Origin of the sequence: Micromonospora chokoriensis (genome assembly GCF_900091505.1) — a bacterium.
Classification (GTDB): Bacteria; Actinomycetota; Actinomycetes; order Mycobacteriales; family Micromonosporaceae; genus Micromonospora; species Micromonospora chokoriensis.
In genome coordinates, this window is the sequence record NZ_LT607409.1 from 1,143,061 (window position 1) to 1,256,448 (window position 113,388).

Annotated in this window: 107 protein-coding genes, 2 tRNA genes and 1 riboswitch (2 of these 110 cut by a window edge); of the genes, 46 read left to right on the plus strand and 63 right to left on the minus strand. The window is 71.4% G+C overall.

Features of this window, described 5'->3' with window-relative positions; genetic code table 11:
- Positions 1-778: the 5' portion of an adenylosuccinate synthase gene (locus tag GA0070612_RS05360; RefSeq protein WP_088986913.1), read on the minus strand. Its footprint begins 512 nt before the window's first position; the window shows 778 of its 1,290 coding nt (coding positions 1-778); the start codon lies at positions 776-778; the stop codon falls past the left edge of the window.
- Between the two features lie 124 nt (positions 779-902).
- On the opposite strand from GA0070612_RS05360, the gene GA0070612_RS05365 reads away from it, so the two are divergent.
- The gene (locus GA0070612_RS05365; RefSeq protein ID WP_088986914.1) at positions 903-1,925 is read left to right on the plus strand and encodes a diacylglycerol kinase family protein; all 1,023 of its coding nucleotides are present in this window, start codon (positions 903-905) and stop codon (positions 1,923-1,925) included.
- Between the two features lie 70 nt (positions 1,926-1,995).
- Positions 1,996-4,299, plus strand: coding sequence for a MinD/ParA family ATP-binding protein (locus GA0070612_RS05370; RefSeq protein ID WP_088986915.1), 2,304 nt, complete (start codon positions 1,996-1,998; stop codon positions 4,297-4,299).
- A 46-nt stretch (positions 4,300-4,345) separates the two neighbouring features.
- Here GA0070612_RS05370 and GA0070612_RS05375 read toward each other — a convergent pair whose 3' ends face one another.
- Positions 4,346-4,774: a DUF3151 domain-containing protein gene (locus GA0070612_RS05375; RefSeq protein WP_088986916.1), complete on the minus strand. Its 429-nt coding sequence runs from the start codon at positions 4,772-4,774 to the stop codon at positions 4,346-4,348.
- A gap of 249 nt (positions 4,775-5,023) precedes the next feature.
- On the opposite strand from GA0070612_RS05375, the gene GA0070612_RS05380 reads away from it, so the two are divergent.
- Entirely contained in the window at positions 5,024-6,217 is a 1,194-nt protein-coding gene (locus GA0070612_RS05380) for an LOG family protein (protein ID WP_088986917.1), read from the plus strand.
- 51 nt (positions 6,218-6,268) lie between these two features.
- Here GA0070612_RS05380 and fbaA read toward each other — a convergent pair whose 3' ends face one another.
- Positions 6,269-7,294: a class II fructose-bisphosphate aldolase gene (gene fbaA, locus GA0070612_RS05385; protein ID WP_088986918.1), complete on the minus strand. Its 1,026-nt coding sequence runs from the start codon at positions 7,292-7,294 to the stop codon at positions 6,269-6,271.
- Between the two features lie 137 nt (positions 7,295-7,431).
- Complete coding sequence (locus tag GA0070612_RS05390) at positions 7,432-7,815, minus strand: phage holin family protein (protein ID WP_088986919.1); 384 nt, start codon at positions 7,813-7,815, stop codon at positions 7,432-7,434.
- Positions 7,816-7,937: 122 nt separating this feature from the next.
- On the opposite strand from GA0070612_RS05390, the gene GA0070612_RS05395 reads away from it, so the two are divergent.
- Entirely contained in the window at positions 7,938-8,150 is a 213-nt protein-coding gene (locus GA0070612_RS05395) for a hypothetical protein (RefSeq protein ID WP_088986920.1), read from the plus strand.
- Positions 8,151-8,297: 147 nt separating this feature from the next.
- Positions 8,298-9,878 carry an LPXTG cell wall anchor domain-containing protein gene (locus GA0070612_RS05400; RefSeq protein WP_088986921.1) on the plus strand — a complete coding sequence of 527 codons (1,581 nt, stop codon included), beginning with the start codon at positions 8,298-8,300 and terminating at the stop codon, positions 9,876-9,878.
- A 97-nt stretch (positions 9,879-9,975) separates the two neighbouring features.
- On the opposite strand, the gene GA0070612_RS05405 is transcribed toward GA0070612_RS05400, so the two are convergent.
- Together GA0070612_RS05405 and GA0070612_RS05410 are read right to left on the minus strand one after the other, a co-directional pair.
- Positions 9,976-11,037 carry an LCP family protein gene (locus tag GA0070612_RS05405; protein ID WP_088986922.1) on the minus strand — a complete coding sequence of 354 codons (1,062 nt, stop codon included), beginning with the start codon at positions 11,035-11,037 and terminating at the stop codon, positions 9,976-9,978.
- A gap of 2 nt (positions 11,038-11,039) precedes the next feature.
- Positions 11,040-11,519 (minus strand): SigE family RNA polymerase sigma factor, encoded by a 480-nt coding sequence (locus GA0070612_RS05410; RefSeq protein ID WP_088986923.1) that lies wholly within the window; start codon positions 11,517-11,519, stop codon positions 11,040-11,042.
- Positions 11,520-11,701: 182 nt separating this feature from the next.
- Between GA0070612_RS05410 and GA0070612_RS05415 the strand changes: the two genes are divergently transcribed.
- A complete protein-coding gene (locus GA0070612_RS05415) occupies positions 11,702-13,258 on the plus strand; it encodes an LPXTG cell wall anchor domain-containing protein (RefSeq protein ID WP_088986924.1) in 1,557 nt (518 codons plus the stop codon).
- A 204-nt stretch (positions 13,259-13,462) separates the two neighbouring features.
- Positions 13,463-14,176: a DedA family protein gene (locus tag GA0070612_RS05420; RefSeq protein WP_088986925.1), complete on the plus strand. Its 714-nt coding sequence runs from the start codon at positions 13,463-13,465 to the stop codon at positions 14,174-14,176.
- A gap of 226 nt (positions 14,177-14,402) precedes the next feature.
- Here GA0070612_RS05420 and GA0070612_RS05425 read toward each other — a convergent pair whose 3' ends face one another.
- From GA0070612_RS05425 to GA0070612_RS05470, 10 genes are all read right to left on the minus strand, one after another.
- Positions 14,403-14,780, minus strand: coding sequence for an ArsR/SmtB family transcription factor (locus tag GA0070612_RS05425; protein WP_030332125.1), 378 nt, complete (start codon positions 14,778-14,780; stop codon positions 14,403-14,405).
- A 57-nt stretch (positions 14,781-14,837) separates the two neighbouring features.
- Positions 14,838-15,374, minus strand: a complete 537-nt coding sequence (pyrE, locus tag GA0070612_RS05430) for an orotate phosphoribosyltransferase (protein WP_088986926.1) — start codon at positions 15,372-15,374, stop codon at positions 14,838-14,840.
- A 169-nt stretch (positions 15,375-15,543) separates the two neighbouring features.
- On the minus strand, positions 15,544-16,353 hold the full coding sequence (locus GA0070612_RS05435) for an SDR family NAD(P)-dependent oxidoreductase (RefSeq protein WP_088986927.1): 810 nt from the start codon (positions 16,351-16,353) through the stop codon (positions 15,544-15,546).
- A gap of 10 nt (positions 16,354-16,363) precedes the next feature.
- Positions 16,364-17,029, minus strand: coding sequence for a hypothetical protein (locus GA0070612_RS05440; RefSeq protein ID WP_088986928.1), 666 nt, complete (start codon positions 17,027-17,029; stop codon positions 16,364-16,366).
- A gap of 71 nt (positions 17,030-17,100) precedes the next feature.
- A complete protein-coding gene (locus GA0070612_RS05445; RefSeq protein WP_088986929.1) occupies positions 17,101-17,868 on the minus strand; it encodes a hypothetical protein in 768 nt (255 codons plus the stop codon).
- Between the two features lie 90 nt (positions 17,869-17,958).
- The gene (locus GA0070612_RS05450; protein ID WP_088986930.1) at positions 17,959-18,543 is read right to left on the minus strand and encodes a DUF4178 domain-containing protein; all 585 of its coding nucleotides are present in this window, start codon (positions 18,541-18,543) and stop codon (positions 17,959-17,961) included.
- Positions 18,544-18,703: 160 nt separating this feature from the next.
- Positions 18,704-19,543: a hypothetical protein gene (locus GA0070612_RS05455; protein ID WP_088986931.1), complete on the minus strand. Its 840-nt coding sequence runs from the start codon at positions 19,541-19,543 to the stop codon at positions 18,704-18,706.
- A gap of 69 nt (positions 19,544-19,612) precedes the next feature.
- Entirely contained in the window at positions 19,613-19,993 is a 381-nt protein-coding gene (locus GA0070612_RS05460; protein ID WP_088986932.1) for a hypothetical protein, read from the minus strand.
- 129 nt (positions 19,994-20,122) lie between these two features.
- Positions 20,123-22,714, minus strand: a complete 2,592-nt coding sequence (gene clpB, locus GA0070612_RS05465) for an ATP-dependent chaperone ClpB (protein ID WP_088991284.1) — start codon at positions 22,712-22,714, stop codon at positions 20,123-20,125.
- Between the two features lie 86 nt (positions 22,715-22,800).
- On the minus strand, positions 22,801-23,445 hold the full coding sequence (locus tag GA0070612_RS05470) for a TetR/AcrR family transcriptional regulator (protein WP_088986933.1): 645 nt from the start codon (positions 23,443-23,445) through the stop codon (positions 22,801-22,803).
- A gap of 85 nt (positions 23,446-23,530) precedes the next feature.
- Here GA0070612_RS05470 and GA0070612_RS05475 point away from each other — a divergent pair, with 85 nt between their 5' ends.
- From GA0070612_RS05475 to GA0070612_RS05490, 4 genes are all read left to right on the plus strand, one after another.
- Positions 23,531-24,667, plus strand: coding sequence for an epoxide hydrolase family protein (locus GA0070612_RS05475; RefSeq protein WP_088986934.1), 1,137 nt, complete (start codon positions 23,531-23,533; stop codon positions 24,665-24,667).
- A gap of 190 nt (positions 24,668-24,857) precedes the next feature.
- A complete protein-coding gene (locus GA0070612_RS05480) occupies positions 24,858-25,358 on the plus strand; it encodes a cation:proton antiporter regulatory subunit (RefSeq protein ID WP_088986935.1) in 501 nt (166 codons plus the stop codon).
- Between the two features lie 5 nt (positions 25,359-25,363).
- Positions 25,364-26,569 (plus strand): cation:proton antiporter, encoded by a 1,206-nt coding sequence (locus GA0070612_RS05485; RefSeq protein WP_088986936.1) that lies wholly within the window; start codon positions 25,364-25,366, stop codon positions 26,567-26,569.
- 371 nt (positions 26,570-26,940) lie between these two features.
- Entirely contained in the window at positions 26,941-27,372 is a 432-nt protein-coding gene (locus GA0070612_RS05490; protein ID WP_088986937.1) for a hypothetical protein, read from the plus strand.
- 608 nt (positions 27,373-27,980) lie between these two features.
- On the opposite strand, the gene GA0070612_RS05495 is transcribed toward GA0070612_RS05490, so the two are convergent.
- From GA0070612_RS05495 to dnaK, 5 genes are all read right to left on the minus strand, one after another.
- Positions 27,981-28,163, minus strand: coding sequence for a hypothetical protein (locus tag GA0070612_RS05495; RefSeq protein ID WP_088986938.1), 183 nt, complete (start codon positions 28,161-28,163; stop codon positions 27,981-27,983).
- A gap of 137 nt (positions 28,164-28,300) precedes the next feature.
- The gene (locus GA0070612_RS05500; RefSeq protein WP_088991285.1) at positions 28,301-28,741 is read right to left on the minus strand and encodes a heat shock protein transcriptional repressor HspR; all 441 of its coding nucleotides are present in this window, start codon (positions 28,739-28,741) and stop codon (positions 28,301-28,303) included.
- 30 nt (positions 28,742-28,771) lie between these two features.
- Positions 28,772-29,953, minus strand: a complete 1,182-nt coding sequence (dnaJ, locus tag GA0070612_RS05505; protein WP_088986939.1) for a molecular chaperone DnaJ — start codon at positions 29,951-29,953, stop codon at positions 28,772-28,774.
- Positions 29,954-30,035: 82 nt separating this feature from the next.
- Entirely contained in the window at positions 30,036-30,794 is a 759-nt protein-coding gene (grpE, locus tag GA0070612_RS05510) for a nucleotide exchange factor GrpE (protein WP_088986940.1), read from the minus strand.
- 42 nt (positions 30,795-30,836) lie between these two features.
- Positions 30,837-32,705, minus strand: a complete 1,869-nt coding sequence (gene dnaK, locus GA0070612_RS05515) for a molecular chaperone DnaK (protein ID WP_088986941.1) — start codon at positions 32,703-32,705, stop codon at positions 30,837-30,839.
- 221 nt (positions 32,706-32,926) lie between these two features.
- Here dnaK and GA0070612_RS05520 point away from each other — a divergent pair, with 221 nt between their 5' ends.
- Genes GA0070612_RS05520 through GA0070612_RS05530 form a run of 3 tightly spaced genes read left to right on the plus strand, consistent with a single transcriptional unit; the run spans position 32,927 to position 37,732 of the window.
- Positions 32,927-34,768, plus strand: coding sequence for a GTPase family protein (locus GA0070612_RS05520; RefSeq protein WP_088986942.1), 1,842 nt, complete (start codon positions 32,927-32,929; stop codon positions 34,766-34,768).
- Positions 34,765-36,450 (plus strand): GTPase, encoded by a 1,686-nt coding sequence (locus tag GA0070612_RS05525; protein ID WP_088986943.1) that lies wholly within the window; start codon positions 34,765-34,767, stop codon positions 36,448-36,450. Before GA0070612_RS05520 ends, GA0070612_RS05525 begins: the two co-directional genes overlap by 4 nt.
- 58 nt (positions 36,451-36,508) lie before the next feature.
- A complete protein-coding gene (locus tag GA0070612_RS05530; protein ID WP_088986944.1) occupies positions 36,509-37,732 on the plus strand; it encodes a hypothetical protein in 1,224 nt (407 codons plus the stop codon).
- 147 nt (positions 37,733-37,879) lie between these two features.
- Here GA0070612_RS05530 and GA0070612_RS05535 read toward each other — a convergent pair whose 3' ends face one another.
- Complete coding sequence (locus tag GA0070612_RS05535) at positions 37,880-38,503, minus strand: phosphatase PAP2 family protein (protein ID WP_088986945.1); 624 nt, start codon at positions 38,501-38,503, stop codon at positions 37,880-37,882.
- A 126-nt stretch (positions 38,504-38,629) separates the two neighbouring features.
- Between GA0070612_RS05535 and GA0070612_RS05540 the strand changes: the two genes are divergently transcribed.
- From GA0070612_RS05540 to GA0070612_RS05565, 7 genes are all read left to right on the plus strand, one after another.
- Positions 38,630-39,526 (plus strand): hypothetical protein, encoded by an 897-nt coding sequence (locus tag GA0070612_RS05540; protein ID WP_157742428.1) that lies wholly within the window; start codon positions 38,630-38,632, stop codon positions 39,524-39,526.
- A 638-nt stretch (positions 39,527-40,164) separates the two neighbouring features.
- A complete protein-coding gene (gene pdhA, locus GA0070612_RS05545) occupies positions 40,165-41,340 on the plus strand; it encodes a pyruvate dehydrogenase (acetyl-transferring) E1 component subunit alpha (RefSeq protein ID WP_088986947.1) in 1,176 nt (391 codons plus the stop codon).
- Positions 41,340-42,329 (plus strand): alpha-ketoacid dehydrogenase subunit beta, encoded by a 990-nt coding sequence (locus tag GA0070612_RS05550; protein ID WP_088986948.1) that lies wholly within the window; start codon positions 41,340-41,342, stop codon positions 42,327-42,329. The genes pdhA and GA0070612_RS05550 overlap by 1 nt, the downstream gene beginning before the upstream one ends.
- A gap of 5 nt (positions 42,330-42,334) precedes the next feature.
- Positions 42,335-43,822, plus strand: a complete 1,488-nt coding sequence (locus tag GA0070612_RS05555) for a dihydrolipoamide acetyltransferase family protein (RefSeq protein ID WP_088991286.1) — start codon at positions 42,335-42,337, stop codon at positions 43,820-43,822.
- Between the two features lie 218 nt (positions 43,823-44,040).
- Complete coding sequence (locus GA0070612_RS31780) at positions 44,041-44,178, plus strand: hypothetical protein (RefSeq protein ID WP_167393602.1); 138 nt, start codon at positions 44,041-44,043, stop codon at positions 44,176-44,178.
- A 343-nt stretch (positions 44,179-44,521) separates the two neighbouring features.
- Complete coding sequence (locus GA0070612_RS05560; RefSeq protein ID WP_088986949.1) at positions 44,522-47,272, plus strand: hypothetical protein; 2,751 nt, start codon at positions 44,522-44,524, stop codon at positions 47,270-47,272.
- 138 nt (positions 47,273-47,410) lie between these two features.
- The gene (locus tag GA0070612_RS05565; RefSeq protein WP_088986950.1) at positions 47,411-49,249 is read left to right on the plus strand and encodes an NHL domain-containing thioredoxin family protein; all 1,839 of its coding nucleotides are present in this window, start codon (positions 47,411-47,413) and stop codon (positions 49,247-49,249) included.
- 35 nt (positions 49,250-49,284) lie between these two features.
- On the opposite strand, the gene GA0070612_RS05570 is transcribed toward GA0070612_RS05565, so the two are convergent.
- The 3 genes from GA0070612_RS05570 to GA0070612_RS05580 are packed head-to-tail and all read right to left on the minus strand — an operon-like array spanning position 49,285 to position 51,816.
- A complete protein-coding gene (locus tag GA0070612_RS05570; protein ID WP_088986951.1) occupies positions 49,285-50,034 on the minus strand; it encodes a LamB/YcsF family protein in 750 nt (249 codons plus the stop codon).
- Positions 50,018-50,881, minus strand: a complete 864-nt coding sequence (locus GA0070612_RS05575; RefSeq protein WP_088986952.1) for a 5-oxoprolinase subunit C family protein — start codon at positions 50,879-50,881, stop codon at positions 50,018-50,020. The genes GA0070612_RS05570 and GA0070612_RS05575 overlap by 17 nt, the downstream gene beginning before the upstream one ends.
- Positions 50,878-51,816 (minus strand): 5-oxoprolinase subunit B family protein, encoded by a 939-nt coding sequence (locus GA0070612_RS05580; RefSeq protein ID WP_088986953.1) that lies wholly within the window; start codon positions 51,814-51,816, stop codon positions 50,878-50,880. Before GA0070612_RS05580 ends, GA0070612_RS05575 begins: the two co-directional genes overlap by 4 nt.
- A 107-nt stretch (positions 51,817-51,923) precedes the next feature.
- On the opposite strand from GA0070612_RS05580, the gene trhA reads away from it, so the two are divergent.
- Positions 51,924-52,601: a PAQR family membrane homeostasis protein TrhA gene (gene trhA / locus GA0070612_RS05585; protein ID WP_088986954.1), complete on the plus strand. Its 678-nt coding sequence runs from the start codon at positions 51,924-51,926 to the stop codon at positions 52,599-52,601.
- A 416-nt stretch (positions 52,602-53,017) separates the two neighbouring features.
- Here the strand turns inward: trhA and GA0070612_RS05590 are convergent, their stop codons facing one another.
- Positions 53,018-53,305 (minus strand): DUF6458 family protein, encoded by a 288-nt coding sequence (locus tag GA0070612_RS05590; protein WP_088986955.1) that lies wholly within the window; start codon positions 53,303-53,305, stop codon positions 53,018-53,020.
- A gap of 112 nt (positions 53,306-53,417) precedes the next feature.
- On the opposite strand from GA0070612_RS05590, the gene GA0070612_RS05595 reads away from it, so the two are divergent.
- Positions 53,418-53,957: a SixA phosphatase family protein gene (locus GA0070612_RS05595; RefSeq protein ID WP_088986956.1), complete on the plus strand. Its 540-nt coding sequence runs from the start codon at positions 53,418-53,420 to the stop codon at positions 53,955-53,957.
- A 52-nt stretch (positions 53,958-54,009) separates the two neighbouring features.
- Here GA0070612_RS05595 and GA0070612_RS05600 read toward each other — a convergent pair whose 3' ends face one another.
- From GA0070612_RS05600 to GA0070612_RS05615, 4 genes are all read right to left on the minus strand, one after another.
- Positions 54,010-54,279 carry a DUF6458 family protein gene (locus GA0070612_RS05600; protein ID WP_030332052.1) on the minus strand — a complete coding sequence of 90 codons (270 nt, stop codon included), beginning with the start codon at positions 54,277-54,279 and terminating at the stop codon, positions 54,010-54,012.
- A 275-nt stretch (positions 54,280-54,554) separates the two neighbouring features.
- The gene (locus GA0070612_RS05605) at positions 54,555-56,411 is read right to left on the minus strand and encodes an acyl-CoA dehydrogenase (protein ID WP_088986957.1); all 1,857 of its coding nucleotides are present in this window, start codon (positions 56,409-56,411) and stop codon (positions 54,555-54,557) included.
- Between the two features lie 129 nt (positions 56,412-56,540).
- Positions 56,541-57,665, minus strand: a complete 1,125-nt coding sequence (locus GA0070612_RS05610; RefSeq protein ID WP_088991287.1) for a PP2C family protein-serine/threonine phosphatase — start codon at positions 57,663-57,665, stop codon at positions 56,541-56,543.
- Positions 57,666-57,769: 104 nt separating this feature from the next.
- Complete coding sequence (locus GA0070612_RS05615; RefSeq protein WP_197699309.1) at positions 57,770-58,402, minus strand: septal ring lytic transglycosylase RlpA family protein; 633 nt, start codon at positions 58,400-58,402, stop codon at positions 57,770-57,772.
- Between the two features lie 187 nt (positions 58,403-58,589).
- Here GA0070612_RS05615 and GA0070612_RS05620 point away from each other — a divergent pair, with 187 nt between their 5' ends.
- From GA0070612_RS05620 to GA0070612_RS05630, 3 genes are read left to right on the plus strand one after another with little or no spacing between them, the layout of a single operon-like run.
- On the plus strand, positions 58,590-59,141 hold the full coding sequence (locus GA0070612_RS05620) for a phosphoribosyltransferase family protein (protein ID WP_088991288.1): 552 nt from the start codon (positions 58,590-58,592) through the stop codon (positions 59,139-59,141).
- Between the two features lie 33 nt (positions 59,142-59,174).
- Positions 59,175-60,221 (plus strand): questin oxidase family protein, encoded by a 1,047-nt coding sequence (locus GA0070612_RS05625; protein WP_088986959.1) that lies wholly within the window; start codon positions 59,175-59,177, stop codon positions 60,219-60,221.
- A 58-nt stretch (positions 60,222-60,279) separates the two neighbouring features.
- A complete protein-coding gene (locus tag GA0070612_RS05630) occupies positions 60,280-60,711 on the plus strand; it encodes an ASCH domain-containing protein (RefSeq protein WP_088986960.1) in 432 nt (143 codons plus the stop codon).
- An 8-nt stretch (positions 60,712-60,719) separates the two neighbouring features.
- Here the strand turns inward: GA0070612_RS05630 and GA0070612_RS05635 are convergent, their stop codons facing one another.
- A complete protein-coding gene (locus GA0070612_RS05635; RefSeq protein WP_088986961.1) occupies positions 60,720-61,601 on the minus strand; it encodes an LLM class flavin-dependent oxidoreductase in 882 nt (293 codons plus the stop codon).
- Positions 61,602-61,657: 56 nt separating this feature from the next.
- On the opposite strand from GA0070612_RS05635, the gene GA0070612_RS05640 reads away from it, so the two are divergent.
- The 3 genes from GA0070612_RS05640 to GA0070612_RS05650 all read left to right on the plus strand — a co-directional run bounded on the left by GA0070612_RS05640 (position 61,658) and on the right by GA0070612_RS05650 (position 63,380).
- Complete coding sequence (locus GA0070612_RS05640; RefSeq protein WP_088986962.1) at positions 61,658-61,852, plus strand: hypothetical protein; 195 nt, start codon at positions 61,658-61,660, stop codon at positions 61,850-61,852.
- Positions 61,853-62,007: 155 nt separating this feature from the next.
- Positions 62,008-62,709, plus strand: a complete 702-nt coding sequence (locus GA0070612_RS05645; RefSeq protein WP_088986963.1) for a dihydrofolate reductase family protein — start codon at positions 62,008-62,010, stop codon at positions 62,707-62,709.
- On the plus strand, positions 62,706-63,380 hold the full coding sequence (locus tag GA0070612_RS05650; protein ID WP_231924475.1) for a dihydrofolate reductase family protein: 675 nt from the start codon (positions 62,706-62,708) through the stop codon (positions 63,378-63,380). Before GA0070612_RS05645 ends, GA0070612_RS05650 begins: the two co-directional genes overlap by 4 nt.
- 40 nt (positions 63,381-63,420) lie before the next feature.
- On the opposite strand, the gene GA0070612_RS05655 is transcribed toward GA0070612_RS05650, so the two are convergent.
- On the minus strand, positions 63,421-63,789 hold the full coding sequence (locus GA0070612_RS05655) for a VOC family protein (protein WP_088986964.1): 369 nt from the start codon (positions 63,787-63,789) through the stop codon (positions 63,421-63,423).
- Between the two features lie 166 nt (positions 63,790-63,955).
- Between GA0070612_RS05655 and GA0070612_RS05660 the strand changes: the two genes are divergently transcribed.
- The 3 genes from GA0070612_RS05660 (at position 63,956) to GA0070612_RS05670 (ending at position 65,871) form a co-directional block, all read left to right on the plus strand.
- On the plus strand, positions 63,956-64,711 hold the full coding sequence (locus GA0070612_RS05660; protein WP_088986965.1) for a hypothetical protein: 756 nt from the start codon (positions 63,956-63,958) through the stop codon (positions 64,709-64,711).
- A complete protein-coding gene (locus tag GA0070612_RS05665; protein ID WP_088986966.1) occupies positions 64,708-65,061 on the plus strand; it encodes a transcriptional regulator in 354 nt (117 codons plus the stop codon). The genes GA0070612_RS05660 and GA0070612_RS05665 overlap by 4 nt, the downstream gene beginning before the upstream one ends.
- Before the next feature lie 87 nt (positions 65,062-65,148).
- Positions 65,149-65,871, plus strand: coding sequence for a hypothetical protein (locus tag GA0070612_RS05670; protein ID WP_088986967.1), 723 nt, complete (start codon positions 65,149-65,151; stop codon positions 65,869-65,871).
- Between the two features lie 76 nt (positions 65,872-65,947).
- Here GA0070612_RS05670 and GA0070612_RS05675 read toward each other — a convergent pair.
- Together GA0070612_RS05675 and GA0070612_RS05680 are read right to left on the minus strand one after the other, a co-directional pair.
- A tRNA-Gly gene (locus GA0070612_RS05675) sits at positions 65,948-66,021 on the minus strand.
- 190 nt (positions 66,022-66,211) lie between these two features.
- Positions 66,212-66,769 (minus strand): pyridoxamine 5'-phosphate oxidase family protein, encoded by a 558-nt coding sequence (locus tag GA0070612_RS05680; RefSeq protein ID WP_088986968.1) that lies wholly within the window; start codon positions 66,767-66,769, stop codon positions 66,212-66,214.
- A 99-nt stretch (positions 66,770-66,868) separates the two neighbouring features.
- On the opposite strand from GA0070612_RS05680, the gene dcd reads away from it, so the two are divergent.
- Positions 66,869-67,447: a dCTP deaminase gene (gene dcd, locus GA0070612_RS05685; RefSeq protein ID WP_030332009.1), complete on the plus strand. Its 579-nt coding sequence runs from the start codon at positions 66,869-66,871 to the stop codon at positions 67,445-67,447.
- Positions 67,448-67,506: 59 nt separating this feature from the next.
- On the opposite strand, the gene GA0070612_RS05690 is transcribed toward dcd, so the two are convergent.
- The 6 genes from GA0070612_RS05690 to GA0070612_RS05715 all read right to left on the minus strand — a co-directional run bounded on the left by GA0070612_RS05690 (position 67,507) and on the right by GA0070612_RS05715 (position 75,171).
- A complete protein-coding gene (locus GA0070612_RS05690) occupies positions 67,507-68,547 on the minus strand; it encodes a C40 family peptidase (RefSeq protein WP_088986969.1) in 1,041 nt (346 codons plus the stop codon).
- A 13-nt stretch (positions 68,548-68,560) separates the two neighbouring features.
- Positions 68,561-68,696, minus strand: a riboswitch (cyclic di-AMP (ydaO/yuaA leader).
- Between the two features lie 194 nt (positions 68,697-68,890).
- Positions 68,891-69,904: a C40 family peptidase gene (locus GA0070612_RS05695; RefSeq protein ID WP_197699310.1), complete on the minus strand. Its 1,014-nt coding sequence runs from the start codon at positions 69,902-69,904 to the stop codon at positions 68,891-68,893.
- Positions 69,905-70,071: 167 nt separating this feature from the next.
- Positions 70,072-71,073, minus strand: coding sequence for a hemolysin family protein (locus GA0070612_RS05700; protein ID WP_088986970.1), 1,002 nt, complete (start codon positions 71,071-71,073; stop codon positions 70,072-70,074).
- Positions 71,066-72,385 (minus strand): hemolysin family protein, encoded by a 1,320-nt coding sequence (locus tag GA0070612_RS05705; protein WP_197699311.1) that lies wholly within the window; start codon positions 72,383-72,385, stop codon positions 71,066-71,068. Before GA0070612_RS05705 ends, GA0070612_RS05700 begins: the two co-directional genes overlap by 8 nt.
- Positions 72,386-72,496: 111 nt before the next feature.
- Positions 72,497-74,695 carry a (Fe-S)-binding protein gene (locus tag GA0070612_RS05710; protein ID WP_088991292.1) on the minus strand — a complete coding sequence of 733 codons (2,199 nt, stop codon included), beginning with the start codon at positions 74,693-74,695 and terminating at the stop codon, positions 72,497-72,499.
- Between the two features lie 212 nt (positions 74,696-74,907).
- Positions 74,908-75,171: a cell division protein CrgA gene (locus GA0070612_RS05715; RefSeq protein WP_088986971.1), complete on the minus strand. Its 264-nt coding sequence runs from the start codon at positions 75,169-75,171 to the stop codon at positions 74,908-74,910.
- Positions 75,172-75,394: 223 nt separating this feature from the next.
- On the opposite strand from GA0070612_RS05715, the gene GA0070612_RS05720 reads away from it, so the two are divergent.
- The 4 genes from GA0070612_RS05720 (at position 75,395) to GA0070612_RS05735 (ending at position 79,211) form a co-directional block, all read left to right on the plus strand.
- A complete protein-coding gene (locus GA0070612_RS05720) occupies positions 75,395-76,195 on the plus strand; it encodes a DUF881 domain-containing protein (protein WP_088986972.1) in 801 nt (266 codons plus the stop codon).
- Between the two features lie 1,238 nt (positions 76,196-77,433).
- Positions 77,434-78,273, plus strand: a complete 840-nt coding sequence (locus tag GA0070612_RS05725) for a class E sortase (protein ID WP_408630533.1) — start codon at positions 77,434-77,436, stop codon at positions 78,271-78,273.
- 3 nt (positions 78,274-78,276) lie between these two features.
- Positions 78,277-78,558, plus strand: a complete 282-nt coding sequence (locus GA0070612_RS05730) for a hypothetical protein (RefSeq protein WP_088986974.1) — start codon at positions 78,277-78,279, stop codon at positions 78,556-78,558.
- A gap of 2 nt (positions 78,559-78,560) precedes the next feature.
- A complete protein-coding gene (locus GA0070612_RS05735) occupies positions 78,561-79,211 on the plus strand; it encodes an aminodeoxychorismate/anthranilate synthase component II (protein ID WP_088991293.1) in 651 nt (216 codons plus the stop codon).
- Between the two features lie 406 nt (positions 79,212-79,617).
- Here GA0070612_RS05735 and GA0070612_RS05740 read toward each other — a convergent pair whose 3' ends face one another.
- Genes GA0070612_RS05740 through GA0070612_RS05775 form a run of 8 tightly spaced genes read right to left on the minus strand, consistent with a single transcriptional unit; the run spans position 79,618 to position 89,328 of the window.
- Positions 79,618-80,310 (minus strand): SanA/YdcF family protein, encoded by a 693-nt coding sequence (locus GA0070612_RS05740; RefSeq protein WP_088986975.1) that lies wholly within the window; start codon positions 80,308-80,310, stop codon positions 79,618-79,620.
- A 22-nt stretch (positions 80,311-80,332) separates the two neighbouring features.
- Positions 80,333-82,150: a Stk1 family PASTA domain-containing Ser/Thr kinase gene (pknB, locus tag GA0070612_RS05745; protein ID WP_088986976.1), complete on the minus strand. Its 1,818-nt coding sequence runs from the start codon at positions 82,148-82,150 to the stop codon at positions 80,333-80,335.
- Entirely contained in the window at positions 82,147-83,556 is a 1,410-nt protein-coding gene (locus GA0070612_RS05750) for a serine/threonine-protein kinase (RefSeq protein WP_088986977.1), read from the minus strand. Before GA0070612_RS05750 ends, pknB begins: the two co-directional genes overlap by 4 nt.
- Positions 83,556-85,061: a peptidoglycan D,D-transpeptidase FtsI family protein gene (locus GA0070612_RS05755; RefSeq protein ID WP_088986978.1), complete on the minus strand. Its 1,506-nt coding sequence runs from the start codon at positions 85,059-85,061 to the stop codon at positions 83,556-83,558. Before GA0070612_RS05755 ends, GA0070612_RS05750 begins: the two co-directional genes overlap by 1 nt.
- On the minus strand, positions 85,058-86,548 hold the full coding sequence (locus GA0070612_RS05760) for an FtsW/RodA/SpoVE family cell cycle protein (RefSeq protein ID WP_088986979.1): 1,491 nt from the start codon (positions 86,546-86,548) through the stop codon (positions 85,058-85,060). Before GA0070612_RS05760 ends, GA0070612_RS05755 begins: the two co-directional genes overlap by 4 nt.
- 30 nt (positions 86,549-86,578) lie before the next feature.
- Positions 86,579-88,051: a PP2C family protein-serine/threonine phosphatase gene (locus GA0070612_RS05765; RefSeq protein WP_088986980.1), complete on the minus strand. Its 1,473-nt coding sequence runs from the start codon at positions 88,049-88,051 to the stop codon at positions 86,579-86,581.
- Positions 88,048-88,533, minus strand: coding sequence for an FHA domain-containing protein FhaB/FipA (locus GA0070612_RS05770; RefSeq protein WP_088986981.1), 486 nt, complete (start codon positions 88,531-88,533; stop codon positions 88,048-88,050). Before GA0070612_RS05770 ends, GA0070612_RS05765 begins: the two co-directional genes overlap by 4 nt.
- A gap of 6 nt (positions 88,534-88,539) precedes the next feature.
- Positions 88,540-89,328 carry an FhaA domain-containing protein gene (locus tag GA0070612_RS05775; RefSeq protein WP_007454122.1) on the minus strand — a complete coding sequence of 263 codons (789 nt, stop codon included), beginning with the start codon at positions 89,326-89,328 and terminating at the stop codon, positions 88,540-88,542.
- A gap of 207 nt (positions 89,329-89,535) precedes the next feature.
- Here GA0070612_RS05775 and GA0070612_RS05780 point away from each other — a divergent pair.
- The 3 genes from GA0070612_RS05780 to GA0070612_RS05790 all read left to right on the plus strand — a co-directional run bounded on the left by GA0070612_RS05780 (position 89,536) and on the right by GA0070612_RS05790 (position 91,607).
- Positions 89,536-89,621 (plus strand) — tRNA-Leu (locus GA0070612_RS05780).
- A 64-nt stretch (positions 89,622-89,685) separates the two neighbouring features.
- Entirely contained in the window at positions 89,686-90,801 is a 1,116-nt protein-coding gene (locus GA0070612_RS05785) for an NAD-dependent epimerase/dehydratase family protein (RefSeq protein ID WP_197699312.1), read from the plus strand.
- Entirely contained in the window at positions 90,798-91,607 is an 810-nt protein-coding gene (locus GA0070612_RS05790; protein ID WP_088986982.1) for a WecB/TagA/CpsF family glycosyltransferase, read from the plus strand. The genes GA0070612_RS05785 and GA0070612_RS05790 overlap by 4 nt, the downstream gene beginning before the upstream one ends.
- Before the next feature lie 61 nt (positions 91,608-91,668).
- On the opposite strand, the gene GA0070612_RS05795 is transcribed toward GA0070612_RS05790, so the two are convergent.
- Entirely contained in the window at positions 91,669-93,228 is a 1,560-nt protein-coding gene (locus tag GA0070612_RS05795; protein WP_088986983.1) for a S8 family peptidase, read from the minus strand.
- Between the two features lie 214 nt (positions 93,229-93,442).
- On the opposite strand from GA0070612_RS05795, the gene GA0070612_RS05800 reads away from it, so the two are divergent.
- Positions 93,443-94,042, plus strand: a complete 600-nt coding sequence (locus GA0070612_RS05800) for a hypothetical protein (RefSeq protein ID WP_088986984.1) — start codon at positions 93,443-93,445, stop codon at positions 94,040-94,042.
- Here GA0070612_RS05800 and GA0070612_RS05805 read toward each other — a convergent pair.
- The 3 genes from GA0070612_RS05805 to GA0070612_RS05815 form a co-directional block, all read right to left on the minus strand.
- Complete coding sequence (locus GA0070612_RS05805) at positions 94,010-94,408, minus strand: hypothetical protein (RefSeq protein WP_088986985.1); 399 nt, start codon at positions 94,406-94,408, stop codon at positions 94,010-94,012. The genes GA0070612_RS05800 and GA0070612_RS05805 overlap by 33 nt on opposite strands.
- Positions 94,409-94,606: 198 nt before the next feature.
- Positions 94,607-94,828 carry a DUF397 domain-containing protein gene (locus GA0070612_RS05810; RefSeq protein WP_088986986.1) on the minus strand — a complete coding sequence of 74 codons (222 nt, stop codon included), beginning with the start codon at positions 94,826-94,828 and terminating at the stop codon, positions 94,607-94,609.
- The gene (locus GA0070612_RS05815; RefSeq protein ID WP_088986987.1) at positions 94,798-95,679 is read right to left on the minus strand and encodes a helix-turn-helix domain-containing protein; all 882 of its coding nucleotides are present in this window, start codon (positions 95,677-95,679) and stop codon (positions 94,798-94,800) included. Before GA0070612_RS05815 ends, GA0070612_RS05810 begins: the two co-directional genes overlap by 31 nt.
- 626 nt (positions 95,680-96,305) lie before the next feature.
- Between GA0070612_RS05815 and GA0070612_RS05820 the strand changes: the two genes are divergently transcribed.
- The gene (locus GA0070612_RS05820; protein ID WP_088986988.1) at positions 96,306-96,590 is read left to right on the plus strand and encodes a hypothetical protein; all 285 of its coding nucleotides are present in this window, start codon (positions 96,306-96,308) and stop codon (positions 96,588-96,590) included.
- A gap of 97 nt (positions 96,591-96,687) precedes the next feature.
- Positions 96,688-97,140, plus strand: a complete 453-nt coding sequence (locus GA0070612_RS05825; RefSeq protein WP_088986989.1) for a hypothetical protein — start codon at positions 96,688-96,690, stop codon at positions 97,138-97,140.
- A gap of 7 nt (positions 97,141-97,147) precedes the next feature.
- On the opposite strand, the gene GA0070612_RS05830 is transcribed toward GA0070612_RS05825, so the two are convergent.
- Complete coding sequence (locus GA0070612_RS05830) at positions 97,148-97,996, minus strand: PASTA domain-containing protein (RefSeq protein ID WP_088986990.1); 849 nt, start codon at positions 97,994-97,996, stop codon at positions 97,148-97,150.
- A gap of 133 nt (positions 97,997-98,129) precedes the next feature.
- The gene (locus tag GA0070612_RS05835; protein ID WP_088991295.1) at positions 98,130-98,828 is read right to left on the minus strand and encodes a PASTA domain-containing protein; all 699 of its coding nucleotides are present in this window, start codon (positions 98,826-98,828) and stop codon (positions 98,130-98,132) included.
- Between the two features lie 122 nt (positions 98,829-98,950).
- Between GA0070612_RS05835 and GA0070612_RS05840 the strand changes: the two genes are divergently transcribed.
- Complete coding sequence (locus GA0070612_RS05840) at positions 98,951-100,279, plus strand: hypothetical protein (protein ID WP_088986991.1); 1,329 nt, start codon at positions 98,951-98,953, stop codon at positions 100,277-100,279.
- A gap of 55 nt (positions 100,280-100,334) precedes the next feature.
- Here the strand turns inward: GA0070612_RS05840 and GA0070612_RS05845 are convergent, their stop codons facing one another.
- Complete coding sequence (locus tag GA0070612_RS05845) at positions 100,335-101,813, minus strand: glutamate--cysteine ligase (RefSeq protein ID WP_088986992.1); 1,479 nt, start codon at positions 101,811-101,813, stop codon at positions 100,335-100,337.
- Positions 101,814-102,105: 292 nt separating this feature from the next.
- On the minus strand, positions 102,106-102,687 hold the full coding sequence (locus tag GA0070612_RS05850; RefSeq protein WP_088986993.1) for a YceI family protein: 582 nt from the start codon (positions 102,685-102,687) through the stop codon (positions 102,106-102,108).
- A gap of 99 nt (positions 102,688-102,786) precedes the next feature.
- Here GA0070612_RS05850 and GA0070612_RS05855 point away from each other — a divergent pair, with 99 nt between their 5' ends.
- The gene (locus GA0070612_RS05855) at positions 102,787-103,293 is read left to right on the plus strand and encodes a MarR family winged helix-turn-helix transcriptional regulator (protein WP_088986994.1); all 507 of its coding nucleotides are present in this window, start codon (positions 102,787-102,789) and stop codon (positions 103,291-103,293) included.
- Positions 103,294-103,542: 249 nt separating this feature from the next.
- Here GA0070612_RS05855 and GA0070612_RS05860 read toward each other — a convergent pair whose 3' ends face one another.
- From GA0070612_RS05860 to GA0070612_RS05870, 3 genes are all read right to left on the minus strand, one after another.
- Complete coding sequence (locus GA0070612_RS05860) at positions 103,543-106,191, minus strand: ATP-binding protein (RefSeq protein ID WP_088986995.1); 2,649 nt, start codon at positions 106,189-106,191, stop codon at positions 103,543-103,545.
- 124 nt (positions 106,192-106,315) lie between these two features.
- Complete coding sequence (locus GA0070612_RS05865; protein ID WP_088986996.1) at positions 106,316-107,464, minus strand: acyl-CoA dehydrogenase family protein; 1,149 nt, start codon at positions 107,462-107,464, stop codon at positions 106,316-106,318.
- 72 nt (positions 107,465-107,536) lie between these two features.
- Positions 107,537-109,069, minus strand: a complete 1,533-nt coding sequence (locus tag GA0070612_RS05870) for an acyl-CoA carboxylase subunit beta (protein WP_088986997.1) — start codon at positions 109,067-109,069, stop codon at positions 107,537-107,539.
- Between the two features lie 168 nt (positions 109,070-109,237).
- Between GA0070612_RS05870 and GA0070612_RS05875 the strand changes: the two genes are divergently transcribed.
- A complete protein-coding gene (locus GA0070612_RS05875) occupies positions 109,238-109,798 on the plus strand; it encodes a snapalysin family zinc-dependent metalloprotease (RefSeq protein ID WP_088986998.1) in 561 nt (186 codons plus the stop codon).
- Positions 109,799-109,860: 62 nt separating this feature from the next.
- On the opposite strand, the gene GA0070612_RS05880 is transcribed toward GA0070612_RS05875, so the two are convergent.
- The 4 genes from GA0070612_RS05880 to GA0070612_RS05895 all read right to left on the minus strand — a co-directional run.
- Positions 109,861-110,772 carry a hydroxymethylglutaryl-CoA lyase gene (locus tag GA0070612_RS05880; protein ID WP_197699409.1) on the minus strand — a complete coding sequence of 304 codons (912 nt, stop codon included), beginning with the start codon at positions 110,770-110,772 and terminating at the stop codon, positions 109,861-109,863.
- A 189-nt stretch (positions 110,773-110,961) separates the two neighbouring features.
- On the minus strand, positions 110,962-112,299 hold the full coding sequence (locus GA0070612_RS05885; protein WP_088987000.1) for an acetyl-CoA carboxylase biotin carboxylase subunit: 1,338 nt from the start codon (positions 112,297-112,299) through the stop codon (positions 110,962-110,964).
- A 73-nt stretch (positions 112,300-112,372) separates the two neighbouring features.
- Complete coding sequence (locus tag GA0070612_RS05890) at positions 112,373-112,972, minus strand: TetR/AcrR family transcriptional regulator (RefSeq protein WP_088987001.1); 600 nt, start codon at positions 112,970-112,972, stop codon at positions 112,373-112,375.
- Positions 112,973-113,055: 83 nt separating this feature from the next.
- Positions 113,056-113,388: the final stretch of a hypothetical protein gene (locus GA0070612_RS05895; RefSeq protein ID WP_088987002.1), read on the minus strand. Its footprint extends 2,556 nt past the window's final position; the window shows 333 of its 2,889 coding nt (coding positions 2,557-2,889); the start codon falls outside the window, past its right edge — the gene reads right to left on this strand; the stop codon is at positions 113,056-113,058.

Consider the following 113,388-nt stretch of genomic DNA (forward strand, 5'->3'; position numbering starts at 1 on the left):
TGATCGCGGTGGGCGGGATGCCGGCGCCCACGCAGGCGCCACCGGCGGTCGGGTTGGACGAGGTCACGAAGGGGTACGTGCCGTGGTCCATGTCGAGCATGGTGGCCTGCGCGCCCTCCAGCAGCACCGTCTCGCCCTGGTCCAGGGCGTTCCAGAGCATCGCCCGGGTCTCCGCGATGTACGGCTTGAGCCGCTCCGCGTACTCCAGGTACTCCTCGACGGTCGCCTCAAGGTCGATCGCCTTGCGGTTGTAGACCTTGAACAGGATCTGGTTCTTCTCGCGCAGGGCGAGTTCCAGCTTCTTGCGCAGGATGCCCGGGTCGAGCAGGTCCTGCAGTCGGATGCCGATCCGGGCGACCTTGTCGCCGTACGCGGGGCCGATGCCCCGGCCGGTGGTGCCGATCCGGGACGAGCCGAGGTAACGCTCGATCACCCGGTCCAGCGCCCGGTGGTGCGGCATGATCAGGTGCGCGTCGCCGGAGATGCGCAGCCGGGACACGTCGACGCCACGCTCGGCGAGACCGTCGATCTCGGCGAGCAGCACCTTCGGGTCGACGACCACGCCGTTGCCGATGACGATCATCGCGTTCGGTGAGAGCGCCCCGGAGGGCATCAGGTGGAGCGCGTACTTCTGGCCGTCCGGGGTGATCACCGTGTGACCGGCGTTGTTGCCACCGGAGTAGCGCACGACGTAGTCGACCCGCTCACCCAGCAGGTCGGTAACCTTGCCCTTGCCCTCGTCGCCCCACTGGGCGCCGAGGAGCACGATCGCTGGCATCTCTTCCGCCTCCAGAAGGCTCGGGTGCCAGGTGGCGACCGGTTGGCGAGCCCGGGGTGTCAGGTTAACAAGTAGTGACGGCGCGACCGGCAGGGGTCGCGTCGAGAGGCAGGAGGCTCCTTCCGTGTACGACGTGGTGCTGCTCACCCTCGGTTCGGAGCGGGATGCTCCCGGGGGTTGTGGCAGCGGAGGGGCCTGCTGCGGCGGTGCGGCCGGGGCCGACACCGGCGAGACCAGCGGGACCGACACCGGCGAGACCGAGCACTGCGCCACCGAGCGCCCACGGGTGCCGGTGCTGGCCTGCGCCGACGCGCTGACCATGCGTGGCGCCCGGGTGGAGACGGTCACCGCCCGCTCCGACGCGGAGATCGACGCGGTGTTGGCCCGGCTCGACGGCCCGGCCCGCCCCGACGGGCTGACCTGGCCGGATCCGGACGGCAAGACCCGCCTGGTCGTCGCGACGGCCAGCGACGGGCAGTTGCGCGCCGTGTTGCGCCGGCTGGTGCGGCGGTACGCCCCGGCGCCGAGCCGGCGTCCGGCGGATCTGCCCGGCGACCGGACCCTCCCCGACCTGCCGCCGGTGGCCGTACTCCCGCTCGACCCGGCCCGTGGTGGCACGCAGCGGGACCTGGCCGCGCAGCTCGGGCTGCCCCGTGACCCGGCGGCGGTGGCCGCCGCGGTGCTGGACGGCACACCTCGCCGACTGGATCTGCTGCGCAACGACGCCGGTTCGGTGACCCTGGACGGCGCGTTGCTCGGCGCCGCCGACGACGCCGGCCGGCCGTTGCAGTGGCGTGCCCGGGTGGAGGTGGACGACGCCATCCTCACCGACGGTGACGAACCGCTGCTGGCCTGTGCGGTCGGCAACGCCGGGGGGTACGCGACGCTCGACGACGTGACGCTGCTGACCGCGCCGGACCCGGCCGACGGCCAGGTCGAGGTCGCCGTCGCCGTGCCGGTCGTCGTCCGCTCGGCGTTGGGGCGCAAGCGGGTACGCCTCGAGGTCCGGCGGGCCCGCGGCCGGGCGGTTTCGGTGCTGCCCCGGGAGGGGAAGGTGCCGTACCTCGACGATGGCGTCGAGGGCGAGCTGACCCGGAAGCGTTCCTGGTGGGTCGAGCCGGGGGCCTGGGCCGTCTGGTCGAGCTGACCTCGGCTGCGCCGACCGGCCTCCATGGGCGGTTGCGCCTATCCTCGCAGGAGGACTGGGGAGGGCCGTCATGGACGAGAACGCCGACCGGGCACAGGTGCACGGCCAGCAGCCGGCGCCGGAGCGGGACATCGAACCACTCTGGCCACCGGATCCGACCGACCGGGGCGCGGGGGCTGTCGTTCCGCCGTGGGCGGCGGTCGCCGAGCAGCGGAGTGCGCCGCCTCCGGTCGCGTCCGGGCCGGTGACGCCGCCGGTGGCCGCGCCGCCGATCAGCCGACCGCCGGTTCCCGGCCAGCCGGGGGCAGCGCCCCTGCCACCGCCGTCTCCGGCCGACTATCCGTCGCTCAGCGGTGCCGTTCCACCGCCCGGCGCGTGGGGCTCAGGTGCCGGGTCGGGGTGGGCGCCCGCGCAGGCGAGCTGGCCACCACCGGCTGATCCGCCCGTCGCGTCGACGCCGCCCGGCCCGTCGACCACCGGCACGCCGCAGGCGGACAGCCCTCCCCCGCACAACGGTGTTCCGGGCGGCGGCGGGGTTCCCGGCCCCGCGGCGGGCACGACCGCACCGCCGACGACCACACCGCCCACGGCCTTCGCACCCGCCAGCCGGGCCGACTCGACGGGCACCGCGGCCGGTACGGCTCAGGTGCCGAGCGGTGATCGCGGCACCGCCGCCGTCCCCGCCCCGCCGGGCACGAGCACTCCGGGCGGCGTCGACCTGGACCTGCCCTTCACCCTGGACCGCCCCACCGCCGCCGGCACCTCCCCCGCCCCTGGCATCTCTGCCGCAGTTGGCAACCCTGCGACGGCCGGCGCCCCGGCCGACCGCCCCACCGCCACCGGGACGCCCACCGCCGCCACGGCCGGCACCCCCGCCACGGCCGGCGCCCCGGCCGGCCGGAGCGCCGCCGCGGACGCTGCGCCGCCGACGGACTCCGCGCCGACGCCGCCGGCTGAGGGCGGCAGCGGGGAGGGCGCGCCGGCACGACCGGCCAACGAGTCGCCGTGGGCATACCCTCCGCAACGCCCAGCGGGGGCACCGGCCCACGACGAGAGCACCGGGACGCCCCCGATTCCCGCCCCGCCGGTGGCGCAGCCCGGCGTGGCGCAGCCCGGCGTGGCGCAGCCCGGCGTGGCGCAGCCCGGTCCCGGTCCGGCCGGGCAGTCGGTCGCCCCGGCGATCCCGGGTCAGGTCAGTCCGGCGTCGATTCCACCCCCGCCCGACCTGACCCAGTTCAGCAGCCCGCCGCAGCAGACCGCTCAGCCGGCCGCGCCGCCCGGCCCGTACCCGCCGTCGCCCGGCTGGTATCCGCCGCCGTGGCAGCAGGGCCCCGGCGTCCCGCCTGGTCAGCCGTACCAGGAGGTCGAGGGGGCGGCCCGGGTGCCGGCCACCGGCTACCCGGACGCCACCGGATACCCGGACGCGAGCTGGACTCCGGAAGCCACGCCGGTGCCGACCGCCGAGGACTTCAGCCGACGCCGGCAGGTCCGGCCCGCCGACCCGGTCGCCACCATGGGTGTACGCGCGGTGGTCAACAAGATGGGTCTGCTCCGGCTCTCTCCGGGCCGGCATGAGCAGGAGCTCAAGCGGGACATCGAGATGGTGCGCCGCAACTTCGGTGGGCTGCGGCAGGTGACCGTGGTCAACCCGAAGGGCGGCGCCGGTAAGACGGTGGCCATCCTGCTGCTCGCGATGACGTTCGGTCAGAAGCGCGGTGGCTACGTGCTGGCGTGGGACAACAACGAGACCCAGGGCACCCTGGGGATGCGCGCCCAGCAGGACTTCCACTCCCGGACGGTCCGGGACATGCTGCGTGACCTCGGGCAGTTCCAGGGCGCACACGGGCGGGTCGGTGACCTGTCGCAGTACGTGCGCTCGCAGGGCGAGGGCATGTTCGACGTCCTTGCCTCGGACGAGTCGGCCACCGGTGGCGAGATGTTGACGGCTGCCGCGTTCGCCGAGATCCGCGAGGTGGTCAGCCGGTTCTACAAGTTGATCTTCGTGGACACCGGGAACAACGTCCGGGCGCAGAACTGGCAGGCCTCGATGGACGCCACCGACCAGTTGGTCGTCACCATGTCGGCCCGTAACGACTCGGCGGAGACCGCCGCCCGGATGCTCGACCACCTGGAGCAGAGTGGCCGGCAGCGGCTGGTCCGCCAGGCCGTGACGGTGGTGTCGATGCCGCCGTCCCGCAAGGAGATCGACCTACCGGCCATCCAGGAGCACTTCGCCGCCCGCACCCGGGCGGTGCTGTTGGCCCCCTACGAACGGCTCATCGACACCGGCGAGCCGATCCGTTACGGCGGGCTCTCCTCGGCCACCCGGGACGCCTGGCTGAAGATCGCCGCCGCGGTCGCCGAAGGGCTGTGAGCCACCGACGGCCGGCCCGGGACCGGGCCGGCCGTCGGAGCGGGGGTCAGTTGCTCGCGAGCGCGTCCGCTGCCTCCGGGTCGCAGTCGCGCAGGAACTGGGCGCAGCGGGCCGCCTCGTCGGCCTCGCCGATCTCGTCCGCCGCCCGGGACAGCACGTAGAGGCAGCGGAGGAAGCCCCGGTTGGGCTCGTGTGACCACGGCACCGGGCCATGCCCCTTCCAACCGCTGCGCCGCAGCTGGTCGAGGCCGCGGTGGTAGCCGGTGCGCGCGTAGGCGTACGCGGTCACCACCTGGTCCTGCGCGAACGCCCGGGCCGCGAGCTCCGCCCAGGCCGCGCTGAAGGTCGGGAAGCCGGCCGCCACGCTGGCGAACGCCTCGTCGGTGCCGGCCTCGTCGGCGGCAGCCAGGGCGGCGTCGGCCGCGTCGTTCGCGGGCAGGCGGGTAGCCGGTGGCTCTGGCAAAAGGTTCTGCATCGCCCCATTCAACCCGCTGGACAGGGCGACACGCGAGCGGGTCGGCCGACACGTCCCGCTGAACGGCTGAGGAGTTGGTCACGCCTGCGGCCTATGCCGCCGCCAGGTGTTTTCCACTACAACTAATGGTCCGGAGCCTCCCCAGGAACCGGTAACGCAGGAGCCCGGTGACCACGGTCACCGGGCTCCTGTCGTCTCCCGCCGGTCCCGACGTTTGGCCGGCCCCGGCCAAAGGGGCAGGATGGCCCGGTGCCGACCCCACCTCCCGCCGACGTCATCGAGCCGCACCTGCACGCCGGCGAGATCCAGACCCCGGACGAACTGCGTCAGCAACTCGCCACCGGTCGCCTGACCGGGTTGACGGTGCAGGGCCTGCGTCTCGACCTCGCTCCGGTGCCCGACCTGACCGGCATCGACGTCGCGGGCACCCTCTTCGTGGGCTGCCGCTTCGCGTCCCGGGAGGTCGGCGCCGACCTGGTCCGGCGCGGCGCGAACGTGGTGCCGCCGTTCTCGGGTCTGCCGTACCCGACCCAGCCGACGCACCTCTACACCCCCGATGACCTGGCCGCCGGGTTCGCCGAGGGCGGGTTCGCCGGGATGTACGACACCCGGGTGTACGACCACTACCGGGCGCACGGCGGCGCGCTGCCGGACGTCAAGGAGGCGCTGGGCCAGCGGCTGCACGATCACGGTGTGGACAACGCGCTGGCCGACGCGACCCGAGCCTGGCTGGCCGGTCACGGTCCGCAGTCGGTGGTGGGCATCATGGGTGGCCATGCGGTACGACGTGGCAGCCCCGCGTACCGGATGGCGGCGGTGCTGGGTTGGGAGCTGGCCCGGGCCGACCGCCTGGTGGTGACCGGTGGCGGGCCCGGCGTGATGGAGGCGGCGAACCTCGGCGCGTACCTGGCGGACCGGCCGGCGACCGACGTGACGGCGGCGATCGACCTGTTGGCCACCGCGCCCGACTTCGCCGACCACCACCGCTACACGGCGACGGCGCTGACGGTCCGGCAGCGGTACGCGGGCGTACCCCGGCAGCGGGGCGACGAGCTGGGTTGGGCGCGGTCGGGTGGGCTGGCCATCCCGACCTGGCTGTACGGGCACGAACCGGCGAACCTGTTCGCCGGGCGGATCGCGAAGTACTTCTCGAACGCGATCCGGGAGGACACCATCCTGCGGCTCGCCCGGGGTGGCATCGTCTTCGCGCCGGGGCGGGCGGGCACCGTGCAGGAGGTGTTCCAGGCGGCCACCAAGACCTACTACGGCACCGACGGCGCCAGCGGCGCGTACATCTTCCTGGACCGCGCCTACTGGACCCAGGAGCTGCCGGTGGAGTCGTTGCTGCGCCCGCTGCTGGCCGCGTCCCCGTTCGGCGACCTGTCGGCGTCGATCCACCTCACCGACGACGTGCACGAGGCCGTCCGCCTGTTGACCGCCTGACGACGAAACGGCCGGCCCCCGCGCGGGGAGCCGGCCGTCGGTGGTACGTCGTTACTTGGTCATCGTGGTGCCGGTGGAGCGCAGGTGCTCGCACGCCTCGACGACCCGGGCGGCCAGGCCGGCCTCGGCGGCCTTGCCCCAGGCGCGCGGGTCGTACTGCTTCTTGTTGCCGACCTCGCCGTCGATCTTCAGCACGCCGTCGTAGTTGCGGAGCATGTGGTCCGCGACGGGCCGGGTGAAGGCGTACTGGGTGTCGGTGTCGATGTTCATCTTCACCACGCCGTAGTCCAGCGCCTCGCGGATCTCGCTGAGCAGGGAGCCCGAACCGCCGTGGAAGACCAGGCTGAGCGGCTTGTCCTTGCCGTACTTCGCGCCCACCGCCTCCTGGATCTGGTTGAGGATCTCGGGGCGGAGCTTCACGTTGCCCGGCTTGTAGACGCCGTGCACGTTGCCGAAGGTCAGGGCCGCCATGTAGCGGCCCTTCTCGCCGAGGCCGAGCGCCTCGACCATGGCCAGGCCGTCCTCGGTGGTGGTGTAGAGCTTGTCGTTGATGGCGTTCTCGACGCCGTCCTCCTCGCCACCGACGACGCCGACCTCGATCTCCAGGACGATCTTGGCCTTGGCGGCCTCGTCGAGGAGCTGGGCGGCGATCTCGAGGTTCTCCGCGACCGGCACGGCCGAACCGTCCCACATGTGCGACTGGTACAGCGGCTCCTCGCCGCGCTTCACCCGCTCCTGCGAGATGCCCATCAGCGGGCGGACGAACTTGTCCAGCTTGTCCTTCGGGCAGTGGTCGGTGTGCAGGGCGATGTTGACCGAGTACTTCTTGGCCACCTCGTGCGCGTACGCGGCGAACGCCACCGCGCCGGTGACCATGTCCTTGATCGACGGGCCGGACAGGTATTCGGCGCCACCGGTGGAGACCTGGATGATGCCGTCGCTCTCCGCGTCGGCGAAGCCCTTGAGCGCCGCGTTCAGCGTCTGCGAGGAGGTCACGTTGATCGCGGGGTACGCGAACCGGCCGGCCTTGGCGCGGTCCAGCATCTCCGCGTAGGCCTCGGGGGAAGCGATGGGCATGTGATGTGCTCCTTACTTACCACTCTCGGCCGTGCTGGCCGCTGTTGTTCACGTGTGCGCCGGACCGCGCTGTCCTCCGCCCGGCAGTATCCCGCAGGTGGCGTGCGCCGGAACAACCGACCCTGGGTGTCAGCCCGTCACCGACGGTCCAGGTTGTCCGGCACGATGACGCTGATCAGCCAGGTGACGACTGTCATCACGATGGCTCCCCAGAACGCCGCCCAGAAACCGTCCACCTGGAACGGCAGGTCGAGCCCGCGCGCGATCCGGTCGGTGAGCAGGAACAGCAGGGCGTTGACCACCAGCGCGAACAGGCCCAGGGTCAGCAGGTAGAACACGCATCCGACGACCTTGATCACCGGCTTGAGCACCGCGTTGACGACGCCGAAGATCAGCGCCACCACGATCAGGGTGAGGACGGTGTTGCCACCCGAGCGGCCGTGCACGTCCACCCCGGGCACGATCAGAGTGGTTATCCACAGCGCGACCGCAGTGATCGCCAGTCGGATGAGGAAGCCCACGTCACCATCCTGGCACCGGCTCGCGCCGTCGAGGGCTGATTCCGCCTACTCGCTTCCCGGCGCGGGCCCGTCCCACCCCGTACGGTGGGTGGAGACCGTGCCCCGAGACCCCAGGAGGGACGATGGGTCAGCCCGACGAGGACTTCACGCCCGGCGACCACCTCGCCCCGGACGAGCGTGACCCGGAGGCCGAGCCGGCCGACGCGGTCGAGCAGGCCACCGTCGTCGGCCCCGAGGACGTCGACGGCGAACCACACCGTGGCCTGGAGGTCGGCGACTGGGACGCGATGGAGCAGGCCCGGGTGGTCACCGGCGACGAGGACGACTACCGCTGACCCGGTCGCAGGGTCGGCTGCCCGTTGCGACAGAGGTGCTCAGCCGTTCAGTCAGTTAGACGACTGTCGATCCCGGAGGGGATACCGGAGGAGCCGAGGTCTCCCTAGGTTGGACGAGCGCCACCTGCATCCGCACGGGAGGACCTCATGTTCAGGCAATCCATCCGCTGGCTGACCGGGCTCGGCGCCGCGGGCGCGTTGGTCGCCGCCTCCGCCACCCCCGCTGTCGCCGCGGCCGCGGTCGAGCCCTACTTCCAGGACAGCACCCTGGCCGTCGGCTCGGCGTCGCCCACCCGCACCCTGTTCCTGTACGCCGACGAGCCGACGGTCCTCACCGACGTCTCCGTGCGGTACGACTACCGCTCCCTGGCCGGCAAGCTCAGCGTGGCTCCCGCCGACGGCCAGGAGTGCACAGCCCCAGAGCCGGATGTCCTCGTCTGCGAGGAGCCCTTCGACCTCGTCCTCGACGAGCTGCCGCCGCTCGGCAGCGGGATCTACCGCACCGTCGCCAAGCGGGTGCGCATCGGTCTCACCGGAGACGCGCAGCTCGGCGACTCCGGCGACGTCGCGGTCAGCTTCCAGGCGGCCGGTGGGCGGCAGGGCAGCTACACCTCGCGCGTCCGCGTCGGCGAGGGGGTCGACCTGGCCGGCGGGCCGCACACCACCGTGTCGTCCAAGCCGGGCGGGACGTTCGGCGTGCCGCTGGCCGTGACGAACGTCGGCGAGCGGACCGTCACCGGATTCGTCGCGGTCTTCGACCTCCCCTACTCGGTCCGGACCACCGACCGGTTCAGCAACTGCCTCTACTCCGGCGACCACCTGCTCTCCTGCCGGTTCGACGAGGAGATCCCGGCGGGCTCGGGGCGCGCCGGCACACTCGACCTCGCGCTCGCCCGGGACACCTACGCACCCACCAACCAGGCCGGCTCTGCCCAGTTCATGACCACTGCCGACTTCGAGGACCTGACCCGGGTACGCGAGGCCGTCGGCGCCCGGGCGGCCACCCCCGGCAGCGGCCCGGAACTGACTCTGGCCGAGGCGCCCAGCAGGGCGCGGCAGGCCGACCAGACCGACGTCGACCCGGGTAACGGCGGCACCGGGTGGACCATCACGGTCACCGGCACGAACGGCACCGACCTCGCGGCGATCGGTGCCGCGCTCAAGGGCCGGGCGGGCGCCGTCGCCACGGCGACCGTCGGCTTCCGCAACAACGGCCCGGCGACGCTCGACACGGTGAACGCCGACCACGAGGCCGCCACGCACACGGACGTCGAGCTGCCGCCGGGCACCACCGCCGTCGAGGTCCCCGAGAACTGCCAGTTGCGGCAGGGCACCCGGACGTACCTGTGCGCCTCGGAGATGCTCCTGGTGGCCGGTGCCACCTACACCATGGAGTTCCGGCTCCGCATCGACAGGGTCATCCCCAACGCCCGGGGCGCGGTGCGGGTCAACGCGCCGTGCGAATGCCCCGGCGGGGGCAGCTTCGCGGACGACATCAAGCCGGCCAACGACACCGCCCGGCTCGTGGTCAACGCGGTCCAGGGCGGCGGTGACCAGGGCGGAAACGGCGGCGGTGGTGGCGGCGGTGACGGGGACGACGGCGGCGGTGCGCTGCCCATCACCGGTGCCCCCACCGGCCTGATCGCCGGCCTCGGCGGCCTGCTGCTCGTCGTCGGCGCGATCGCCTACCTGTTCGCCCGACGCCGCGGCACCCACTTCGTCGCCTGACCCACCCCCGTCCGACCGGAGCCCCGCGTGCCGCACCTGCCACGCGGGGCCCCCGGCGCGGTCCGCGTGACCACGCACCGCCGCGAACTCTCCTCCGTCAACGGGTCCGGTTGACCTGCTCCGGGTGCTGCTCCACCCACTGCGCCAACCGGTCCTCCCGCAACGCGGCGAGGAACGCCGCGCCCTGCTTCGGGTCCAGTTGCAGCCGGGAGGCGTTGCCCTTCGAAGGGCCGGCCGGAAGGCTGAGCCCCACCGGGTCGACGCTTCGCAGCTCGGGCAGCACCGCCACCAGTCTGGTCACCGGCAGACCATCGTCGTCGACGGTCAGATTCTTGCCGGCGACCGACAGCAGCGCGGTCAGCCGCACCGGGTTGCTCAGCACGTCCTGGGCGACCGCACGCCGGATCAGCCCGGCGACGTAGCGCTGCGCGTTACGGTCCCGGTCGATCGCGCCGTCGGGCAGGTGCCGCCGTTGCCGCAGCAGGTCGACCGAGGCAGCTCCGTCGAGCTGCTGACAACCCGCCGGGAAGACCCGGCGGGTGTGCCAGGACCGGACCTCGTCCGGCAGGCACACCTGCACCCCGTCGACGGCGTCGGTGATCCGGCGCAGCCCCGAGAAGGTCAGCACCGCGCCGGCGTCGACGCGTACCCCGGTCAGGTCGGTGACCACCCGGCGGGTCAGGTCGTAGCCGGCGTCCAGGTCGGGCCGGGAATCGGAGGCACCGCTGTAGAAGACGCTGTTGAGCTTGTCGACTCCCCGGCCGGGGACCGTCACCTCCAGGTCGCGCGGCAACGAGATGAGGTACGGCCGGCTCCGGTCGGCGGGAACGTGCAGGAGCAGGACGGAGTCCGCCAACCGGTACGACGGGTTCTCGCCGAAGCCGTCCACACCGAGCAGCAGGACGTTCAGCGCCTGGGACGGCGGGCCAACCGGCTGACCGGACAGCAACGGGTCCTCCGCCGGCGGATCGGGGCGCAGTTGTGGCACCCCGACTCCGAGCGCGCCGAGCAGGGCGAGCGCGACACCGGCGGCCTGGAACCGCTGCCGCCGGCGACGGCGGGTCGCGGCGAGCCGGTCGATCGCGGCCCGCAGTGGGCCGGTCGACGGGGTCAACTGCTCGTGCCGGGCGAAGGCGGCACGCAGGTCGTCCTCGATCATGTTCACGCCTCCACGTACTCGGTCCGGAGCGTGGCCAGGGCTCGGGAAATGGACGAACGTACGGTCCCGACGGCACAGCCGAGAACGTCGGCGATCTCGGCGTCGGGCAGATCCTCGTAGTAGCGCAGCACCAGAGCGGCGCGTTGGCGACGCGGCAGCCGGGACAGCCAGGACCAGATCTGGTCGCGGTCGACGGCGGACTGGGCATGGTCGGCGGCCACGGGCACCGCCACGTCGGGCTCCTCGCGCAGCAGCACCCGGCGCACCCAGGAGCCGCGCCGCCAGTCGACGTACTGGTTGGTGAGCATCCGGCGTACGTACCGCTCGGGCGAGTCCGCCCGGGCGACCCGTCGCCAGTTGAGCTGGACCCGGACCATGGTTTCCTGGACGAGATCCTGGGCCTGGTGCGGATCGCCGGTGAGCATCACCGCGTACCGCAGCAGCGGGGCCAGCCGCATGTCCACGAACTCCTCGTACGTCACTGCACCTCCTGGGGGTCCTGCCTCAGATGACGGGAGCGGACGTGCCGAACATTGCGGTGACGCCGATCAACCTTTCGGCTTGTCTTCCTGCCGCGGCACCGTTCCGGGCGGCGGTGGGCCGTGACGGCTTCTTAAGATCCGCAGGCTTCACTTGAATCCCCCGCACTGGAGGAACCTCACTCATGCTCAATCACTCCACCCGGCGTTGGCTCGCCGGGCTGGGCGTTGCAGGCGCGTTCGTCGCCGCCTCCGCCGGCCCGGCCTCCGCCGAGGAGCCCTCGAAAGAGATCTTCCTGTACGCCAACAACGTGCTCCTCGCCCCCGGCGGCGAGGCCAAGGCCGTCACGCTGCAGGCCTTCACCGAGGCCCTGCCCAGGGACTTCACCATCTCGGTCGACAGCACCGCCGTCACCGATTTCGCGACGGTCAGCCTGACCGACGACGTGACCGGCTGCGCGACGCGCGGTCCGATCATCACCTGCAGTCTCAAGGGCGCCGAGACCATCGACTACGTCCTCGACCTGACCGTCGAGGCCAAGGACTCTGCGGCGGTCGGGAAGAAGGGTGACGTCACCCTGATCCTGGCCGCGGAGGGGATGAGCCCGGTCACCACCACGTCCACTGTCGAGATCGGCGAGGGTGTCGACCTGAAGGCGGACGAGGTGCTTCAGGTGTCCGGGGCGCCGGGCGCGTCGATGAAGGCGCCCCTGCGGGTCGCGAACGTGGGGAACAAGACCACCGACGGTGCCGTCCTGCTCCTCTCCTCCACTCCCGGGCTCACCACCTCGCGGCACTCGAACTGCTCGTACCTCTTCGCGTTCGGCACGAACTTCGCTCAGTGCGCCATCGACCGCAAGATCGAGCCCGGCGAGGCCCTGCAGTTGGATTCCTCCTCCACCGTGAAGATCGCTTCGGACGCCTGGGCGCCGGGCGAGCAGTACGGCACGGGTTGGTGGTTCGCCGACGGGGACTGGGCGGAGTTCCTCGCGGAGTTCCCGGTCCCCGCCGACGAGTGGGAGAAGGGGACCGGCGCCGCGCTGACCCTGGTTCCGGCTCCGGGTGCGCAGGCCCGCCGGCTTCAGCAGACCGACGAGGATTCCAGCAACAACGCGACGGAGATCCGGGCAACCGTGACCGGCAGCCAGGGCGCCGACGCGGCCGCCACCGGGGCCGAAGTGAGCGGTGCCGCGGGCAAGACGGTCAACGCCAAGGTCGGTTTCGTCAACAACGGGCCAGCGATGATCAACTCGTACGCGCCGAACGAGCTCGTCACCGCCGCCGAGATCACCATCCCGGCGGGTGCCACGGTCGTGGCAGCGCCGGCGCAGTGCACGCCGTCCAGCAACGGCGAGGAGGTCGGCGGGTACGGCCAGCCGGGCGCTCGCAGCTACTTCTGCGAGTGGTACGACCTGCTGCGCAAGGGCGACGCGGCCGTGTTCGAGTTCGAACTGCGGATCGACAAGGTGGCCGGCGCGCCGGGCACCGTGCGCCTGTGGCACTACAACCTGGACGGGCAGGGCTCGACGGTCGCCGACCTCGACCCGAAGAACGACCGGGCGGCCTTCGTCATCAAGGGCGCGTCCGGCGGCAACGGCGGCGGCCAGGGCGGTGACGACGGCGGTCTGCCGGTCACCGGCCAGTCCACCGGTCTGATCGCCGGGATCGGCGCCCTGCTGCTCGCGGCCGGCGTCGGCGGCTACCTGGTGGCCAAGCGCCGCCGGACCCGCTTCGTGGCCTGATCCACCCCGCACCACCGGTGCCCCGTCGACCTCGTTGGCGGGGCACCGTCCTGTCGGACCTTGACTGCCAATGGCGGCTCCGAGCCCGCCCGTACCGTGACGTCAAGCACCGGGCGGATCGGCAGGGCACCTAGACTACGGTCGTGCTGTCGCCAAGGGCGACCAACCACACCTGATCCGGTAGAAGACTTCGGAGGCCGCCTCGTGTCGACGCCCATCACCACCCTGGCCCTGGGCCCGGACTGGCTCGATCCGGAGGTGTTGATCTCGTCGTTCGGGCTACTCGGCATTCTGGTCATCGTCTTCGCCGAGTCCGGTCTGCTGATCGGCTTCTTCCTGCCGGGCGACTCGCTGCTCTTCACCGCCGGTCTGCTGACCGCCGACGGGAAGTACATCACCTATCCCCTCTGGCTGGTCTGCCTGCTGATCACTCTCGCGGCGATCGCCGGGGACCAGGTGGGATACGCGTTCGGCCGGAAGGTCGGCCCGGCCCTTTTCCGCCGTCCGAACTCCCGGCTGTTCAAGCAGGAGAACGTGATCAAGGCGCACGAGTTCTTCGAGAAGTACGGGGCTCGCTCCATCGTGCTGGCCCGCTTCGTACCGATCGTGCGGACGTTCACGCCGATCGTGGCCGGTGTCAGCCGGATGAACTACCGCACCTTCGTGACCTACAACATCATCGGCGGGGTGCTCTGGGGCACCGGCGTGACGGTTCTCGGCTATTTCCTCGGCCAGCTCCCGTTCGTCAAGGCGAACATCGAGCTGATTCTGATCGCGATCGTGGCGATCTCGGTGGTGCCGATCGCGGTCGAGTTGCTCCGGGCCCGCATGGCGGCCAAGCGCGGCACAACCGCGGCGGAGCGCGCCGCAGCCGAGGAAGCCATTCGGGAGACCCGCCAGAACTACGGTAAGCACTGACCTGTCGTGACCGGCCCGGCCGTCCGGTGCCGGGCTCGGTGGGGAATGGCACCGGACGATCGGTACGACGACGGCCGGCCCCCTGGCGAGGGGGTCGGCCGTCGGCATGTCGTACCCGGCCTCCGGTGGTGCGACCGGGGACGAGCAGGTGTCACCTACCGGTGACGCCACCCCTGGCTCGTCACCGGACGCCGTCCCCGACGCGGGACGGCGTGTTGTTCCTCCGTCAGCGGGCCTTCTTGGTGGCCCGCTTACGCGGCGGGGTCAGCAGGTCGGCGATCGTCGCGATCGCACTCGGGACCAGGCTGTAGTACGCCCAGACACCGCGCTTCTCCCGCTGCAGCAAACCGGCCTCGGTGAGGATACGCAGGTGATGACTGACCGTCGGCTGAGAGAGGCCGAGCGGCGCGGTCAGGTCACAGACGCACGCCTCGCCCTCGGGGGCCGACTGGATCAGGCTGAGCAGCCGCAACCGAGCAGGGTCGGCAAGGGCCTTGAGGACCCCGGCGAGACGCTCGGCATCGGCACGTTCGATCGGCTCGCCGTTAAGCGGCGAGATCTGAGGCATAGTCATTTCGGCCAACGCAGTTCCCACGTATTCCATCCTTCCACCAGCAGCATCGATCCGCCTGCATATCAGCAGATCCGAATCGGCAAACTTTTACGCCACAAGGCCGAGGTCAGCCAACGTAAAGGCCGCCCGGTACGGCAATCCGGCGGCTCGCACCGCGTCGCCGGCGCCTCGATCAACAATAACCGCCACGCCCACGACTTCCGCCCCGGCCTCGCGAAGTGCCTCGACAGCGGTCAACACACTTCCGCCTGTCGTAGACGTATCCTCCACCGCCAGCACCCGGCGGCCGGCCACCTCCGGTCCTTCGATCCGCCGTTGCAGACCGTGCGCCTTGCCCGCCTTGCGCACCACGAAGGCGTCCAGGGCTCGCTCGGTCGGAGCGGCGTGCAGCATCGAGAGCGCGACAGGGTCCGCGCCCAGAGTGAGGCCGCCAACGGCGTCGTACTCCCAGTCGGCGGTGAGGTCCAACAGCACCCGGCCGACCAGAGGAGCGGCCCGGTGATGGAGCGTGACGCGCCGCAGATCCACGTACCAGTCGGCCTCACGCCCCGAGGAGAGCACGACCCGTCCGTGGACCACAGCCAGGTCGGTAATGAATTTACGCAGGTCGTCGTGGTCCCCCATGGCGATAGAGGTTACTGCTCAAGTCTGAACGCCGTGTGTGGGGTCCACCCCGACCAACCCGGTGGGGGACCGATGGTTGGCGATGTTCGACTACGCTCAGCTACTGGCCTGACAGCGGCGCGCCAGCAGCGCCTCGGTGACCCACGGGGTCGGACGGGCCGGTCGAGGGTCAGCGTTCGTCGCGACCGATGCGACCGCGAGTGTCCTTCGCGACAGCCTGGAGCAACCGGCGCGGTGCGTGCCGCATGCCCGCCACGACGAGCTTGTATTTCCACGCCGGGACGCTGACCATCTTGCCTTTGCGCAGGTCACGCAGGGATTCGTCGACCACATCGTCGGCCCGCAGCCACAGCCATTCCGGCGTCTTGGACATGTTGATGCCGGCCCGCTGGTGGAATTCGGTGCGGGTGTAGCCGGGGCAGAGAGCCATCACGCGGACACCGAACGGTCGCGCGGAAAGGCCCACCGACTCGCTGAAGTTGGTGACCCAGGCCTTGCTGGCCGAGTACGTCGAGCCGGGCATCGCCGTGCCGAAACCGGCCACGGAAGAGACATTTATCACTGCCCCGTCCCGCCTTTCGGTCATCGGTCGCAGTGCTGCCAGCGTCAGCCGCATGACCGCGTGCACGTTGAGCCGCAACAGGCGGGCCTCGTCCTCCGCCGTGGAACGCAGGAACGGCTTGTTCAGGCTGATGCCGGCGTTGTTGACGAGCAGGTGCACCGGGCTGCCGTCGGCGATCCGCCGCTCCACCACGGCGCAGCCGTCGTCCGTGGACAGATCCGCCGGGATCGTCTCCACGACACGGTCGTGGGTCGAACCCAGCTCGGTGGCCATCTCGGTCAGCCGGGCCGCGTCCCGGGCGACCAGCACCAGATGCCAGCCGTCGGCGGCCAGCCGCCGGGCGAACGCCGCGCCGATGCCCGCGGTGGCGCCGGTGATCAGGGCCCGGCGCTCAACGGTCGTGGGATCGAGCGGCACGGCGGATTCCTCACCTGGGCGGGTACGGGGGCGCGGGGGGCGCCGACGGTGGTTGGTACGGGGCAGGCGTGAACGCCTGTGGTGCGGACGGCATGGTCGGCGCGGCCGAGCGGTGGCGACCGAACCAGGCGTTGGCCGCCGGCAGCGCCAGCAGCGTAGCTACTACAAGGTAACCGAGCCCCTGCGCGACGGAAAGCCCGGCGTTCAACGGGATCCACCATGACGGGTACGCGTCGCCGACCAGCCCCAGCAACTCGGCGACAGCCTGCTCACCGGAGCCCAGTTGCAGGGGTGCGGCCCGTTCACCGACCAGCACCGCCACACTGCAACAGCCGGCGAGCAGGCCGAGCCCGCCGACCACCCAGGTGGCCACCCGTGCGCCGTTGCGACCCGCCAACAACCCGAGAGCCAGGCCGGCGAGCACCGGCGCGGAGAGCGCGGCCACCACCGCCGACAGCACGACGGACGCGCGGAGCACCGTCACCACGTCGGCGATCTGCTCGGGACTGGCCGAGGTGTCCCGGGCCGCGGAGCGGAACGCGTCGACGGTCCCGCCCAGCACCGCCAGGTCGACCACGGCGTACGCGAGCGCGGCGACCGCCATCACCAGCAGCGCGCACGCGGCCAGCAGGACGACGGCGGGCCGGCGGGCCGGTGCCGATTCCGGGTACGACACGACGAATCCCTCCGGTAGGCGTGGGTTGCAACCTACTCGGAGGGATCGTCTGAGTCGTGCTTATCCCTCGGTCAACTCGTCGACGGCGGCGTCGACCCGGGACGGTCCGCGGGCGGCGTGTCGTCGTCCGGCCGGTTCGTGGCCGGCGGCGGGTAGCTCGGCTCACCGCTCGGCGGGTAGCCGGGCTCACCGCTCGACTGCGGGTAGCCGGGCTGCCCCGAGCCCTGCGGGTGCCCCGGGTAGCTGGCGCCCGGGGTGGGCGGCTCCCAGGCCGCGGTGGGCTTGCGGAAGAACTCGTTGGCCTTCGGAAGCGCCAGCAGGATCAGCGCCACGATCAGCGCGATCAGGCTGACCGCGTTGAGCAGGAGGCTGACCGGGGTGACCCAGGAGGGCAGCGCCTCTTCCAGGCGGCGCTGGATCTCGTCGGGGCTCGGCCCGCCACCGCTGGCCTGTCCACCGGTGAAACCGCCGGCCGCGTTGGTGACCAGGCCACCACCGACGCAGCAGACCATGATGCCGCCGACGATCCAGGTGGTGATCCGGGCACCGTTGCGGCCCTGGTTGTTGAACAGAGCCAGGACGCCCAACACGATGGCGAGCAGCAACAGCACGACGCCGCTGGCGACGCCGACGGCGACGAAGACGTCGACCACCTGGTCGGCATTCTCGACGGTGCTGCCCGCGTACGCCTCGCGGAGAGCGTCACGCGTCTTGCCGATGGTGGTGAGCGTAATGATCAGAGTGATCACCTGGCACGCCAGGAACAGGAACAGCAGATAACTGGAAATCGACACGATGGACGGCCGCTGACGGGCCGGCGTGTTCTGGGAGTCGACCACGATTCTCCTTCCCTATGATCGGGCCCACACCGTATCGACAACCGGCCACTTCGGCATGCCGTCGTGTTCCGCGAGTCCTGTCCGTTCGGCTCAGCGGCCCTCGGTCGTGGGGCGGATCGTCAGGTCGGCGGGGTCGAGCAGCTCGCCGCGGGCCACCCTCCAGTTCTCCTCGCCGTACGCCTCGAAGGAGAGCCGCGCCCCACCGCCCCCCTGGTAGTCGTGGTAGCGCACCGTTCCGGCCGACGGCAGCCCGGTCTCACCGGTGGCGGTGTAGCGCGCCTGCCCGGTCTCGGTCCAGGTGTAGCGCCGCCCGCGCAGTTCGATGCTCGGGGCACCCGGGGCGACTGACGCGCCCGACTCGGCCGTCCAGAGCACCAACTCCACCTCGGGGCCGTCCTCCACGGAGAGCCGGTGCGGAGTGCCGGAGTCGTCGTCGAGCAGGTGCTGCACCCAGCTCCAGTCGCCCTCGACGAGCCGGATGGTGCCGCTCACCGCGTACTCCCGGTCGCGAATGCGGATGCGGTCGTGCAGCGCCAGGCGGAGCGGGCCACGGCGCGGCGGCGCTGTCGCCTGGCCGTCGGTGCGGCTCGTCGCCCGCCGGCGGGCCCGCACGAGGATCGCGACCACCGCGAGTACGACAACCGCTGCCACCAGGCACGTCGTCAGCGCGTCCACCCGACCACCTCCCCAGGTACGTCGGCGCAGACGGTAACAACCTTCGGCACCTGGACGGCCCGCGCTGTGGCCCACAGCTCAGCCGACGCCGCGCCGGAGCCTTCGGGCGGGCCGCGTCCGGGCAAGCCGCCGTGAGCCGACCAGTGGCGCTGACACCTACCTACCGGGGACCGTCGGACGCGTCCTGCGGTGGCATCGTCGGCAGTGACGTCGTGTCGGACGGATCCGGCGGCAGGTGCGCGGCCGGATCGGGGCAGATCAGGTAACCGGGTGGGAGCTGCTGGCCCGGCGGCGGGAAACCCGGCACGAGCGGAACTGGCGCGTACCCGTAGCCGGTCATGGCGTAGCCGGGACCGGGCATCGACCAGACCGGGCCGGGCGGCGTCTCCGCTGCGCTGCCGGGCACGAACCAACGGTGCGCCGGTGGCAGCGCCAGCAACAGCACCACGCTCGCGGAGAGGGCCAGGACGGTGAGCACGCCCAGCCCTGTCACAGGGACGAGCAGCTGGTCCCAGGGATCGGTGCCGCCGTAGAGCGTGTCGAAGAACGTCGAGGTCTCCCACTCCTCCCACTCCGGTGGCGGCTCCTCCTCGAACTCGGGCGCGGTCAGCAGGGGCACGAGAAACCCGGCGGAGCAGCACTGCGCGAAGCAGACCAGCAGCTGCGCCCCGCCGGCGACGAAGACCAGGATCCGCGCGACGTTGCCGCCCCGCCGGACCGGGACCGCGGTGACCGCCAGCCACACCGCGAGCAGCACCGCCGGTACGCCGAGGATCAGCGCCGTCGCGACGTTGCCCCGCCGTTCGCCGGCCACCTCGTCCGGGTCCGCGTCCGGCACCAGTCGCACCGCGCGGTCGATCTGCCCGTCGAAGTGCACCGCCTGGGCGACCGCCAGCGCGGCAAGGACGAGCAGCACCAGCACCGTGGCGAGTTGCAACCAGAAGGCGACGGTCACGATGACCGGGCGGGGCGGGCGCGGCACGGTGGCGGGCGGGCTCATGGCTCGCAACGTACGGCGCGGTGTCGACAACCGGCAGGACCGATCGGGCAGCACCGATCGGCGAATGGATCATGCTGCGGCGAGCCGCTGGGTGGCGTAGTTGCCGATGGTCTCGCGGTCCATCACACAGCCGACGAAGGTGGTGAACTCGCTCGGGTCGTCCCGCAGCGAGGTCCACGCCGCTCGGGCCGCCGCCGGGTCGATCCGCTCCAGCAGCGTCGCCGCGTACGCCCGACCGGCGGGTGTGCCGTCGGCGAGCACCCGGTCGAGCTGTCGGCGTACCTCCTCGGGGTGGTCGTCGAGGGTGGCCGCAACCCGGTGGTACGCCTCGGTCACCGGCAACAACGTGCCGGCGATACCGACCCCACCGAAGGCGAGCATGTCAGCCGTGACCAACGTGTCGGCGGCCGACTCCAGCTCGCGCTCCCACTTCTTGCCGATACCAAACATGCCCCCACCCTTTCCCCGCCCACCCGCTCCCCACCCTGTTGATCAAGAGGTTTGCGTCAAGAAGTTGTCTTCTCCTGGCGCAAACCTCTTGATCACCGCGGTCAGCGGGTCAGGGGGTCCGGGGGGTGGTTAGGGGGTGGTTACGTTCAGGGTGTTGGTTTCGGGGGTGTGGTCCACCTTGACCGTGTCGCCGTCGCGGATCTGGCCGGCCAGGAGGGACTTCGCCAACTGGTCGCCGATCGCGGTCTGGACCAGGCGACGCAGCGGGCGGGCACCGTAGATCGGGTCGTAGCCGTGCTCGGCGAGCCACTGACGGGCGGACTCGGTGACGTCCAGTGCCAATCGGCGGTCCGCAAGACGGTTTCGCATCCGATCCAGCTGGATATCGACGATGGAGCGCAGGTCGTCACCCCGCAGCGAGGCGAAGACCACGATGTCGTCCAGCCGGTTGAGGAACTCCGGCTTGAAGTGCGACCGGACCACGGCGAGGACACCCTCCCGGCGCTGCTCCTCGGCAAGCGTCAGGTCACTGATCACCGACGACCCGAGGTTGGACGTGAGGATCAGGATCGCGTTGCGGAAGTCCACAGTGCGGCCCTGGCCGTCGGTGAGCCGACCGTCGTCGAGCACCTGGAGCAGCACGTCGAAGACGTCCGGGTGGGCCTTCTCCACCTCGTCCAGCAGCACCACCGAGTACGGCCGACGGCGCACCGCCTCGGTGAGCTGGCCGCCCTCGTCGTAGCCGACGTAACCGGGCGGGGCACCCACCAGGCGGGCGACGGAGTGCTTCTCGCCGTACTCGCTCATGTCGATGCGGACCATCGCCCGCTCGTCGTCGAAGAGGAACTCGGCCAGGGCCTTGGCCAGCTCCGTCTTGCCGACGCCGGTGGGGCCGAGGAAGAGGAAGCTGCCGGTCGGGCGATCCGGGTCGGCGATGCCGGCACGGGCACGGCGTACCGCGTCGGAGACCGCGCCCACCGCCTCGGCCTGGCCGACCACCCGGCCTCCCAGCGACTCCTCCATCCGGAGCAGCTTGGCCGTCTCGCCTTCGAGCAGACGGCCGGCGGGGATGCCGGTCCAGGAGGCGACGACGGCGGCGATGTCGTCCGCGCCGACCTCCTCCTTGAGCATCGCGCCGTCGGCCTGGAGCTGGGCCAGCTCCTCCTCGGCCTGCGTCAGCTCGACCTTCAGGGCGGGGATCCGGCCGTAGCGCAGCTCGGCGGCACGTTCCAGCTCGCCGTCGCGCTCGGCCCGCTCGGCCTCGCCGCCGAGGCGCTCCAACTCCTCCTTGGCGGTGGAGAGCTTGGTGATGTGGCTCTTCTCGGTCTGCCACCGCTCGGAGAGCACGGTGAGCTGCTCCCTCTTGTCAGCCAGCTCCTTGCGCAGCCGTTCCAGCCGCTCGGCCGACGCGGCGTCCGGCTCCTTGGCCAGTGCCATCTCCTCGATCTCCAGCCGGCGGACCGCGCGCTCGATCTCGTCCACCTCGACCGGCCGGGAGTCGATCTCCATTCGCAGCCGGGACGCGGACTCGTCGACCAGGTCGATCGCCTTGTCCGGCAGGAACCGGTCGGTGATGTAGCGGTCGGAGAGCGCGGCGGCGGCGACCAGCGCGGCGTCGGTGATCCGTACGCCGTGGTGCACCTCGTAGCGCTCCTTGAGCCCGCGCAGGATGCCGATGGTGTCCTCGATCGTCGGCTCGCCGACCAGCACCGGCTGGAATCGGCGCTCCAGAGCCGGGTCCTTCTCGATGTGCTCGCGGTACTCGTCCAGCGTGGTGGCGCCGACCATCCGCAGCTCACCACGGGCCAGCATCGGCTTGAGCATGTTGCCGGCGTCCATCGAGCCCTCGCCCTTGCCGGCGCCGACGACTGTGTGCAGCTCGTCGAGGAAGGTGATGACCTGCCCGTTGGAGTTCTTGATCTCCTCCAGGACGGACTTCAACCGCTCCTCGAACTGGCCCCGGTACTGCGCTCCGGCGACCATCGCGCCGAGGTCCAGCGAGATCAGCTTCTTGTCGCGCAGGGACTCGGGCACGTCACCGGTGACGATCCGCTGGGCCAGGCCCTCGACGATCGCGGTCTTGCCCACGCCGGGCTCGCCGATGAGCACCGGGTTGTTCTTGGTACGTCGGGAGAGCACCTGGATGACACGGCGGATCTCGGAGTCCCGGCCGATGACCGGGTCGATCTTGCCGTCCCGGGCGCTGGCGGTGAGGTCGACGCCGTACTTGGTCAGGGCCTGATAGGTCTGCTCCGGGTCGGCGGTGGTGACCCGGCGGTCCCCACCCCGGACGGTCGGGAAGGCCGCGACCAGCGCCTCCTCGGTGGCACCGGCCGCCTTCAGCGCGCCGGACACCGCGCCGCCCACCCGGGACAGACCGGCGAGCAGGTGCTCGGTGGACGTGTACTCGTCGCCCAACGGGCGGGCGATCTGCTCGGCGGCGCCGATGGCGTTGACGAACTCCCGGGCCAGTGTCGGCTCGGCGATGCTGGAGCCCCGGGCGGCCGGGAGGGCGTCGACAGCGCGCTGGGCGGCCCGGCGCAGCTCGGTCGGGTCGGCCCCGACGGCGCGCAGCAGGCCGGTGGCGGTCGAGCCGTCGGTGTCCAGCAGGGACAGCAGCAGGTGCCACGGCTCCACGGTGGCGTGACCACGCTGATTGGCCAGCGCGACGGCGCCCGTGATGGTCTCGCGGCTCTTGGTGGTGAGTTTTTCGGTGTTCATGGGCTCCCCCGGATCGGCGATGTCCATTGGGTTGGACACAACCAGAGTTGAGCGTATTCCGCTCAACCTTAGCGCTGTGACGGCTGTCACTCCAGGCGACGCCACCGCCAGTCGAACTCGCCCGCGGCGGGCGCGGGACCAGGCAACGGGTCCGCGGTCGGCACTGCCGACAGGCCCCCCACCAGCACCGCGAGCTGCCGGCGGCGCAGCTCAGCGGTCCGCTTCGAATCGGGTACGCGCACCGCGGCGCACGCCTCCAGCAGCAACCCCAGATCCTGTACGACCACGTCCGGGCGCAGCCGACCACTGGCGCGGGCCCGCTCGAACAGGGCGGCGGCCAACTCGCCGGCGCGCATCGCGTCCCGCCCCATCTCCTCGGTGGGAGTGAAGGTGCCGGCCAGGTGGACGGTGAGCGAGTGCACGTCGGCATCGACCACGCCGGCCAGGAAGGTGCGGAACGCCGTCCAGTCGTCCGGCTCGGCGAGGGCCGCGTCGGCCTCGGCGATGTACCGGCGCAACCCGTCATGGCAGAGCCGCCGCAACAGGTCCTCCTTGCTCGCGTACCGCCGGTAGAGGGCACTGATGCCGACCCCCGCGCGTTCGGCGACGGCGGCGATCGGCGCCTTCGGGTCGTCCAGGAAGACCGCGCGGGCGGCTTCGAGGATGACCTCGTCGTTGCGGGCGGCCTGGGCGCGGCGGCCGCCCAGCGTCTTCTCGGGTGATGTCGGCATGACCTCAGACTATCAGTGGAACGGATCGTTCCGGTCTGCTACTGTCATTGCAGAACGAAACATTCCGTTCCGAAGGAGTTCCGAGATGACCGGCACCGCGATCCGCCCGTTCCGCGTCGAGATCCCGCAGACCGCACTCGACGACCTGGCCGCCCGCCTGGACCGCACGATCTGGCCCGCCGACCTGCCCGGAGCCGGCGACACCTACGGAATGAGCACCGACCGCGTCCGCACCCTCGCCGAGCGGTGGCGCGACGGCTTCGACTGGCGTGCCGTCGAGGCCCGCCTGAACGCCCACCCGCAGTTCGTCACCGAGATCGACGGCGAGCAGATCCACTTCCTGCACGTCCGGTCGTCCCGCCCGGACGCCACCGCGCTGGTGCTCACCCACGGCTGGCCCGGCTCGGTGCTGGAGTACCTCGACGTGATCACGCCGCTCACCGAGCCCACCGATCCCAGCTCACCGGCCTTCCACCTGGTCATCCCGTCGCTGCCCGGCTTCGGCTTCTCCGGCCCGACCCGCAGCGCCGGGTGGAACCAGGAACGCACCGCCCGCGCCTGGGCCGAGCTGATGAACCGACTGGGGTACGACAGCTACGGCGCGGTCGGCAACGACGCCGGTTCGATGATCGCGCCGAAGCTGGGCCGGATCGACCGGGAGCACGTGCTCGGCGTCCACGTCACCCAGCTGTTCGCGTTCCCCTCCGGCGACCCGGCCGAGTTCGCCGGGCTGTCCGAGGCGGACCAGGCGGCGCTCGCGCACCTCCAGTGGTTCTACGAGAACAAGTTCTCCTTCAACCAGGTGCACAGCCAGCAGCCGCAGACCCTGGCGTTCGGCCTCGCGGACTCGCCGGTCGGCCTGCTCGCCTGGAACGCCCAACTCTTCGACGAGAGCCTGGACGCCGACTTTGTCCTGGCCAACGTGGCCGTCTACTGGTTCACCGGCACGGCCGCGTCGTCGATCCGGTTCTACTGGGAGGACGCCCACGCCGACCAGAAGCCGACCGAGCCGACCACCGCGCCGACCGCGGTGGCCATGTTCCCCGGCGACTTCCAGTCCATCCGTCGCTTCGCCGACCGGGACCACGCGAACATCGTCCGGTGGACGGCGTACGAGAGCGACGTCGACGGCCGCGGCGACGTCGGTGGCCACTACGCCGCCCACCAGGCCCCCGATGTCCTGGTCGCCGACATCCGCGAGTTCTTCGCCAGCCTCACCTGACCGACGCGAGCGCTCGCTCGACGAGACCACCAACTGCACTTGATCGACTCGACTTCCTGAAAGTTGCGGTATCCCGGCGCTGGGACACCCCGACTCCGGCGAAGTCGAGTCGATCAACGCGGGACCGGGTCAGGTTGAGCGCTGTCACTCCAAGATCTGCGCTTTGTTCACCAAGCGGTAGCCTTGGCGGGTGCGAGTACGTGTCGAGCAGACCGCCTTACCCGGGATCGGGGTACGCCACGATCTGGTGACGGAGTCCGGACGCCGCCTGGGCGTCGTCTCCCACCGCAACGGCCGCCGTGATCTGGTTCTCTACGATCCCGACGATCCTGACTCCTGCCAGGCGGACATTCCGCTGACCGACGACGAGGCCGAGGCTCTGGCCGACATCCTCGGCGCGTCGCTGATGCTCGGCCAGCTCTCCGGCCTCCGCGAGCAGGCGGCCGGGCTGCTCACCGAGCAGATCGCCATCCCGGCCGGTTCGCGGTACGTCAACCGCCAGTTGGCGGACACCAAGGCGCGTACCCGCACCAGCGCCTCCATCGTGGCGGTGCTGCGCGAAGGCGAAGTGATCGTCTCGCCACTCCCCACCTTCCGCTTCGCAGCCGGCGACGTGGTGGTCGTCGTCGGGACCCGACGGGGTCTCGACGGCGTGTCCGCCATCCTCGCCGACAGTGACCCGGACGGCTGAGGCGGATGCACGATTTCACCACGCTGCTCATCGAAGTCGGTGCGCTGCTGTTGCTGCTTGGCCTCCTCGGCCGGGTCAGCCGGCGCTTCGGCCTCTCGCCCATTCCCCTCTACCTGCTCGCCGGGCTGGCGTTCGGGCACGGCGGGCTGCTGCCACTCGCCGCCAGCGAGGAGTTCTTCGCGGTAGGCGCCGAAATCGGCGTCATCCTGCTGCTGGTGATGCTGGGCCTGGAGTATTCGGCCAATGAGTTGGTCGGCAACCTCCGCTCGGCGGCACCCGCAGGGCTGATCGACGGTGTCCTCAACGCGCTGCCCGGAGCGGGATTCGCCCTACTGCTCGGCTGGGACTGGGTCGCCGCCCTGGTGCTCGGCGGCATCACCTGGGTCTCCTCGTCGGGAGTGATCGCCAAGGTCCTCGCCGACCTGGGACGACTCGGTAACCGCGAGACCCCGGTGATCCTCTCGGTGCTGGTCATCGAGGACCTGGCGATGGCCCTGTACCTGCCGCTCGTCACCGCTGTGCTGGCCGGCACGGGTCTGCTCGGCGGCGGGATCGCGCTCACCGTCGCGGTGGGCACGGTGCTGATCGTGCTGGTGGTCGCCATCCGGTACGGCCACCTGATCTCGTCCGCCCTGTCGGCCAAGGACCCGGAGGCGCTGCTGCTCGGCGTACTCGGCCTGACGTTGCTGATCGCGGGCATCGCCGCGTCGCTCCAGGTGTCGGCGGCGGTCGGCGCGTTCCTCGTCGGCATCGCGCTCTCCGGCCCGGTGGCGCACCACGCCACCGAACTGCTCTCCCCACTGCGGGACCTGTTCGCCGCCGTGTTCTTCGTCTTCTTCGGCCTGACCACCGACCCGCAGGACATCCCGCCGGTGCTGCTGCCGGCGCTCGCGCTGGCCATCGTCACCATGGGAACGAAGACGCTCACCGGCTACCTCGCGGCTCGCCGGGTCGGCATCGCCGAACCCGGTCGATGGCGGACCGGCCTGGCGCTCGTACCCCGAGGTGAGTTCTCGATCGTCATCGCCGGTCTCGCGGTGGCCGCCGGGAGCGTCGAGCCGCGGTTGGCGGCGTTGGCCGCGACGTACGTCCTGATCACGGTGGTGACCGGACCGATCCTGGCCCGGCTGCCGGACTTCCCGTGGTTCAAGCGGTGGCTGCGCAACCGCGCGGCTGCCCAGCGACAGGTGCCGATGCCGATCCACGACTGACCGCGAACCACCTGGTCCTCGTACGATCGCGCCCGAAGAGAGCGACGCCTTCGTGGTCGAGCAATTGCGCGGTCCGCTCGACGGCGCGGTCGTTGTCCCAATCCACGGGACGGCCACCGGGAGGGGCGAAAAGCCATTCCAGCCCCGTGACGAACTGAGCCTCGGCACCTCACTGGAACTGTCGAACGTGGATTGCCATAGGAGCATCATCGATCGCTCTGTCGATGCGGGGGACCCGCCCATGCCAACGGTTGCGGAATTGCTCCCCACGGGGACTACCGCAGCACCCGGCGGCGGGTTACCGTTTCGCCCCAGCAGCCAGGTTCCGCAGGCAGCGTTGCCACCCGCGGGCCAGAGCGGAAGGTTGGCCGGTGAGCGTGCAGGAGTCGACGTTCCACGGCTTCGCGAACCCCGTCGATCCGAGCCCGGCGGAGTTGCGAGCTTGGGCGTACAAGCCCGATTCGGTGCCGTTGGCCTCGATGCCACCCGACTGGGACCTACTGGTATCCGGTGACCGACTGGTCCTGACGCTCTTCGAGTTAGCCATGGATCCGACCTGCCCGGCGCGTCGTTTCGCGTTGCACTGTCTCTACATCTACGCGGCCGACGGCATCCGGACGAACTTCCGCGCCCACCCCAAGCGCCGCTTCCGCAAACTCGTGGAACAGGCCGAGCGGGACGGCGACGAACTGATGAGGGTCTGGGCGCACAACGGCCGCGTGCTGTTGGCCCGGCCGGACCTCTTCGTCTATCGCGACTGGTGCGAAGGCGGCCTGGTCCGCGAGAACCGCCGCCTCGGCTGAGGCTCGGCTGCTCGTCAGCGGCGATGGTGCTGTCTGCGCCACTGTCGAGCTGATGTCGCAAACGATTCACGGGCTGCGGGGCCCTGAGCAACCGGGCTTCGCAACACCGTGGTGATGCCGTAAACGATTCAGCTCGAAAGGCTCGCTGCGGGATCTCCGCCTGCCATCGCGAGCGTCCCGGCCCGCGCCCCGCACGGGAACGGGCCGGGACCCCGCGCCGAGACCACCGGCGTCCCGGCCCGCACGTGAACGGGCCGGGACCCCCCGCCGAGACCACCGGCGTCCCGGCCCGCACGTGAACGGGCCGGGACCCCCCGCCGAGACCACCGGCGTCCCGGCCCGCACGTGAACGGGCCGGGACCCCCCGCCGAGACCACCGGCGTCCCGGCCCGCACGTGAACGGGCCGGGACCCCCCGCCGAGACCACCGGCGTCCCGGCCCGCACGTGAACGGGCCGGGACCCCCCGCCGAGACCACCGGCGTCCCGGCCCGCACGTGAACGTGAACGGGCCGGGACCCCCCGCCGAGACCACCGGCGTCCCGGCCCGCACGTGAACGTGAACGGGCCGGGACCCCCCGTGGGTCCCGGCCCGTACGTTGGTTGCCGATCAGTCCTGCTTCTGTTCCTTCTCAGGTCGACTCCGGTCGCCCGGTTCGGCGAACCTGCCGCCGACGACCCGGTCCCGGTAGGTCCCCTTGGTCACCCTGTCGAACTTCTCGCGGACGGTCTCGGCCAGCTCCTCCAACCGGTCTTCCGTCTGCTGGGCCACGTTCTTCGCCGGCTCCGCCATCGCTCCCCCTCGCCATGCCGGTAGGTCCGGATTAATCCGATTGGACCCGCATTGACAGGTTAACCGAAGCGACCCGGGCCGCGCCGGGAAATCCGGTACGGCCCGGGCCGAGGAGGCAGATCCGGGTGAGCGGCGGGTCAGCGACCGGGCGTGCGGCGGGGCCGCCACACCACCAGCGCGGTGGACGTGCGGTTGGTCGGCACGAGGTCACTGCCGGGGAAGCGGGCCAGGGACTCCAGTTCGGCAATCCGGCGGTACGCGGCGTCGAGCTCCGCCTCCAGCCGAGCCACCCGCTGCTGAGCCTGCTCCAGCAGTCGCTCCAGCCCGATGATGCGCTTCACGCCGGCCAGGTTGATCCCGTCATCCTGGCTGAGTCGCTGCACCTCGCGCAGCAGCACCACGTCACGGACGCTGTACCGGCGGCCCCCGCCGGCGGCCCGGCCCGGCTGCACCAGCCCGAGTCGGTCGTACTGGCGCAGGGTCTGCGGATGCATCCCCGCCATGCGAGCCGCAACAGAGATCATCAACACCTTGGCCTCGTAGGCAGGGTCACCCGAACCGAGGAACTCGCCCGACATCCCGCTCACCTCCGCGTCCATCCCCACGCACTAACTGACCCGACGCACCCGAGCGTCGAGATGTTCCCGGGCCGCCGGCGGGCTCTGCTCGGCGAACGCCTCCAGAGCGGCGCGCGCCTCGTCCGACAACCGGGCCGGAACGACCACGTCCAACGTGACCAGCAGGTCACCGGCCTGGCCGTCACGACGAACCACACCCTTGCCGCGGGCGCGCAACACGCGCCCGCTCGGCGTACCCGGTGGCACCCGCAGGGTCACCGCGCCGTCGAGCGTCGGCACCCGCAGGTCCGTGCCCAGCACGGCCTCCGCGAAGGTGACCGGCACGGACAACGTCAGGTCGTCGCCGGTACGCCCGAACAGCTCGTCCGGTCGAACCTTGACGTGCACGAAGAGGTCGCCGGCCGGGCCGCCGCGCTCGCCCGGCTCACCGCGCCCGGCCAACCGGATGCGCTGACCGTCGGCCACCCCGGCCGGGAACCGCACGTTCATGGTGCGGGTCTTGGTGACGCCCCCGGTGCCGTGGCACTCCGGGCACTTCTCCTCGACGACAGTGCCGACGCCCTGACAGTTGCGGCACGGCTCGGAGAAGCTGAACGCCCCCTGGTCCCGGGTGGTGACCCCGGCACCGTGGCAGACCGGGCAGGTACGCGGCTGGGTGCCCGGCTTCGCCCCGTTGCCGTGGCAGGTGTCGCAGACTCCCGGCGCGCGCAGTGTCAGGGGCAGCGTCACCCCGCGCACCGCGTCACCGAAGTCGAGCGCCACCTCGGTCTCCACGTCCCGGCCACGGGCCGGACCGCGCGGCGCGGCCTGACCACCGGCCTGACCACCGCTGAAGATCGAGCTGAACAGGTCCTGGAAGCCGGCGCCGCCGAACCGACGGTCGCCGCCGCCGGCACCGCCGAACATGTCGGAGACGTCGAACGGCATGCCGCCCGGCTGGCCCCCGCCCCGTGCGTTGCGGCGGAAGGCTCCCGAGCCGAACAGCGAGCGCATCTCGTCGTACTCACGTCGGCGACCCGTGTCCGACAGCACGTGGTGTGCCTCGGAGGCAGCCTTGAACCGCTCCTCGGCCTTCGGGTCGCCCGGGTTGTGGTCCGGATGCGACTCCCGGGCGATCTTGCGGTACGCCTTCTTGATGTCATCGGCGGAGGCGGCCTTGTCCACGCCGAGCACGGCGTAGAAGTCCTTCTCGATCCAGTCCTTGGAACTCACCGGTCCGCCTCCTCTCGACCTTCATGGCCCGGCCGTCCCGCCCACCCGAGGGTGGGCGGGACGGCCCGGTCACTGTCTCGCACTATTCCGGATCCGCGACCGCGACCAGCGCGGGGCGCAGCAGCCGCTCACCGAGCTGGTAGCCGCGCCGCATGACCTGCACGCAGGTCGGCTCGCTGACGTCGGCCGAGGTCTGGTGCGCGACCGCCTCGTGCCGGGTCGGATCGAACGGGTCACCCTGCTCGCCGAAGGCGTTCAGGCCGAACTTGCCCAGCGCGGTGGTGAGTTGCTCCGCCACCGTGCCGAACGGCCCGACCAGGTCGCCGTGTTCCCGAGCGCGGTCCAGGTCGTCGAGGATCGGCAGCAGCGCGGCCAACACCGAACCCGTCGCCTGCTCCTGCACCAGGCTGCGGTCCCGGTCGACCCGCTTGCGGTAGTTGGCGTACTCCGCCGACACCCGCTGGAGGTCCCTGGTGCGCTCGTCCAGGTCGGCCCGGAGCGCCTCCAGTTCGGCACCGAGCGAGGTGCCCGGGCCGCCACCGTCCACCGGCTGCGCCGGGGCGTCCACCACCGCCGGACCGGACGGCTCCGGCCCGTCGGTGGCGTTGACCTCGACCTCGATCTCGTCGACCACGACCTCGGCGTCCTCGACGAGGCCCTCGGCCGGCACGCCGGTCTCCGCGTCGGCCGCGGTGCCCTCGGGCTCCGACGTGTCGATGAGCTTGCGGTTGTTGCGGATGACGACCCCCTCCCCGTCGCCGGTGGTCGGCTCCGTGGTCGCGGAGCCACCCGGCGTCGACCCGGTGTCGTCCGGGTCGACGGCTCGTGGCTTCTGCGTCATGCGGCTACCTCATCCCCTTCGAAACGTGTCGGAGGCCGACGGTCACTTCTTGCCGTCCTCGTCCACGATCTCCGCGTCGACCACGTCATCGGCACCGCCGGCCTGCGCGCCGGTCGCGCCGGCCGCACCGGTGGCACCCGGGCCGGGCTCGCCGCCCGGCTGCTGACCCTGCTCGGCCTGCTGCGAGTAGAGCAGCGAGCCGGCCTGCTGGGAGACCTGCGCCAGCTTCTCGTGCGCGGACTTGATCTTCTCGATGTCCTGACCGCCGAGGGCGCCCCGAAGCTCGCCGAGCGCCTCGTTGAGCTGCTCCCGGTTCTCGGTGGGCAGCTTGTCGCCGCTCTCCGCGAGGAACTTCTCGGTCTGCCACTGGAGTGCCTCGGCCACGTTGCGGGTCTCGGCGTCGTCGCGGCGGCGCTTGTCCTCCTCCGCGTGCTCCTCGGCGTCCCGGCGCATCCGCTCGATGTCGTCCTTCGGCAGCGAGGAGCCGCCGGTGATCGTCATCTTCTGTTCCTTGCCGGTGCCCAGGTCCTTGGCGTGCACGTTGACGATGCCGTTGGCGTCGATGTCGAAGGCGACCTCGATCTGCGGCACGCCGCGCGGCGCCGGCGGGAGGCCGGTCAGCTCGAAGGTGCCGAGCTTCTTGTTGTACGCAGCGATCTCCCGCTCACCCTGGAAGACCTGGATCAGCACCGACGGCTGGTTGTCGTCGGCCGTGGTGAAGACCTCGGAACGCTTGGTCGGGATGGTGGTGTTGCGCTCGATCAGCTTGGTGAAGATGCCGCCCTTGGTTTCGATGCCCAGGCTCAGCGGGGTCACGTCGAGCAGCAGGACGTCCTTGACCTCCCCCTTGAGCACACCGGCCTGGAGGGCCGCGCCGACGGCGACGACCTCGTCCGGGTTGACGCCCTTGTTGGGGTCGCGGCCGGTGAGCTGCTTGACCAGGTCGGTCACGGCGGGCATCCGGGTCGAACCGCCGACCAGGATGACGTGCTCGACGTCGGAGATCTTGATCCCGGCGTCCTTCACGGCCTGCTCGAACGGGCCCTTGCAACGGTCCAGCAGGTCCTGCGTCATCCGCTGGAACTCGGCGCGGCTCAGGGTCACGTCGAGGTGCAGCGGCCCGGCCGCGCCGGCGGTGATGTACGGCAGGTTGATGTTGGTGGTGGTGGCGGCGGACAGCTCGATCTTGGCCTTCTCGGCCGCCTCGCGGAGCCGCTGGAGGGCCATCTTGTCCTGGGACAGGTCGATGCCGTGCTCACCACGGAACGTCTTGACCAGGTGGTCGATGATCCGCTGGTCCCAGTCGTCGCCACCGAGCTGGTTGTCACCGCTGGTCGACTTGACCTCGACGACGCCCTCGGCCAGCTCCAGCAGCGACACGTCGAAGGTGCCGCCACCGAGGTCGAAGACCAGGACGGTCTGCTCCTTGGAGCCCTTGTCCAGCCCGTACGCCAGGGCGGCCGCGGTCGGCTCGTTGACGATCCGCAGCACGTTGAAGCCGGCGATCTCACCGGCCTCCTTGGTGGCCTGCCGCTGGCTGTCGTTGAAGTAGGCCGGGACGGTGATCACCGCGTCGGTGATCTGCTCACCCAGGTACGCCTCGGCGTCCCGCTTGAGCTTCATCAGGGTCCGGGCCGAGATCTCCTGCGGGGTGTACTTCTTGCCGTCGATGTCGACGGACCAGTTCGTGCCGACCTCGCGCTTGACCGACCGGATCGTCCGATCCGGGTTGGTCACTGCCTGACGCTTGGCGACCTCACCGACGAGCACCTCGCCGTTGCGGGCGAACGCGACGATCGACGGGGTCGTCCGCGAGCCCTCAGCGTTGGCGATGACGGTGGGCTCACCGCCCTCGAGAACGCTGACGCAGGAGTTCGTCGTGCCGAGGTCGATACCGACCGCACGTGCCATCTTCGCTTCCTCGCTTCGTAAGGTTGTGCAGGTGACGGGCGCTGCCCGCGGCTGCCTGGCGAGCACCGCCCGCAGCGGGCCCCACCACAAGTTGAGTGAACCTGGCTCAATACTGCCACGCGTTGGCCAATCGTCAAGTCGGGTTGAGTCAACCCGACGCAACCTCACTCGCAATTTCCGTCCGGTTGTCTTCCCTTGCATCGGTCGGGCACGCTTTAGCGGTGACGACGCACGGCGATCCCGCCACCCGTTCCGGCGCGCCTGCCGTCGCCACCCGCACCGGCCCGCCGGACGCCACGGAGGAGCCGTCCGCCACCACCGGGGACGACAGCCTCCCCAGCGCGCTGTCGGGCCTCCGGGAGGCGATCGGTGCTACCCGGTACCCTTTCGCGCTGCCCTCCGCCAGCGCCTCCCGGCACACCGCCACGGCCCTGACCGACCAACTCGACGACTACCTGCTACCCCGGCTCGCCCGACTGGACGCCCCCCTGCTCGTGGTGGTCGGCGGCTCCACCGGAGCGGGCAAGTCGACACTGGTCAACAGCCTGGTCAAGGCCCGGGTCAGCGCCGCCGGCGTACTCCGGCCGACCACCCGGTCCCCGGTGCTGGTCTGCAATCCGTCCGACGCGGCCTGGTTCCGGCAGGGTGACCTGCTGCCCGGGCTGACCCGCACCACCGAACCGAGCGAGGACCCGCGCGCCCTGCACCTGGTCACCGCGCCGGCCCTGCCCGCCGGGCTGGCCTTCCTCGACGCGCCCGACATCGACTCGGTGGTCGACGCCAACCGGGCCCTCGCCACTCAACTGCTGGCCGCCGCCGATCTCTGGCTCTTCGTCACCACCGCCGCCCGGTACGCCGACGCGGTGCCCTGGGAGCTGCTGCGCAGCGCCCGGGCGCGAGGCGCGGTGATCGCCATGGTGCTGGACCGGGTGCCCGCGGAGGCCACCGACGAGATCGCCGCGCACCTGGCCGAGATGCTCGCCGAACAGGACCTCGGCCAGGCGCCGCTGTTCGTGCTGCCGGAGACCTGGGTCGACGGGCAGGGGCTGCTGCCCGAGGCGGTGACCGCGTCCCTGGTCGACTGGTTCGCCCGGTTGGCCGCCGACGCCGACGCGCGGGCGGCGGTGGTCCGTCAGACGCTCGACGGGGCGCTGGCCGCGCTGCACCCCGCCGTCGCGGAGTTGGCCGACGCCGCCGACGAGCAGATCGCCGCCGCCGACGCGCTGGACGAACGGGTCCGGGCCGCGTACCGGGGCGCCGAGCGCACCGCCGAGCAGGGGCTCCAGGACGGTCGGCTGCTCCGGGGGGAGGTGCTCGCCCGCTGGCAGGAGTTCGTCGGCACCGGCGAGCTGTTCCGCACCCTCGAAGCACGGATCGGCCGCCTACGGGACCGGGTCGTCGCCGCTGTCACCGGGCGGCCGGCACCCGCCACCGAACTTCGCAACGCCATCGAGTCGCAGCTGGTGACACTGCTGCGCGGGGTGGCCTCGGAGGCAGCCGAGTCCGCGTACACCGGGTGGAAGGCGCACCCGGCCGGTGTCGGGCTGCTCGATCCCGCGCTGGCCCACCCGAGCGACGACCTTCCGCAACGCGCCGAACGGATGGTCCGGGACTGGCAGCGCGGGGTGTTGGAGCTGGTCCGGGTCGAGGGCGGCGACAAGCGGTTCGTGGCCCGCACCGCCGCGTACGCGGTCAACGCCACCGGGCTGGCCGTGATGATCGCCGTCTTCGCCTCCACCGCTTTCATCCCCACCGGGTTGGAGGTGGCCACCGGGGCCGGCACCACCGTCGCCGCGCAGGCCGTACTCCAGGCGATCTTCGGCGACCAGGCCGTGCGTACCCTCGCCGCCAAGGCCCGCACCGACCTGCTGAGCCGGGTACGGACGCTGCTCGACGCGGAGGCCGACCGTTTCCTGAGCCGCACCGCGGACGCCCGCCCCGCCGCGGACGTCGGCGACGGCCTACGCCGGGCCGCCGGGCGGGTCGAACTGGCCCGACACCGCAGCGGCCTGTCCGCCGCTGGTGACAGCCGGCCGGCCGTCGACGAGGAGGGTTCCCGGTGACGAACATCGCCGGCCGGCTCCGCGAGGCCTTCCGTGGAGACCACCGGGTCGACGCCGACGAGCTGATCGCCCGGCTGGACGCGGTACGCCGGTTCCTGGCCGCGGTGGACGGCCTGTTGCCGGACGCCGAACTGGTTCCCGCGCACACGCTGGTCGAACGGGCCGGAACCCGGCTCGCGCTGTCCCGGGACCACACGGTGGTCGCTCTGGCCGGCGCGACCGGCAGCGGCAAGTCCAGCCTGTTCAACGCGTTGGCCCGGTTGGAACTGTCGCCGGTCGGGGTCCGCCGGCCGACCACCGGTGTCACCCACGCCTGCGTGTGGGGGCCGTTGGAGGGCGCCAACCGGCTGCTCGACTGGACCGGCGTGCTGCCCCGACACCGCTTCGTCCGGGAGAGCGCCCTGGACGCGGACGACGAGTCGGCCCTGCACGGGCTGATCCTGCTCGACCTGCCCGACTTCGACTCGGTGCAGCGGTCCCACCGGCTGGAGGTGGACCGGCTGCTCGGGCTGGTCGACCAGGTGGTCTGGGTGGTCGACCCGCAGAAGTACGCCGACCGGGTCGTCCACGACAACTACCTGCGCGAGTTCCACCGGCACCGCGACGTCACGCTGGTCGTGCTCAACCAGGCCGATCGGCTGCCCCCGGCCGAGCTGCCCCGGGTCATGGACGACCTGCGCCGGCTGCTCGACACGGACGGGCTGACCGGGGTGCCCCTGCTGGCCACCACCGCCATCGACCCGGCCGGGATGGTCGGGCTGCGCGACGCGTTGGAGCGGACCGTCGCCGAGCGGCAGGCCTCGCTACGGCGGCTCGCCGGTGACGTCGACACCGTCGTCGTCGGTCTGGACGCACTGGTCGGCTCGGCCCGGCCCGCCGGCGGTCCGGACGACGGGGCTGTCGCCGGGTTGAACCGGGCGTTGGCCGACGCTGCCGGCGTGCCGGCGGTGAGTGAGGCGGTGGAACGGGCGTACCGGCATCGGGCCGGCGCGACCACCGGCTGGCCGGTGGTCCGGGGTTGGCGGCGGCTGCGGCCCGACCCGCTGCGTCGGCTGCACCTACCCGGCCCGGCCGGCGCGGACGCCGACCCGGCGGAGAGCCTGGTGGCGGCGACCTCGGTGCCCGATCCGACGGTCGCGCAGCGCTCTGCCCTGGGCCTCGCGATCCGCGCGGTGGCCGACCGGGCCGCCGGCGACCTGCCCGCCGCCTGGCCGACGGCCGTGACCTCCGCGGCCCGGTCCCGCCTCGACGACATGCCGGACGCGTTGGACCGGGCGATCGCCGGCACCGACCTCGGCCTGGACCGTCAGCCGGTGTGGTGGCGGGTCGTGGGCGCCGTGCAGTGGTTGGTCACCCTGGCCGCCGCGGTCGGTCTGGGGTGGCTGGTGCTCGGCTACGCGCTACGGATACTCGGTCTGCCCGCGTTGGACAACCCGATGGTCGGGCAGGTGCCACTGCCGACGCTGCTGCTGCTCGGCGGGCTGCTGGCCGGGCTGCTGGTGGCCACGCTGACCCGACCGGTGGTCCGCTGGGCCGCCCGGCGCGCGCGGGCCCGTGCCCGGCAACGGCTGACGGTCCGGGTCGCCGAGGTGGGCGAGGAGTACGTGCTCGCGCCGGTGCGAATCGTGCTCGCCTCCTACGCGCAGGCACGCGACGCGCTGCGGGACGCCGCGCGCCGCTGACGTCCGACGCGACTCGCTACCCGCTCTGCGTACGCCCCGGGCGGCGTAGGGTCGAAGCATGGCCACGCCTCAGACCCCCTACGACGCGGTGCTGCACGCCGCACGCGACGTGACCAAGCTGGAGTCCGCCCTCGACGCCGAGATGCTCGGCAGCGCGCTGCTGGGCAGTGTCTACGCCATCGCGGAGACCGACCGCGACACCGCCGTACGGGAGTTCGTCACCGGATTTCTCGCGGCCACCGCCCGCCGCCGGATCGCGTCGGCGACCACCATCCGGCAGATCTTCGCCCGGCTCGTTCCGGAGGCCGAGGGCACCGAGCGGGTACGCCCGGGCAGCCAGGCGCCCAGCTGGGCCGGTCAGGTCGGCCGGGTGCACCTCACCGGCTCCTGGGCGTACGGCGACGTCTACGGCGACCAGACCTCCTACCTCGCCACCTTCGCCTACGACGACGCGGCCGGCGGCTCGGAGCACGCGCTGGTGGCCCTCGTGGACCACAACATCGGGATCACCAAGGACATCTTCGTCGGCGGGCCGGCCGAGCAGATCCTGGACCAGGTCCGGCAGATGTGCGCGGACGACGAGCTGACCTGGTTCCGTACCGAGAACCCGGGCCGGCTCCGGGGCGAGGTGGCCCGCCACCTCGCGGTGACCGACGAGCTGAGCGAGTTGCCCGGCGAGGGTTCGCTCGCCACCGACCGGGCGCTCGTCGGCGCCCGACTGGCGATACTGCCCACCGCGATCGAGCCGACCGGTCCGGCGGAGGTCGAGCCGCTCTCCGCCGCCGAACGCACCGACCTGGTCCGGCGGTTCCTCGCCGCGCCGGAGGCCACCCGTTTCGGCCTGGACTCGGTCGACGGTCCGGAGTTGGCCTCGCTGCACTTCTGCCTGAGCCTGCTGCTGGACCACTCGGCCACCTTCCCGGACGCCGACCCGATGCGCTGGAGCCCGGCGGTGTCCGGGCTCTTCCTGCTGGACTGGGTGCACCGTCGGGCCGTGCTCGACATGGACGACGCGGCGATGCTGCCCCGGGTGCTACGGGCGTGGACGCGGTACGCGTCCCGCCAGCGCGGCCTGCCCGAGGCGGCGACGACCCGCACCGACGAGGCGATCGAGGAGATGGTGCCGGAGTTCGCGCGCCTCTACTCGACGGGTGAGCGGCGCAGCGCCGCCACCGCCGCCGTCGCCCAACTGATGGCCGACGGGGTGGACCCGGACGACCCGGCCGCGCTGGACGCGTGGATCGAGGCGAACCGACACCGCCTCGCCGACGACGGCGCCTGACGACATCCGAGGCGGGCGGTGCGACGCCGCCCGCCTCGACCAGGCTCGACGTTCCGTGCCCGGCCTGGCGTTCCGGCCGGACCCGCCCGCATTCGGCCTGAGCCGGTCCACGCGGCCGGTCCACGCGGGCGGTCCGCGCGGGTCCGTTCAGCGCAGCGGGCCGAAGACCGCCGCGGCGATCAGTGCGCCGAGTACGCCGCCGGCGAGCACCTGCGGCACCGTGTGGTCGCCCAACCGCACCCGGGACCAGCCGACCAACGCCAGCAGCGGGGCGGCGACGACCACGCGCGTCCCGAAGGTCAGCGTCAGGATGACCAGGGCGCCGGCGGCCACCGCAGAGTGGATCGACATCTTCCACCAGTGGCTGACCGACACGGCGACGACCAGGCCGACCAGCCCGGCCAGGGCCAGCGCCAGCACCGGGCGGGGTGCGTCGAGCACGGCGAGCAGGGCGAGCCCTCCCGCGACCGAGCCGAGGCCCACCAGCAACGGTGCCCGGCGCTGCTCCCGCCGACCGATGTGATGGTCCGTGAGCCGACCGCGGCGTACCCCGCCGACGATGTAGGCGAACGGGATGCCGGTGACGAAGAACGTGGCGAGCAGCCCCCAGACGAGACCCTGACCGGGGCGGCTCGCGCTGCGCCAGCTCACCGTGAGGATGAGCAACGACACGAGCACTGCCGGTGCGGTCACCTCGGTGACCAGCCGGGCGAGTCGTTGCCCCGGGCCGGGTCGGGTGGTGACCGGGCGGAGTTCCGGACCGCCGCCCACGCCGCCCCCTCCGGTACGCGCCCACCGTCGTACGCCCCCGACACCGAATGGGCCGCGGCTGTTCGTCACCGTACCGCCGGGGGCACCGCGCAGTGCGCCGGTCGGGCCAGCGGCACCGGGCAGATCGTGGGGGCAGCGGAAGCGGTCGGCTACGACCGAACTGCCGAACCGGGCCGGCTGGCCGGTGCGGCGGCGGCCGCGGGTGTGGTGGACGGCCGCGCGGTCGCGGTCGGCGCGGACGGGAGCACCGTCGCCGGCGGCGCGGGCGTGGTGGACGGCGGCGCGGGCGTGGTGGACGGCGGCGCGGGCGTGGTGGACGGCGGCGCGGGCGTCGTGGGTGGCACGGAGTGGGTGCTGGTCGGCGCCGCGGTGGCGGTCGAGGGGTCGCTCGGCGTGGAGGTCGGGCCCGCCGTGGGGTTCGGGTCGAGCGTTGGTGTCGGCTCGAACGTCGGTGTCGGCTCGAACGTGGGCGTCGGCTCGAACGTGGGCGTCGGGTCCGCCGTCAGGGTCGGCGTCGGATCGGGCCCGGTGGAACCGGTCGGGTCCGGGTCCGGCGAATCCGTCGGGTCCGGGTCCGACGAACCGGAGGGATCCGGGTCGGTCGGGTCCGGATCTGGTGAACCGGTCGGGCCCGGGTCCGTCGGCGAAGCGGTCGGTGGCGGCGGGACGACGGGCGGCGGTACGGCCGGCGAGGTGCCCCGGGTGGGTTTCGGTGCCGGCGGCCGGGTCGTCCCCCGCAGGGCGGGGCCCCGGTCGGCAGTGGCCGGCTCCTCCGGGGAACGGCGGGGAGCGGCGGGCAGCCAGCCGCTGGGCGGAACGATGCTGGGTGTGCCGGGCGGTGGCAGCCCTGGCTGGCTGGTCGTCGGCAGCGGGATCAGCACCGGCCCGACCGACGGGGTCGGGATGAAGGGGGTGCTGCTGTCCGGCAGCGCGGTGCTGCCCGGGGTGGCCGAGCCGGCGCTGATCGCGGCGAGGATCGGCATCGACGCGGTCCCGGCCAGCAGGGCGACGGTGAGCAGGTAACCCCGGGTGGGGCCGCCGCTGCCGGGGGCACGGTGCGCGCCGACCACCCGGCGGTAACCGCCTGCGGACCGGTGCCGGCCGAGCGCCGGTGTGCCGGGACCGTCACCTGGCTCGTGCACCGCAAACCCCTTGTCGTAGCCGTCGGCCGAGATGGAGAGACGCCCCCGCCAAAGCTGGCAAATAACCCGATAGGCGCGATCCTGCGGGAATCAGCCTTACGCAGTCACCCTACGTAGACCAACCTCCACCGCGTGTCGACACGCGGCGCTGACCGAACGGTGACGAATCATCACCGGATCCCCCTGGAAGCCCAGGCCGGCATGATGGCGACAAACAATGGCAAAGCATGGCCGGTCGGGATGCGGGGCAGGCGTACTGTGGGCGCGCTCACCTGCTCTGAGAATATGGAGCACGACGGCAACGCAGCCGTGACCTCCGCGCACCCTCGCGGCAGGCGCGGTTGAGCGCCGGCGCTCCCCGATCCGGGTTCGGCCAGAACCCGGCTCACGCCGTGCGGCAACCCCCACCGGGGCTAGGCGCGGCCGCCAGGAACCGGTCCGGCAGCAGCCGGACAGGCGCACGAGTTGCGTGGCCGGGTGACCCCCCGGTGCCGACGCAGACACGACAGGGAGAGACCGATGGCAAAGGGCGACCCCGGGGGCACCACCCGCAGCAGGCGGGCTGCACCCCGCTCCAAGAAGGGCGCGGCCGGCGACCCCGAGCTGGTGCAGCTGCTCACCCCCGAAGGCGAACGGATCGACAGCGTCACCGGGCCGGACGGCACCGAGTACCGCGTCGACTTCACCGACGAGGAATACCGCGGGCTCTACCGCGATCTGGTGCTGGTCCGGAAGCTGGACGCCGAGGCGACCGCTCTCCAGCGTCAGGGCGAGCTCGGCATCTGGGCCAGCCTGCTCGGCCAGGAGGCCGCCCAGGTCGGCTCCGGGCGGGCGCTGCGTACCCAGGACATGGCCTTCCCGACCTACCGGGAGCACGGCGTCCTCTACTGCCGGGGCATCGACCCGATCATGCCGCTCGGCCTGTTCCGCGGTGTCGACCAGGGCGGCTGGGACCCGAACGAGTTCAAGTTCAACATGTACACGATCGTGATCGGGGCGCAGACCCTGCACGCCACCGGTTACGCCATGGGGATCACCATGGACGGCAAGACCGGCACCGACGACGGCGAGGCCGTGATCGCGTACTTCGGTGACGGGGCCACCAGCCAGGGCGACGTCAACGAGGCGTTCGTCTGGGCGGGCGTCTTCAACGCGCCGATGGTCTTCTTCTGCCAGAACAACCAGTACGCCATCTCCGAGCCGCTGGAGCGGCAGACCCGCATCCCGCTCTACCAGCGGGCCGCCGGCTTCGGCTTCCCCGGCGTGCGGGTGGACGGCAACGACGTGCTGGCCACGTACGCGGTCACCCGCACCGCGCTGGACAACGCCCGGCACGGGCAGGGCCCGAGCCTGATCGAGGCGTACACCTACCGGATGGGCGCGCACACCACCTCCGACGACCCGACCCGCTACCGCATCGCCAGCGAGGTCGAGGCGTGGCAGGCCAAGGACCCGATCAGCCGGGTGAAGGCCTTCCTGGAGAAGCAGCAGATCGCCGACGCGGACTTCTTCGCCGAGGTCGACGAGCAGGCCCGGCGCGAGTCGGTGGACCTGCGTGAGCGGGTGCTCGCCATGCCCAACCCGGAGCCGGTGACGATGTTCGACCACGTCTACCCGAACGGGTCTCCGCTGCTCGACGAGCAGCGCGCGCAGTTCAGCCGCTACATGGAGTCGTTCGAGGGGAGCGCACACTGATGGCCACGGAGACGCTCACCCTCGGTAAGGCCCTCAACAACGGTCTTCGCCGCGCCCTGGAGGCCGACCCCAAGGTCGTCGTCATGGGCGAGGACGTCGGCAAGCTCGGCGGCGTCTTCCGGATCACCGACGGGCTGCAGAAGGACTTCGGCGACCAGCGGGTGATCGACACCCCGTTGGCCGAGTCCGGCATCATCGGCACCGCTGTCGGCCTGGCCATCCGTGGCTACCGGCCGGTCTGCGAGATCCAGTTCGACGGTTTCGTCTACCCCGCGTACGACCAGATCGTGTCGCAGGTGGCGAAGATGCACTACCGCTCGCGCGGCAAGCTCAGCATCCCGATGGTGATCCGGATCCCGTTCGGCGGCGGCATCGGCGCGGTCGAGCACCACTCCGAGTCGCCGGAGGCGTACTTCGCGCACACCGCCGGCCTGAAGGTGGTGTCCTGCTCCAACCCGCAGGACGCGTACGTGATGATCCAGCAGGCCATCGCCTCGGACGACCCGATCGTCTTCCTGGAGCCCAAGCGGCGCTACTGGGAGAAGGGCCAGGTCGACCTGGACGCGCCGCTGTCCGAGGCGTACCCCCTGCACTCGGCCCGGGTCGTGCGGCCCGGCACCGACGTCACGCTGCTGGCCTACGGGCCGATGGTGCGGACCTGCCTGGAGGCGGCGACCGCCGCCGCCGAGGACGGCCGGGAGCTGGAGGTCATCGACCTGCGCTCGCTGTCGCCGCTGGACCTGAGCGCCGCCTACGAGTCGGTGAAGCGCACCGGCCGCGCGGTCGTGGTGCACGAGGCGCCGTCGAACATCGGTCTCGGCGCCGAGTTGGCCGCCCGGATCACCGAGGAGTGCTTCTACTCCCTGGAGTCGCCGGTGCTGCGGGTGACCGGCTTCGACACCCCCTACCCGGCCGCCCGGGTGGAGGAGGAGTACCTGCCCGACCTCGACCGGGTGCTCGACGCCGTCGACCGCACCTTCGGCTGGTGAGCGACATGTCCCGGATCAAGACGTTCAACCTGCCCGACCTGGGCGAAGGGCTGACCGAGGGCGAGATCCTGACCTGGCTGGTCAAGGTCGGCGACACCATCGAGCTGAACCAGCCGATCGTCGAGGTGGAGACGGCGAAGGCGGCCGTGGAGATCCCGGCGAAGTGGGCCGGGCAGGTGCAGGCGATCCACCACCCGGAGGGCACCACCGTGGAGGTGGGTGCGCCGATCATCGCGATCGACACCGACCCCGGCGCGGGGCCGTTGGACGCCACGTCGACCACGGCCGCCCCCAGCGGTGACCTGCCCACCCCGTCGGCGGCTTCGCTCGCGGCGGTGGAGGTGGCACCGGCCGAGGGCATGGTGGAGCCGGGCCTGATCGGCGGTCCCGCCCCGGGCGGCCGCACGGCGGTGCTGGTCGGCTACGGCCCCCGCACCACGACCGCGAAGCGCCGCCCCCGCAAGGGCGGCGTCCCGGCACAGGCCACCGCCGCACCGGCTCCCGCGCTGGTCGATCATGGTGTTGTGGTGGGCAACAAAACCACTCCAACCACCACAACTCCGGCACCACAAGTCCATGATCGACCCAAGGCGGCGGAGGGCGCCGGGCTGGTGCTTGCCAAGCCGCCGGTGCGCAAGCTCGCCAAGGATCTCGGGGTTGACCTGAGGATGCTCGCCGGTTCGGGTCCGCTGGGCTCGATCACCCGGGAGGACGTGCAGCAGGCGGCGAGCGGCGCCACGGTGGCGGCCGAGCCGATCACGGCGACGGCGACGAGCGCCGCGAGCTTCGGCGCGGACCGCGAGCAGCGCATCCCGGTCAAGGGGGTACGCAAGCTCACCGCCGAGAACATGTCGCGCTCGGCGTTCACCGCTCCGCACGTGACGGAGTTCCTGACCGTCGACGTGACCCGGGCGATGAAGGCTCTGGAGCGGCTGCGCAACCGACGGGAGTGGCGTGACGTACGGGTCTCGCCGTTGCTGCTGGTGGCGAAGGCGGTGCTGCTGGCCGTGAAGCGTCACCCGATGGTCAACTCGACCTGGGCCGGCGACGAGATCGTGGTCAAGGAGTACGTCAACCTCGGTATCGCGGCGGCCACCGAGCGTGGCCTGATCGTGCCGAACGTCAAGGACGCCGGCCGACTCTCGCTGCGGGAGTTGGCGGACTCGCTGAATGACCTGGTGCAGACGGCCAAGTCCGGCCGTACCTCGCCGGCGGACATGTCCGGCGGCACGTTGACCATCACGAACGTCGGGGTGTTCGGGGTGGACACCGGCACGCCGATCCTGCCGCCGGGCGAGTCCGCGATCCTGGCCTTCGGCGCGGTGCGGGAGATGCCCTGGGTGCACAAGGGCAAGGTCAAGGTGCGTCAGGTGACCACGCTGGGGCTGAGCTTCGACCACCGGATCATCGACGGTGAGCTGGGCTCGAAGTTCCTGCGCGACATCGGCGACTTCCTCGCCGATCCGGAGGCGGCGCTGCTCGCCTGGACCTGATCGTCCGTAGGGCCAGTCACGGCCGGTGTGCCACGGGTTAACGCCCGGCACACCGGCCGTGTCGTTTGGGCGACGAATCAGTCGGCCAGGACGCCTGTTGACCTTTGATTGTTAGGCAGGTGTCCCAGCTCACCTAATAATCGATGGAATTTCACCGGCTCCTGCTGTTGAATAGACGCATCAGGGGCTGACAACCGAATAGCTAGGGGGACCCACCAATGAGCATGATCGAGCGAATCCGCAACCACCGCGACGCCAACCGCCGCGCCCGTGCCATCGAGCACGCGCTGCGCTCGGCGAACTCGCCGGCGGTCCGCGAGGAGATCCTCGTCATCGCCCAGCGTCACATGAGCTGACGCTCCACGACATTCCGCACCTCCTCCAGATCGATGGCCCACCCGGCCCACCGGGTGGGCCATCGACGTTTCCCACCACCCACCACCGGGATTCCGCCCTGCCGCAGCGCCCGGTACGGTGGGCTTCGGTCGCCGCCCGCCGACCCGGCAGAGGCCGAGCTGACAGAAGCTGCTCGACACCGACCGGCCACGCACAGTGACGACCAGTGCTCCTTGGACGCGCCGTGCCGCTACCCGATACCGTGCGGGGAGCCGGCACAGCGGTACGCCGGTGACGCCGGCAGCCATGCCGAGGAGACCGATCGGCACCGGCGAGCCGACATGTGATGGAGGAGGCGCACCCATGACGTCCGAGGGCCCGCACCGTCCCGGCCAAGAGCCGGACGAGGTGTCACCGGGCGCCGGCGGACCGGCGCCGTACGGCGACCGCCCGGCGCAGCCGGACAACGGCCAGAACGCCGCCGGCCCTGATCTGGGCTGGGCGCCCCCGCCGCCGACGCGGCCCAACCCGTCGACGCCGGCCTGGGCGACCCCGGCTGAGCAGCCGCCCGCCCCCGCCTGGGGTGCTGCCCCGCAGTCCAACGACCCGGCGCAGCCCGCCTGGGCCGCAGGCGGCGGCACGAGCGAGCCGCCACAGCAGCAGCCCGGCGGCTGGCCCGGCAACGACGGCGCACCAGCCCCGGCCCAGCCCGGCACGTGGGGGGCCGCGCAACAGCAGGGTTGGACGCCGGCCGAGCAGACCTCGCCGGCACCCAACTGGACCCCGGGCGCCGCCGAGCAGCCCGAGTGGGTGCAGGCCCAGCCGGCCGCGAGGGGTGCCGCGCAGGTGCCTCCGGCCACCGCCGCCTGGCCCGCCCAGGAAGACCCGGCCCAGTCCGGCGGCTGGGGTGCCGCCGCGCAGGCCAACCCGCCCGCTGGTGACTGGCGCGGTGCCGAGTCGCAGCAGCCCGAGCCGCCGCAGGCCGGTGGTTGGTCCGGCGGCGCCCAGCAGGACGACGCGCCCGGCAACGGCGGCTGGCCCGCCGGCACCACTGCGCGGGACGACCAGCCGGTGTGGACGCCGGCCGAGCAGTCACCGCCGACCTGGGGCCAGCCCGCAGAGCCGCAGGAGCAGTCCGCCCCCGCCTGGGGCCAGGCAGCCCCGCCGACCGCCGCCCGTGGGGCAGCCCAGGTGCCGGCGCCGAGCCGGCCCGGCCAGGACGACCCGGCGCAGTCCGGCGGGTGGGCAGCACAGCAGCAGGCGCAGCCCGCCGCCTGGAACGACGGCGGCGACGCACGCCAGGACCAGCCCGCGCAACCCGCCGCCTGGCAGGGCGCCGAGGGCCGTCCGCAGCAGCCCGACTGGGTGCTGGCACCCCAGGACCAGCCGACCGAGCGTCCGGAGCCGGCGGCGTGGACCCCGCCGGAGCAGAGCGGCCTGCCCGCTCGCGCCAGCGCCAGCGTGCCCGGTAACGACGGCGCGCCCGGCTGGCCTGCCACGCCGAACAACCCGGCACCGAACGCTCCCGCCGTGCCGGAGGCCGAACCGTGGGCGCCCGGTGAGGTGTGGGGTCGCGCCGAGGCGGAAGCGTCCGCCCAGTCCCGTGGTGGCTGGGAAGCCGACCGCGCCGACGATGCCCCCGCCTACCAGCCCGGGCCCGCACCGGGCATCTCGCCGGCGAACGCGGTGCCGCTGCCCCCGCAGGAGCAGCGGGTGCCGGGCGCCAGCCTGGCCGCGATCCCGCCGGCCGACTACGCGCCGCCGCAGGCCCAGTTCGCCCCGATCCCCGAGCAGCCCGCGTACGCCGAGCGGGAGGCGTCGGACGCCGCCGCCCAGTACGAGGCGGAGCCGGCCGGCTGGGGTCGCGCCGAGGACGCTTCCGCGAGCGGCGCGGTGGTGCCCGCCCCGCGTACCTCTCCGGAGTCCGGCGCGGGTCGTGCTGCCGTACCGGCGCCGGAGGCCGAGCCGGCGGCCGGTGTCGCCCGGGCCACGGCGAGCGCCTCGGTGCCGCTGGCCAGCCGGGTGATGCCCCCGACGGACCAGGCCGTCCGTCCGGCGAGCACGGCCTCGCCGCAACCTCGGGTGTACGGCCGCCCGGCTCGGCCCGAGCCGGAGAACGAGCCGGAGCCGGAGCCGTTCCAGGCTGAGCCGGCCGCCGAGCGCCAGGCCACGCCGGACTGGCAGCAGGAGCCGCAGCGCCCGGCCGCACCGGAGTGGCAGCAGGATCCACAGCGCCCGGCCACGCCGGACTGGCAGCAGGAGCCGCAGCGCCCGGTCGTGCCCGAGTGGCAGGACGACGCGCAGCGGCAGGGCGTCCCCGGCTGGGGTGGCGAGCCCGCAGCCGACCCGCGCTTCGACGACCGGCAGCCCGCACCCAACGCGTTCGGTGAGGCTCCGTCGGCACCGCCCGCGTTCCCGCCGGGTGTGCCGTCCTTCGTCGACACGCCCGGCAACAACCGGCCGGTCAACGGCAACCGGCCGCACTCCGGAGCCGAACGGCCAGCCGACCAGTTCGGCGGCACCGGTTCACCGGCCGCCGGCACCGCCGCGGTCAACGGCACCACCGCCTTCGGCGCTGTGGACTTCGGTGGACCGAACTCCGGTGGTTTCGGCGGGCCGGGCTTCGGTGCCGGGCCGGCGACCGAACCGGTGCCGGGCGGTAACTTCCCGCCGGCGTTCCCGCCCGCACAGCAGCCCCCGTCGTCCTGGGGCCAGGACGACGGCCAAGCGGACCAGGGCCGGTTCGACGCGTTCAAGCCGGACGCCGACGCGCCGAAGGTGGAACCGCCGGCGCCGAAGGTACGCAACGGCCGGGTGCTGGCCGCGGTCCTGATCGCCGCCGTCCTGATCCTGGCGGTGCCGCTCGGTCTGCTGATGCTGCTCGGCAAGTTCGGTGGCGACGACACGCCGGCCTTCGACCCGGCGGTCGGCACCTGCGTGAAGCAGTCCGGTCAGGGTGGCGCTTCGGCGGCGGACTGCGGCGAGGCGGGCGCTTTCACGATCGTGTCGAAGGTGGACGCGAAGGAGAAGTGCACCGACACGACGCAGCCGCACGTGGTGCTGCCCGGCGACGGCGCCAACCGGGTGCTCTGCCTCAAGCCGGCCACGAAGTAACTCCACCGACGGCGGGGTCACGGGCGACCGTGACCCCGCCGTCGTCGTACCCGGTCGAGCCCCGGGATGTCACCCGTGGGGCGGCGCTGTCGTCCGGGTCACGGCGATCGTGCCCGCCGGGCGTGGCAGGCTGAGGGCATGGGAACGACAGCGCGTGTACGGGCGCCCGAACTGCGGGGCCGGCAGTGGCTCAACACCGGCGGCCGGAATCTGACCTTGCAGGACCTTCGCGGCAAGATCGTAATCGCGGACTTTTGGACGTTCTGCTGTATCAACTGCCTGCACGTCCTCGACGAGTTGCGCCCGTTGGAGGAGAAGTACGGTGACGTGCTCGTCGTGATCGGCGTGCACTCGCCGAAGTTCGAGCACGAGAAGGACCCGGACGCGCTCGCCGCCGCCGTCGAGCGGTACGGGGTGCACCACCCCGTGCTCGACGATCCCGAGATGGACATGTGGCAGCAGTACGCGGCCCGGGCCTGGCCGACGCTGTCGGTGATCGACCCCGAGGGGTACGTCGTCGCGACCATGGCGGGCGAGGGGCACGCCGAAGGGCTCGCCCGGTTGATCGACGAGCTGGTCGCCACCCACGAGGCCAAGGGCACCCTGCACCGGGGCGACGGGCCGTACGTTCCGCCGCCGGCACCCGAGACGGCGCTGCGCTTCCCGGGCAAGGCCACGCAGCTGCCGAACGGCAATCTGCTGGTGTCGGACTCGGCCCGGCACTCGCTGGTGGAGGTGGCACCGGACGGCGAGACGCCGGTGCGCCGGATCGGCTCGGGTGAGCGGGGCCGCGCCGACGGGCCGGCTGCCGCGGCGACGTTCTCCGAGCCGCAGGGGGTGTGCCTGCTGCCCACTCATGTCGCCGAGGTCGCCGGCTACGACCTGGTGGTGGCCGACACGGTCAACCACCTGCTGCGCGGCGTACGACTGGAGTCCGGCGAGGTCGTGACAGTGGCCGGCAGCGGCCGGCAGTGGCGTGCCGAGGTCGACGACCACGCCCACGACGCGCTCGCCGTCGATCTCTCGTCCCCGTGGGATCTGGCCTGGTACGACGACAAGCTGATCATCGCGATGGCCGGCATCCACCAGCTCTGGTGGTTCGACCCGATCAAGCGGACCGCCGGCATGTACGCGGGCACCACCGTCGAGGCTCTGCGCGACGGCCCGCTGGCCGAGGCGTGGATGGCCCAGCCGTCCGGGCTCTCCGCCTCCGCCGACGGCACCCGGCTCTGGATCGCCGACAGTGAGACCAGCGCGGTCCGTTACATCGAGAACGGGGTGCTGGGCACTGCCGTCGGGCAGGGCCTGTTCGACTTCGGGCACGTGGACGGGCCGGCGGAGTCGGCGCTGCTCCAGCACCCGCTGGGCGTGTGCGCGTTGCCGGACGGTTCGGTGCTGATCGCGGACACGTACAACGGGGCGGTGCGCCGTTTCGACCCGGACAGCAACCAGGTCTCCACCGTCGCCGACGGGTTGGCGGAGCCCAGTGACCTGGTGCTCACCCCGGCCGGTGAGGTGCTGGTGGTGGAGTCGGCCGCGCACCGGTTGACGCGACTCGCTCCGGGCGCCCTGTCGGCGGCGGGCGCCAGCACGGTGGACGGGCCCCGGCACCGTACCGAGCGCAAGCCGACCGACGTCTCGGCCGGTGAGGTCACCCTGGACATCGTCTTCACCCCGGCGCCGGGGCAGAAGCTGGACGAGACGTACGGGCCGTCGACCCGGTTGGTGGTGTCCGCGTCGCCGCCGGAACTGCTGGTGGAGGGTGCCGGCACGGGCACCGAGCTGTCCCGTCGACTGGTGCTGAACGGCGAGGTCACCGCCGGGGTGTTGCAGGTGACCGCCCAGGCGGCGACCTGCGACGCCGATGTCGAGCACGCGGCGTGCCACCTGACCCGGCAGGACTGGGGCGTACCGGTCCGGGTGGTCGACGGCGCGGTGACCCGGCTTCCGTTGGTGCTGCGCGGCCTGGACGCCTGACGCGTGAGTGGAGGGGCCCGGGCGGGCCCCTGCACTCACGCGAACGGTGCCAGGGACACGCCGGCGTCGATCAGGGTGGCGCGGACCAGTTCGGCGGCGGAGACGGCGCCCGGGGTGTCGCCGTGTACGCAGATCGAGTCGACCGAGCAGGGGATGACGGTGCCGTCCACCGCCACCACGACCCGTTCGACGGCCATCCGTACCGCCCTTTCGGCCACCTGCTCCGGGTCGCTGATCACGGCGCCGGCGGTGCCTCGGGGCACCAACGCCCCGTTGGGCAGGTACGCGCGGTCGGCGAAGGCCTCGGCGACCACTGGCAGGCCCGCGCCGACGGCGAGTTGGGCCAGCGTCGAGCCGGGTAGGCAGAGGACGGGTAACTCGGGGTCGTAGCCGGTGACCGCGGCGACCACCGCCGCCGCCTGGGATTCGTCGGTGCTGGTCGCGTGGTAGAGCGCGCCGTGCGGCTTGAGGTAGCGGACCCGGGTGCCGAACAACCGGCAGAACGCGTTCAGCGCACCGAGCTGGTAGGTCACCTCGTCGCGTAGCTCCGCGAAGTCGTACGCGATGTGTCGCCGGCCGAAGCCGGCCAGGTCCCGGTAGCCGACCTGCGCGCCCACCGCGACCCCCCGCCGCGCGGCGTCCTCGCAGACCCGTCGCATGGTGGACGGGTCGCCGCCGTGGAAGCCGCAGGCGACGTTGGCGGAGGTGACGAGGCTGAGCAGCGCCTCGTCGTCGCCGAGTCGCCAGATGCCGAATCCCTCGCCGAGGTCAGCGTTGAGGTCCATGGAACCTGACGGTAGTCCCTGGCCGGGCCTGCGCGAGCGGGGTCACGTCGGTGACCACCCCGACGACTGGGTATCCGCCGGTGGTCGGATGGTCCGCCAGGAAGATCAGCGGTTGTCCGTCCGCCGGTACCTGCACCGCGCCGAGCACGATGCCCTCGCTGGGCAGTTCGCCGGCGACCGCGCGGGGCAGGGGCACGCCGGCGAGTCGCGCGCCGACCCGGTTGCTCACCGGGCTGAGGGTGTACGCGGTGCCGAACAGCCGGTCGAGCGCGGTCGGCGTGAACCAGTCGTCGCGCGGGCCGAGGCGCAGCGTCAACCGCAGCTCGGGCGGGGGTGTCGGGCACACGGTCAGGTCCACCGGGGCGGGTGCGCCGATCGGCTGGCCCAGCGGCAGTCGGTCGCCGTCGCGCAGTGGGGGCGGGCCGAGCCCGGAGAGGGTGTCGGTGGCCCGACTGCCGAGCACCGGCGACACGTCGATGCCACCCGCCACCGCCAGCCAGCTCCGTACGCCCTGCCGGGCGGGACCGATCCGCAGCACCGTTCCGGCCGGCACCGTGAGTGGGCGTCCGGTGTCGGCGGGCCGGGCACCCGCCAGGACCGTGACCTCGGCACCGGTGAGCGCGACAGTGGTGGCTCGGGTCAGCCGCAGCGTGCAGCCGGTCAGGGTGATCTCCAGCCCGGCGGCGTGCTCGGGGTTGCCGACCAGCCGGTTGGCCAGCCGCAACGCCGCCGGGTCGAGGGCACCGGAACGGGGTACGCCCAGGTGCGCCCAGCCGGGCCGGCCCAGGTCCTGCACCGTGGTGAGGGCTCCGGCGCGGAGCACCTCGATGGTGGGCGGGTGGGTCACGTCGCCACCATCCGAACCGAGGTTCCCGGGCCGAGCCGGGCCGGTGGGTCGGCATGGACGTCGAAGAGGACCAGTTCGGTGCGGCCGACCAACTGCCAGCCACCCGGTGACGCACCCGGATAGATGCCGGCGTACGGGCCGGCGAGGGCGACCGAGCCGGCCGGCACCCGGGGCCGGGGGGTGGCCAGCCGGGGCAGCGCCAGCTCGGCCGGCAGCCCGGTCAGGTAGGGGAAACCGGGGGCGAATCCACAGAACGCGACCCGGAACCGGGTGCTGGTCAGCCGGCGCAGAACGGTGGGCACGTCCACGTTCCAGTACTCGGCCACTGTCGGCAGGTCCGGCCCGTCGAAACAGACCGGGACGACGACCTCCGTGGCGGCACGGTCGGGTGTGCCGGCAGTGGCGTCGAGACCGCTAACCCGGGCGACGGCGTCGCGGTCTGCGGGCAGAGCGGTGGCGTCGCGGTCGGTGGCCCGGGCGGTGGCGTCGCCGTCTGCGGGCCGGGCGGTGGCGTCGCCGTCTGCGGGCCGGGCGGTGGCGTCGCCGTCTGCGGGCGGGGCGGTGGCGTCGCCGTCTGCGGGCCGGGCGGTGGCGTCGCCGTCTGCGGGCGGGGCGGTGGCGTCGCCGTCTGCGGGCGGGGCGGCTGTGGGGGCGGCGAGTCTGTCGGGGCGGTTTGTCGCGGCGGCGACGTCCCCCGCCCAACGGGCCAGTTGCTCGGCCGTGGCGCTCGGGTCGGGCAGACCGTCGAGCAGGACGGTGCCGGCCGCCGGCACGATCTCGACGGCGACCAGGTCGCCCTGTTCCCGACGCCGCCACAGTTCGGCCCGCCACGCTTCGACCAGGTCGACCTCGGGTACGTCGTCGGGCACGCCGTCGTCGGTGGTGGTGGTGCAGTCGAGTAGCAGGGCGTGCGCCCCGACGGGCCGGATCCGCATCGGTTCATCTTCGCCGATGGCCCGGGGTCGCGGTGTTCACGATGTCGGTGCCGGGCGTCACCGACGCGACTACTTGAAAGTAACCTACGGTGCCGTAACCTGATGTCGTGACCACCTCCGCCCCGCTTCGCCTGAAGCCGGTCGACATCGGTAAGCCCCGGATGCGCGGCTGGCTGCACACGTACGCCTTCTTCGTCGCCCTGGTCTGCGGCATCGTGCTCTGCTCGATCGCCGCCACCCGACCGGGCTGGGCACCCCTGGTGAGCTGCCTCATCTACAGCCTGACGGTCTGCGGGCTCTTCGGCACGAGCGCGCTGTACCACCGTCGAGTGTGGTCGGAGCGCGGCTACCAGGTGATGCGGCGGATGGACCACTCGATGATCTTCGTGTTCATCGCCGGCACGTACACACCGTTCTGCGTGATGCTGCTCGCGCCCCGGCCGGCCACCGTGATGCTGGCCCTGGTCTGGGGCGGGGCGCTGGCCGGCGTGGCTCTCAAGGTGGTCTGGCCGCACGCGCCGCGCTGGGTGTCCGCGCCGCTCTACCTGGCGCTGGGCTGGGTGTCGGTGGCCATGCTGCCGGAGATCCTGCACGGCGGCGGGGTCGCGGCGCTGGTGCTGCTGATCGTCGGCGGCCTGATCTACAGCATCGGCGCGGTCTTCTACGCGTTGCGGCGGCCCAATCCGTGGCCGACCGTCTTCGGTCACCACGAGTTCTTCCACGCCTGCACGCTGCTGGCGGCGCTCTGCCACCACATCGCGATCTACTTCGCGCTGTTCGCCTGACTCAGACGGCCGGGGCGCAGGCGCAGCCGGGCGAACACACACCAGCAACGCCGTCCGGCGGGCAACACCACGGCCGCGGCCACCATGCTCGTGCTTGATCAAGGATGTAGTGGCCTCGGTCGCGTCCCGAAGGCCCTCCTTCCTGGATCGAGCACGATCTCCGGGCGATTCGCCGTGCCCCAGCACCGGGCAGACCTCAAGATCCGCGCAACTTCGGTGAAACTGCTGCCTCAACGCGCCCGCAGACAGCAACTTCACCGCAAGTGTGCGGATCTTGCCAGGCGCAGGCGGGGGCGGGGCAGGGCAGGCGTCGCGGCGGGGATGGGGCGGCGGGCTCGCGGCGCGCGCAGGGACTGGGGTGAAACGCGAGCCGGGGCCCCGCGACGCTGCGGGACCCCGGAGTGCGCGAGTGGGGATCAGACCGGGTGGCCCGGGCGGCGAACCTCGCGGTACTCCCGCATGACCTGGTCGTCCTGGACCGGCACGACCCGGTCGGCCACGACGCGCTCCTCGCGTACCGGGGCGGCGACCACCGTGCGGCGGCGACTGTTCCAGAAGTAGAGGGTGGCGAGCAGGCCGGCGACACCGGCCAGCATCAGCACCCAGCCGACCACGGACAGGTTCAACCAGCCCAGGTCGGCCTCCACGGCGAATGCGAAGATCGCGCCGAGCGCGATCAAGAAGATGCTGCCACCAATGCCCATGTCTCGCTCCTCGGCTCTAACCTGGCGTACGACGCGCCGCGGCCGTCGGTAGGGGTGCGGCAGGCATTGACTTACCCAGGCACGGAGATCGCCAATCGGGCAAGCTGGTGGCATGACGGACGCCGACCCCGACACACGGACACTGGTCCTGCTGCGGCACGCCAAGGCCGAGCAGGGCAGCGACGCGGCGGACGACGCCGAACGACCGCTCAGCGCACGGGGGGAGTCTGACGCGGCGGCGGCGGGTGCCTGGCTGGCGCGGAGCGGCCTGCTGCCCGACGTGGTGATCTGCTCGACCGCAAGACGCACCCGGCAGACCTGGCACGGGGTGGCGATGGGGATGACCGGTTCACCGCCGGAGGGTGGTCCGAGTGGTCCTCGACCGACCGTCCGTTACGAGCCCGGGGCGTACGACGCCCACCCGGAGGAGTTGTTGGCGCTGGTCCGCACTGTCGACCCGGCGGCCCGGACCGCACTACTGATTGCTCATAACCCGGGCATTTCGCTACTCTCGGCGCTCCTCGATCCGGACGGGGCTGCCGAGGAGGGTCTGCGTACCGCCGAGTTGGCGGTACACCGTGGCCGATTCGACTGGGCGGGGTTGAGCCGGGCGGGAGCCCCGATCACGGCGGGGCACACCGCACGCGACTGAGCCACCCGCCGGTGACCGGCGGGTGGCTCAGGAGTACGCGCCCGGGCCGCGCTCAGGACGGCGGGGCGGTCGGTGGCGGCGGGTCCGGCGGCGGCGGCATCATCGCGGTCGGATGAGAGAGCCGGTTCTCCTCCACGATGAGGGTCCGGGCCCGCTTACGCCGGTCCTGCCAGAACCAGAGCGTGGTCAGCAGTACGGCCAGCCCGGCCAGGATGAAGACCCAGCCGACCGCCCGTACGTCGATCCACCAGACGTTGGCTCTCAGCGCGAAGGTCAGGATCGCGCCGATCGCGATGAGAAAGATGCCGCTTCCTACACCCATATGCGCTGCACTCCCCCGTGCGGTGGCTCTGGGCGTTCCCTTTCGAGGTCACGCGACGGTTACCCGTCACGACGCCGGCATACCCGGCCGGGCTGGCCCAATGCGTGTTCACGCTGCCCGCAGCGTCAGCCGCCGGTGCGACACCGCGATGAACGCCGCCGCCACTGGCGGGCGCCCGGAAACGGCGGCGGCCGGCGGGGGCAGTTGGCCCTCGCCGGCCGTCGGTGTCGGCCCGGGTGGTGCGACCCGGAACCGTCAGCCGTGCCGTGGCACGGTCAGAAGGCCTCCTCCGGGAGGTCCATGATGTCGAGGTCGGCACCCTCGATGATCCGCCGGTCGGCGCCGATGCGGGGCAGGACCTCGCGGGCGAAGAAACGGGCAGCGGCCACCTTGCCGGTGTAGAACGCCTTGTCGCTGGGGGAGACCTCGCCGGCGAGGGCCTTCAGCGCCACGTCGGCCTGCCGCTGGAGCAGCCAGCCGACGACCAGGTCACCGATCGCCAGCAGGAAGCGCCGGCTGCTGAGCCCGACCTTGTACAGCGCCCGGGTGTCGCCACCCTGTGCCTCGCCCAGCCAACCGGTCATCACGCCCAGGATGTTCTGGACCTCGGCCAGGGCCTTACCGAGCGCCTGCCGCTCCTCCTTGAGCTGGCCGTTGCCCGCCTCGGAGGAGATGAACTCCTGGATCTCGCCGGCTACCGCCATCAGCGCCTTGCCGTTGTCCCGGACGATCTTGCGGAAGATCAGGTCCAGGCTCTGGATGGCGGTGGTGCCCTCGTACAGAGTGTCGATCTTGGCGTCGCGGACGTACTGCTCCAGCGGGTAGTCCTGGAGGAACCCGGAACCACCGAAGGTCTGCAGCGACTCGTGCCCGAGCAACTCGTAGGCGCGCTCCGAACCGACACCCTTGACCAGCGGCAGCAGCAGGTCGTTGACCCGCTTGGCCAGCTTGGTGGCCTTCTCGTCGCCGGCAGCCTCGGCGATCGCGACCCTGTCCTGCCAGGAGGCGGTGTAGAGGACCAGAGCACGAAGACCCTCGGCGTACGACTTCTGCAGCAGCAGCGAGCGACGAACGTCCGGGTGGTGGGTGATGGTGACCCGAGGCGCGGCCTTGTCCGCCTGCTGGATCAGGTCGGCGCCCTGCACCCGGCTCTTCGCGTACTCGAGGGCGTTGAGGTAGCCGGTGGAGAGGGTGGCGATCGCCTTGGTGCCGACAAGCATCCGGGCGTACTCAATGATCATGAACATCTGCCGGATGCCGTCGTGCTTGTCACCGAGCAGCCAGCCCTTGGCCGGTACGCCGTGCTCGCCGAAGGTCAGCTCGCAGGTGTTGGAGACCTTCAGGCCCATCTTGTGCTCGACGTTCGTGGTGTAGACGCCGTTGCGCTCGCCCAGCTCGCCGGTGGTCTCGTCGAAGTGGAACTTCGGCACCACGAAGAGCGACAGGCCCTTGGTGCCGGGGCCACCGACGCCCTCCACGCCGACCGGGCGGGCCAGCACGTAGTGCACGATGTTGTCGCTCAGGTCGTGCTCACCCGAGGTGATGAAGCGCTTCACGCCCTCGATGTGCCAGGAGCCGTCGGGCTGCTGCGTCGCGCGGGCGCGGCCGGCGCCGACGTCCGAGCCGGCGTCCGGCTCGGTGAGGACCATCGTGGAGCCCCACTGCTTGTCGATGAAGAGCTTGGCCCACTGCTTCTGCCGGTCGGTGCCCTCGACGTGCAGCACGTGCGCGAAGGACGGGCCGGAGGCGTACATCCAGATGGGGGCGTTCGAGCCGAGCACCAGCTCGGCGAGCGCCCACCAGAGGGCACGGGGTGCGTTGGTGCCACCCAGCTCGGGCGGCAGGTCCAGGCGCCAGAACTCGGAGTCCATGAATGCCTGGTAGGACTTCTTGAACGACGCCGGCAGGGGCGCGGTGTGCGTGGCCGGGTCGAACACCGGCGGGTTGCGGTCGCTGTCCGTGTAGCTGGCGGCGAGGTCCTCGCGAGCGAGACGGTCGAGCTCGGCGAGGAAGCTGCGGGCGGTGTCGGCGTCGAGATCCGAGTACGGCTCCTGGCCGAACGCCCGGTCCGCCCCGAAGACCTCGAACAGGTTGAACTCAAGGTCCCGCAGGTTGCTCTTGTAGTGGGTCATGCTCGCTGGCCCCGCTTCCGGACAGGTGTTACCGATCAGTAACCCCAACTGTATTACTCGCGGGTAGGCAGCGACAAGCGGATCACGCAAGTGACGGCGATTACACAGCTTCGCGGCGCGCGGGCGAGATCAGCTCTCGGCTGCCCCGACCTCCCAGCTCGGAACGGCCGCGGCCGCACCGGTGCGGGCACCCACGTACTCCATCAGGACCAGCGCGATGTCGTCGTCCAGACGTCCGTGGACCCACTCGATCAGAGCCGTCTCCAGCGAGGCCAGCCCGTTGGCGACAGTGCCGTGGCCGAGCAGCCGCCAGGCCCGGTCGGCGGTGGGAAAGAACTCGCCGTCCCGCCGCGCCTCGCCGAGCCCGTCGGTGAACAGCAGCAGCCGGTCCCCGGGCTCCAGGCGCTCGACCCGTGGGCGGACCACCGGCATGAACCCGAGCGGAGGCGCCGGCGCCGGCGGTTCCAACGGGATCACCGCGCCGCGACGCAACAGCAGGGGTGGCGGGTGCCCACAGTTGACGATCGTCAGTGTGCCGCCCCGCTCCTCGACCAGCGCCGCGGTCACGAAGTCCTCGTCACCGACGTTGCGGGCCACCGCGCGGTCCAGGTCGGCGACGACGGCCCGCAGGTCGGCCCGCTCGTACGCCACGTGCCGGTACGACCCGAGGACGATGCTCGCCAGTCGGACGGCGTCCAGGCCCTTGCCGCGTACGTCACCGATGATCATGCGGACGCCGTAGGGCGTGTCGATCGCCTCGTACAGGTCACCGCCGATCTCGGCGGTCGCGGTGGAGGAGATGTAGCGACCGGCGACCGAGAGCGTGCCGACCTGCGGCCCGAGCGGGCGTAGCACCGCCTGCTGGGCGACCGAGGCGAGCCTGGTCAACTCGACGATCTGCTCCGCCTGCCGCTGGCGTACCGACGTGACCGCCACCGCCAATCCGGTGGCGAGCGCGACCCCTACCACGTCGACCGAGGTGTCCAGCGACATCGTCGGCTCGGCCAGGGCGAAGGCGGCCCCGACCACTGTCGCACCGACGCCCACCCCGAGCACCACGGGCCAGGAGGCCAGCGCGGCGGCCAGGAAGGGCGCGGCGGCCAACAGCCCGACGTAGTGCGCCCAGCGGCCGTCCGCCGCCTCCACCGCCGACACGATCACGAGCAGAACGAGGGCCGCGCCGAGGCCGGCGCGGGATCCGGGGCTCAGCGGGCGTCCGCCCGGCTGGAGGAATCGCGTGGATACGAGGGACAGTTTGCCTGATCCTCGTGAATCGGTGAATGAACCTGACCCGTCGTCCGAGGAGGTTCTGACCGGCCGGGCCAATCGGGCGACCAAATCGGCGTCACCCGCCCCGCTCAGCCGAGGACCTCGTAGCGGACGGTGAGCGCGCCGACGTCGACGGAGGCGATGGTGGCGAACGCGGCCCGGGAGAGGTCCAGGCAACGGCCGTCGATGAACGGGCCACGGTCGTTGATCCGCACCGTCACCGACTTGCCGTTGGCCGGGTTGGTCACCCGGACCTTGGTGTTGAACGGCAGCGTCTTGTGCGCGGCGGTCAGAGCGTTCGGGTTGAACGACTCGCCGTTGGCGGTGAGCTGCCCGTCGGAGTAGAACGAGGCACCACACGAGCCGCTGTCCAGGACCTTCGCCGCCGCCGTGGTCTTCTTGGCGGTCGGGCTCGGCTTCGGTGACGCGGTGCGGGCCTTGCTTCGGGAGGCGGCCTGCTGCGAGCGGGTGGCCGACGGACTGGCGGACGCGCTCGGGGAGGCGCTGGCGCTCGGAGAGGCGACCGGCGAGCTGGGAGCGAGGCTGCTGGCGGCGGTGGTCGGGGTGAGGTCCAGGGTCGTCTGCCCTGACGGGGCGGAACCGGAGGTCAGCTGCACGGCACCGAACGTGCCCCCGACGGCGAGGGCGACGCCGACCGCCGCGGTGGCCACGATGCCCGCCGGAGAGGAGAAGATGCGGGTACGGGAGTGCCTGCCTGCCACCGGCCCGGTCCTTTCGTCGACTGAACAAACCGGGTCGGACCGTAACGAGAGAAGTACTTCCGAAGTCAACGTGATCATAGTGGTATGCCCGTATTTGATCCGGTACGTGTAGCCGATCATCCGACCCCGGGTGGGCCGCCCGGCCCGGGTGCCGACACGTCGGCAGGCCGTGCCGGAGGATGAGCGGATGCCCGCTGAGCTGACCGACCGCCTGGCCGCCCTGTTCCGGTGGATCGACCCCGGCCCGGGCACGAGTCACCTGGTCAGCGACATCTCCGGTTGGTGGCGGGACCCGGCGGTCCTGGCCGAACTGGGTCCGGCCCTGGTGAGGCCGTACCGGGCCGCCCGGCCGACCGTGGTGCTCGCCCCGGCGGTCACCGGGCTGCTGCTCGGGCCCCTGGCCGCCACCGCACTCGGCGTCGGCTTCGTGGCCGCCCACAAACCCGGCGACGGGCGACTGCCGGCCGGGCCGCTCACCTGGGCGCAGAGTCCACCGGACTACCGGGGTCGACAGGTCGACCTGGCCGTACGGGACCGGCACCTCGGCAGTGGCGACCGGGTGCTGGTGGTGGACGACTGGGTCCGCACGGGCGCGCAGATCCACGCCCTCTACGACATCTGCGCCGCACGGGGCGCCAAGGTGCTGGGCGCAGCCGTGGTGGCCGTCGACTGCCCGCCCGAGGTCGCTGCCGACCTCCGGATCACCGGCCTGATCAACGCCGCGGAACTGACGGCTTGACCTGAAGCACGGTTCAGCTTCGACGATCGACACATGAGCGACGGAATCCTCGACGAGGCGTACGAACGACTGCACCGCACCGGCCCCGAGTTCGAGGGGTGGCTCTCCAACCACGGGCCGATGGCCGTCGAGGCGCTGACCCGACACGGGCACCAGCAGCAGGTACACCGCTGGCTCGACGACTACCTCGGCCGACTCGACGAGCTGCCCCGGGGGCTGCACCCGATCACCGACTGGCGGAGCGCGCTGGGCGACGCGAAACGGGCCGGGGACTGGCTGACGTACTTCGACCGACAACTACGCGAACACCCGTGGCGCGACGTGCTCGGCACCTGGTGGCCCCGACTGCTGCCGGGCATCGCCGCCGGCGCCACCCACGGTGTGATCCGGGTCGGGCACGCCGTACGTGCCCTCGAAACGGACGACCCAACCCCACAGCGGCTCACCGAACTGGGCCAGGCCCTCGGCTACTGGGCCGCGCGGTGGCAGCCGGTCCCGGGCGCCGACCGGATGCCTACCGACCTCCCCTCCGACCCGTCCGCAGGCCCGCAGCACGTGGACGCGGCGCTGGCCGGGCTGCCCCGGATCGACGACCAGAGCGGGGGCGTCCGTGATCGGTTGAAGCGGCTGCCTGGCGTACCCGGATGGGAGCCGGCGCTCGCGGCGCTGCGCCCCGCCCGAAGCCCCGCCGAGGCGGCGCAGGGCCTCACGGCGTTGGTGCACCGCGCCGGCCTGGACTATCTGCGCTTCGGGCACACCGAGCCGGTCATGCTGGTGCACGCGGTCACCGCGCCGACCGCCGTGCTGCGTACCCTGCCGGCTCTGGACCGGGCGCTGTGGGCGCCGAGCCTCGCCGCGGCCTGGGCCGCGACGGCGGCCATGACCGCGGTGTACGCCCCAGCCGACGGCATCGCGCCGCCGACCGTGACCGCCGCGTCCCCGGCGGAGGTCTTCGCCCGGGCGGCTCGGCACGGCGACGAACACGTGGTCAAGCTGGCCGACGCGGTGCTCGACGCGCACGCGGTCAGTGGCGACGACCGGCTGCTCGCCGCCGCCGGATACGCCGGCCAACTGATCTGAGCAGGGCACCGTCGCAATGCGGCGGCGGTGTGGGGTGCGCTGGCCTAGCCTCGGCAGGATGTGGCCTCGGATCGGTGAACTGCGCACCCTCGCCCTCGGCACTCCCGGCGAGCTGCGGACGACCCTCAACACCCTCGTGCTGGCCGGCGTGAAGACCGCGACGGCCGGCCGGCTCGCCGAGTACGCGGAGGAGGGCGAGGAGCTGGAGCACGTCGGCGAACGGTTGGCCCTGATCGACGACGACGACGCGCTGGCCGGCGTCGTGGAGATCACCGGCGTCGATATCGTCCGTTTCGCCGACGTGCCGTGGGAGTTCGCCCGGGCCGAGGGCGAGGGGGACCGGTCGATCGAGGAGTGGCGGGCCGGGCACGCCACCTACTGGGCGCGGCTCGGCACACCTGTCGACGACGACACCCAGATCGTCTGCCTACGCCTGCGGCTGGTCTCCGGCGGCGAGGGTGGGGTGGCCGGCGGCGACCTCGGCACCTGACCGTCGCCTCAGCCGCGCAACTCCGGCAACAGTCGGGTCGCCACGTCCGCCAGCACGTTCTCGTCGCCGGCGTACCAACTGCTTTCCCGTGGCCAGTGCGTCACCACGTCGGTGAAGCCCAGGTCGGCGGCGCGGCCGACCTGGTCGGCGAAGAACTGCGCGCTGCCGAGCGAGAACACCGGCGCGGAGTCCAGCGACAGATAACGGTCCAGGGTCGCCGGATCGCGGCCGGCCTCGTCCAGCGCGCGGTCCATCCGCGTGGACAACGCCGAAACGCTGCCCCACCAGCTCTCCAGGTCGTTGTCGTCACCGGTGCCGGTGGTCACCCAACCCTGGCCGAACCGGGTCACCAGCCGCATCGACCGCGGCCCGTTGGCGGCCATCACGAACGGCACCCGCGGCTGCTGCACACAGCCGGGATTGTTGCGGGCGTCCACCGCGGCGAACCACTCACCCCGCCAGGTGGTGCCGTCCTCGCGCAGGATCAGGTCCAGCAGCTCGGCGAACTCGGCGAACCGGTCGACGCGCTGACGCGGCGGCAGAGTCTCACCGCCCAGCACGGCCGAGTCGAAACCGATGCCACCCGCGCCGAGGCCGAGCAGCAACCGGCCGTCGGACACGTCGTCCACAGTGGTGATCTGCCGGGCGAACGCGGCCGGGTGCCGGAAGTTCGGCGACGCCACGAGGGTGCCCAGCCGGATCCGGGAGGTGACCGTCGCGGCGGCGGTCAACGTGCCCATCGAGTCGAACCACGGACCGTCGACCAGATCCCGCCAACCCAGGTGGTCGTACGTCCAGGCGTGGTCGAACCCCCACTCCTCGACCTGCCGCCACCGACGCTGCGCCTCCGACCACCGCTGGTCGGGCAGGATCACGATGCCAATCCGCATGAATGCCAGCCTAGACCGGGGCAGCACCGGGGCCCGGTCGCCGCTACCGTTCGGCCATGGACCTACCGGCACGGCGGAACGACACGGTACGGGCGTTCGGCACCGTGTCGCTGGTGGCCGGCTTCCTGACGACACTGCTCACCATGTCCTCCGGCTACGAGGGGCTCGAGCCGCACATCCTCGCCGCCTTCCTCATCCTGACCGGGCTCGGCCTGCGGATCGAGGCGGCGATCGCCGACCGCAGGATGTAGTTCGGTTGCGGAGGGCCGCCGCCGGCAGGTGATGCCTGGCCGCGCCAAGCGGTGATCCACGTCACACTGATCCCGGGTAGGGGTGCCGGGTTCGGCTCCGACCCCTTGGCGAGCCGCGCCCGTCCAAGGGTGCGACCAGGGAGAGGACCAACCAGATGACGAGGGTGACGGCACAGCTGTCGGTGTCGGCGGACGGCTTCTACGCCGGCCCGCGCTTCGAGGGCGACGGCAACTGGATGGACTCGGCGGAGAGCGCCGGGTTCTTCCGGGTCACCCGCTGGGCGACAGAGGTATCGGCCTGGCGTGAACGACAGGGCTTCACCGGCGGCGAGCAGGACACCAACTCCGACGTGATCGCCGAGACCTTCGAGGCGGCCGGCGCGTACGTGATGGGACGCCGGATGGCCGACGGCGGCGAGGAGCCCTGGGGTGACCAGCCACCGTTTCGCGCACCGGTCTTCGTCGTCACCCACCGCCCCCGCGAGCGTCTGCTGCGGCAGGGAGGCACCAGCTTCACCTTCGTCACCGACGGAGTGGCCAGCGCCGTCGAGCAGGCACGTGCCGTGGCCGGCGGCAAGAACGTCGCGGTGGCCGGGGGCGGCAGCCTGGTGCGGCAGGTCCTCAAGGCGGGCCTGCTCGACGAGTTGGAGCTGCACGTCGTGCCGGTGGTGCTCGGCACCGGTCTGCGACTGTTCGACGCGGACCTCGACCTGGCCGAGAAGGAGGCGATCGAGCTGACGCCGACCCGCGTCATCCACACACCGGAGGTCACCCACATCCGGTACGCGGTGAACGGTCGAGCTCCGCTGGTGCTCGACGATCGGGGCAGCGGTGGCGGCCCGACGGTGACCAGGTGACACGGTTGATCCGGGAGGAGATGACGATGCCGCAACTGTTGCGGGTGCAGTGCTTCAACGTTTCGCGGGACGGGTTCGGCACCGGGGAGGGGCAGAGTCTGGAACGGCCCTTCGGCCACGCCGACCCCACCCCGCTGTTCTCCTGGCGGGCCGCCACCGCCAGCTTCGTGTACCGCACCGAGCCCGGCGGCAGCCGGGGTCTGGACGACTACCTGACCCGGGACGCCGAGTGCAACATCGGCGCCGAGATCATGGGCCGCAACAAGTTCGGCCCACAGCGCGGCCCGTGGGAGAACCATGACTGGCAGGGCTGGTGGGGGGACAACCCGCCGTTCCACACGCCGGTCTTCGTGCTCACCCACCACGTACGCCCGTCGTTCACCCTGGCCGACACCACGTTCCACTTCCTCGATGCCAGCCCCTCCGAGGCGCTGGCCCAGGCGAAGCAGGCAGCCGACGGCCGGGACGTACGCCTCGGTGGTGGAGTCGCCACCATCCGCGAGTTCCTCGAGGCCGATCTGGTCGACACGATGCACATCGCCGTCGCGCCCGTCGACCTCGAGCGGGGCGAGCGGTTGTGGGACAGCCCGGATGAACTTCTCGACCGCTTCCACCTGGAGTCGGTGCCCAGCTCCAGCGGGGTCACCCATCTCCTGTTCTGGCGACGATGACCGGCGACGCTGACTGACCGCCGCAGATCTTGGACAGCCTTCACGGCAGGCGGGACAGCACCAGCATGCGGTTGCCGTCCGGGTCGGTCACTCGGGCGGACCGTTCACCCCACGGCTGGTCGACAGGCTCTTCGGTGACCGTCGCACCACCCGAGCGCAGGGTGTTCACGGCGGCGTCGCAGTCGTCGGCGTAGACGCACAGCTCCCACCGGTGCGAGTGCGCCGGATCGTCGGCGTCCGGGTCGGCGGCCAGGCCCAGCTCGCTGTTGCCCAGGCGCAGCGCGACGAACTGCGGTTCGCCGTCCTCGGGGAACCGATAGGTCAGCTCGAAGCCGACCACGTCACGGTAGAAACCGATCAGTCGTGGCAGGTCAGGTGTCGTCACGATCGGAAAGGCCTCGGTGAACACGGACCACCACCTCCAAGCCGGACAGTAGCCGCGCCGGGGCCTGGGTGGAACTACCGCTGTCGATCCTGACGGTGTCGTCGCCCGGCGAAACTCTTGCGCAGAATGATTTGCAGTGCAAACCTATTGGTAGTGCAGCATCATTCGGCTGACTGATTCGGGGGCCACCATGTCGGAGCAACGAGAAACCGCGCCGGACAACAGCGACACACCTGGCGAGATCCTGGCCTCGGTTGCCGCGCTCCGACGGCGCACGCGCGTCGCCCGACAGGCCTACTGGCTGCCGCTCCTGCTGTTCGGGCTCCTGACGGCGATGGCCGCACCCCTGTACGTCGAGTCGGTCGAACCGCCCGCCCTGCGCGCCACGCAGGACAATCCCCCGCTGACCGGCCTCGGCGGCGACTTCCTCGAACGCTCAGCGGCCCTCGGCTGGTACTGGTTGGCGGCGCTCATCGGCGGCTACCTGCTCAGCCTCTGGTGGTATCGGTGGCATGGCGCGCGGGTGGGCGTCGAGACACCCACCCGCGCGTACCTCGTTGCCGGCCTCGCCGGCACGCTGGTCGGGCTCGTGCTGCCGATCGTGCTGCGGTACCTGTTGCTCAACTCGGACGCGGTGCTTCGGAACGGAACCAGTTGGCTGACGGTGCCGCTTCTGGGCATCGCCGATCGCGGCATGGTCCCGCATCTGATCATCGCGGTGGGGCTGATCGTCCTGGCACGGCTGGAACGCAGCCGTGGCCTGACTGCCGTGGGCGTGGGCTACGCCGCGGCGGTCGTCCTCGTGAACGCGTACTTCCAGACCGCGAACTTTCAACCCGGGGACCTGAACCGCCACAGCTTCCTGCTGGCGGCCCTGCTGCCCGCACCGATCCTGCTCATCGGTGGCATCATCGCTCTCCTCAACACAGTCAAGAGGTATGCGTGAGCGGTAATGAAGAGGCCGCCGGGCCCAGCAACGGCGGGCACCCGACGAATGGGCTCAGCGACACCGTCCACCAACGCAACAGGCTCGGCATCCTCACCATCGCCGCCGAGGCCGAGCGGGTGGAGGTCTCCTACCTGCGCGACGCGCTGGAACTCACCGCCGGAAACCTCTCCCGGCACCTCGCCGTACTGGAGGAGGCGGACCTGATCCAGATCGAGAGGGGTTACCACGGGCGCAGGCCCAAGACCTGGATCAAAATCACCGAGCAGGGGCAGGCCGCCCTGGCCGCCGAGATCGACGCGTTGCAGGAACTCCTCCGACGGCACCAGGCTCACCGGCCCACCCCCTGACGGCGGCAGTTTCCGCAACCGGGACACCAGGCGGTGCAGAGGGTTCGCCCGTTCGGCTGCCCACCCCCGATGGTGTATAGATCCATCGTGATTGTTCTTCCGGGGTACGACGATCGCGGTCCGGACGCCCCCGACGGGCCAGGACTCGCCTACGACGGCGCGGACCTGATGGATCGCCCGGGCTTCTGGGCCGCCCACCTGATAGAGGCGGTCGAAGCGGATCTCGACGGCGAGTTGGCCCTCCTCTTCAACCACGAACTCGACACCGTCCGGGCCACTTACCGCCAGCTGACGGACACCGCCGCGTGGCCGGCGTTCCCGGTCGACCTGGGCGGTGGAGCCCGCCTCGTCGTCGTGCGTCGCAACGTCGACGAGGACGAGGGCGTGGACTATCTGCTGGTCCCCGCCGACGGTGCGAACTGCGTCCAGATCGCCACGGTGGAGGGGGCACTGGAAGGGCCGGGCCTCTCCTGGGACGAGCTGGTCGCCGTAGCCGACCGTCAGCCCGGCGCGCTGGCCCAGGCCACAGCACTGCTCCTGCTCGCCCCGATGCTCGGCGACACAGCGGCGGAGTCGAGTGGAGCGGTGACCCGGCTGGCCGCCGCGCTCCGGACCGTCGGGGTGACCGGGCAGGTGGTCACCATTGCCGAGGCAATCGTGGCGGCGGCACCCGCCGCCTGGCACCGAACCGCCGACGGGGTGAACATCTGCGACAGCGAATACAGCACCCGCAACCCGAGCAGCCTGGTAGCGCTGAAGCCGGCCGACCTCCGCACCGTCTCGGACCTCTTGGCCACCGGCCGCGGCTAGCGGATCTTCCCCCACGCGGCACTGCGGAACGTCAAAGGCCCTGGCTGGGACTCACGTCCTGGCCAGGGCCTTCGGTTGGAGCGGGTGACGGGAATCGAACCCGCACTGTCAGCTTGGGAAGCTGATGTTCTGCCATTGAACTACACCCGCAAGCGGCACCACTGTACCCGACACGCGGGGACGGCGCACCCAGGCTCCCCGGCCCGCCGCTGATCCACTCGGCTTGCTGGAAGTCGGGGCATCCGGGCCGCCGGGACACCACGACGTCACCGAAGCCGAGTGGATCATGTGAGGGGGTGGGCTGGGGCAGGCGTACACCTGGGGTTGGCTCCGACCCTCGTCAGGCGGCCGTGCACTGCACGTCGCGGCTGAGGCGGGTCGGGCGGGTCGGTGGCACGGCGAGCGGCTCGGCTGTCGCCGACGGGGCGCGCGGATCCAGCCAGACCCGGACCGCCGGCCGGCTCGGCGTGACACCCGGGACGCCGGCGATGTGCTGCTCGCGGCGGGTCAGCATGGCCACGTCGACGGTGAACTCGAACAACCGCCAGTCGACCCGCTGCTCGGCCCGGGCACTCTGCGCCAGCCGCGCGACCCGGACCGGATCGGTCACTGGACGAGCGTGCCCCGCGAGGTAGGCCTCGTCGTCGCTCTCCTCCGGGGGGAACGAGTGCAACGCGTAACGGCCGTCGCGTTCGAGGTCGCGGCGCTTCGGGGAGTCGATGATGAAGCAGAACAGACCCTCGTCCGTGATGACCGGGGAGACCGGATGAACCCGGGGCCCACCGTCGGCGCGGACCGTGGCCAGGTAGCCGAAGCCCGGCCCGTACTGCTGGAGGAGAACGCGGATCCCGTCGGCGAGTCGGGGCTCGTCGGCGGCGAAATCGGACCAGGAAGCCATGCGGGCATTCTATCGAACAAATGTACGACGAGCGACCTCGACGCGCTGGTCACCGGCACCGAATCCGGCCGGTTTCGGCAACGCCGCTATGGTGGTCCGATGCTGCTCTCCGACCGCGACCTGGTCTCCGAGATCAAGGCCGGCACGCTGGGCCTGGAGCCGTTCGAGCCCACCCTGGTCCAACCCTCCAGCATCGACGTCCGACTCGACCGGCTGTTCCGGGTCTTCAACAACCACCTCTACACCCACATCGATCCGGCGATGCAGCAGGACGACCTGACCTCGGCGGTCGAGGTGCCCGACGGCGAGCCGTTCGTGCTGCACCCGGGGGAGTTCGTGCTCGCCTCGACGCTGGAGGTCATCTCGTTGGGCGACCAGCTCGCCGGCCGACTCGAAGGCAAGAGCTCACTGGGCCGGCTCGGGTTGCTCACGCACTCCACCGCCGGCTTCATCGACCCCGGCTTCTCCGGACACGTGACGCTGGAGCTCTCCAACGTGGCGAACCTGCCGATCACCCTCTGGCCGGGCATGAAGATCGGGCAGCTCTGCATCTTCCGGCTCTCCTCGCCGGCCGAGCACCCGTACGGCTCGGTGGTCTACGGATCCCGCTACCAGGGCCAGCGGGGCCCGACGCCGAGCCGCGCCTGGCAGCACTGGCGCACCTGGCCGACCCGCTGAACCAGTGACGACGAGGGCCCGCCGCGACGGATCGCGACGGGCCCTTCGGTCACGTCCGGTCAGCCTGGACGGCCGTAGCTGTGGATCGGGCCGTCGTCGACCTTCTTCATCTTGACCGGTTGGCCGGCCTGCGAGGCGTGCACCACCCAGCCGTCGCCGACGTACATGCCGACGTGGTGGATGTCGCTGTAGTAGAAGACCAGGTCGCCGGGGCGCAGGTCGCCCTTGCTGACGTCCTTGGTGACGCGGCTCTGCTGGGCGGCGTTGTGCGGCAACGACACACCGGCCTTCGCCCAGGCGGCCAGCATCAGGCCGGAACAGTCGTACGAGTTGGGCCCCTCGGCGCCCCACACGTAGGGCTTGCCGATCTGTGCGCAGGCGAACTTCACCGCGACGCCCGCCGCCCCGCCGGGATAGCTGCCGGGGCAGGGCGCGGGGCGCAGCGAGCCACCGCCACCGTTGCCGTACACCTTGAGGCGGAGCTTCTGCAGCCGGTCGATCTCTTCGTTGATCTGCTTCTTCTTCGCCGCCAACTGAGCCTCGGTACGGGTCAGCTGGGCCACCATCTCGTCCAGCGGCGCCTTCTGCGCGGCCAACTCGTCCCGCAGGTCGGCAACCTCGCGTACGTCCTGCTGCTGGTTGTGCGCGAACCGGTCGAGCATTTCGAGCTGACTGACCACCTCGCTCGGCGACCGGCTGCCCAGCATCGCGTTGACGGTCGAGACGGTCTCGCCCTTGTACGCCCGCACGGCGAGGGCGCTGACCTTGTCCATCGCGGCGTCGACCTGCTGTTCGAGCGGGGCGATGCGGGTGGCCAGAGCGTCCGCCTGCTTGCGCTTGGCGGCGAGGTCGGTCCGGGTGGCGTTGTGCCGTTCGATGATCGGTTCGAGTTTGTTCCAGTCCTCGTCGATCTGCCGCTCGATCTCCGCGACGGACGGGTCGGCGTGGGCAGCCGTGGCGCTGCCCGTCAGGACGACGGCGACGCCGACCAGTGCGGCGAGAGCGGTGGTGAAGCGGGACCAGCGTGGGCGCGGCACGATCGGCGTCGGGCCGGCTGCTGCCGACCGCTCGGACGACGGCCGCGGGGCATGGAGTGCCACCGGGGTTCCGTACTCCTTCTTCCTGACCGCCTACCGGGTTAGCTGACGGGTTCGGGCGGGAAGTCGGCGCCCTACCGCAGTGGCTGCGGATTCACCCCGAGGGACCTGGGTCCCCGGTTCGCTCGGAAACGACTCGGCGGTGTCGGTCCGTTACCGCCCGGGCTGGGCAGAGCTGCTGTCGGGCCGACGAATGACCAGAGTAGAGACGCCTGTTACCAATCCGCAACCCGTGCGGCCGTGACACTCCGTACCGGCTGGACGGGCGTACCGGGGGTGCGGACGGGTCCAGTGACGACAGAGGGCCCCCGGTCGTCCGACCGGGGGCCCTCGTCACGCTCGTGGATCAGCCAGGTCTGCGGAACCCGGCGACAGGCATCGTGTTGATGCTGGACACCTGCACCGGTTTGCCGGCACGTGGCGCGTGCACCATCTGGTTGTTACCCAGATACAGGCCCACATGCGTCAGGCCGGAGAAGAAGAAGACCAGGTCACCGGGTCGGGCGTCAGCTCGCGCGACAGCCTTGCCCTCGTTCCACTGGTCACCGGTGTGATGGGTCAGGTAGATCCCGGCCGACTTGTAGGCGTACTGGGTCAGCCCCGAGCAGTCGAACGAGTTCGGGCCGGTGGCGCCCCAGACGTACGGGTCACCGACCTGCTGGCAGGCCGTCTTGATCGCCTTCTGGGCGGCCGAGCTGGTCACACCGTTGATCGTCGGGCAGCCCGCGGTCTTGACCGTGGTCTTGGGCATCGACGCCTCAAGCTGCTTGATCTCGGCGTCGATCTGCTTCTTCTTGGCCGCCAGCTCGTTCTGCTGCGTGGTCTGGGTGGCGATCAGCGTGTCCAGCTTCTGCTTCTCACCGTCGTACTTGGCCCGCACGGCCAGCACGCCCTCGACCTCCCGGCGCTCCTGCGCGGCAAGCCGGTCGAGCACGGTGAGCTGCTCGGTGAGCGTGTCCGGCTTGACGCTGACCAGCAGCGAACCGATGTCGTGCGACGGGCCGGAGATGTAGTAGCGGGAGGCGAGGTCACCGACCCGGTTGAGCGCCAGCTCGCTCTGCAGCGCCAGCGGCTCGATCTTCTTCTGCAGGTCGGCCGACTTCTGCCGGTTGACCTTCAACTGCGCCCGAACCTTGTTGTACTGCTCGATCGTGGGCTCCAACTGCTCCCACTTCTTGTCGATCTGCGCCTCGATCTCGTCAACCGTGGGCTCGGCGTGCGCCGGCGCGGCGAGCAGACCGGCGCCGACTGCGGCGGCGGCGACCAGGACAAGCAGGCGGTGGGCGCCGCGGCGGAGGCGCCCTGGTCGAGCAGACGTTTTCAGGTCGTGACGATGAGGGGGCATGGTTGCCACCGGCACCGACTCCTTTGCAACCGACCGCCGGGCGCCTCGCGTGAGGGAAGGGCCGAGGCAGACGACCCACAGCGGTCGGTGCCCCACATTAGGGAAGCTCGGAGCGGTAATCAAGGCGAGCATAGGAACCATCACTGTCGTGCAACTGCTTGCACACCAAGGGTATCGGTCAGTCACCCAACGATTGCGGTCAATACATCATCGAGTGTGACAACGCCGAGAGGGCGCCGGCCGTCGCTGACCAGCACCATGTGCCGCCGCTCGCGGCGCATGGCCAGCAGCAGGTCGGCCAGCGTACGCTCCGGCGGCACCACCGCCAGCGGCCGGTAGACCTGGGCCGGCACGGGTGACCGACGGCCTCGCCCGGCGTACCCCAGGACGTCCTTGACGTGCACGAATCCGAGCACCCGGCGGGTCGACCGCTGCACCACCGGGAACCGGGACCGGCCGGTCCGCGTCGCCAGCACCTCCAGCGACGCCGGTGACACGTCCTCGGCGACCGTGACCACCGTCGACCACGGTTGCAGCGCGTCCGCCGCCGTCCGGCTGTGCAGGGCCAGCGCGCCGGTGATCCGGACGTGCTGCTCCTCGTCGAGCAGACCCTCCGTACGCGCCTGGGAGACGAGCCCGGCCAACTCCTCGGCGGTGAACACCGTCTTCACCGCCTCGGACGCCTCGATGCGCCAGAACGCGAGCACCCGGCGGGCCGCCCACTTCATCGCCAGCAGCAGCGGCTTGGTCGCCACACAGAACGCCAGCATCGCCGGGCCGAGCCAGAGTGCGGAAACCTCCGGACCGGCCAGCGTGATGTTCTTCGGCACCATCTCGCCGACGACCGTGTGCAGGAAGACCACCACGCCCAGGGCCAGCACGAACGCCACCGGGTGCACCGCACGCTCGGGCAGCCCGGCCGCGTGGAACGGCGGCTCCAGCAGGTGCGCCAGGGCCGGCTCGGCGATCGCGCCCAGCCCCAGCGAGCAGACCGTGATGCCGAGCTGAGCGCCGGCGATCATCAGCGGAATCTGGTTCATCGCCGACAGTGCCCACCGGGCCCGCTTCGACAGTGCGGCCAGTGGCTCGATCACCGTCCTCCGGGAGGCGATGAGCGCGAACTCGCTGCCCACGAAGAACCCGTTGCCGAGCAGCAGCAGAGCGGTCACCAGCAGCTCAGTCATCGTCGTCCGGCTCCGCCGGGCGCAACACCCGGACCTGCTCGATTCGGTGCCGTTCCACCTCCACCACGGTGAACTCCCAGCCGCCCACCTCGACCGTCTCACCGGCCAGCGGGATGTGGCCGAGCCGGGCCATCAGGAACCCGGCCAATGTCTCGTACGGCCCGTCGGGCAGCCGGAAACCGGTCTGCTCGGCCACCTCGTCGGAGCGGAGCACCCCGTCGACCAGCACGGTGCGCTCGCCGCCCGGGACGGTCAGCCCGACCGCACCCGGGTCGCCCACGCTCGCCGGGTCGAACTCGTCGGCGATCTCTCCCACCAACTCCTCGACCAGATCCTCGATCGTGACCACGCCGTCCGTGCCGCCGTACTCGTCCACCACGATGGCCAGGTCCGCACCGGCCGCCTTCAACGCGGCGAGCACGCCGTCCAGATCGAGGCTCTCCGGCACGTACACCGGCTCGCGGGCCACTGCGCCGACCATCGTCGACGCCCGGGCGGCCAGCGGCACGCCCAGCGCGTCCGGCACACCGGCTACCCCGGTGACCAGATCGAGGGTCTCCTCGTACACCGGGAAGCGGGTCCGCCCGGTGCGCCGAGACGCCTCCAGCAACTCCGCCACCGTGGCGGTGACGCGCAGCGCGACGACGTCCACCCGCGGGGTCATCGCCTCGGCGGCCCGCTTGTCACCGAACCGGATCGTGCGGCGCAGCAGCATCGCGGTGTCCGTCGGCAGTGCGCCGGCCCGGGCCGAGATGGCCGCCAGCAAGCCCAACTCCTCGGGCGAACGGGCGCTGGCCAACTCCTCCTGCGGTTCCACCCCGAACGCCCGGACCAGCCGGTTCGCCGACCCGTTCAGCCCTCGGATCAGCCAACCGAACGCCCGGGAGAAGGCATGCATCGGACCGGCCGTGGCCAGCGCCGCCGGCATGGGCCGGGCCAGCGCCGCGTTCTTCGGCACCAACTCACCGAAGAGCATGGAGATCAGCGTGGCCAGGGCCAACGCGAGGAACGGGGTGAACCGCTCGGTGTTCTCCCCGACCAGCGGGCGCAGCACCGGGGTGAAGATCCGGGCCAGAGCAGGTTCGGCCAGGTAACCGGTGAGCAGCGCCGTGATGGTGATGCCGAGCTGCGCGCCGGAGAGCTGGAAGGAGAGTTCACGCAGCGCCGTGCGTACCGTCAGAGCGGCCTCGTCGCCCGCGGCGGCCCGCCTGTCGATCTCCGCGCGGTCGACCGTGACCAGGGCGAACTCGGCCGCGACGAAGAACGCGTTGCCCGCGGTCAGCGCGACGAAGCCGACCAGGGGCAACAGCATCGTCCAGAGTAGGCCGTCGATGTCGCCTCACCTCGGCGAGGATTCTTGCACGACGACGGCGGCCCGCAGGGGGCCGCCGTCGTCGATGTTCACATCCCAGGTGTACGCGTCTCAGCCGCCGATCGGCGCGGTCTCCCGGCCGCCCTGCGGCTGCTCCGGCTTGACCGAACGGAGCAGTACGCTCGCCACGTCGATGACCTCGACCTGCTCACCGGCACCCTTGCCGTTGACCCCGTCGTTGAGCATCGTCGAGCAGAACGGACAGCCGACGGCGACCGTCTTCGCCCCGGTGGCCATGGCCTCCTCGACCCGGTCCACGTTGATCCGCTTGCCGATCTTCTCTTCCATCCACATCCGGGCACCGCCCGCGCCGCAGCAGAAGGAACGCTCACTGTTACGCGGCATCTCGGTGAGGTCGCCCGCGATGGCGTCGCCGAGGACCTCGCGAGGGGCCGCGAAGATCCGGTTGTGCCGGCCCAGGTAGCAGGGGTCGTGGTAGGTGACACCGCCGTCGACCGGCTGCACCGGGGTGAGCTTGCCGGTGGCGACCAGGTGGGCCAGCAGCTGGGTGTGGTGGACCACCTCGAACTCGCCGCCGAGCTGGCCGTACTCGTTGCCCAGTGTGTTGAAGCAGTGCGGGCAGGTCGCCACGATCTTGCGCTTGGCCTTCTCCCGGCCCTCGAACGCCTCGTTGAGCGTCTCCACGTTCTGCTGGGCGAGCATCTGGAAGACGAACTCGTTGCCGATGCGCCGCGCCGGGTCGCCGGAGCAGGTCTCGCCCTCGCCCAGGATCGCGAATGTCACCCCGGCCTCGTTGAGCAGCGTCGCCACCGCGCGGGTGGTCTTCTTGGCCCGGTCCTCGAACGCCCCCGCGCAGCCGACCCAGAACAGGTACTCGAAGTCGTCCACCTCGCCGACCCGGGGCACCTCGAAGTCCAGGCCCTTGGTCCAGTCCTCGCGGGTGTTCTGCGGGGCGCCCCACGGGTTGCCCTTGTTCTCCAGGTTACGCAGCATCACGCCGGCCTCGGAGGGGAAGCTCGACTCGATGAGCACCTGGTAGCGGCGCATGTCGACGATGTGGTCCACGTGCTCGATGTCCACCGGGCACTGCTCGACGCAGGCCCCGCAGGTGGTGCAGGACCAGAGCACGTCCGGGTCGATGACACCACCGGACTCGGCGTCGCCGATCAACGGCTTGTCGCCCTCGGCCAGCGACAGCACGTCCAGGTGGGCGAGCTGGGCCTGGGTGGCCTTCTCCTCGCCGGTCAGGTCCTTGCCACCGCCGGCCAGCAGGTAGGGCGCCTTCGCGTACGCGTGGTCACGCAGGCTCAGCACGAGCAGCTTGGGCGACAGCGGCTTGCCCGTGTTCCAGGCCGGGCACTGCGACTGGCAGCGACCGCACTCGGTGCAGGTGCTGAAGTCCAGGAGGCCCTTCCAGCTGAACTGCTCGACGTGGGCGACGCCGAACTGGTCCTTCTCCGGGTCGGCCTCCTCGAAGTCGAGGGGCTTGCCCTGGCTCGTCATCGGGCGCAGCGCGCCGAGGCCGGAGCCGGCCGGCTTGGCCGGTTCGCGCTTGAAGAAGATGTTGGGGAACGCCAGGAAGCGGTGCCAGGCGACGCCCATGGTGACGTTCAGGGAGATCACGATCAGCCAGGTCATCGAGATGGCGATCTTGATGAGCGCGGCGACGCTGGCGCCGTCCGACCAGTCCGGCAACACCGCGCCGACCGCGTGGCTGACCGGGGTGGCCCAGAGCGGGTACTCGAAGTGGTCGGTGGCGACCTTGAAGCCGCGGATCAGCAGGCCGAAGATCAGGACCAGCAGCACGATCCACTCGACGAAGTAGCCCTGCCACATGGTCGAGCCGGTGAACCGGGACCGCCCACCGGGGCGGGTCGGCCGGTTGCGGAGCCGGATGACCATCAGCACCACGATGCCGACCAGCCCCAGCACCGTGATGATCTCGGTGACCAGCCCGAAGATCGTCCAGTGCCCGATGATCGGCAGCCCGCCGGTCGGGGTGACCACCTCGAAGTACGCCTCGAGCACCAGCAGCGACAGCACGATGAAGCCGACCATCACGAACCAGTGCGCGGCGCCCACCACGCCCCACTTGAGCATCCGGGTGTGACCGGCGGTTTCCACCAGCATGGTCTTCGTCCGGGCGCCCTTGTCGGCGAACCGCTCCGGGGCGGGTTGCCCGAGCCGGATGACTGCCGTCATCTTCACGACCGCACGCACCGCAAGCCACACCGCCACGGCGGTGACGGCGGCCGCGAGGATCGTGGTGACGATCTGGACGCTGCCCATCGAGTTGGCCTCCCCGGTCTGCTGCCTGATGACCTCGCTGCGCTCGGTCATGCAATGCAGCCTACGCGAAGGTTACCCAGCAGTAACGTGAGTCATCTCGCAGTAGGCCGCGCTGCCTGCGCACACCATAGGTGGCCTCGCCCGATCCTGCCGGGCAGGGGCTCGGTGAGGTGAAGTGCGGCGGCCCGCCGGTACGGCGGCGCCGTACCAGCTCAGCGCCAGCGGGAGAGCAGCCCCAGCGAGGCGACCATCGCACCGAAGCCGACGGCGAGGTTCCAGTAACCCCACGCCATCACCGGGTACTCCTGCTCGGACAGGTAGTAGAGCACCAGCCAGCCGATACCGACGACGATCAAGGCGACCGCGGTGATCGGCAACCACACCGGGCTAGGCTTGCGCGACGACGCCGCCGTGGTCGGACGAACGTCCGTCGGCGGGGTGTACACCTTCTTCTTGCGGACCTGAGACTTGGGCACGGCGCTCTCCAGAGGGGTGACGACCTCGTCCGGCCTGACAACCGGGCGCGGGGGCGACGGTCCATGGCCAATAATGTTCGACAGCTAGCGTAGTCCCGATTGCCCGTCCGGACCATGAATGGGGTCAGGCCGGTGCACGGAGTGACCGAAAGAGGCGGGACTGTTCGCATCACCGGCGCAGCCGGGAACGGCCCGATCCCCGACACGCGGAAGGAAACGCTCGGTGGAGTACACATCCGGCGCAACCTCCTGGCAGAAGGTCCTCCGACGGGCCGCCGCCGGGCTGCTGCCCCGGCGACCGCGTCAACGCCGGCCAGGCTGGTCGATCGGGGTGCCTCTGATCGCCGCCGCGGCGGGGCTGCTCTTCACCACCAGCGCGACCACCGCCGACGGCACCGCCCTGCGCGAGGACCGGCGCCCTCAGCTCAACCAGCTCATCGAGGACCGGCGCGAACAGGTCGCGGCGAGTGAACGACGTGCCGCCACCCTGCGCGGTGAGGTCGAACAGCGGACCAACACCCTGGCCGGCTCCGATGCGCCGATCAAGAACCAGCAGAACCGCGCCCAGGGCAGCCTCCAGGCCGCCGGATTCACCGCCCTCGGCGGCCCCGGCGTCACGGTGGAGCTGAACGACGCCCCGCAACTCGACCAGACCCAGTCGGACGCGAGCAACGACGACCTGGTGGTGCACCAGGGGGACGTCCAGGCGGTGGTCAACGCTCTCTGGGCCGGCGGAGCGGAGGCCATGTCAATCATGAACGTCCGCGTGCTCACGACCAGCGCGGTACGCTGCGTCGGTAACACCCTGCTGCTTCATGGCCGGGTGTACTCCCCACCGTTCAAGATCGTAGCAATCGGCGATCCCGCTGCCCTCCAGCAGGCCCTCGCCAGCTCTGAGGGAGTCCGGTTGTTCAAGGACGCGGTCGACGACTACCAACTCGGTTACAAGGAGACGGTTTCCACGGTGCGAGTGCCGGCATTCGAGGACTCGACCTCCCTGCGCTCGGCGACGGTGCCCAAGTGAGCGGGTCGGAGGAGCGCCGCGACGGGCGACACCGCAACCAGACCGACGAGCCGACCGACATCCTGCCGAAGGTCGACCGGCCCGAGCCGACACCTGGCCGGGCGACTCCCGCCGGCAACTGGCCGGAGCCGGTGCTGCCCGGTGCGTCGCGCCCGCCGGTCGCCCCCAAGCCTCCCCGCGCCCCGGAGCCTTCTCGCGCTTTCGAGCCGGCCCGCGCCTCGGAGCCTCCCCGCCCCCCAGAGCCTCCCCGCGCCTCGGAGCCTCCCCGCGCCCAGGAGCCACCCCGTGCCTCGGGCCGTCCGGGTGCCGAAGCCCCGCCGCCCTGGCCGGGCACCACCGCCCAGGGGCCCGGCCCGCAGGCCGGGTCTGGTCGCCCCTCCGCGTCCATCTCCGGCAGGCCGGCGAGCCCGACCGACCAGGGCGCGGACCGGCCTGCCGTTCCCGGCAACGCTCCGACCCGCCCGCCCTGGTCCGGTCCTGTCGCCTCCGGTCCCGTCGCCAGCGGGCCGGCCACGCCCGCAGCCGCCGCCGGCCGACCCGCTGCACCCGGGGCCGCCGCAGGCCGACCGGTGCCGCCCGCCGCAGGCCGACCGGTGCCGCCCGCCGCGAGCCCACCCGTGATGCCCGCCGCAGGCCGACCGGTGTCGCCCGCTGCTGGCGGGCCGGTGACGCCCACCGGCGGGCCGGGGTCACCCCAGGGAATCCCCACCCGGCCGGCGTCGCCGGGAGCAGCCCCCACCCGGCCGGCGTCGCCGGGAGCAGCCCCCGCTCGGCCGGCGTCGCCCGGGGCCGCCACGACCCGATCCGCAGCAACCAGCGGAATGCCAGGTCCGACCTCGACCGGCTCCGCCGCGCCCGCTGCGATGCCCACCAACTCGCCCTCCGGCACGCCGAGCAGGGCGGTTCCGTCCGCCCCCTCGACGTCGTCGGTGGCCGACTCGCCGACCGCGATCATTCCGCAGGTCACCGCCGGGCCTGGGCGTCCCACCGGTTCCCCGGCGGCACCGGTCTCACCGGCCGCGCCTGACCGCCTCCCGGCAGCCGGCCAGGAGAGTTCCTCCTCGAGTGCGCCCGGTCGTGTCCCCCCGGGCGGTCCCGGCCGTGTCCCGTCCGCAGCGTCGGGCCAGGTCCCTCCGGCTGGCTCTGATCGCGGCTTCGATCCGGCCGCCACCGCGCTGATCCCGACCCTGCCCACCGCGCCCGCTGCCCGGCCGCCGGCGATGGACTCGACGGCGCTGATGGGCGCTGTCCCCCGCTCGTCCGTCCCCGGGGATCCGGCCGATGACGACACCTCCGGCGAGCCTCCCCGACCCCGGCGGGGCGAACGGGTCGTCCAACTCCGGCCACACCAGACCGGCGAGGGCTACAAGAGCGTCTACTCCGAGCTCACCCGGCCGTCGCTCGGCTCCCGGATACGCACCGGCATCCGCGTCACGGGCGAGGTTCTGATCACCTTCGGCCTCGTGGTGCTGCTCTTCGCCGGCTACGAGGTCTGGGGCAAGTCGGCCATCGTCGACGCCCACCAGAACGACCTCAACAACCAGCTCGCGCAGGAGTGGGGCCCGACGGACGACCCGACGGTGGTGCCGTCGGCCGGGCCGAGTGTCAAACCGTCGCCGCCGGTACGCGGCAAGCCGATCGCGGGCCTCTACATCCCGAAGCTCGACAAGAACTGGGTCGTGGTCGAAGGCGTCACCCAGGAGGACATCCGCTACGCCCCGGGTCACTACCCGGCCAGCGCGTTGCCCGGCCAGGTCGGCAACTTCTCCGTGGCCGGTCACCGTAACCGGGCAACCTTCTGGCGGCTGGACGAGCTCCAGGACGGTGACCCGATCGTGGTCGAGAGCAAGACCGACTGGTACGTCTACCGGGTGTCGCAGTCGCGGATCGTCCGACCGACGCAGGTCGAAGTGGTCGCGCCGGTGCCCGGCGAGCCGAACAAGAAGGCCACCAAGCGCATGCTCACCCTGACCACGTGCAATCCGAAGTTCGACAACTACCAGCGCCTGATCATCCACGCCGAACTGGACCGGTCCCAGCCCAAGTCGGCGGGCCGGCCGACCGAGCTGGGAGGCTGAGCGATGTACGCGTTCATCTGGCGCAAGCTGCCGTTCGGCCTGGTCGGAAAGCTGACCGGCTCGGTGCTCCTGGTAGCCGCCACTGTGGCCCTGCTCTGGTATGTCGCCTTCCCGTGGGCCGAACCTCTGCTGCCGTTCGACGACGTGCAGGTCGAGTCCGGTGTCCCCGCCGAGTCGGGCAACGACGCCCCGGTGACCGGGGAGACCCCGGCCGGCGACGAGCACGACCTGCCGTACGACACCGACCGCAACAACCCGGTCCCGTCGTCCTCGCCGAGCAGGTGACCGTGCGCGTCCTGGTGATCGACAACTACGACTCGTTCGTCTTCAACATCGTGCAGTACCTGGGCCAGCTCGGCGTGGACTGCGAGGTCCGCCGCAACGACGAGATCGACGTCGCCGAGGTGGGCAGGGTGGGGGCGGACGGCATCCTGCTCTCGCCCGGGCCGGGCAGCCCCGACCGCGCCGGCATCTGCCTGGACGTCATCCGGGAGTACGCGGGCGAGCTGCCGATCTTCGGAGTCTGCCTGGGTCACCAGGCGATCGGTGAGGCGTTCGGTGCGACCGTGACGCGCGCCCCCGAACTGCTGCACGGCAAGACCTCCGAGGTGCGGCACCACTCGGTGGGCGTCCTCGCCGGTCTGCCGGACCCGTTCACCGCCACCCGGTACCACTCGCTCGCCGTGCTCCCCGAGACCCTGCCGGACGAGCTTGAGGTGACCGGTTGGACCGGCTCCGGCGTGGTGATGGCGATGCGGCACCGGACGCTTCCCATCGAGGGCGTCCAGTTCCACCCGGAATCGGTGCTCACCGAGGGCGGCCACCTGATGTTGGCGAACTGGCTCGCCGGTTGCGGTCACCAGGAGGCGTTGGAGCGCGCGCCCGCGCTCGCCGCCGAGGTCGACGCCCGCCGGCTCGCCGCCTTCGCCAGCAACTGAGGTCGACAGACCATCAGCTGTGTCGCCCCGGCTGACGCCGGGGCGGTCGGCGATGGCCGCGTGCACGGTTGCAACCCAACAGCGTGACCCCAGAACAGGCCCGCAGCCCGCAGCCCGCAGCCCGCAGCCGATGACCGTGCACCCTCCCTTTGCTCTGCACCCACCCGTGCACCAGTTACGGTGCGTGAGCGTCGCACCGGTGGGTGCAGAGCAAAGGCTGTGGTTGAGTCTGTGGCGGCCGTCGCGGCGTCGGTCAACGCAACCGCTGTGGCCAGCGCAGACCGCCGTGGCCGGCACGAACCGTGCAGCCAGCGCGGACCACCACAGCCAACACGGAGCGTGACGGCCAGCACGGACCACCGCCGTGGTTTGTTCAGGGCCGATCGCCAAGGCCCCGGCGAATGGTTCAGCCGGGCAGCGCGTTCTGGATCGCCGGATCGGGGGGTGAGTGGACCGCCGGCGAACGGCCCCGGGCCGCGTCCCACGCCGCCTTGCCGCTGGCGAAGAAGTCCCGGACGGACTTCTCGGCGAGCAGGGCGGCACCGCAACCGTCGCACCTGGCGACCACCCCGTCGACGTCGAGCCCGAGGTATCGGCACAGCGTGACCGCCCGGGACAGGTGGTAGGACTGGGTCACGATCAGGGCCCGCTCGACGCCGTACACCTGACGGGCCCGGGCGCAACTGTCGTGGGTGTCCAGGCCGAACGGGTCGGCCACGACGCGGCGCGGGTCGATACCACGCTCGGTGAGGTACGAGGTCATCACGGCTGGCTCGTCGCCTGACGTGCCCCCACCGTCGCCCGACACGAGTACTACTCTGGCTCGTCCGCTGGTCACCAGCGCGGCGGCGGTCTCCAGGCGGCCGGCGAGCCGGTCGGATGGCCGCTGCCGGTCCGCCGCCACGGCCGTGCCGAGGACGATCACCACGTCGGCGGACGGCGCATCGGCTTCGGCGTACACGTGCCCACGGGCGGTGAACGTCGTCCACAGCCACGGAAGGCTGGTGAGAACCAGCACGGCGACACCCAGGACGGCGAGGCGTCGGAGGCAGCGCACTCGCCCGCGCCCCGGAGCGCCGGAAGCCTCCACGTCGGTCATCGCGACGCCGGAACCCTGGGGTCTAGTCCTCGGAGAGCCGGCTCGGCGGGGGCGGGAACGGCAGGCCGCCGCCACCGCCACCGGGGGTGGTGGGCGGCGTGCCTGTCGGCGTACCCGTCGGCGTGCCCGTTGGCGTCGGGTCGACGACCTTCTCCGGGACGCCGATCTCGATGGTCACCGTCTTGTCCTTGGCCAGCGAGGTGCCCGAACTCGGGTTCTGCTTCTGCACCCGACCGGCCAGGCTGGCCGGCACCTCGTCGCCGTCGCGGACATCGACCTTGTAACCCGCCTCGCGAAGCTCCTGGACGGCCTCGTCCCGCGTCGAGTTGATCACGTTGGGCACCTTGTTGACGTTGCCCTTGGAGACCTCGACGACGACCTTGGTGTCCTGCGGGACGGTCGTCCCCGTCGGCGGCGTCAGCTTGAGGACGATGCCCTCCTGCGCCGGGTTGTCGACCTTCTTCTCCTCGACCTTCAACCCCAGGTCCTCGAGTTGGATCTTGACGGTTTCAAACTGCGCGTTGACCAGATTGCCGGGGATCCGCACGTCCGGCTTGCCACCGCAGAGCTGGATGGTCACCGTGCTGGCCTGCTTCAGCCGGGTGGCCGGCTCGGGATTCTGCTTCGCAACGGTGCCCTTGGTGCAGTCGTTGGCCAGGATGGATTCGCCCACCTGCGGTTGCAGATCGGCACCACGGATCTCGGCGACCGCGGCGGCCTGACTCTTGCCGACCAGGTTCGGCACCGACTTGTTGGCCTTGTCCTGCTGTTGGCTCCAGAGCAGGGCAGCGACCAGGGCGATCACCGCCAGCACACCCACGGCACTGAACGTCGCGATCAGCCAGGAGGACGCCTTGCGCTGGCGCGGGTCACCGACCCGGGCCATCTGCCCGGTCTGCGGTCCACGGGTAGGAGCCGGGTAGCCAACCCCACCGCCGGCCGGGGCCATCGCCACCGTCTCCGCCTCACGCATCACCGGGGTGGCCAGCACGGGCCGACCGGCGGCGGCGCGGAGCAGATCGGCCCGCATCTCGCCGGCGCTCTGGTAGCGGTTCAGCGGGTTCTTCGAGAGCGCCTTGAGGACGATCGCGTCGATGGCCGGGGTGACGTCCGGGTTGATGTCGCTCGGCGTCGGCGGCGTCTCCCGTACGTGCTGGTAGGCGACACTGACCGGGCTGTCCCCCACGAACGGTGGGTGGCCGCAGACCAGTTCGAAGAGGACGCAGCCGGCGGCGTACACATCGGAGCGGGCGTCGACGGCCTCGCCGCGCGCCTGCTCCGGGGACAGGTACTGCGCCGTGCCGATCACCGCGCTGGTCTGCGTCATGGTGGTCGCACCGCTGGCGAGCGCGCGGGCGATGCCGAAGTCCATCACCTTGACCTGGCCGGTCTGCGTGAGCATCACGTTGCCCGGCTTGATGTCGCGGTGGATGATGCCGTGCCGGTGGCTGAACTCCAGCGCGGCGCACATGTCGGCGCAGATCTCCAGCGCGCGGCGCGGCTGCAACCGGCCCTCGGCGCCGAGGACCTCCTTGAGGGTCCGCCCGTTGACGAACTCCATGACGATGAACGGCAGTGTCTCGCCGGTCGGCGCGGTCTCCTCGCCGGTGTCATAGACCGCCACGATCGCCGGGTGGTTGAGCGACGCGGCGTTCTGTGCCTCCCGGCGGAAGCGCATCTGGAACGTCGCGTCCCGGGCCAGGTCGGTGCGGAGCATCTTGATCGCGACGTCCCGACCGAGCCGGAGGTCGCGTCCGCGGTGCACCTCGGCCATGCCGCCGTAGCCGAGCAGCTCGCCGACCTGGTACCTGCCACCGAGCAGGCGGGCCTGCGCTGTCATCGCGTCTGTCGTCCTTCGCTCGTCGTCGTCCCGCCGCCGTCCGGCTGGAGTCGTACCTCCCGACGGTACGACGTCACTGTCGGATCGTCGCGTCCGTCGAGTCGTAGCGCGCCGGACGTCACGGCGCGCGGAGTCAGCCCGGCGGGTTCACCGGCCTGCGACTGCTTCCGCAAGCTGTAGGAAATCACGCCGGAGCAAACCAGGACCAGCACTGCCAGCAGGATGGCGAGAAGCACCATTCCGGGACTGGACCGGCGGGGTCCGGGTGCTGGCGCCGACGGTCCGGCCTGCCGGACGTACGCCGGCGGGTGTTCCTGGCGGGGCGGTGCCGACGGCACCGCTGCGGCACCGCGCGGGTAGCCGTTCGGTGCGGCCGGCGGGCGGCCGGGCTGGACGGCCGGCGCGATGGCGGTGGGTCGCGGCTGCTGGGCCGGCGCGACGGCGCTCGGCCTCGGCCCGGCGACCGGCGGGCGGGCACCCGGCGGACGCATGTGGTGCGCCTGCGGCACCTGGGCCCGGCCGGGCGCGGCGGGCGAGGCTGGCGCTGCGGAGATCGGCGCGGAGTTGGCACCCGATCTGGCCTGCTGGGAGAGCGTCGCCTTGAGCTGGCGAGCGACACCGGCGAGAGCGGCCGCGCTGGGCCAGCGGGCGGCCGGATCCTTCGCCAGGGCCCGTTCCACCACGGCCCGCACCTGCGGCGGGATGTCCGCCGGCAACGGCCGGGGCTTCTCCCGTACGTGCTTCATCGCGATGTCGAGCGGATTGTCGCCCTCGAACGGTCGCCGCCCGGCGAGGCACTGGTACGCGACCACGCCGAGCGCGTACACGTCGGACGCCGGGGTGGCGACGCCGCCGGTCGCCTGCTCCGGCGAGATGTACGAGGCGGTGCCGAGAACCGAACCGGCGGCGGTGAGCTGGCCGACCATGTCGGAGCGGGCGATGCCGAAGTCGGTGAGCACCAGCGTGCCGTTCGGCCGGACGAGCAGGTTGCCCGGCTTCACGTCGCGGTGCACGATGCCCTTCTCGTGGGCGGCGTGCAGCGCGTCCGCGGCCTGGGCGACGAGCGCCATCGTCCGGGCTGGCGTGAGCCGCCCGACGCGGCTCAGCGTGGAGGACAGCGCGTCGCCCTCGACGTACTCCATGACCAGGAACGCGATCTGCTGGTCGTTACCGAAGTCGTAGACGTCCACCACGCCGGGGTGGTTGATGGTGGCCATGGTGCGGGCCTCGCCGCGGAACCGCTCGCCGAAGTCCGGGTCGTCGAGCAGCGCGGGGAGCAGGCTCTTCACCGCGACCGTACGGCCGAGCACCTGGTCGGTGCCGCGCCAGACGTCGCCCATGCCGCCGCTGGCGATCCGCTCGTCGAGACGGTAGCGGTTGCCGAGCTGGACGCCGGGGCTGAGCATCAGCGACCCCCGGGGTCGTTGATGGCGGCGCGCATGATCTGACCGGCGATCCGGGCCGCCTCGGCGCTGCCGCCGGGGCCGGCCTGTTCGAGCATCACGCAGACCGCGGAGACCGGGTTGCCGTTCTTGTCCATCGCGAAGCCGATGAACCAGCCGTGGTCGGGCCGGTCCGGGGCGGACTGCGCGGTGCCGGTCTTACCGCCGACCGTGTAACCGCTGATCGCGGCCTTCCGGCCGGTGCCCTTCTGGACCACGCTGACCATCATCTCGCGAAGGTCGGTGGAGACCTGCGAGCTGACCGGCTGGCGCAGCTCCCGGGCGCTGGCGGTGTAGTAGCTGGTGGTCCGGTCCGGGGCGAGCAGCTGGCGGACCAGGTACGGCCGCATCTGCTTGCCACTGTTCGCGATCGCGCCGGCGATCATGGCGCCCTCGAGCGGGGTCATCCGGACGTTGTTCTGCCCGATCGAGGACTGGGCCAGCGCCGCCGGGTCGGTGGTGCCGTCCGGGTTCTGCATGTCCCCGGTCCGGCTGGCCGCCGTGGGCAGGCCGTCCTCGCCGAGCTGGCCGATGGTGAGGTCGTCCTGCTCGAAACCGAACTGCCGCGCCTTCTCCTTCACGGCGTCGGCCCCGAGCTGCACACCGAGCTGGGCGAAGCCCGTGTTGCACGACTCGGTGACCGCCTCCAGCAGGGTGACCTTCGCCTCCGGGCAGATCGACGGGGCGGCGTTGCGGATCGGGGTGCCCGAGGTGGGCGGGGTGTAGCTGGAACCGGCCGGGATCTGGGTCGTCTTGGTGACGCCGTTCTCCAGCGCCGCCGCTGCCACCACGATCTTGAAGGTGGAGCCCGGCGGCAGCGTCTCGGAGAGCGCCCGGTTCTTCAGCGGGCCCTCCGGGTCCTGCTCCAGCTTGGAGTACGCGGCGGCAGCTTCCTTGCTGTCGTGGCTGGCCAGCGGGTTCGGATCGAAGCTGGGCATGGACACCAACGCCTGCACCGCCCCGGTACGCGGGTCGATGGCGATGGCCGCGCCCTTCTTCGCCCCCACCTGGTTGTTGCGCAGCTGGTCGTACGCCACGTCCTGGGCCCGCTTGGAGAGCGTGAGCAACACATTGCCGCCACCGCTGTCGTCCCCGGTGAACATGTCCTTCAGCCGGTCGCCGAGCAGCTGGTCGCTGGTGCCGGCCAGGAAGTCGTTCTCCGCCTTTTCGATGCCCTGGTCGGCCAGGTTGACCGGCTTGTAGCCGAGCACGTGAGCGTACTTGGCGCCGCCCGGGTAGGTCCGCAGGAACTTGAGGTTGCCGGTGGTCTCCTTGCTGGTGGCCAGCGCGGTGCCGCCGGCCTCGATGTTGCCCCGCTTGCGCTTGTAGTCGGCGACCTGGACCCGACCGTTGTAGTCGCTGGTGCGGTATTCGTCGGCCTTCTGGAACTGGACCCAGTTGAGGTTGGCGAAGAGCAGGCCGAACAGGACCATGACGACGACGCCGACCCGGCGCAGAGGTGCGTTCACGGCTTGATCACCTCCGTGGGGGCACCGTGAATCTGCTCCGGCGGGCCACCGGCGGGCCGGGCAGCCTTGGCGGCACCCCCTGCCAGCGGCCGGCGGGCTCCGTCGGAGACCCGCAACAGCACCGCGATGAGCAGCCAGTTCGCCATCAACGACGAGCCACCGGCGGACAGGAACGGCGTGGTCTGACCGGTCAGCGGGATGAGCTTGCTGATGCCGCCGACGATCACGAAGACCTGGAGGCCGAGGGTGAACGCGAGACCACCCGCGAGGAGCTTGCCGAACGAGTCCCGTACCGCGAGCGCGGCCCGCAGCCCCCGCTCCACGATCAGCAGGTAGACGACGAGCAGCGCGGAGAGGCCGAAGAGACCGAGCTCCTCACCGATGCCGGCGAAGATGAAGTCGTTCTGCACCTCGGGCAGGATGTCCGGTTGGCCACCGCCCGGCCCGGCACCGAAGAGCCCACCGGTGCCCAGGGCGAGTAGCCCCTGGACGAGTTGGTAGCCCTTGTCGGTGGGGTCGGCGAACGGGTCCAGCCAGATCTCCGCCCGCAGGTAGAAGTTGGCGAACGGCCCGCCGACCGTCGAACCGAGCACGTAGGCGAGGTAGGCGCCGCCGAAGAAGAGGACCAGACCGATCAGCAGCCAGCTGACCCGTTCGGTGGCGATGTAGAGGGTCACCACGAACATGCCGAAGTAGAGCAGCGAGGTGCCCAGGTCCTTCTCGAACACGAGCACCAGGAGGCTGACCAGCCAGACGCCGATCACCGGGCCGAGGTCCCGTCCGCGGGGGAAGTCGACGCCGAGGAAGCGTCGGCTGGCCAGGGACAGCACCTCGCGCTTGCGGACCAGGTAGTAGGCGAAGAAGACCAGCAGCGCCAGCTTGGCGAACTCACCCGGCTGGATGGAGAAGGCGCCGAGGTCGATCCACAGCTTCGCGCCGTTCCTCTCGGAGATGCTCGCCGGCAGTACCGCCGGGAGCATCACCAGCACGATGCCGGCCAACCCCAGGGTGTACGCGTATCGCGAGATCGACCGGTGGTCGCGCATGATGGCGAGCAGGCCGGCGGCGAGGATCACCGCACCGAGCGTCCACGCCAACTGCCGCCCACCGATGCCGGCGAAGATCGCCAGGTTCTCCCGGTCGGCGACCGGCGCCTCGCCCAGGTCGATCCGGCGCAGGAAGCCCACGCCGAGCCCGTTGAGCAGGGCCACCGCCGGCAGCAGCGCCGGGTCGGCGAACGGGGCGAGGAACCGGATGACCAGGTGCAGCCCGAGGAAGACCGCGCCGAGAGCGGCGGCGGGCATCCAGAAATCCGCTGTGACAGTGTCCAGCAGGTTCGCCTCGACGGTCGCCCCGTACGCGGCCACCAGCACCATCGCGAGAAGCAGCAGGGACAACTCGGCGTTGCGGCGCGACCGCGCCAGGCGTACGCCGGACTGCTCGCCCGCGGTCGCGGGCGAGGGTGCCGGTGTGGCCGCTACGGTCACGGGTGGAGTCCTCGGTATCTCAGCCGACGCTCACTCAGGAGACCGGCAACCGGCCGGGTCGAGCGCCGGCGTGGCCGAGTCGGAGGGCGTGACGTCGGGTGTGGTGGTCGTGCCGGTAGCACCGACGGCGTCGGTGGCACCGACGGTCGGGCTCGCGCTGGCGACCCCGTTGGGGGTCGCCGACGCGTCGGCACTCGGGCTGCCGTTCGGGATCGGCGTCGTGACGACCTGCGGGGGCGACGGAGTGCCGCCGGCGGTGCTGGTCGGGTCGAGCGGACAGAGCGGCTTCAGGTTGGGGTTGCTCGGGGTGTCACTGGTCAGCTCGGCGAGCTGCCGCTCGGCGTCCGGCTCGTTCTTGGCCCGGATGCCGACCTTGACGGTGTCCTGAGCGGCGACCGTGAGGTCGTCCAGTCGGGTGCCGCTGCGCCGGTGCACGGTGGAGAGGTCCATTCCGGCGATCTGACCCTGGACGCCACGGAAGACGGCGACCTGCCCCTCCTCGGTGGCACCCACGTAGTACTGCCGCTGGGTGTACGTCCAACCGCCGAAGCCTGCCCCGCCGACGATGACCAGCAGGGCCAACGCCATGGCGGCGGTCCGCACCGGGCGGCGCTTCGGCCGGTCCGACTCGTCGTCGTCGGCGGCGGCCGGCTCCTCGGGGGCGGGTGGGCGGGGCGCGGAGAGCGCCGAGGCCCGGGCGGCCGGCGTCGAGTCGTCGGCGGAGGTCGCCATGCCCCGGTCGCGGGCGGCGGCGCCACCGACGATCGGGGTCGCCTCGACGATGTCCTGGTCCGTCGCGTCGGCGATGATCACCGTGATGTTGTCCGGGCCGCCGCCGCGCAGCGCGAGCTGCACCAACCGCTCGACGCACTGCTGCGGGTCGGTGTACTCCCGCAGGGTCTCGCCGATGGTCTCGGCGCTGACCACGCCCGAGAGGCCGTCGCTGCAGATCAGGTACCGGTCGCCGGGAAGGACCTGACGCACGGAGTATTCCGGGTCGATGTCCCGGCCGTCCAGAGCACGGGTGAGTAGCGACCGCTGTGGGTGACTGCTCGCCTCCTCGGCGCTGATGCGGCCTTCGTCGACGAGCATCTGGACGTACGTGTCGTCCTTGGTGATCTGTGCGAACTCGCCGTTACGCAGCAGGTAGGCCCGGGAGTCACCGATGTGGACCATGCCCAGCTTGCTGCCGGTGAAGAGGGTCGCCGTGAGCGTGGTGCCCATCCCCTCCAGCTGCGGGTTGGCGTCCACTGTGTCGCGGAGTTGTTGGTTGGCGGTGCCCACGGCCGCACGCAACGCATCGACGAGAGCGTCGCCCGGGACGTCCTCGTCGAGCGGCGCCATGGCACCGATGACGATGTTGCTGGCGACGTCACCGGCGGCCATACCGCCCATACCGTCGGCAACGGCAAGTAGCCGCGGCCCGGCGTAGACGGAGTCTTGATTGCCGTCACGGATCAGACCGCGGTCGCTGTGGGCCGCATAGCGCAGGGTCAGAGTCATGGCCGTAATTCGAGGGAAGTGCGGCCGATCCGGATCGGCACGCCGAGGGGGACGGGGGTTGGTCCGGTGACCTTAGCGCGATCGAGGTACGTGCCGTTAGTCGAGCCGAGGTCCTCGACGTACCACTGCCCGTCGCGCGGCACGAGCCGGGCGTGTCGCGCGGAGGCGTAGTCGTCGGTGATGACCAGGGTGGAGTCCTCAGCTCGACCGATGGTGATCTGCGCTTCACCAAGAGTGATCCTGGTGCCGGCCAGTTGACCGGCGGTCACCACCAGCTGGTGTGCCGCCCTGCCCCGTTTCACCTTCGCCGGCTTCGCCGCCTGCCCGGTCGAGGCCCCCACCGCGCGTGGCGCGGCCACCAGGCGACCGGACCGGGCGCCGGCAAAGAGATCCCGGCGGATCACACCGACCACCGTGAACACGAAGATCCACAGCAGGATCAGGAAACCGAACCGGGCAACGGTGATGACCAGTTCCGGCAAGGCGGGTCAGCCGTCCACGCGGAAGGTCAGCGTCGTCGTGCCGAGCTGGACCATGTCACCGGGGTTCAGCGCGACGGCGGAGACCCGCTGCCCGTTGACCATGGTGCCGTTGGTCGACCCCAGGTCGGTCAGCACGACCTGGCCCCCGTCGAAATCCAGCCGGGCGTGTCGCCGGGAGATGCCGACGTCGGGCAGGCGCAGGTTGGCCTGGTCGCCGCGACCGATCACCGTGGACCCCATCTGGAGGGGGTAGGTGCGACCGTCTCCGGAGACCAGCCGCACGTTGCGACCGCCACCGTGCCCCGGCGGCGGGCCGTAGCCGCCGCCCTGGTCGTACGCGGGGTAGGCGGGCGGGCCGGCGTCGTAGCCGGGTGCCGACACCGGGGCGACCTCGCCGCCGGTGTAGACCTCGGCCGTGACACGGAACATGCCCGTGTCCAGGCCCTCACCTCGCTCGATCTCGACGATCACGTCGCCGTAGACCGTCCACGCCTGCTCGCCGATGAACTCCGCCTGCGACTGGGCCAGTTCCTGGGCCAGCGCGGCGGCGTACGGCGCCAGCCGACTGTGGTCGAACGGCGAGAGATCGATCACGTAGCGGTTGGGCACCAACGTGCGCCCACCGGCCAGGATCGCCTTGTGCGCCTCGGCCTCCCGCTGCATGGCGTTGAGGATCTCCACGGGGTGGACCACCCCTTTGAAGACCTTGGCGAAGGCCCCTTCGACCAGGCCTTCCAGACGCTTCTCGAAGCGTTGCAGCACGCTCACCGGCTCCTCCTCGGGTCCCGAGGACATGATGGTATCCGGCCGGCGCGCGCGCAGCTCACACGCCGCTCGGCCGGCCGCTCCCGGCCCGTTCGGAAGGGCCGGGACTGTCGTGCTAATCTTTCGTCCGCCACGAACGGTAACCGCTCGTGGCGAGCGCCAGGGACAGCGTAGTATTCCCGAGGCCCGTTGGAGACAGCGGGGCCGGGGCGGCTACAGTGTTCCGGGTCGTGCCACGGGGATGTGGCGGAATGGCAGACGCGCACGGTTCAGGTCCGTGTGCCCGAAAGGGCGTGGGGGTTCAACTCCCCCCATCCCCACCAATGACGAGGGCTCCGCTTGATGCGGGGCCCTTCCGTCATATTGGGACGTGCCGGACGTCACGCTATGCTGCGATGGATTCTGCCTCCGATGGACCGGGAGTGGCGTGTGAGTGTCGCGTTGGTGACAGGGTCGGGTGGCCTGATCGGCTCTGAGGCGGTCCGGCACTTCGCCGGCCTCGGCCTGGACGTGGTCGGCATCGACAACGACATGCGCCGGTACTTCTTCGGCGAGGACGGCTCCACCTCGTGGAGCCTGGAACGGCTCGGCCGTGACCTGGGTAACGCGTACACACACTTCGCGGTGGACATCCGGGACCGGGACGGCCTGGAGCAGGTGTTCAAGAAGTACGGCTCGGACATCGCCGTGGTGATCCACAGCGCTGCGCAGCCGAGTCACGACTGGGCGGCCAAGGAGCCGTACACGGACTTCGACGTGAACGCCGGCGGCACGCTCAACATGCTGGAGAACACCCGCCTGCACGCGATCGACGCACCGTTCATCCACTGCTCGACCAACAAGGTCTACGGCGACCGGCCGAACAGCCTGCCGCTGGTCGAGCTGGAGACACGGTACGAGCTGCCCGAGGACCACCGCTGGCACCAGGGCATCACCGAAGAGATGTCGATCGACAGCTCGCTGCACTCGGTCTTCGGTGCCTCCAAGGTCGCCGCCGACGTGATGGTCCAGGAGTACGGGCGCTACTTCGACATGAAGACAGCCTGCTTCCGCGGCGGCACGTTGACCGGCCCGGCCCACTCCGCGGCCGAGCTGCACGGGTTCCTGGCCTATCTGATGCGCTGCGTCATGGAGGGCCGGACGTACAACCTGTTCGGCTACAAGGGAAAGATGGTCCGCGACGCGATCCACTCCCGCGACGTGCTGAGCGCGTTCGAGGCGTTCTTCCGGGCCCCGCGATCCGCGGAGGTCTACAACCTCGGCGGCGGGCGGCACTCGAACACCTCGCACATCGAGGCCTTCCGGATCGCCGAGGAGATCACCGGTCGCGAGGCGCAGATCAACTACGTCGAGCAGAACCGCACCGGCGACCACCAGTGGTACGTCAGCAGCATGGCGCGGTTCGAGGCCCAGTACCCGGACTGGAAGATCACATACGACGTGCCGATGATCCTGCGGGAGATCTACGAGGCCAACGTGGACAAGTGGGTCCCCCAGTCATGACCACGTCGCGGACCAAACGCAACGTGCTGGGTGTCCTGGTGGACGCCACCGACTACGCCACGGCGACCGACGCGGTGGTGACCGCGGCGCACGAGCGTCGTCCGCTCGCGCTGACCGCGTTGGCCGTGCACGGTGTGATGACCGGGGTGCTGGACCCGGCGCACAACGCACGGCTCAATTCCTTCGACGTGGTCACGCCGGACGGGCAGCCGGTGCGGTGGGCGCTCAACCTGCTGCACAACGCCGGCCTCACCGACCGGGTCTACGGGCCGACGCTGACCCTGCACGTGCTGTCGCGTTTCGCCGACGAGGGACTGCCGGTCTACCTGTACGGCTCGACCGAGGAGACCCTCGCCCGGTTGATCCCGGCCCTGGAGCGGATGTTCCCCGCCCTGAAGATCGCCGGGGTGGAGCCGTCCAAGTTCCGCGCCGTCGAGCCCGGTGAGGACGCCGAGATCGCCGACCGGATCCGTTCCAGCGGTGCCCGGCTCGTCCTGGTCGGGCTCGGCTGTCCCCGCCAGGAGGTCTTCGCGTACGCCATGCGTCCGCTGCTCGACATGCCGCTGATGGCGGTCGGCGCGGCCTTCGACTACCACGCCGGTCTGCTCCGCAAGCCGCCGCCGTGGATGCAGCGTGCCGGCCTGGAGTGGTTCTGGCGTCTCGGGCTGGAGCCCAAGCGGCTCTGGCGCCGGTACGTCATCCTCAACCCGGCGTACCTGAGCCGGCTGGCCGCGCAGAAGATCGGCCTCTGGAAGGCCCGCCCACCGGCGCCGGCCCACGAACGGCCGGCCACCTTCTCGGTCTGACCCCGTACGACACGAGGCCCCACCCGGTCTTCCGGGTGGGGCCTCGGTCGTGGGAGACCGCTCAGACGGTCAGGGTCCAGGTGTTGATGTAGCCGGTGTCGGCCGAGTAGGTGTCGCGCACCTGAAGCCGCCAGGTGCCGTCCGCGGCCTCACCGGACACGTTGACCGAGTACGTGGCGTTCACGTTGTCGGCGCTGTCCGAGGTGCTGCTGTTCTTCAGCCGGTAGGAGCTGCCGTCCGGGGCGAGCAGGTCGATGACCAGGTCACCTCGGTAGGTGTGCACGATGTTCACCGCCACTGTGGACGCCGAGGAGGCGTTGCGGCCACAGCCGGAGATGGTGATCGAGCTGGTCACCGCCGAGCCGGCGTCCGGGATCGACACGTCGGAGCCGTTGGTGCCGGTGCAGCCGGTGGGTGGCGGTGGGGTGGTGCCGCCGCTGCCCACGTAGAGCAGCAGGTTCGGCGAGCCCGAGCCGACGTTGCTGATCACGTTGGGGGTGGCGGTGGACACGAGTTCGTTGCGCACCTGAGCCGGGGTCCAGCTCGGGTTGGCACTGGCCACCAGGGCCGCCGCGCCGACCACGTGCGGCGTGGCCATCGAGGTGCCGCTGATCGTGTTGGTGGCGGTGTTGCTGTTGTACCAGGCCGAGGTGATCGACGAGCCGGGCGCGAAGAGGTCCAGGCAGGTGCCGATGTTGGAGAACGACGAACGGGCGTCCGCGCTGGTCGTCGAGCCGACCGTGATCGCCTCCGTGGTGCGCGCCGGTGAGACGTTGCAGGCGTTCGCACCGTTGTCGTTGCCGGCCGCCAAGCCGTACGTCACACCGGAGGCGACCGAGTTGCGCACGGCGTTGTCGAGCGAGGTGTTCGCGCCGCCGCCGAGGCTCATGTTCGCCACGGCTGGCTTGATCGCGTTCGCGGTGACCCAGTCGACGCCGGCGATCACGCCGGCGGTGGTGCCGCTGCCGGAGCAGTTCAGCACGCGTACGCCGACGAGTTGGACGCCCTTGGCCACGCCGTACGACGATCCGCCGACGGTGCCGGCGACGTGCGTGCCGTGGCCGTTGCAGTCGTCGGCCGACCCGCCGTCCACGGCGTCGTAGCCGGAGGTGGCCCGGCCGCCGAAGTCGTTGTGGGAAAACCGGATACCGGTGTCGATGATGTACGCGCGCACGTTGCTCGCCGTGTTCGGGTAGGTGTAGGAGCTGTCCAACGGCCGGTTACGCTGGTCGATCCGGTCCAGACCCCAGGAGGGCGGGTTGGTCTGCGTTCCGGAGATCGAGACGGTGTGGTTCTGCTCGACGTACGCCACGGCCGGGTCGGCCGCGATCCGCGCCGCCGCGCTCGCGCTCACCTTCACCTCGAAGCCGCGCAGCGCCGCGCCGTAGGTGCGCGCCACCGAGCCGCCGTGGCGACCGGAGAGTCGCTTCGCGGTGTCGCCGACCCGGTCCCGGGCCACGGCACTGTCCTTGAGTACGACGATGTAGCTGTCCGGCACGGCGGTGGCACCGCCTGCGGCCCGCACCACACCGACGGGTTCGGCGGCCAGGGCCGGGGTGCCGACGGCCAGCGCGGTCGCCGTGGCCACCCCGATCAGTACGGACCTTCGTGGAAGACCCATCTCCTACCTCCCTCTGACCGGCGACGGAACGTGCCGCCGGTCCCACAATCAATCGACGCATGCCGATCCAGCTGAGGGTAGATCAGCCGTCGGGCACTTGGACATGTCGAAACGGCCATACTTTCGGGTGATGGCCCCTACGGGCCCGACGTCCGGGACGAACAGGGGGCCGGCCCGGATTCGCCAGGCGTCGATCCGGGAAATACTCTCGACCATGGAGAGTCAGCTCACCATCCTGTTCCCGGTCGCCGCCGCCTGGTTGGCCGCCGGCGTCGTCGCCGACGGCCTTCCCCGCCTGCGCACCACCCGCGCGCTCCGCCGGCGTACCGGATGGTTGCTGGCCCTGACCCTCGCCGGGCTGGCACTCACCGCGGCCGTGCTCGGCGGCGGTCTGCTCAGCGCCGGATCCGCGCCGGTCGACCGGGCCGCCGCCGGGCTCACCCTGGCCGTCGGCCCGGCGCTCGTGGCGTCGGTCTGCTCGGTACGTCGGATCCGCTGGCTGTGGGCCGGGTCGGGCGCCTTCGCCAACGCTCCCGCCACACCCGCGCCGCACGGGCTGCGTGCCGCCGCCGCCCACCCGCTCGTCGGGCTGCCCCTCCAGGTGGCCGCCCTGGCCACGATGCCGGCGGTGATCGCGGCGATCGGCACCGACCTCGGGGCCGAGCCCAGTGTCACCGGGCCCGCGATCACGGTCGGCGCTCTCGCGGTCGTCGCCATCGCGGTCCGGCACGCACTACGCCACAGCCGCCTGGCCGAGCGGGCCCGGCCGGACGCCTCCCGGTCAACGCGGGCGGGTGGCCCCCTGCACGTATAGCAACTCCAGGATCGCCCTGGTCGCCTCGAACCAGCGGTCCAGCCAGTCCTGCGAGGGCAGGTTGCCCTTTGGCGGCAACTCCATCAGCAGGCCACGCAGCAGCGGGTGGTCGGCGAAGGACTCGGTGGGCTCCATCGGCCACCCGCTCGGCGGAAACGACGGCTCGATCAGCGGATTCGGGTCCAGGGAGGGCAACGAGAGCGGCGGATCCGACGACTCGGAGGTCGCCTCCCTCCCGCTCAGTTCCTGGTCGGTCGAGACCACCTCGGTCAGTACGGTGTCCCGACGGGCCCCGCGATACTTGCCACCGAATCGTTCCGTCTTGGCCGGACCGTTGGTGAGGTTGTCTGAACCGATCGTCGTCATCCGTCTCGCCTACTCGCTCGGTTGCGGGTCGGTGCGGCGGGTCGTCGACCAGTGCCGTACCGACCGGTTCAACGAGACGGGCGCGATGTGGCGACGGGATTCCCCCCGGAACCTCACCGGCGCCCGTTCACCGGCTGGCCGGAGACGCCGGAGTCCCCGTCCGGCAGGGCCGGACGGGGACTCGCTGGGGCCACTCACTCAGACCGCGCCGAACACACCACCTCGGGTGCCCGCGACGAAGGCGTGCCAGTCACCGGGTGCGAAGACCAGGGCAGGGCCCGCCTTGTCCTTCGAGTCCCGCACTCCGACCGCCCCCGTCACGTACGCCACCTCCACGCAGTTGTCACAGTTCGGACCGCTCTTCGAACTCTTGAACCATGCTGCCTGCGTCAGGTCCACGGGGAACCCCTTGGTCGCCATTTCCACAACGGCTCCTCTGCCAGTTTTGCGATGTGTGCGACGGACTCCTCCGGACGTATGGCCGCAGCGCGGATGTGATCGAAGATGAAGCTGTACTTCTGTAGTTCGTCGCTCTTCTCGAGGAAGAGCCCACCCGTGGCGTTCTCCGCGTACACAACATCCGGATCACCGGGCTCAGGGAAGCTGAGGATCGTGAACGTGCCGTCCATGCCGGCATGCGCACCCACCTCGAAGGGCAGGATCTGCAGCGTCACGTTCGGCAACTCGGCCACCTCGACCAACCGTCTGAGTTGGCCGCGCATCACCTCGTCCCCGCCCACCGGCCGACTCACCACCGCCTCATCGAGCACCACCCACAGATCGACCGGATCGTCCTGGGTCAATAACGACTGACGGCCCAGACGGACACGCACCCTCTGGTGTACCTGATCGGCGGTGAAGTCCGGCCGAGCGGCGCGGATCATGGCCCCGGCGTACTCCTCGGTCTCCAGGAGACCCGGCACGACCTGCTGTTCGTACGCCCTTATCGAGCTCGCCGCCGCCTCCAGCCCGACGTACGCGCCGACGAGCACCGTGCTGTACGGATGCCACCAGCCCTTCTGGCGGGCCTCCCGCGCGATCTGCACGAGCTCGTCGCTCTCGGCGCCGACCACGCCGTAGATCCGCAGCATGTCCCGCACGTCGCGAGGGGTGGCCGTGGTGTGGCCGGTCTCGATCCGGGAAACCTTCGACGCCGAGCACTCCAACTGCTCGGCGACCACCTCGATGGTGATTCCGGCGGACTCCCGCTGGCGGCGCAGCTCGGCACCGAGCCGCCGCCGTCTGATGGTCGGACTGCGCCGCTCACTCATGGCGCAACCCAGGAGTCAGTGGTCCCCGCCGCTGGCTGCTCGACCCCACTCGGGCTACCTCCGGTAACGCGCCACTGGCTGACACCCGCCGTGGGCGCGACCGTCGACCGGCGAGCGTTCGCGACGAAGGGGAGTGGTGCCGGTCCTCGGCCGGCCGCGACGGGCGAAACCGGCCCCCAGTGTGCCGTCCGGACGCGGATGGCTTCAATAGGCCTTTCGCGCGACACGCTCACGTATCGGCAAAAGTCGACGTGCAACTTGCATGAAGCACGTCCCTGATGCACTCTGTCCGTATGGCACGGATCACTCAGCGTCTCCGTTCGCTCCCTCGGAGTGGTGACCCCACCCCTTCGGGGCGGCTGGGCGCGACGCGGGCCCGGCCGACGACACCGAGACCTGCTCCGGGGTAAGGACCCCGCCGCTGCAAGCCGGCAAGCTGCGGCGGCGGGCGCGGTTCCCGGAAGCAGCCGGGTGGTGGTCGGGTGGCGGCACGTCACCAACGGAGTACGGCCCGACCACCGCCATCCGCACCACCGGTTCACGAGGCACGACCCCGTCGCCGGCCGAGACGTCCCCCGTTCAGGCACCGCCGGCAGCCCGCCGGCCAACCCTCCCCAGGAGCCCATGTGCTTCCCCGCACCGGTGACGTACTGCACGTGACTCGCGCGGCGAGTGTCCAGTTCCTCAGGCCGATCAAGTTCCGGGTGATCCGGGTGCTCGACTGGCCCACCTATGACGGCTGGCTCTGGCTCGACGGCTACGAGTTGAACGCCGCGGGCGACGCGGTCAACCGACGTTCGATCTTCGTTCAGCGGGAAGGGCTGCAGCAACTGCAGGCCGCTCCCGAGCCCCGTCCGCACACCGTGCGGGCCCGGCGACCGGTCGCCCGTACCCCGGTTCGGGTGGGCTGACCGGCCCGATCCGCCGCCGGTGGGCGTGCCGTCGCCATAGAATCGGTACGCCCACCCCGGCACAGCTCCACCGCACGTCCAGGACCCTGACCCTGGGATGGTCATGGTCAATCAGCCCGCCCTTCGGCGGCACCACCGCTCCCGTATCGCCTACGCATTCGGACTACTGGCCCTCCTCGGGGCGATGGCCACAGCGCTGGTCCTCCTCCGAGACCCGGCGATGTCGTCCACCCGGCTGACCGCGCCGGTGCCCGCACCGGAGATCACCGTGGTCGACGCCGACCCTCCGTCGTACGACGATCCATCGGTGTACGACGAGCCCGGTTGGATCGGCGCCGACGCTCCCGCCGAGGCCTCCGATCCGCCCGGTTCGGTGGCCGGCCACGGTGCCGGCGGCCAGTCCGACGGCCGTCAGGAGTTGACCGAGGCGGCTCCGGCCGGGCACACCGCCGCCGACGTCCGTCGGTCCCTGTTCTGGTCCGGGATCTTCGGTCTCACCATCTCGCTGGCTGGCCTCGGCATGGTCGGTACCCGCCGCCGAATGTGGTGACCAGCGGTCACGACGTGCTCGTCACCGTGGGGGTCGGCGTGGTCGGGCTCGCCCCGGTGGAGGGTCGGGCCTGGGACACCACCAGCAGCACCTCGTCGTCGGTCGGCACCGGCGTGCCCGCCTCCGGTTCGGTGCCCACCACCGTGCCCGGCGGCAGTTCCGACGGGCGGTACACCACCCGGTAGGAGAGGCCGAGCCGGTTCAACAGCCCCTCGGCGGTGGCCTGCGGTAGGCCGGTGAGCGGCGGCACCGGCACCTCGTCCGGTGCCGTTGTGGTCGGCGAACTGCTCGGCGACTCGCTGGTCGGTGCCGCCGAGGTCGGGGACCCGGTGGTCGGCGCGGCACGTGTCGCACTGGCCGGCGGGACCGAGGGGGTGGGCCCCGGGTCGTCACGGTCGTCGTCCTGGTCGGCGAGCACCAACCAGAGCGCCCCGCCGAGCAGACCGGCGAGCAGCAGGCCGAGCACACCCCAGAGGATCGGCAGCCACCAGCGTCGGCCGCCCTGCTCCTCGACGTACCACTCGGCGGCGTCGGTCGGTCGGGATGGCCGGACCTCGGCCCGCCCGGACCACGACGGCGGTATCTGCGCCGTGCGATCGGCGGGCGTGCCGGTGGGCCGATCGATCGGCATGGTCTCGTCGGGCGACAGATCGGGACGCGCAGGGACGGTTCGGTCGACAGGCGCCGTCTCGTCGGGGTCCGAAGCCGGACCGCGGTCGAGAGGTGCCGTCTCGTCCGCACCTGCGGTGGGTCGGGTCGGTGGCGTTGGCTCCGGCCGGTCGGCGGCCGGGGGCAGGGCTCGGGTCCGGTCGTCGTCGTTCTCGTCGGCGGGAGGCTCCTGGCGGTCGTTGCTCATCGCACGTCCCTTCCCCGAACCGGACGGGCGTCATGGCCCTCGACCGTCAACCTAGTCGCCCAGGGCGCCATCGGCGGGGATCAGCGTGCTGAGCCGCGCCGGAGGCGGCGCGTCGACCGGTGCGGGAAACAGCTCAGGGGGTGGGTTTGCTGGACGGTTGTTCGACGCCGTCCGTCCCGCACCAGATGCTGACCTCGTCGTTCCACCGGGCAGCGCCGTCTTCGGCCGGTTCCTGCCGGGTGACCTTGCCGCTGCGCCCACTGGCGTACCGCGGGTAGAGGCCCTCGTCGATCAATTCGTTGGCGGCCTTGTCGCAGTTGTCCCCGACCACGTCCGGAACCTCGGCTGCCGGCGCCGGGCCCGCGACCTGGAGTTGCACCGTCGTACCCCGGGTGACCTCGGTGCCCACCGCCGGCGACGTGTTCTCGACAGTACGGCCGGTGCCGCCACCGAAGACCAACCGCCAGCCCAGCCGCTGCTTTCGCAACAGGTCCCGGGCCTCGACGAAGTCCGTACCGATCACCGGCGGCACGGTCAGGCCGGTCCCCTTGGTCGCGCCGGCGGAGGTCCGGACGGCCGACGGTGTGGCCCGCCCGGTGCTCGGCCGGGGCGCGGTGGCCTGACCGGTCGGCGAACCGCTCAGGCTCGCGATGGCGAGGGGATCCTCCGCGGACGTGCCGCCGTCGCCAGCCAGCAACCAACCACCCGTCGCGCCGACCGCAGCCAACAGCACAGCGGCCAACCCGCCACCCAGCAACACGCTGGCCCGGCCCGCGCCGGCACCGCCCTGGCCACCGACGGCATCCTGTCGGCCCGTGTTCGTGTCCGTCATACCGCCCACCGCCTCATCACCGGCGACCGTACCGTCCGCCGCCCAACCTGTTGCGCCGGCCGTCCGCACCGGCGGGTCGTTGCGACTCGCCGCGCCGACGACGGGACGTTACGCTGCCCGGCATGGCCAGACAGGGCTGGGGAGTATCGATCGTCACGGCGATCGGGGTCGCTGCCGGCGCGGGCGCCGCTCAACTGGGCTTCGGCTACGGGCTCGGCGTCATCGCCTGGACGCCCACCGAGGCCGGTGCCACCGACACGGCCTGGGCCGATGGCCTCGCCTGGGCCATCTGGCTCGCCGCCAGCTCGACGGTCCTCGGCGCGGTCTGTGCGCAACGACTGCATCACCGCGCCGCACCGAAGCCGGCAGAGGTGGACTCTCCCGACCCGACCACCACGCCGGGCACCCAGACGGACAATCCTGAGTCCGCAGTCGACACCACAGTCCCGGAACCGCCCGCCGAGCGGGACGGTCTGCTGCGCCGGGTGGCACTCGCGCTCGGCGCCGGAATCGGCGGCCTGGTGACGGTGCTGCTGATCGCCGTACCCGCGCGGGTGGCCACCGGCGCGGACACCGGCACACCGCAACGCACCGCCGCCGTTCAGGCGACGCTGGGCATCCTGCTGGGCATGGTCGTCGCGATCTGGGCGCTGCGCTCCCGGGCGGCCGCTGTCAACGTGACCGCGACGGCCGCCTGGCTCTGGCTGCTCGCGGTGGTCTCGGTGGTCGACGGGGTACGCGTCGGACGCGGGCTGACCGGTGCGCAACTGGGCACCTGGCACCTCGACCCGGACCACTCGCACTACTGGATCGGTGGCCAGCTCTACTGGCCGGGCGCGCTGCTGGCGCTCGTACCCGCGCTGCTGATCGGCGTGTTGGCCGCACGGCGGGCAGCGCGTTCGACCGGGCACCGGGTCGGTGCTGCGGCCTCCGGCGCTGCCGGACCGGTGCTCGTCGCGCTCGCCTACCTGACCACTCTGCCGCACTGGTCGACGCTGGGCCCCGCGCAACTGTCCACCCAACTGGTCGCCCCGTACGCGGTGATCGCCGGTGTCGGGGGCTCGGTGCTGGCCGCCGTTCTCGCGGAGCGAGCCGACCGCAACCGGACCACCCAGCTCGGGTCGACTGCGTCGGCGACGGCTGCCGACTCGACCACGGCCGCCGCGACCGAGGTGACCCCTGCCACCACTGGCGGGCCGATCCCGACCCCTCCGGTCGCGGGCACCGACCCCGAGCCGGCGGCCTCCGATCGGTCTACCGGCACCGCAGGTCGTCGTCGCAGGGCCGCCGCACCGGAGCCGGCCGGGACGGGTTCCCGACCGGACGAGGATGCACTCCCCAGGGTGCCCACACCACGGACGGACCCGGACCTCTCCGGGCCGACGGACGAGGGCCGCCCGACACCGACCCCCCGGCGCACCCGCGCAGCCCGCCGCCCCACCACCGACTGACCGGCCTCTTCTGTTGTACCGTGCGGCGTCCAGGCCTGTTCCCTAAGAACAGGCCTTAGTTCACGGGCCAGGTGTGGACGGGTTCGTTGGAGCGCTGGAGTTCCGCGTAGCGCTGGACCATGTGGTGCAGCGCGGCCTTCCGGTCCATGCCGTGCTGCCGCTCGGCCGCCCAGACTGTCTCGGTCTGCCAGACGGCACCGTTGCGGGCGGTCCGACAGCGCTGCTCGATGATGCCGAGCAACCGGTCCCGTTGGGCCGCCGCGACGCCGAACCCGTTCAGCCCGGCCGCAGCGGTGGGCAGCAACTGGTCCAGCACCAGCTTGGTGACCGGCACGTCACCGAGGCCGGGCCAGTGCAGCACGGCGTCGAGGCCACGTCGGGCGGCGGCGTGGAAGTTCTCCTCGGCGGAGCTGAAGGTCAGTTGGCTCCAGATCGGACGGTCCGCCTCGGCCAGGCCGCGAGCCAGCCCGAAGTAGAAGGCCGCGTTGGCGAGCATGTCCACCACCGTCGGGCCGGCCGGCAGCACCCGGTTCTCCACCCGCAGGTGCGGGCGGCCGTCCATGATGTCGTAGACCGGGCGGTTCCACCGGTAGACAGTGCCGTTGTGCAGCCTCAACTCTCCGAGCTTCGGTACGCCACCGGCGTGCAGCACCTCCACCGGGTCCTCGTCCTCACAGATCGGCAGCAACGGCGGAAAATACCGCACGTTCTCCTCGAACAGGTCGAAGATCGAGGTGATCCAGCGTTCGCCGAACCACACCCGTGGGCGTACCCCCTGGGCCTTGAGCTCGTCGGGACGAGTGTCGGTGGCCTGCTGGAACAGGGCGATCCGGGTCTCCGCCCAGAGTTGACGGCCGTACAGGTAGGGGCTGTTCGCTCCGACCGCCACCTGCACCCCCGCGATGGCCTGGGAGGCGTTCCAGTAGTCGGCGAAGCTGTCGGGCGCCACCTGGAGGTGGAACTGGAGGCTGGTGCAGGCGGCTTCGGGGGCGATCGAGTCGGTGTGCGTCCGTAGTTGCTCGACGCCACGGATGTCCAGCTCGATGTCCTCGCCGCGGGCGCCGACGATCTGGTCGTTGAGCACCCGGTAGCGCTCATTGGTGGAGAGGTTGTCCTCGACCAGGTGCCCCTCGGTGAGGGTGGGCAGGATCCCGACCAGGACGATCTTCGCGTCGGACCGGGTCGCGCGCTCGTCGGCCCGGGAGAGGCTGCCGCGCAGGTCACGTTCGTAGTCGGCGAAGCCGGTGCCCTCGATCAGCCGGGGCTCGGCGTTGAGTTCAAGGTTGAACTGCCCCAGCTCGGTCTGGAAGAGCGGATCGGCGATGTCGGCGAGGATCTCCTCGTTGCGCATCGCGGGTTCGGCCGTCGAGTCGACCAGGTTGAGTTCGATCTCCAGGCCGGTCATCGGCCGGTCGGCGTCGAACCCGAAGTCGTCGAGCATGAGGGCGAAGACGTCGAGACAGCGCCGCACCTTCTGCCGGTACCGGATGCGATCATCCCGGGTGAAGGCGCCCTGTGCGACGTCCCTGCCCATATGTCCTCCCGACAGCCGGCGCGGTCGGGATCCTGCCGTCCCGGAAGCGCATTGTGAACCATCAACGGTAAGAGCGCCTACCTGGCCGGGCCAGAGGCCGACGGCGGTGATCCGACGTCGACCCGAGCGGACGGCGCTCGTGGCGCCATCTGTACCCCGTGGCCAGCCGACACGACCCGATGACGGTGCGAACAACTCGTGACAATTACCACGACGTCATCCGGGGTGGTGGACGACGCAGGGCCCGCGCCGACGTGCGGCGCGGGCCCTGCGTAGCGGTGATCCGGGGGGATCAGGCCTGACGGACGGCCTCACCCTCGATCTCAATCTTGATCTTGCGGCTGACCAGCACGCCCCCGGTCTCCAGGGCGACGTTCCAGGTCAGGCCGAACTCCTCACGATCGATCTCGGTGCTCGCGGAGAAGCCGAAGATGTCCTGGCCGAACGGGCTACGGCCGACACCCTCGAACTCCACCTCCAGCTCGACCGGGCGGGTGACGTCCTTGATGGTCAGCTCGCCGGCGAGCACGAACTCGTTGCCGTTACGGGACGTGACCCCGGTGCTGCGGAACTCGAGGGTCGGGAACTTGTCGGAGTCCAGAAACTCGGGGCTGCGCAGGTGGGCGTCCCGGTCGGCCTGGGTGGTGTCGATGCTGGCGGCCTGGATGGTTGCGACGACCGACGACTGCAGCGGGTCCTCCGCGACGGTGATGGTGGCGGTCGCCTCGTTGAACTCACCGCGAACCTTGCTCACCATCATGTGCCGGGCAACGAAGCCGACCCGCTTGTGCGCCACGTCGAGCGCGTAGGTGCCGGCCGTCGGGATGGTGAGGCCGTCCCAGTCGCGGGTAACTGCATCGATGCTGCTGGTCATGCTGCTGTCCTCCAGTAGATTGTTTAGTAGCCCAACGACTGCTTAAGCAACTATAACGGCAACAACATTCCCTGTGTCAAGTACTGCTAGGATGAACCCGTGACCAACGTCTTCGACGATCCCCGGATCACCGCCGTCGGCCTGCTCTTCGAGGCACACGCCGGGCTGTCCGCCCGGTTCAACGCCCAGCTCGAGGAGCACGACCTGTCCGCGGTCGAGTTCGAGGTCATCACCCGACTGGCCCGCTCGCCGGGCAACCAGCTCCGCATGACCGACCTCGCCGCGCAGACCTCGCTGTCGACCAGCGGGGTGACCCGCGTGGTGGACCGGATGGAACGTGACGGCCTCCTCACTCGTCGGGCCTGCCCGAACGACCGGCGCAGTTCGTACGCGGTGGTCACCGCCGCAGGGATGCAGCGCCTGAACGAGACGCTGCCCGGTCACCTGCAGATGATCGAGCAGTGGTTCACCGGCCAACTCGACCCCGAGGCGTTGACCGCCCTCCTCGACGGGTTGCGGCGGGTCCGCGACGCCGCGCATCCATGCGCCACCGCCGGCAGCGACGACACCACCTTCGCGCAGGAGACCGCGACCGAGCAACCCTGAGGGCAGCCGGGCGGTGGGGTGCCCGCACCGGCAGAAAGACCGGCAGAACTGACCCCACCAAGCTGGATCATTCGGGCCAAGTCGACTTTCCGCCGTTGCATCGGTGGCAGGCTTCCTACACCGGGGATCAACCGGGGGGTGACGGCGCGGGCGATCAGCGAGGGGTAGCACCAAGGGGGCTCTTCGCCCGCGCCACTCTCCAGACCCCCCGTCGTCGTCGATCGCGCCGGGAGCGTCCGCCCCAGGGCGCTACCGGGCCGCCGGCCCGTCCCGGTCGGCGGTCAACGCGTAGAGCAGTCCCGACTCATGGGGCAGCAGAGCGATACCGCTCTCCCGACACGCCTGGTCGAGCCGGTCGAGGACCGCCGGGTCAGCGGTGCTCGCAGCCAGCCCCACCAGCGCCTCCACCACGTCCCGCCGCCCCTGGCCCGCCTCGGCAGCGGCGGCGAACCATTCGGCAGCCAACTCCCGGTCACCCCTGTGCAACGCGAGGTTGCCCTCGATCAACGCGCAGAGGCCGACGTCCGGCCCGTCCCCGGACAGCGCGATGTCAGCGGAGCGCTGGCGTGGCACGACCCGCCCGGAAGGTGTACGCACCGAACCCGCCGCCGCAGCCTCGGCCATCCCCGCGCGCAACTCGGCGAGCACCTCGGTCGCCTCCACGGCACGCCCGTCCTGGGCCAGCGCCAACCCGACGGTCCCGAGCGTCCGGCGGCGGCGCCCCTGGTCACCCAACTCGGACAACGCCGCCATCGCCCGCCGACCACGGTCCACGGCGTCGGCGTACCAACCCTCCAGGCGGGCGACCTCGGCTCGATCGGCCCAGACCAGCACCCGCAGCCGCTGCTCCCCACTCTCGGCGGCGAGTCGGTCCGCAGCGGCGAGCCGGCGTCGGGCCGCAGCCAGGTCACCGGTCCGGATCTCGTGCCAGGCAAGGCTGTTCTGAGCCACCGCCAGGTCGCGGGTCCGCCCGTCCCGGGCCGCCAGCCGCAGCACCACCTCGGCCTGCTCGCGCGCCTCGTCCTGTCGGCCGACGGCGATCAACAGTGTGCCGAGCACGTTCCGCGCCTCCAACTCACCGGTGACATCGCCGGCCTGCCGGAAGGTCTCCAGCGCCGCACGCGCCGTCGGCAACTCCTCGGCACCCGCACCGTGCTCGGCCGCGAGGCGGGCGACACCAACTGCGGCCCAGCCCCGCAGGATCGGGTCGGCATCGGCGGTACGCGGGTCCGCCAGCAGGCGGTGCAACCACTGCCGCCCGACGACATCGCGCCCACGGAACCGCCACCAACGGGTCAGGCAGGCCGCCAGCCGCAGCGCCGTCAACGGGTCGTCGGTCGCCGCGTGCGCCAGCGACGAGCTGATGTCACTTGTCATCTCGTCCAGCCGATGCACCGCCTCGGACGACCGCGGGCCAACGAGGTCGACAGCGGTCCGCGCCACCAACCGTGTGATCACCTCCGCGTGTCGCCGCCGGATGCAGGTCAGCTCCCCCTCGCCGGCCGCCTGCTCGACGGCGTACTCACGGACCGCGTCGAGAAGACGGAACCGGAACGAGCCGGTGCCGCGTACGCTCAGCAGCCCCAGCTCGACGAACCGATCCAGCCGGGGGACGGGATCGATCGCCACCGTGCCGTCCCGGTCGGCCGCGTCGGCGAGCATCTCCTCGGCCAACTCCACCGACCAGCGGTTGCCGAACACGGCGAGTTGCCGCAGCGCCAACCGCTCGTCCGGTGCCAGCAGTCGGTAGCTGGTCGCCACCGCCTCGCGCAGGGTGACCGTGGCGACCGCGGAAGGGGTGGTCGACCGTCGGGTGAGCGCGTCCGGCGCATCCCAACCGGGGTGGACCGTGGCGTCGGCGGGAGTGGCCAGGTCGAGCACCCGATCGCCGTACCGGTCCAGCAGCTCGGTGAGGTCGAGGAGCCGCCCCCGGGCGGCCATCAGCTCGATGGCGAGCGGCAACCCGCCCAGGCGGCGCACCAGCGCGGCGAGCGCGGGCAACTCGTCGGGGGTGGGTGCCTCCCGGCGGACCTGGGCGAGGCGGGCGGTGAACAGGGCCACCGCCGGCCACGTTTCGAGCGTGGCCAGTCCGGTGTGCGCGACGTCCGGGGGCGGCACGTCGAGCGGCGCGACCGGCCAGACCCGTTCGCCGGGTAGACCGACCGGGTGCCGCCCGGTGACCAGCACCCGCAGCGACGGCAGGGCTGCGACCAGCCGGTGCACCGTCGCGGCGACCGGACCGGGGGCGCGTTCCACAGCGTCCATCACCAGCAGGACCGGTCGGCCGGCGAACTGTGCCACGAGTTCCGTCGGCCGCGTCGCGCCGAGCACGGCCATCGAGGCGGCGAGCACGTCCGGCCCGTCCGAGCCCTCACCGATCAGCACCCCGGCCACTCCGGCCGGGTGGGCGGGGGCCACCACATGGGCCACCGACGTCGCCAGGGCGGTCTTGCCGACCCCGGCCAGCCCGACCAGGCTCACCAGCCGGGGCCCCCGCTCCTCGGTCAGCATGGCGCGCAGCTCGGTGATGTCGCGGTCCCGACCGATCAGCGCGACCGGAGGCGGGAGAGTGACCGGCCGGTCGGCCGACGGGACAGCGAGCGCCGTCGAGGTGGTGTCCGGCCGGGTCGGCTCGGTGCCGGAGCCGCGGGCCGCAGCCAGGAACGCCGCCCGATCGGCTCCGGCCAACGACAACGCCGCAGCGAGCAGGTCCACGGTGGTGCGCTGCGGTCGGACCGCCCGACCACGCTCCAGATCACGCACCGTCCGCACACCCACCCCGGCCCGGGACGCCAGCTCGGCCTGGGTCAGGCCGGCGGCCCGTCGATGCTCGCGGAGCAGCTCCGGCAGCGGGGTACGGCCAGCCGGGCTCCGCGACCCATCATGATCCGGAGTCATGGGCACGAAGAGTACGGATCGACTCCGACCGTTGGCAGTCGAACGTCGGGCTATTGACGTCCACCCGCCGAAATCCGACAGCCGTACGGCCAGCCCGTCCGGTACGGACGGCGGGTGGAACGGTTCAGAGGCCCAGGTCCCGAGCGATGATCATCCGCTGCACCTCGCTCGTGCCCTCGCCGATCTCCAGGATCTTGGAGTCCCGCCAGAAACGGGCCACCGGGTACTCGTTCATGAAGCCGTACCCGCCGTGGATCTGGGTCGCCTCCCGGGCGTTGTCGACAGCGATCGTGCTGGCGTGCAGCTTGGCGATGGCGGCCTGCCGCTTGAACGGCTCGCCGGCCAGCATCCGGGCGGCGGCGTCGTAGTAGGCCAGTCGGGCGGTGTGCGCCTTCAGCTCCATGTCCGCGATCTTGAACTGGATCGCCTGGTTGGCGCCGATCGGCTGACCGAAGGCGTGCCGCTCCTTCGCGTACTTGATCGACTCGTCGACACAGCCCTGCGCGAGGCCGACCGCCAGCGCGGCGATGGCGATCCGACCCTCGTCGAGGATCCGGAGGAACTGCGCAAAGCCCCGACCCCGCGCGCCGAGCAGGTTGGCCGCCGGTACGCGGCAGTCGTCGAAGGTCAGCTCGTGGGTGTCCGAGGCGGTCCAGCCCACCTTGGAGTAGCCCGGCGCGACGGTGAACCCGGGCGTGCCGGTCGGCACGATGATCGTCGACAACTCCTTGGAGCCGTCCGGGTTCGTGCCGGTCACCGCCGTGACGGTCACCATCGCCGTGATGTCGGTGCCCGAGTTGGTGATGAACGCCTTCGACCCGTTGATCACCCACTCGTCGCCGTCCAGGACCGCGCGAGTCTGGGTGCCGGCGGCGTCGGAGCCGGTGCCCGGCTCGGTGAGCCCGAAACCGGCCAGGGCCTCGCCGCTGAGCAGCCGGGGCAGCCAGGTCGCCTTCTGCTCCTCGGTGCCGAAGCGGTAGATCGGCATCGCGCCCAACGAGACCGCCGCCTCCAGCGTGATGGCCACGCTGGAGTCGACCCGCGCCAACTCCTCCAGGGCCAGACAGAGCGCGAAGTAGTCGCCGCCCATCCCACCGTGCTCCTCGGCGAAGGGCAGGCCGAACAGGCCCATCTTGCCCATCTGCCGGACCACTTCGTACGGGAAGGTGTGCTGCTCGTAGTGCTCGGCAATGACCGGGGCAACCACCTCGCGGGCAAAGTCCCGCACGCTCTCCCGCAGCGCCGCTTGTTCGTCGGTGAGCCGGAAGTCCATCTCATCCTCCAGTAGGGACGGTCCGCCGGCGCTCGTGACGCCGGAACGGGTCGCTGTGCGGGCGGTCGAGGATCAGACCGGGGTCACGCCGTGCCGGCGTCGGGAGAAGTGCCGGTCCTTCGTACGGGCCGCCGCGAAGCGACGGACCAGCTCGGTACGCAGGTCGTGCGGCTCGACGATGGCGTCCACCACCAGCTCGCTGGCGAGCCGGACCACGTCGATGTCCTGCTCGTACTCGGCTCGCTTGGCGGCCACGAAGGCGGCCCGCTCGGCCTCGTCCTCGATGGCGGCGATCTTGTTGGCGTAGACGGCGTTCACGGCGGCCTCGGCCCCCATCACCGCGATCTTCGCGGTCGGCAGGGCGATCGTGGCGTCCGGCTCGAACCCGGGGCCGGCCATCGCGTAGAGGCCGGCGCCGTACGCCTTGCGGACCACGACGCAGATCTTCGGGACCGTCGCCTCGGAGATCGCGGTGATCATCTTGGCGCCGTGCCGGATGATGCCCTGCTTCTCCACCGCGCTGCCGACCATGAAGCCGGGTACGTCGCTGAGGAACAGCAGCGGCACGTTGAACGCGTCGCAGAGCTGCACGAACCGGGTGGCCTTGTCGGCCGAGTCGACGAAGAGCACGCCGCCCTTGAACATCGAGTTGTTGCCGACGACGCCGACGACCTGCCCGTCGAGGCGGCCGAATCCGATGGTCAGCTCCTTGGCCCAGAGGGCCTGGATCTCGAAGAAGGACCCCTCGTCGAGCAGGCCCTTCGCGTACCGCCGCATGTCGAACGCCTGCCGCTCGCTGGCCGGCACCAGCGCGGCCAGGTCGGCCTTCGCGGGCGCGGCGACGGCCGGCGCGGCCGGCGGCGTCTGGGTCCAGTTCGCCGGGAGGTACGACAGGTAGGTCTTCACCACGTCGAGCGCGTCGGCCTCGGTCTTGCAGAGGAAGTGCCCGACACCCGATTCGGCGGTGTGCACCTTGGCCCCGCCCATCGCCTCCAGGGTGGTCTTCTCGCCGGTGACCATCTCGACCATCCGGTCGGAGCCGAGGTACATGCTCGCGTTGCCGTCGACCAGGGCCACCACGTCGCAGAACGCCGGAATGTACGCCCCACCGGCGGCGCTCGGACCGAACAGCGCGCACACCTGCGGGATCGAGCCGGAGGCGCGCACCTGGTTCCAGAAGATCTTGCCGGCGCCACGACGGCCGGGGAAGAGGTCGACCTGGTCGGTGATCCGCGCGCCGGCCGAGTCGACCAGGTAGACCATCGGCACGCCGGCGCCGTACGCCCGCTCGATGATTCGGATGATCTTCTCGACGGTGCGGGCGCCCCAGCTGCCGGCCTTGACGGTGGAGTCGTTGGCCATCAGGCAGACCTGCCGGCCGTCGATCGTGGCGGTGCCGGTGACCACGCCGTCGGCGGGCAACCCCTCGGCCATCGAGTTGGCGTAGAGGCCGTCCTCGACGAACGAACCCTCGTCGACCAGGAGCGCGACCCGCTCACGGGCGAAGAGCTTGCCCTTGGCCGCGTTGGCCGCGTGGTACTTGTCCGCGCCGCCGGACCGGGCCCGCTTGCGCAGCTGCTCCAGTGCTTCACCGTCGAGCGTCACGCCGACTCCCTCGCCGTACCGACCTGAACGATCGTTAGGCTAGCGCATCGGCGCGGCTGTCGGCGACCTACGAGCGAACCAGACAGTTGACCCGAGAACAAGACATTGAAAAACGTAAATACATGTCGCTAGGCTCCTGGCACCCCTCCTCCCAGATTGGAGTCAGCGATGACCTCACGACTCAATCGGCTCGCCGTCGCGGTGCTCGCGACGACACTCGCCACCCTCGGCGTCACGGTCGCCAACCCGGCGCCCGCGTCCGCCGCCATGACCATCTGTTACAACACCAGCCAGGCAGGCAGCTACGCCGGCACCGCCAACCAGGCCGCCTCGATCTGGAACAACGCCACAAACAACCTGACGCTCTCCGCCAACTGCGGCTCCAACCTGCGGATCTACCAGATCACCGGCGGCGGCTCGTACGCCGTCCGGACCAGCCTCGGCAACGGCCGGGTCTACATCGACACCCAGCAGGCCGCGCAGTACAGCCCGCTTCGCATCATGACCCACGAGATCGGGCACATCCTCGGGCTGCCGGACAACTACAACGGCAACTGCTCGCTGCTGATGTCCGGTGGCAGCGCCGGCACCAGCTGCACCAACCCGTACCCGAGCAGCGCCGAGGCGAACCGGGTGAGCAACCTCTTCGCCGGCACGTTCAGTGCCACCGACCGCAGCGCGGACATCTTCCGCGACAGCTGGCCGGGCGCGCTCACCACGGTGGGCTGATCGACGTGGCACGTGAGAAGGGGCCGGCGCGTGCGCCGGCCCCTTCGTCGCATCCGAACCGTTCAGCTCGGCATCGGCGTCAGTCGGGTCCGTGGACCGGCCCGCAGCACACCCGACGGCAGCCTCTTGCCGAGCAACTCCTCGGCCAGCTCCGCCGCCTCGACGAGGGCCGCCAGGTCGATGCCGGTGTCGATGCCCATGTCGTGCAGCATGTGCACGGCCTCCTCGGTCGCCAGGTTGCCGCTCGCCCCCGGCGCGTACGGGCAGCCGCCCAGGCCACCGACGCTGGCGTCGAACTCGGTCACCCCCAGCTCCAACGCGGTCAACAGGTTGGCCAGCGCCGTCCCCCGGGTGTTGTGGAAGTGCAGCAGCACCGGCACGTTCGCGTTCCGGTCGCGTACCGCGGTCAGCAGCTCACGGACCCGGCGCGGCGTGCCCATGCCGGTGGTGTCGCCGAACGCGACCCGGTCCGCGCCGTCCCGGACCACCCGGTCGACGATGCCGGCCACCCGTGCCGGGTCGACGTCACCCTCGTACGGGCAGCCGAAGCTGGTCGCCACGATCACCTCCACCCGCGCGGACGCGCCGTGCAGGAGGTCGATCAGTTCGGCGATGTCGTCCAACGACTCGTCGGTCGACCGGTTGACGTTGCGGCGGTTGTGCGTGTCGCTGGCGGAGACCACCACCTCGATCTCGGTGAACCCGGCGGCGAGAGCCCGCTGGGCACCCCGGGTGTTCGGCACCAGCGCCGAGTACCGGACCCCGTCGGCCTTGGCGGCCCGCTGCCACACCTCGTCGGCGTCGGCCATCTGCGGGATCGCCCTCGGATGCACGAACGACACCGCCTCGATCCGGCGCACACCGGTGCCGGAGAGGGCGTCGAGCAGACGGACCTTGGCGTCGGTCGGGATCGGGTCCTCGTTCTGCAACCCGTCCCGGGGCCCGACCTCGCGGATCGAGACGGAATCCGGCAACTGGCTCATCGGTCACCTCACTGTGACGTCGGAGTGGTGTCAGCTCTACTGCGGGCAACGGTAACGGCACGGCCAGCCGGCCGCGCCGGCCGCGCCGACTGGCTGATCAAGAGGTTTGCGTCATCAGCGGCCACATTCCTGACGCAAACCTCTTGATCACCGGGGGCGTTACCGGGGGCGTTACCGGGGTCAGCGCATTCGGGGGACGATGCCTGTGTCGTAGGTGCCGGAGCGGAACTCCTCGTTGTCCAGCAGCTCGGCGAAGAAGGGCACGTTGTTCTTCGGACCTTCGATCTGGAAGGCGGCCACCGCCGTCCGGGCCCGCTCGAGCACCTCGTCGCGGGTCGCGCCGCTGATGATCAGCTTCGCCATCAGGCTGTCGTAGAACGGGGTGACCGTGTTGCCCTCGGTGTAGCCGGAATCCACCCGGACACCCGCGCCCGCGGGCTCCACCCAGGTCGTCACCACACCAGGGCCGGGCAGGAAACGCTTCGGGTCCTCCGCGTTGATCCGCATCTCGATGGCGTGCCCGGCCGGCGTCAGGGCGTCCGGGTCGAACGTCGGCGCCAGCCCGGACGCCACCCGCAACTGCTCCTCGACCAGGTCGATCCCGTAGACGTACTCGGTCACCGGGTGCTCCACCTGGAGCCGCGTGTTCATCTCGAGAAAGAAGAACTCGCCCGAGGTGGGATCGAGCAGGCACTCCACAGTGCCCGCGTTGCGGTAACCGACCGCCTCGCCAGCCCGGACCGCCGCCGCCAGCAGGCGGACCCGCAGCTCCGGCGAGACCGCCGGGGACGGGGACTCCTCGACCAGCTTCTGGTTCCGTCGCTGCACCGAGCACTCCCGCTCACCGAGCGCCACCACCCGACCGTCGGCCAGGCCGAGGATCTGCACCTCGACGTGGCGCACCCGGGGGAAGTAGCGCTCGATCAACACCGACCCGTCGCCGAACATCCGCTCGGCGAACGCGCGCACCTTGTCGTACTCGCTGCGGAGCGCGGCCTCGTCCACGGCGACGCCCATGCCCATGCCGCCGCCACCGGCCGCGGCCTTGACCATCACCGGGTAGCCGATCTCGGCGGCGGCCGTCACCGCCGCGTCCAGGTCGGCGGCCGGGTCGGTGGTGCCCGGCGCGACCGGAACACCGGCCGCCGCCATCAGGTTCCGGGCATTGATCTTGTCGCCCATCGCGGTGATCGCGTCCGCGTCGGGGCCGACCCAGATCAGGCCACTGGCCTCGACGGTACGGGCGAAGTCGGCGTTCTCCGACAGGAAGCCGTAGCCGGGGTGGATGGCCTGCGCACCCGTCGCCTTCGCGGCGGCGAGGATCGCCTCGGTGTTGCGGTAGCTCAGGGCCGGGTTCGCCGGGCCGATGAGGACCGCCTCGTCCGCCTCCGCCACGAACGGCAGGTCGGCATCGGCCTCCGAGTGAACCGCGATGGCGCGGATGCCGAGCCGCTTGGCGGTCCGGATGATCCGGCGGGCGATCTCACCCCGATTGGCTACCAGCAGTGACTCGATCATGTTTCCTCCCGGCGTCCGGATGGTGGGACGGTGGTTAGGGAATCATGACCGACGAACCTGTGACGAGTCGGGCTCAGGCGAGCAACGCGGCAAGTGTCGCGCCGCGCAGCAGCTCCGCCCGGCGACGCCGGTCCACCTCGCCGCCCAGGAACGGAGTCGAGTTCATCAACCCGAACGCGGCGTGCGCGAGCACCCGCGCCTCACCGTCGGGCATGCCCGGGTGCAGGGCGGTGAGCACGGTGACCCACTCCTCGACGTAGAGCCGTTGCAAGCGACGGATCCGTCGCCTCGGCTCCTCCGGCAGGCGGTCCAACTCGTTCAGGTGCAACGCGATCACCGCCGGGTTGGCCAGCGCGAACTCGACGTGGAAGTCGATCAGCGACTCCAGCACGCCGCGCGGGTCGTCCGGCTGCCCGGCGGCGCGTTCCCGCCCGCCGGCCAGCAACCCCTCACTGACCGGGATCAGCGCGGCGGCCAGCATGGCCTCCTTGCCGGCGAAGTGGTGGTAGAGCGCCGGACCGGTGACCCCCGCCGCCGCGCCGATGTCGTCCATCGACACACCGTGGTAGCCACGCGCGGCGAACAGGCCGACCGCGATCTCCAGGATCTCGTCCTTGCGGGACCTGCGCCGGCCCGCACCCGTGGCACCCCGTGCCTGCTGCTCCACCGTCACCGGGCAAGCCTAGACCGCGATCCGGCCCCGGTGGGCCGCTGGTCGGCGAGCGGTTCAGCACACCCCGGCCCGGGCCGCCCCGCTCAGTCGTCCGGGTCGAGGTCGTGCTCCGTTCGCAGAGCGGCGGCCTCCGCGGGCCGGTCCAGCAGATCCAGGGCACGGGCCAACAGCCAGGCCGTCTGTCGGACCGGTCGCGAGTCGGCCGGCAGCCCACCGAGAACCCGTCGCAGGAGCGGCTCCGCCTCCGCCGGACGGTCCAGTCGAAGCAGCAGCTCACCGGTGAGGATCTCCACCTGGGCGGCCTCACCGAAAGCCTCGATCGACCGTAGCCGGTCGGGCACCCCGTCCAGCCGCGCCAGCGCCTCGTCCGGCCGGTTCTCGGTCGTCAGCACCCGCGCCCCGACCTCGGCGACCAT

Bases quoted from the DNA above. Each gene is read 5' to 3' on its own strand.
- GA0070612_RS05370 (WP_088986915.1), top strand. From the start codon at position 1,996: ATGGACGAGAACGCCGACCGGGCACAGGTGCACGGCCAGCAGCCGGCG.
- GA0070612_RS05375 (WP_088986916.1), bottom strand. From the start codon at position 4,774: ATGCAGAACCTTTTGCCAGAGCCACCGGCTACCCGCCTGCCCGCGAAC.
- fbaA (WP_088986918.1), bottom strand. From the start codon at position 7,294: ATGCCCATCGCTTCCCCCGAGGCCTACGCGGAGATGCTGGACCGCGCC.
- GA0070612_RS05395 (WP_088986920.1), top strand. From the start codon at position 7,938: ATGGGTCAGCCCGACGAGGACTTCACGCCCGGCGACCACCTCGCCCCG.
- GA0070612_RS05400 (WP_088986921.1), top strand. From the start codon at position 8,298: ATGTTCAGGCAATCCATCCGCTGGCTGACCGGGCTCGGCGCCGCGGGC.
- GA0070612_RS05405 (WP_088986922.1), bottom strand. From the start codon at position 11,037: ATGATCGAGGACGACCTGCGTGCCGCCTTCGCCCGGCACGAGCAGTTG.
- GA0070612_RS05415 (WP_088986924.1), top strand. From the start codon at position 11,702: ATGCTCAATCACTCCACCCGGCGTTGGCTCGCCGGGCTGGGCGTTGCA.
- GA0070612_RS05425 (WP_030332125.1), bottom strand. From the start codon at position 14,780: ATGGAATACGTGGGAACTGCGTTGGCCGAAATGACTATGCCTCAGATC.
- pyrE (WP_088986926.1), bottom strand. From the start codon at position 15,374: ATGGGGGACCACGACGACCTGCGTAAATTCATTACCGACCTGGCTGTG.
- GA0070612_RS05455 (WP_088986931.1), bottom strand. From the start codon at position 19,543: ATGAGCCCGCCCGCCACCGTGCCGCGCCCGCCCCGCCCGGTCATCGTG.
- GA0070612_RS05460 (WP_088986932.1), bottom strand. From the start codon at position 19,993: ATGTTTGGTATCGGCAAGAAGTGGGAGCGCGAGCTGGAGTCGGCCGCC.
- clpB (WP_088991284.1), bottom strand. From the start codon at position 22,714: ATGAACACCGAAAAACTCACCACCAAGAGCCGCGAGACCATCACGGGC.
- GA0070612_RS05470 (WP_088986933.1), bottom strand. From the start codon at position 23,445: ATGCCGACATCACCCGAGAAGACGCTGGGCGGCCGCCGCGCCCAGGCC.
- GA0070612_RS05475 (WP_088986934.1), top strand. From the start codon at position 23,531: ATGACCGGCACCGCGATCCGCCCGTTCCGCGTCGAGATCCCGCAGACC.
- GA0070612_RS05485 (WP_088986936.1), top strand. From the start codon at position 25,364: ATGCACGATTTCACCACGCTGCTCATCGAAGTCGGTGCGCTGCTGTTG.
- GA0070612_RS05495 (WP_088986938.1), bottom strand. From the start codon at position 28,163: ATGGCGGAGCCGGCGAAGAACGTGGCCCAGCAGACGGAAGACCGGTTG.
- GA0070612_RS05500 (WP_088991285.1), bottom strand. From the start codon at position 28,741: ATGTCGGGCGAGTTCCTCGGTTCGGGTGACCCTGCCTACGAGGCCAAG.
- grpE (WP_088986940.1), bottom strand. From the start codon at position 30,794: ATGACGCAGAAGCCACGAGCCGTCGACCCGGACGACACCGGGTCGACG.
- dnaK (WP_088986941.1), bottom strand. From the start codon at position 32,705: ATGGCACGTGCGGTCGGTATCGACCTCGGCACGACGAACTCCTGCGTC.
- GA0070612_RS05530 (WP_088986944.1), top strand. From the start codon at position 36,509: ATGGCCACGCCTCAGACCCCCTACGACGCGGTGCTGCACGCCGCACGC.
- pdhA (WP_088986947.1), top strand. From the start codon at position 40,165: ATGGCAAAGGGCGACCCCGGGGGCACCACCCGCAGCAGGCGGGCTGCA.
- GA0070612_RS05550 (WP_088986948.1), top strand. From the start codon at position 41,340: ATGGCCACGGAGACGCTCACCCTCGGTAAGGCCCTCAACAACGGTCTT.
- GA0070612_RS05555 (WP_088991286.1), top strand. From the start codon at position 42,335: ATGTCCCGGATCAAGACGTTCAACCTGCCCGACCTGGGCGAAGGGCTG.
- GA0070612_RS31780 (WP_167393602.1), top strand. From the start codon at position 44,041: ATGAGCATGATCGAGCGAATCCGCAACCACCGCGACGCCAACCGCCGC.
- GA0070612_RS05560 (WP_088986949.1), top strand. From the start codon at position 44,522: ATGACGTCCGAGGGCCCGCACCGTCCCGGCCAAGAGCCGGACGAGGTG.
- GA0070612_RS05565 (WP_088986950.1), top strand. From the start codon at position 47,411: ATGGGAACGACAGCGCGTGTACGGGCGCCCGAACTGCGGGGCCGGCAG.
- GA0070612_RS05570 (WP_088986951.1), bottom strand. From the start codon at position 50,034: ATGGACCTCAACGCTGACCTCGGCGAGGGATTCGGCATCTGGCGACTC.
- GA0070612_RS05580 (WP_088986953.1), bottom strand. From the start codon at position 51,816: ATGCGGATCCGGCCCGTCGGGGCGCACGCCCTGCTACTCGACTGCACC.
- GA0070612_RS05590 (WP_088986955.1), bottom strand. From the start codon at position 53,305: ATGGGCATTGGTGGCAGCATCTTCTTGATCGCGCTCGGCGCGATCTTC.
- GA0070612_RS05595 (WP_088986956.1), top strand. From the start codon at position 53,418: ATGACGGACGCCGACCCCGACACACGGACACTGGTCCTGCTGCGGCAC.
- GA0070612_RS05600 (WP_030332052.1), bottom strand. From the start codon at position 54,279: ATGGGTGTAGGAAGCGGCATCTTTCTCATCGCGATCGGCGCGATCCTG.
- GA0070612_RS05605 (WP_088986957.1), bottom strand. From the start codon at position 56,411: ATGACCCACTACAAGAGCAACCTGCGGGACCTTGAGTTCAACCTGTTC.
- GA0070612_RS05620 (WP_088991288.1), top strand. From the start codon at position 58,590: ATGCCCGCTGAGCTGACCGACCGCCTGGCCGCCCTGTTCCGGTGGATC.
- GA0070612_RS05625 (WP_088986959.1), top strand. From the start codon at position 59,175: ATGAGCGACGGAATCCTCGACGAGGCGTACGAACGACTGCACCGCACC.
- GA0070612_RS05630 (WP_088986960.1), top strand. From the start codon at position 60,280: ATGTGGCCTCGGATCGGTGAACTGCGCACCCTCGCCCTCGGCACTCCC.
- GA0070612_RS05635 (WP_088986961.1), bottom strand. From the start codon at position 61,601: ATGCGGATTGGCATCGTGATCCTGCCCGACCAGCGGTGGTCGGAGGCG.
- GA0070612_RS05640 (WP_088986962.1), top strand. From the start codon at position 61,658: ATGGACCTACCGGCACGGCGGAACGACACGGTACGGGCGTTCGGCACC.
- GA0070612_RS05645 (WP_088986963.1), top strand. From the start codon at position 62,008: ATGACGAGGGTGACGGCACAGCTGTCGGTGTCGGCGGACGGCTTCTAC.
- GA0070612_RS05660 (WP_088986965.1), top strand. From the start codon at position 63,956: ATGTCGGAGCAACGAGAAACCGCGCCGGACAACAGCGACACACCTGGC.
- GA0070612_RS05680 (WP_088986968.1), bottom strand. From the start codon at position 66,769: ATGGCTTCCTGGTCCGATTTCGCCGCCGACGAGCCCCGACTCGCCGAC.
- dcd (WP_030332009.1), top strand. From the start codon at position 66,869: ATGCTGCTCTCCGACCGCGACCTGGTCTCCGAGATCAAGGCCGGCACG.
- GA0070612_RS05700 (WP_088986970.1), bottom strand. From the start codon at position 71,073: ATGACTGAGCTGCTGGTGACCGCTCTGCTGCTGCTCGGCAACGGGTTC.
- GA0070612_RS05705 (WP_197699311.1), bottom strand. From the start codon at position 72,385: ATGCTGTTGCCCCTGGTCGGCTTCGTCGCGCTGACCGCGGGCAACGCG.
- GA0070612_RS05710 (WP_088991292.1), bottom strand. From the start codon at position 74,695: ATGGGCAGCGTCCAGATCGTCACCACGATCCTCGCGGCCGCCGTCACC.
- GA0070612_RS05725 (WP_408630533.1), top strand. From the start codon at position 77,434: ATGGGCGCTGTCCCCCGCTCGTCCGTCCCCGGGGATCCGGCCGATGAC.
- GA0070612_RS05730 (WP_088986974.1), top strand. From the start codon at position 78,277: ATGTACGCGTTCATCTGGCGCAAGCTGCCGTTCGGCCTGGTCGGAAAG.
- GA0070612_RS05740 (WP_088986975.1), bottom strand. From the start codon at position 80,310: ATGACCGACGTGGAGGCTTCCGGCGCTCCGGGGCGCGGGCGAGTGCGC.
- pknB (WP_088986976.1), bottom strand. From the start codon at position 82,150: ATGACAGCGCAGGCCCGCCTGCTCGGTGGCAGGTACCAGGTCGGCGAG.
- GA0070612_RS05750 (WP_088986977.1), bottom strand. From the start codon at position 83,556: ATGCTCAGCCCCGGCGTCCAGCTCGGCAACCGCTACCGTCTCGACGAG.
- GA0070612_RS05765 (WP_088986980.1), bottom strand. From the start codon at position 88,051: ATGACTCTGACCCTGCGCTATGCGGCCCACAGCGACCGCGGTCTGATC.
- GA0070612_RS05775 (WP_007454122.1), bottom strand. From the start codon at position 89,328: ATGTCCTCGGGACCCGAGGAGGAGCCGGTGAGCGTGCTGCAACGCTTC.
- GA0070612_RS05785 (WP_197699312.1), top strand. From the start codon at position 89,686: ATGCTGCGATGGATTCTGCCTCCGATGGACCGGGAGTGGCGTGTGAGT.
- GA0070612_RS05790 (WP_088986982.1), top strand. From the start codon at position 90,798: ATGACCACGTCGCGGACCAAACGCAACGTGCTGGGTGTCCTGGTGGAC.
- GA0070612_RS05795 (WP_088986983.1), bottom strand. From the start codon at position 93,228: ATGGGTCTTCCACGAAGGTCCGTACTGATCGGGGTGGCCACGGCGACC.
- GA0070612_RS05800 (WP_088986984.1), top strand. From the start codon at position 93,443: ATGGAGAGTCAGCTCACCATCCTGTTCCCGGTCGCCGCCGCCTGGTTG.
- GA0070612_RS05805 (WP_088986985.1), bottom strand. From the start codon at position 94,408: ATGACGACGATCGGTTCAGACAACCTCACCAACGGTCCGGCCAAGACG.
- GA0070612_RS05810 (WP_088986986.1), bottom strand. From the start codon at position 94,828: ATGGCGACCAAGGGGTTCCCCGTGGACCTGACGCAGGCAGCATGGTTC.
- GA0070612_RS05815 (WP_088986987.1), bottom strand. From the start codon at position 95,679: ATGAGTGAGCGGCGCAGTCCGACCATCAGACGGCGGCGGCTCGGTGCC.
- GA0070612_RS05825 (WP_088986989.1), top strand. From the start codon at position 96,688: ATGGTCATGGTCAATCAGCCCGCCCTTCGGCGGCACCACCGCTCCCGT.
- GA0070612_RS05830 (WP_088986990.1), bottom strand. From the start codon at position 97,996: ATGAGCAACGACCGCCAGGAGCCTCCCGCCGACGAGAACGACGACGAC.
- GA0070612_RS05835 (WP_088991295.1), bottom strand. From the start codon at position 98,828: ATGACGGACACGAACACGGGCCGACAGGATGCCGTCGGTGGCCAGGGC.
- GA0070612_RS05840 (WP_088986991.1), top strand. From the start codon at position 98,951: ATGGCCAGACAGGGCTGGGGAGTATCGATCGTCACGGCGATCGGGGTC.
- GA0070612_RS05845 (WP_088986992.1), bottom strand. From the start codon at position 101,813: ATGGGCAGGGACGTCGCACAGGGCGCCTTCACCCGGGATGATCGCATC.
- GA0070612_RS05850 (WP_088986993.1), bottom strand. From the start codon at position 102,687: ATGACCAGCAGCATCGATGCAGTTACCCGCGACTGGGACGGCCTCACC.
- GA0070612_RS05860 (WP_088986995.1), bottom strand. From the start codon at position 106,191: ATGACTCCGGATCATGATGGGTCGCGGAGCCCGGCTGGCCGTACCCCG.
- GA0070612_RS05865 (WP_088986996.1), bottom strand. From the start codon at position 107,464: ATGGACTTCCGGCTCACCGACGAACAAGCGGCGCTGCGGGAGAGCGTG.
- GA0070612_RS05875 (WP_088986998.1), top strand. From the start codon at position 109,238: ATGACCTCACGACTCAATCGGCTCGCCGTCGCGGTGCTCGCGACGACA.
- GA0070612_RS05885 (WP_088987000.1), bottom strand. From the start codon at position 112,299: ATGATCGAGTCACTGCTGGTAGCCAATCGGGGTGAGATCGCCCGCCGG.